At 68.6% G+C, this 111,389-nt stretch carries 108 protein-coding genes, 3 tRNA genes and 2 pseudogenes (1 of these 113 running past the window's edge); 53 read left to right on the top strand and 60 right to left on the bottom strand.

Features of this window, described 5'->3' with window-relative positions; genetic code table 11:
* The 3 genes from FA743_RS00560 to FA743_RS00550 all read left to right on the top strand — a co-directional run.
* Positions 1-88: the 3' portion of a diguanylate cyclase gene (locus FA743_RS00560; RefSeq protein WP_136883941.1), read on the top strand. 1,298 nt of this gene lie to the left of the window's left edge; 88 of the gene's 1,386 nt are visible here — the last part of the coding sequence; its start codon lies beyond the left edge, outside the window; the stop codon is at positions 86-88.
* An 81-nt stretch (positions 89-169) separates the two neighbouring features.
* Positions 170-583 (top strand): DUF983 domain-containing protein, encoded by a 414-nt coding sequence (locus FA743_RS00555; protein WP_136883940.1) that lies wholly within the window; start codon positions 170-172, stop codon positions 581-583.
* 14 nt (positions 584-597) lie between these two features.
* Positions 598-1,263, top strand: coding sequence for an NUDIX hydrolase (locus FA743_RS00550; protein ID WP_136884392.1), 666 nt, complete (start codon positions 598-600; stop codon positions 1,261-1,263).
* A 6-nt stretch (positions 1,264-1,269) separates the two neighbouring features.
* Here FA743_RS00550 and FA743_RS00545 read toward each other — a convergent pair whose 3' ends face one another.
* The 8 genes from FA743_RS00545 to FA743_RS00510 all read right to left on the bottom strand — a co-directional run bounded on the left by FA743_RS00545 (position 1,270) and on the right by FA743_RS00510 (position 10,657).
* Entirely contained in the window at positions 1,270-2,040 is a 771-nt protein-coding gene (locus FA743_RS00545; RefSeq protein WP_136883939.1) for an enoyl-CoA hydratase-related protein, read from the bottom strand.
* A gap of 64 nt (positions 2,041-2,104) precedes the next feature.
* Entirely contained in the window at positions 2,105-2,578 is a 474-nt protein-coding gene (locus FA743_RS00540) for a cytochrome c-type biogenesis protein (RefSeq protein ID WP_136883938.1), read from the bottom strand.
* Entirely contained in the window at positions 2,575-4,542 is a 1,968-nt protein-coding gene (locus FA743_RS00535) for a heme lyase CcmF/NrfE family subunit (RefSeq protein ID WP_136883937.1), read from the bottom strand. Before FA743_RS00535 ends, FA743_RS00540 begins: the two co-directional genes overlap by 4 nt.
* Positions 4,543-4,643: 101 nt before the next feature.
* Positions 4,644-5,183 carry a holin family protein gene (locus tag FA743_RS00530; RefSeq protein WP_136883936.1) on the bottom strand — a complete coding sequence of 180 codons (540 nt, stop codon included), beginning with the start codon at positions 5,181-5,183 and terminating at the stop codon, positions 4,644-4,646.
* The gene (locus FA743_RS00525) at positions 5,174-5,785 is read right to left on the bottom strand and encodes a holin-associated N-acetylmuramidase (RefSeq protein ID WP_136883935.1); all 612 of its coding nucleotides are present in this window, start codon (positions 5,783-5,785) and stop codon (positions 5,174-5,176) included. Before FA743_RS00525 ends, FA743_RS00530 begins: the two co-directional genes overlap by 10 nt.
* A 94-nt stretch (positions 5,786-5,879) precedes the next feature.
* Positions 5,880-6,329, bottom strand: a complete 450-nt coding sequence (gene ccmE, locus FA743_RS00520) for a cytochrome c maturation protein CcmE (protein ID WP_136884391.1) — start codon at positions 6,327-6,329, stop codon at positions 5,880-5,882.
* Between the two features lie 19 nt (positions 6,330-6,348).
* Entirely contained in the window at positions 6,349-7,161 is an 813-nt protein-coding gene (locus FA743_RS00515) for a glutamate racemase (RefSeq protein ID WP_136883934.1), read from the bottom strand.
* A 67-nt stretch (positions 7,162-7,228) separates the two neighbouring features.
* On the bottom strand, positions 7,229-10,657 hold the full coding sequence (locus FA743_RS00510) for an indolepyruvate ferredoxin oxidoreductase family protein (RefSeq protein ID WP_281281750.1): 3,429 nt from the start codon (positions 10,655-10,657) through the stop codon (positions 7,229-7,231).
* A 123-nt stretch (positions 10,658-10,780) separates the two neighbouring features.
* On the opposite strand from FA743_RS00510, the gene FA743_RS00505 reads away from it, so the two are divergent.
* From FA743_RS00505 to FA743_RS00485, 5 genes are all read left to right on the top strand, one after another.
* Positions 10,781-11,686 (top strand): LysR family transcriptional regulator, encoded by a 906-nt coding sequence (locus FA743_RS00505; protein ID WP_136883932.1) that lies wholly within the window; start codon positions 10,781-10,783, stop codon positions 11,684-11,686.
* Between the two features lie 261 nt (positions 11,687-11,947).
* Positions 11,948-14,128: a phosphoribosylformylglycinamidine synthase subunit PurL gene (gene purL / locus FA743_RS00500; RefSeq protein ID WP_136883931.1), complete on the top strand. Its 2,181-nt coding sequence runs from the start codon at positions 11,948-11,950 to the stop codon at positions 14,126-14,128.
* Positions 14,125-15,270: a bifunctional 2-C-methyl-D-erythritol 4-phosphate cytidylyltransferase/2-C-methyl-D-erythritol 2,4-cyclodiphosphate synthase gene (locus FA743_RS00495; protein WP_136883930.1), complete on the top strand. Its 1,146-nt coding sequence runs from the start codon at positions 14,125-14,127 to the stop codon at positions 15,268-15,270. Before purL ends, FA743_RS00495 begins: the two co-directional genes overlap by 4 nt.
* A 6-nt stretch (positions 15,271-15,276) precedes the next feature.
* The gene (locus FA743_RS00490; protein ID WP_135312499.1) at positions 15,277-15,771 is read left to right on the top strand and encodes a phosphatidylglycerophosphatase A family protein; all 495 of its coding nucleotides are present in this window, start codon (positions 15,277-15,279) and stop codon (positions 15,769-15,771) included.
* A complete protein-coding gene (locus tag FA743_RS00485; RefSeq protein WP_136883929.1) occupies positions 15,768-16,238 on the top strand; it encodes a CinA family protein in 471 nt (156 codons plus the stop codon). Before FA743_RS00490 ends, FA743_RS00485 begins: the two co-directional genes overlap by 4 nt.
* Here FA743_RS00485 and FA743_RS00480 read toward each other — a convergent pair.
* The 11 genes from FA743_RS00480 to FA743_RS00430 all read right to left on the bottom strand — a co-directional run bounded on the left by FA743_RS00480 (position 16,235) and on the right by FA743_RS00430 (position 26,370).
* The gene (locus tag FA743_RS00480) at positions 16,235-17,275 is read right to left on the bottom strand and encodes a threonine aldolase family protein (protein ID WP_136883928.1); all 1,041 of its coding nucleotides are present in this window, start codon (positions 17,273-17,275) and stop codon (positions 16,235-16,237) included. The genes FA743_RS00485 and FA743_RS00480 overlap by 4 nt on opposite strands.
* Positions 17,272-17,712 (bottom strand): YcgN family cysteine cluster protein, encoded by a 441-nt coding sequence (locus FA743_RS00475; protein ID WP_136883927.1) that lies wholly within the window; start codon positions 17,710-17,712, stop codon positions 17,272-17,274. The genes FA743_RS00480 and FA743_RS00475 overlap by 4 nt, the downstream gene beginning before the upstream one ends.
* 1 nt (position 17,713) lies before the next feature.
* Positions 17,714-18,643: a bifunctional riboflavin kinase/FAD synthetase gene (locus tag FA743_RS00470; RefSeq protein ID WP_136883926.1), complete on the bottom strand. Its 930-nt coding sequence runs from the start codon at positions 18,641-18,643 to the stop codon at positions 17,714-17,716.
* A gap of 31 nt (positions 18,644-18,674) precedes the next feature.
* On the bottom strand, positions 18,675-19,118 hold the full coding sequence (locus FA743_RS00465) for a MaoC family dehydratase (RefSeq protein ID WP_136883925.1): 444 nt from the start codon (positions 19,116-19,118) through the stop codon (positions 18,675-18,677).
* Between the two features lie 191 nt (positions 19,119-19,309).
* Positions 19,310-20,179 carry a TIGR01459 family HAD-type hydrolase gene (locus FA743_RS00460; RefSeq protein ID WP_136883924.1) on the bottom strand — a complete coding sequence of 290 codons (870 nt, stop codon included), beginning with the start codon at positions 20,177-20,179 and terminating at the stop codon, positions 19,310-19,312.
* On the bottom strand, positions 20,179-21,096 hold the full coding sequence (locus FA743_RS00455) for a manganese-dependent inorganic pyrophosphatase (RefSeq protein WP_136883923.1): 918 nt from the start codon (positions 21,094-21,096) through the stop codon (positions 20,179-20,181). The genes FA743_RS00460 and FA743_RS00455 overlap by 1 nt, the downstream gene beginning before the upstream one ends.
* Before the next feature lie 146 nt (positions 21,097-21,242).
* On the bottom strand, positions 21,243-21,755 hold the full coding sequence (locus FA743_RS00450; protein ID WP_136883922.1) for a CarD family transcriptional regulator: 513 nt from the start codon (positions 21,753-21,755) through the stop codon (positions 21,243-21,245).
* Positions 21,756-22,067: 312 nt separating this feature from the next.
* Positions 22,068-22,406: a ferredoxin FdxA gene (fdxA, locus tag FA743_RS00445; RefSeq protein ID WP_135312490.1), complete on the bottom strand. Its 339-nt coding sequence runs from the start codon at positions 22,404-22,406 to the stop codon at positions 22,068-22,070.
* A 72-nt stretch (positions 22,407-22,478) separates the two neighbouring features.
* The gene (locus FA743_RS00440; protein WP_136883921.1) at positions 22,479-22,772 is read right to left on the bottom strand and encodes an RNA-binding S4 domain-containing protein; all 294 of its coding nucleotides are present in this window, start codon (positions 22,770-22,772) and stop codon (positions 22,479-22,481) included.
* A 1-nt stretch (position 22,773) separates the two neighbouring features.
* Positions 22,774-25,848: a helicase-related protein gene (locus FA743_RS00435; RefSeq protein ID WP_136884390.1), complete on the bottom strand. Its 3,075-nt coding sequence runs from the start codon at positions 25,846-25,848 to the stop codon at positions 22,774-22,776.
* A 9-nt stretch (positions 25,849-25,857) separates the two neighbouring features.
* Positions 25,858-26,370, bottom strand: a complete 513-nt coding sequence (locus tag FA743_RS00430) for a tetratricopeptide repeat protein (protein ID WP_169308722.1) — start codon at positions 26,368-26,370, stop codon at positions 25,858-25,860.
* A gap of 130 nt (positions 26,371-26,500) precedes the next feature.
* Between FA743_RS00430 and FA743_RS00425 the strand changes: the two genes are divergently transcribed.
* Together FA743_RS00425 and FA743_RS00420 are read left to right on the top strand one after the other, a co-directional pair.
* The gene (locus FA743_RS00425) at positions 26,501-26,785 is read left to right on the top strand and encodes an SCP2 sterol-binding domain-containing protein (RefSeq protein WP_136883919.1); all 285 of its coding nucleotides are present in this window, start codon (positions 26,501-26,503) and stop codon (positions 26,783-26,785) included.
* A 4-nt stretch (positions 26,786-26,789) separates the two neighbouring features.
* Complete coding sequence (locus FA743_RS00420) at positions 26,790-27,734, top strand: alpha/beta fold hydrolase (RefSeq protein WP_136883918.1); 945 nt, start codon at positions 26,790-26,792, stop codon at positions 27,732-27,734.
* Between the two features lie 115 nt (positions 27,735-27,849).
* Here the strand turns inward: FA743_RS00420 and FA743_RS00415 are convergent, their stop codons facing one another.
* The 6 genes from FA743_RS00415 to alr all read right to left on the bottom strand — a co-directional run bounded on the left by FA743_RS00415 (position 27,850) and on the right by alr (position 32,977).
* The gene (locus FA743_RS00415) at positions 27,850-28,773 is read right to left on the bottom strand and encodes a CBS domain-containing protein (protein ID WP_136883917.1); all 924 of its coding nucleotides are present in this window, start codon (positions 28,771-28,773) and stop codon (positions 27,850-27,852) included.
* Positions 28,770-29,267, bottom strand: a complete 498-nt coding sequence (gene ybeY, locus FA743_RS00410; RefSeq protein WP_136883916.1) for an rRNA maturation RNase YbeY — start codon at positions 29,265-29,267, stop codon at positions 28,770-28,772. The genes FA743_RS00415 and ybeY overlap by 4 nt, the downstream gene beginning before the upstream one ends.
* Positions 29,260-30,336, bottom strand: coding sequence for a PhoH family protein (locus tag FA743_RS00405; RefSeq protein ID WP_135312483.1), 1,077 nt, complete (start codon positions 30,334-30,336; stop codon positions 29,260-29,262). Before FA743_RS00405 ends, ybeY begins: the two co-directional genes overlap by 8 nt.
* Positions 30,337-30,468: 132 nt before the next feature.
* Complete coding sequence (locus FA743_RS00400) at positions 30,469-31,203, bottom strand: ABC transporter ATP-binding protein (RefSeq protein WP_136883915.1); 735 nt, start codon at positions 31,201-31,203, stop codon at positions 30,469-30,471.
* Entirely contained in the window at positions 31,200-31,964 is a 765-nt protein-coding gene (locus FA743_RS00395; RefSeq protein ID WP_136883914.1) for an MlaE family ABC transporter permease, read from the bottom strand. Before FA743_RS00395 ends, FA743_RS00400 begins: the two co-directional genes overlap by 4 nt.
* Positions 31,961-32,977 (bottom strand): alanine racemase, encoded by a 1,017-nt coding sequence (alr, locus tag FA743_RS00390; protein WP_136883913.1) that lies wholly within the window; start codon positions 32,975-32,977, stop codon positions 31,961-31,963. Before alr ends, FA743_RS00395 begins: the two co-directional genes overlap by 4 nt.
* Before the next feature lie 173 nt (positions 32,978-33,150).
* Between alr and FA743_RS00385 the strand changes: the two genes are divergently transcribed.
* The 7 genes from FA743_RS00385 to FA743_RS00360 all read left to right on the top strand — a co-directional run bounded on the left by FA743_RS00385 (position 33,151) and on the right by FA743_RS00360 (position 38,710).
* On the top strand, positions 33,151-34,683 hold the full coding sequence (locus FA743_RS00385; RefSeq protein ID WP_136883912.1) for an acyl-CoA carboxylase subunit beta: 1,533 nt from the start codon (positions 33,151-33,153) through the stop codon (positions 34,681-34,683).
* Positions 34,684-34,888: 205 nt separating this feature from the next.
* Positions 34,889-35,041: a hypothetical protein gene (locus FA743_RS20190; protein ID WP_169308721.1), complete on the top strand. Its 153-nt coding sequence runs from the start codon at positions 34,889-34,891 to the stop codon at positions 35,039-35,041.
* Between the two features lie 87 nt (positions 35,042-35,128).
* The gene (locus FA743_RS00380; RefSeq protein WP_136883911.1) at positions 35,129-35,548 is read left to right on the top strand and encodes a hypothetical protein; all 420 of its coding nucleotides are present in this window, start codon (positions 35,129-35,131) and stop codon (positions 35,546-35,548) included.
* A 127-nt stretch (positions 35,549-35,675) separates the two neighbouring features.
* A complete protein-coding gene (locus tag FA743_RS00375) occupies positions 35,676-35,918 on the top strand; it encodes a hypothetical protein (RefSeq protein WP_136883910.1) in 243 nt (80 codons plus the stop codon).
* A gap of 63 nt (positions 35,919-35,981) precedes the next feature.
* On the top strand, positions 35,982-36,194 hold the full coding sequence (locus FA743_RS00370) for a hypothetical protein (protein WP_169308720.1): 213 nt from the start codon (positions 35,982-35,984) through the stop codon (positions 36,192-36,194).
* A 99-nt stretch (positions 36,195-36,293) separates the two neighbouring features.
* Complete coding sequence (locus FA743_RS00365) at positions 36,294-38,339, top strand: acetyl-CoA carboxylase biotin carboxylase subunit (protein ID WP_136883909.1); 2,046 nt, start codon at positions 36,294-36,296, stop codon at positions 38,337-38,339.
* A complete protein-coding gene (locus tag FA743_RS00360; RefSeq protein WP_136883908.1) occupies positions 38,336-38,710 on the top strand; it encodes a hypothetical protein in 375 nt (124 codons plus the stop codon). The genes FA743_RS00365 and FA743_RS00360 overlap by 4 nt, the downstream gene beginning before the upstream one ends.
* On the opposite strand, the gene FA743_RS00355 is transcribed toward FA743_RS00360, so the two are convergent.
* Positions 38,711-39,106, bottom strand: a complete 396-nt coding sequence (locus FA743_RS00355) for a DUF4174 domain-containing protein (protein WP_136883907.1) — start codon at positions 39,104-39,106, stop codon at positions 38,711-38,713.
* 53 nt (positions 39,107-39,159) lie between these two features.
* Here FA743_RS00355 and FA743_RS00350 point away from each other — a divergent pair, with 53 nt between their 5' ends.
* Positions 39,160-39,837, top strand: coding sequence for a hypothetical protein (locus FA743_RS00350; protein WP_136883906.1), 678 nt, complete (start codon positions 39,160-39,162; stop codon positions 39,835-39,837).
* Here FA743_RS00350 and FA743_RS00345 read toward each other — a convergent pair.
* Both FA743_RS00345 and FA743_RS00340 read right to left on the bottom strand, forming a co-directional pair.
* Positions 39,803-40,000 (bottom strand): hypothetical protein, encoded by a 198-nt coding sequence (locus FA743_RS00345; protein ID WP_136883905.1) that lies wholly within the window; start codon positions 39,998-40,000, stop codon positions 39,803-39,805. The genes FA743_RS00350 and FA743_RS00345 overlap by 35 nt on opposite strands.
* Before the next feature lie 93 nt (positions 40,001-40,093).
* Positions 40,094-40,654 (bottom strand): DUF4174 domain-containing protein, encoded by a 561-nt coding sequence (locus tag FA743_RS00340; protein WP_136883904.1) that lies wholly within the window; start codon positions 40,652-40,654, stop codon positions 40,094-40,096.
* Positions 40,655-40,711: 57 nt separating this feature from the next.
* On the opposite strand from FA743_RS00340, the gene scpA reads away from it, so the two are divergent.
* The 4 genes from scpA to FA743_RS00320 all read left to right on the top strand — a co-directional run bounded on the left by scpA (position 40,712) and on the right by FA743_RS00320 (position 46,088).
* Positions 40,712-42,844, top strand: a complete 2,133-nt coding sequence (gene scpA, locus FA743_RS00335) for a methylmalonyl-CoA mutase (protein ID WP_136883903.1) — start codon at positions 40,712-40,714, stop codon at positions 42,842-42,844.
* A gap of 51 nt (positions 42,845-42,895) precedes the next feature.
* A complete protein-coding gene (locus FA743_RS00330; RefSeq protein WP_136883902.1) occupies positions 42,896-43,825 on the top strand; it encodes a hypothetical protein in 930 nt (309 codons plus the stop codon).
* Positions 43,826-43,891: 66 nt separating this feature from the next.
* Positions 43,892-44,716, top strand: coding sequence for a glycosyl transferase (locus FA743_RS00325; RefSeq protein ID WP_136883901.1), 825 nt, complete (start codon positions 43,892-43,894; stop codon positions 44,714-44,716).
* Positions 44,717-44,798: 82 nt separating this feature from the next.
* Positions 44,799-46,088 carry a homoserine dehydrogenase gene (locus FA743_RS00320; protein WP_136883900.1) on the top strand — a complete coding sequence of 430 codons (1,290 nt, stop codon included), beginning with the start codon at positions 44,799-44,801 and terminating at the stop codon, positions 46,086-46,088.
* 78 nt (positions 46,089-46,166) lie between these two features.
* Here FA743_RS00320 and FA743_RS00315 read toward each other — a convergent pair whose 3' ends face one another.
* Together FA743_RS00315 and FA743_RS00310 are read right to left on the bottom strand one after the other, a co-directional pair.
* Entirely contained in the window at positions 46,167-47,093 is a 927-nt protein-coding gene (locus FA743_RS00315; RefSeq protein ID WP_136883899.1) for a class I fructose-bisphosphate aldolase, read from the bottom strand.
* A 152-nt stretch (positions 47,094-47,245) separates the two neighbouring features.
* A complete protein-coding gene (locus FA743_RS00310; RefSeq protein ID WP_136883898.1) occupies positions 47,246-48,448 on the bottom strand; it encodes a phosphoglycerate kinase in 1,203 nt (400 codons plus the stop codon).
* A gap of 201 nt (positions 48,449-48,649) precedes the next feature.
* Here FA743_RS00310 and FA743_RS00305 point away from each other — a divergent pair, with 201 nt between their 5' ends.
* The 5 genes from FA743_RS00305 to FA743_RS00290 all read left to right on the top strand — a co-directional run bounded on the left by FA743_RS00305 (position 48,650) and on the right by FA743_RS00290 (position 51,453).
* Complete coding sequence (locus tag FA743_RS00305) at positions 48,650-49,156, top strand: peptidylprolyl isomerase (RefSeq protein ID WP_136883897.1); 507 nt, start codon at positions 48,650-48,652, stop codon at positions 49,154-49,156.
* A complete protein-coding gene (locus FA743_RS00300) occupies positions 49,149-49,805 on the top strand; it encodes a peptidylprolyl isomerase (protein WP_136883896.1) in 657 nt (218 codons plus the stop codon). The genes FA743_RS00305 and FA743_RS00300 overlap by 8 nt, the downstream gene beginning before the upstream one ends.
* Before the next feature lie 447 nt (positions 49,806-50,252).
* The gene (locus tag FA743_RS00295) at positions 50,253-50,450 is read left to right on the top strand and encodes a hypothetical protein (protein WP_136883895.1); all 198 of its coding nucleotides are present in this window, start codon (positions 50,253-50,255) and stop codon (positions 50,448-50,450) included.
* A 197-nt stretch (positions 50,451-50,647) separates the two neighbouring features.
* Entirely contained in the window at positions 50,648-50,791 is a 144-nt protein-coding gene (locus tag FA743_RS20185) for a hypothetical protein (protein WP_169308719.1), read from the top strand.
* Positions 50,792-50,907: 116 nt separating this feature from the next.
* The gene (locus FA743_RS00290) at positions 50,908-51,453 is read left to right on the top strand and encodes a CAP domain-containing protein (RefSeq protein ID WP_136883894.1); all 546 of its coding nucleotides are present in this window, start codon (positions 50,908-50,910) and stop codon (positions 51,451-51,453) included.
* Positions 51,454-51,477: 24 nt separating this feature from the next.
* Here the strand turns inward: FA743_RS00290 and FA743_RS00285 are convergent, their stop codons facing one another.
* Positions 51,478-52,485 carry a zinc-dependent alcohol dehydrogenase family protein gene (locus FA743_RS00285; RefSeq protein WP_136883893.1) on the bottom strand — a complete coding sequence of 336 codons (1,008 nt, stop codon included), beginning with the start codon at positions 52,483-52,485 and terminating at the stop codon, positions 51,478-51,480.
* 487 nt (positions 52,486-52,972) lie between these two features.
* On the opposite strand from FA743_RS00285, the gene FA743_RS00280 reads away from it, so the two are divergent.
* Positions 52,973-53,476: a hypothetical protein gene (locus FA743_RS00280; RefSeq protein WP_136883892.1), complete on the top strand. Its 504-nt coding sequence runs from the start codon at positions 52,973-52,975 to the stop codon at positions 53,474-53,476.
* 64 nt (positions 53,477-53,540) lie between these two features.
* Here the strand turns inward: FA743_RS00280 and FA743_RS00275 are convergent.
* From FA743_RS00275 to obgE, 4 genes are all read right to left on the bottom strand, one after another.
* Positions 53,541-53,614 (bottom strand) — tRNA-Gly (locus FA743_RS00275).
* Between the two features lie 57 nt (positions 53,615-53,671).
* Positions 53,672-54,070, bottom strand: a complete 399-nt coding sequence (locus FA743_RS00270) for a DUF1489 family protein (RefSeq protein ID WP_136884388.1) — start codon at positions 54,068-54,070, stop codon at positions 53,672-53,674.
* Between the two features lie 130 nt (positions 54,071-54,200).
* Complete coding sequence (gene proB / locus FA743_RS00265; protein ID WP_425467145.1) at positions 54,201-55,316, bottom strand: glutamate 5-kinase; 1,116 nt, start codon at positions 55,314-55,316, stop codon at positions 54,201-54,203.
* Positions 55,304-56,338, bottom strand: coding sequence for a GTPase ObgE (gene obgE, locus FA743_RS00260; protein ID WP_136883891.1), 1,035 nt, complete (start codon positions 56,336-56,338; stop codon positions 55,304-55,306). The genes proB and obgE overlap by 13 nt, the downstream gene beginning before the upstream one ends.
* Before the next feature lie 110 nt (positions 56,339-56,448).
* Between obgE and FA743_RS00255 the strand changes: the two genes are divergently transcribed.
* The 3 genes from FA743_RS00255 (at position 56,449) to eno (ending at position 59,931) form a co-directional block, all read left to right on the top strand.
* On the top strand, positions 56,449-57,837 hold the full coding sequence (locus FA743_RS00255; RefSeq protein ID WP_136883890.1) for a protein adenylyltransferase SelO: 1,389 nt from the start codon (positions 56,449-56,451) through the stop codon (positions 57,835-57,837).
* A gap of 79 nt (positions 57,838-57,916) precedes the next feature.
* Positions 57,917-58,597 (top strand): endonuclease/exonuclease/phosphatase family protein, encoded by a 681-nt coding sequence (locus FA743_RS00250; protein ID WP_136883889.1) that lies wholly within the window; start codon positions 57,917-57,919, stop codon positions 58,595-58,597.
* 59 nt (positions 58,598-58,656) lie between these two features.
* Positions 58,657-59,931 carry a phosphopyruvate hydratase gene (gene eno / locus FA743_RS00245; protein ID WP_136883888.1) on the top strand — a complete coding sequence of 425 codons (1,275 nt, stop codon included), beginning with the start codon at positions 58,657-58,659 and terminating at the stop codon, positions 59,929-59,931.
* Between the two features lie 40 nt (positions 59,932-59,971).
* Here eno and FA743_RS00240 read toward each other — a convergent pair whose 3' ends face one another.
* Complete coding sequence (locus FA743_RS00240) at positions 59,972-61,399, bottom strand: aminotransferase-like domain-containing protein (protein WP_136883887.1); 1,428 nt, start codon at positions 61,397-61,399, stop codon at positions 59,972-59,974.
* Positions 61,400-61,643: 244 nt separating this feature from the next.
* On the opposite strand from FA743_RS00240, the gene FA743_RS00235 reads away from it, so the two are divergent.
* Positions 61,644-62,762 (top strand): TRAP transporter substrate-binding protein, encoded by a 1,119-nt coding sequence (locus FA743_RS00235; RefSeq protein ID WP_136884386.1) that lies wholly within the window; start codon positions 61,644-61,646, stop codon positions 62,760-62,762.
* 96 nt (positions 62,763-62,858) lie between these two features.
* Here the strand turns inward: FA743_RS00235 and FA743_RS00230 are convergent, their stop codons facing one another.
* The 5 genes from FA743_RS00230 to cobU all read right to left on the bottom strand — a co-directional run bounded on the left by FA743_RS00230 (position 62,859) and on the right by cobU (position 67,681).
* Positions 62,859-64,739 (bottom strand): TRAP transporter large permease, encoded by a 1,881-nt coding sequence (locus FA743_RS00230; RefSeq protein WP_136883886.1) that lies wholly within the window; start codon positions 64,737-64,739, stop codon positions 62,859-62,861.
* Entirely contained in the window at positions 64,736-65,368 is a 633-nt protein-coding gene (locus tag FA743_RS00225; RefSeq protein WP_136883885.1) for a TRAP transporter small permease subunit, read from the bottom strand. Before FA743_RS00225 ends, FA743_RS00230 begins: the two co-directional genes overlap by 4 nt.
* A gap of 127 nt (positions 65,369-65,495) precedes the next feature.
* Entirely contained in the window at positions 65,496-66,218 is a 723-nt protein-coding gene (gene cobS, locus FA743_RS00220; RefSeq protein WP_136883884.1) for an adenosylcobinamide-GDP ribazoletransferase, read from the bottom strand.
* Positions 66,211-67,164, bottom strand: coding sequence for a nicotinate-nucleotide--dimethylbenzimidazole phosphoribosyltransferase (cobT, locus tag FA743_RS00215; protein ID WP_136883883.1), 954 nt, complete (start codon positions 67,162-67,164; stop codon positions 66,211-66,213). Before cobT ends, cobS begins: the two co-directional genes overlap by 8 nt.
* Positions 67,151-67,681 carry a bifunctional adenosylcobinamide kinase/adenosylcobinamide-phosphate guanylyltransferase gene (cobU, locus tag FA743_RS00210; RefSeq protein WP_136883882.1) on the bottom strand — a complete coding sequence of 177 codons (531 nt, stop codon included), beginning with the start codon at positions 67,679-67,681 and terminating at the stop codon, positions 67,151-67,153. Before cobU ends, cobT begins: the two co-directional genes overlap by 14 nt.
* 130 nt (positions 67,682-67,811) lie before the next feature.
* Between cobU and FA743_RS00205 the strand changes: the two genes are divergently transcribed.
* The 6 genes from FA743_RS00205 (at position 67,812) to FA743_RS00180 (ending at position 75,338) form a co-directional block, all read left to right on the top strand.
* Positions 67,812-69,413: a peptide ABC transporter substrate-binding protein gene (locus tag FA743_RS00205; protein ID WP_136883881.1), complete on the top strand. Its 1,602-nt coding sequence runs from the start codon at positions 67,812-67,814 to the stop codon at positions 69,411-69,413.
* Between the two features lie 86 nt (positions 69,414-69,499).
* Positions 69,500-70,423, top strand: coding sequence for an oligopeptide ABC transporter permease OppB (gene oppB, locus FA743_RS00200; protein ID WP_136883880.1), 924 nt, complete (start codon positions 69,500-69,502; stop codon positions 70,421-70,423).
* A 3-nt stretch (positions 70,424-70,426) separates the two neighbouring features.
* On the top strand, positions 70,427-71,353 hold the full coding sequence (locus tag FA743_RS00195) for an ABC transporter permease subunit (RefSeq protein ID WP_136883879.1): 927 nt from the start codon (positions 70,427-70,429) through the stop codon (positions 71,351-71,353).
* Position 71,354: 1 nt separating this feature from the next.
* Positions 71,355-72,467: an oligopeptide/dipeptide ABC transporter ATP-binding protein gene (locus FA743_RS00190; RefSeq protein WP_136883878.1), complete on the top strand. Its 1,113-nt coding sequence runs from the start codon at positions 71,355-71,357 to the stop codon at positions 72,465-72,467.
* Positions 72,464-73,486, top strand: a complete 1,023-nt coding sequence (locus FA743_RS00185; protein WP_136883877.1) for an oligopeptide/dipeptide ABC transporter ATP-binding protein — start codon at positions 72,464-72,466, stop codon at positions 73,484-73,486. Before FA743_RS00190 ends, FA743_RS00185 begins: the two co-directional genes overlap by 4 nt.
* A 1-nt stretch (position 73,487) precedes the next feature.
* Positions 73,488-75,338 (top strand): ABC transporter ATP-binding protein, encoded by a 1,851-nt coding sequence (locus FA743_RS00180; protein ID WP_136883876.1) that lies wholly within the window; start codon positions 73,488-73,490, stop codon positions 75,336-75,338.
* A gap of 12 nt (positions 75,339-75,350) precedes the next feature.
* On the opposite strand, the gene FA743_RS00175 is transcribed toward FA743_RS00180, so the two are convergent.
* Together FA743_RS00175 and FA743_RS00170 are read right to left on the bottom strand one after the other, a co-directional pair.
* Positions 75,351-76,733 (bottom strand): GntP family permease, encoded by a 1,383-nt coding sequence (locus FA743_RS00175; RefSeq protein ID WP_136883875.1) that lies wholly within the window; start codon positions 76,731-76,733, stop codon positions 75,351-75,353.
* Positions 76,734-76,820: 87 nt separating this feature from the next.
* Positions 76,821-76,897 (bottom strand) — tRNA-His (locus FA743_RS00170).
* 103 nt (positions 76,898-77,000) lie between these two features.
* Here FA743_RS00170 and FA743_RS00165 point away from each other — a divergent pair.
* Positions 77,001-77,231 (top strand): DUF6324 family protein, encoded by a 231-nt coding sequence (locus FA743_RS00165; RefSeq protein WP_136883874.1) that lies wholly within the window; start codon positions 77,001-77,003, stop codon positions 77,229-77,231.
* Here FA743_RS00165 and FA743_RS00160 read toward each other — a convergent pair.
* Positions 77,212-77,682 (bottom strand): MmcB family DNA repair protein, encoded by a 471-nt coding sequence (locus FA743_RS00160; protein WP_136883873.1) that lies wholly within the window; start codon positions 77,680-77,682, stop codon positions 77,212-77,214. The genes FA743_RS00165 and FA743_RS00160 overlap by 20 nt on opposite strands.
* A gap of 99 nt (positions 77,683-77,781) precedes the next feature.
* On the opposite strand from FA743_RS00160, the gene FA743_RS00155 reads away from it, so the two are divergent.
* Complete coding sequence (locus FA743_RS00155; protein WP_136883872.1) at positions 77,782-78,129, top strand: RidA family protein; 348 nt, start codon at positions 77,782-77,784, stop codon at positions 78,127-78,129.
* Positions 78,130-78,138: 9 nt separating this feature from the next.
* Here FA743_RS00155 and lpxB read toward each other — a convergent pair whose 3' ends face one another.
* The 8 genes from lpxB to FA743_RS00115 all read right to left on the bottom strand — a co-directional run bounded on the left by lpxB (position 78,139) and on the right by FA743_RS00115 (position 88,240).
* Positions 78,139-79,293, bottom strand: a complete 1,155-nt coding sequence (lpxB, locus tag FA743_RS00150; RefSeq protein ID WP_136883871.1) for a lipid-A-disaccharide synthase — start codon at positions 79,291-79,293, stop codon at positions 78,139-78,141.
* Positions 79,294-79,356: 63 nt separating this feature from the next.
* Positions 79,357-80,178: an LpxI family protein gene (locus FA743_RS00145; protein WP_136883870.1), complete on the bottom strand. Its 822-nt coding sequence runs from the start codon at positions 80,176-80,178 to the stop codon at positions 79,357-79,359.
* Positions 80,175-80,963: an acyl-ACP--UDP-N-acetylglucosamine O-acyltransferase gene (gene lpxA, locus FA743_RS00140; protein ID WP_136883869.1), complete on the bottom strand. Its 789-nt coding sequence runs from the start codon at positions 80,961-80,963 to the stop codon at positions 80,175-80,177. Before lpxA ends, FA743_RS00145 begins: the two co-directional genes overlap by 4 nt.
* Positions 80,956-81,432 (bottom strand): 3-hydroxyacyl-ACP dehydratase FabZ, encoded by a 477-nt coding sequence (gene fabZ, locus FA743_RS00135; protein WP_136883868.1) that lies wholly within the window; start codon positions 81,430-81,432, stop codon positions 80,956-80,958. Before fabZ ends, lpxA begins: the two co-directional genes overlap by 8 nt.
* 61 nt (positions 81,433-81,493) lie before the next feature.
* Positions 81,494-83,590 (bottom strand): hypothetical protein, encoded by a 2,097-nt coding sequence (locus FA743_RS00130; protein WP_169308718.1) that lies wholly within the window; start codon positions 83,588-83,590, stop codon positions 81,494-81,496.
* Positions 83,587-86,343 carry a DUF4159 domain-containing protein gene (locus FA743_RS00125; RefSeq protein WP_136883867.1) on the bottom strand — a complete coding sequence of 919 codons (2,757 nt, stop codon included), beginning with the start codon at positions 86,341-86,343 and terminating at the stop codon, positions 83,587-83,589. Before FA743_RS00125 ends, FA743_RS00130 begins: the two co-directional genes overlap by 4 nt.
* On the bottom strand, positions 86,343-87,236 hold the full coding sequence (locus FA743_RS00120) for a DUF58 domain-containing protein (RefSeq protein ID WP_136883866.1): 894 nt from the start codon (positions 87,234-87,236) through the stop codon (positions 86,343-86,345). Before FA743_RS00120 ends, FA743_RS00125 begins: the two co-directional genes overlap by 1 nt.
* Positions 87,233-88,240 (bottom strand): AAA family ATPase, encoded by a 1,008-nt coding sequence (locus tag FA743_RS00115; RefSeq protein ID WP_136883865.1) that lies wholly within the window; start codon positions 88,238-88,240, stop codon positions 87,233-87,235. Before FA743_RS00115 ends, FA743_RS00120 begins: the two co-directional genes overlap by 4 nt.
* A 64-nt stretch (positions 88,241-88,304) precedes the next feature.
* Between FA743_RS00115 and FA743_RS00110 the strand changes: the two genes are divergently transcribed.
* The 7 genes from FA743_RS00110 (at position 88,305) to metK (ending at position 96,459) form a co-directional block, all read left to right on the top strand.
* Positions 88,305-88,850 (top strand): DUF1285 domain-containing protein, encoded by a 546-nt coding sequence (locus tag FA743_RS00110; RefSeq protein ID WP_136883864.1) that lies wholly within the window; start codon positions 88,305-88,307, stop codon positions 88,848-88,850.
* A complete protein-coding gene (locus FA743_RS00105) occupies positions 88,850-89,620 on the top strand; it encodes a hydroxypyruvate isomerase family protein (RefSeq protein ID WP_136883863.1) in 771 nt (256 codons plus the stop codon). The genes FA743_RS00110 and FA743_RS00105 overlap by 1 nt, the downstream gene beginning before the upstream one ends.
* A gap of 204 nt (positions 89,621-89,824) precedes the next feature.
* Positions 89,825-90,952 (top strand): hypothetical protein, encoded by a 1,128-nt coding sequence (locus tag FA743_RS00100; RefSeq protein WP_246054755.1) that lies wholly within the window; start codon positions 89,825-89,827, stop codon positions 90,950-90,952.
* A 152-nt stretch (positions 90,953-91,104) separates the two neighbouring features.
* Positions 91,105-92,925, top strand: coding sequence for a translational GTPase TypA (gene typA / locus FA743_RS00095; protein ID WP_136883862.1), 1,821 nt, complete (start codon positions 91,105-91,107; stop codon positions 92,923-92,925).
* A 250-nt stretch (positions 92,926-93,175) separates the two neighbouring features.
* A complete protein-coding gene (locus tag FA743_RS00090) occupies positions 93,176-93,820 on the top strand; it encodes a TetR/AcrR family transcriptional regulator (protein ID WP_136883861.1) in 645 nt (214 codons plus the stop codon).
* A gap of 72 nt (positions 93,821-93,892) precedes the next feature.
* Positions 93,893-95,278 (top strand): adenosylhomocysteinase, encoded by a 1,386-nt coding sequence (gene ahcY, locus FA743_RS00085; protein WP_136883860.1) that lies wholly within the window; start codon positions 93,893-93,895, stop codon positions 95,276-95,278.
* A 2-nt stretch (positions 95,279-95,280) separates the two neighbouring features.
* Entirely contained in the window at positions 95,281-96,459 is a 1,179-nt protein-coding gene (gene metK / locus FA743_RS00080; protein ID WP_136883859.1) for a methionine adenosyltransferase, read from the top strand.
* A gap of 52 nt (positions 96,460-96,511) precedes the next feature.
* On the opposite strand, the gene FA743_RS00075 is transcribed toward metK, so the two are convergent.
* From FA743_RS00075 to ypfJ, 3 genes are all read right to left on the bottom strand, one after another.
* Positions 96,512-96,871, bottom strand: a complete 360-nt coding sequence (locus FA743_RS00075) for a DUF4870 family protein (protein ID WP_136883858.1) — start codon at positions 96,869-96,871, stop codon at positions 96,512-96,514.
* Between the two features lie 10 nt (positions 96,872-96,881).
* Entirely contained in the window at positions 96,882-97,343 is a 462-nt protein-coding gene (locus FA743_RS00070; protein WP_136883857.1) for a type II toxin-antitoxin system RatA family toxin, read from the bottom strand.
* 382 nt (positions 97,344-97,725) lie between these two features.
* Complete coding sequence (ypfJ, locus tag FA743_RS00060; RefSeq protein ID WP_136883855.1) at positions 97,726-98,559, bottom strand: KPN_02809 family neutral zinc metallopeptidase; 834 nt, start codon at positions 98,557-98,559, stop codon at positions 97,726-97,728.
* Positions 98,560-98,705: 146 nt separating this feature from the next.
* Here ypfJ and FA743_RS00055 point away from each other — a divergent pair, with 146 nt between their 5' ends.
* The 4 genes from FA743_RS00055 (at position 98,706) to FA743_RS00040 (ending at position 103,765) form a co-directional block, all read left to right on the top strand.
* The gene (locus tag FA743_RS00055; RefSeq protein WP_136883854.1) at positions 98,706-99,284 is read left to right on the top strand and encodes a YqaA family protein; all 579 of its coding nucleotides are present in this window, start codon (positions 98,706-98,708) and stop codon (positions 99,282-99,284) included.
* A complete protein-coding gene (locus tag FA743_RS00050) occupies positions 99,281-99,748 on the top strand; it encodes a disulfide bond formation protein B (protein ID WP_136883853.1) in 468 nt (155 codons plus the stop codon). Before FA743_RS00055 ends, FA743_RS00050 begins: the two co-directional genes overlap by 4 nt.
* 103 nt (positions 99,749-99,851) lie before the next feature.
* Positions 99,852-102,611, top strand: coding sequence for a DNA gyrase subunit A (gene gyrA / locus FA743_RS00045; protein ID WP_136883852.1), 2,760 nt, complete (start codon positions 99,852-99,854; stop codon positions 102,609-102,611).
* Between the two features lie 62 nt (positions 102,612-102,673).
* A complete protein-coding gene (locus FA743_RS00040; protein WP_246054752.1) occupies positions 102,674-103,765 on the top strand; it encodes an AI-2E family transporter in 1,092 nt (363 codons plus the stop codon).
* Positions 103,766-103,835: 70 nt separating this feature from the next.
* Here the strand turns inward: FA743_RS00040 and FA743_RS00035 are convergent, their stop codons facing one another.
* From FA743_RS00035 to FA743_RS00020, 4 genes are all read right to left on the bottom strand, one after another.
* Entirely contained in the window at positions 103,836-106,307 is a 2,472-nt protein-coding gene (locus FA743_RS00035) for a DUF3772 domain-containing protein (RefSeq protein ID WP_136883851.1), read from the bottom strand.
* An 8-nt stretch (positions 106,308-106,315) separates the two neighbouring features.
* Positions 106,316-107,347, bottom strand: a complete 1,032-nt coding sequence (locus tag FA743_RS00030; protein ID WP_136883850.1) for a cysteine synthase A — start codon at positions 107,345-107,347, stop codon at positions 106,316-106,318.
* 106 nt (positions 107,348-107,453) lie between these two features.
* Positions 107,454-108,524, bottom strand: coding sequence for an NUDIX domain-containing protein (locus FA743_RS00025; RefSeq protein WP_136883849.1), 1,071 nt, complete (start codon positions 108,522-108,524; stop codon positions 107,454-107,456).
* Positions 108,521-109,393, bottom strand: coding sequence for a DUF2059 domain-containing protein (locus FA743_RS00020; protein WP_136883848.1), 873 nt, complete (start codon positions 109,391-109,393; stop codon positions 108,521-108,523). Before FA743_RS00020 ends, FA743_RS00025 begins: the two co-directional genes overlap by 4 nt.
* Before the next feature lie 108 nt (positions 109,394-109,501).
* Between FA743_RS00020 and FA743_RS00015 the strand changes: the two genes are divergently transcribed.
* Both FA743_RS00015 and FA743_RS00010 read left to right on the top strand, forming a co-directional pair.
* Positions 109,502-109,591, top strand: a tRNA-Ser gene (locus FA743_RS00015).
* Between the two features lie 118 nt (positions 109,592-109,709).
* Positions 109,710-110,315, top strand: a pseudogene (locus tag FA743_RS00010) (transposase family protein); the annotation flags it as partial.
* Positions 110,316-110,575: 260 nt separating this feature from the next.
* Here FA743_RS00010 and FA743_RS00005 read toward each other — a convergent pair.
* Positions 110,576-111,389 (bottom strand): annotated as a pseudogene (locus tag FA743_RS00005) (transposase); the annotation flags it as partial.

The raw sequence follows: 111,389 nt of genomic DNA, 5'->3' as shown, positions 1-111,389 counted from the left end.
GATGGAGCGTGCGGACCGGGCATTGCGCAGCGCCAAGGCCTCGGGCCGCAACCGGGTGGTCAGCGGGCACAGGGAACGTGCGGCATAGGCGACCCTTCCCTTGCCACGGCCCGCCGGCTAGAATGCCCGGCGATGCGGGATCGTGTCCCGCCGGGCAAGGAGCCTTCGCATGACCCAGATCCCGCAGCCCGATATCGATGCGCCCGAACGCCCCACCGGACAGGCGATGCTGCGTGGCGCCCGCGGGCGCTGCCCGGCCTGCGGCGAGGGGAAGATGTTTTCCAGCTATCTGAAGGTCGCAGACCAATGCCCCTCGTGTCACGAGGATCTGTCGCATCAGCGGGCCGATGACGGGCCGGCCTATCTGACCATCCTGATCGTCTCGCATCTGGGGGCGCCGCTTCTGCTGGCCGCCTTCATCGCCTGGCGGCCCAGTGCGATGACCCTGCTTCTGTCCTTCAGCCTCGGCGCGATCGTGCTGTCGCTGGCCCTGCTGCCGCTGATCAAGGGCGCGATGGTCGGACTGCAATGGGCGCGGCGGATGCATGGTTTCGGCGGGCGGTCCAGCGGCGTCGGCGCGTGAACCCGGCTCCCGACATGCCGATCCGCGATGCGGCGACCGTTCTGGTGCTGCGCCGCGACGACAAGGGCCCCTCGGTCCTGATGGGGATGCGCGGCGCTGCGGCGGCCTTCATGCCGTCGAAATTTGTCTTTCCCGGTGGCGCCGTCGATCCCGGCGACGCGCAGGTGGCCTTGGCGCGGCCCCTCGATCCGGTCTGCCGGCATCGCCTCCAGCTGGAGGCGGGGCTGTCGCCCGAGGCGATCGCCGCCGCCGCCCTGCGCGAACTGGCCGAGGAAACCGGCCTGCTGATCGGCCAGCCGGGCAGCGCGCCCTGCCCCTGGCCCGGGCATGCGGCGGCGGGGCTGGTCCCGGATGCCGCGCCGCTTGTCTATCTGTTCCGCGCCATCACGCCGCCCGGCCGCCCGCGCCGGTTCGACGCGCATTTCTTCGTCACCGATGCCACGGCGATCGCGGGCGATCCCGACGATTTCAGCGCCGCCTGCGACGAGCTGTCCCATCTGCACTGGGTGCCTCTGGCGCAGGTCCGCCAGCTTGACCTGCCCTTCATCACCGAGGTGGTGCTGGCCGAACTGGCCGAGCTGATCGACGGTCTGCCCGCGGACCGGCCGCTGCCCCGGCCCGACACGGTGCCCTTCTTCGACAATCGCGGCCCCGCGCCGGTCTTTCGCCAGATCGCGTAGCGCCGCTCAGCGACCGGTGAAGACCGGGCGGCGCTTCTGCAGGAAGGCCGCGACCCCTTCGGCGAAATCGGCGCTGCGCCCGGCCTCGCCCTGCAACCGCGCCTCCAGATCCAATTGCGCCGGCAGATCCTGCGAGAACGAGGCTGCGAGCGCCTCGCGGATCGCCAGAAACGCGCCGGTCGGCCCCTGCGCCAGCGCCTGAGCCCGGGTGGCGACCCCTGCGGCGAACTCCTCGTCGGGAAGGGCCTGCCAGATCAGGCCCCAGTCGACCGCCTGGCGCGCCGTCACCGGTTCGGCGAACAGCATCATCCCCATCGCCCGGGCCAGCCCCACCGCGCGCGGCACGATCCAGGTACCGCCCGCATCGGGGATCAGCCCAATCCGCGTGAAGGCCTGGATGAAGCTGGCGCTCTCGGTGGCGATCACCACATCGGTGGCCAGCGCCAGATTGGCCCCCGCGCCCGCCGCCACGCCGTTGACCGCCGCGATCACCGGGACCGGGCAGGTGGTGATCGCGGCCAGCATCGGCTCGTATTCGGCGCGCAGCACCGCCTCCAGATCGGCGGCGGCCCCGGCATCGGTCAGATCCTGCCCCGAACAGAAGCCCCGCCCCGCCCCGGTCAGCACCACGGCCCGGACCTCGGCTGGCAGCGTGGTCAGGGCCTGCGTGATCTCGGCCCGCATGGCGCGGTTCAGCGCGTTCATCACGGCCGGCCGGTCGAGGGTCAGCGTGGCCACGCCCTCGTGGATGTCGAACTGGATTGTCTGGTAGCTCATGATCCCTCCCCGATGTCGGGGGGATCATGGCAGAAACGCGCCATCGGGAAAGCGCGACTTGGCGTCAGTTGCCGCGCATGATCTCGTCCAGGCGCTTGGCCTCGGCGGGGTCCAGCGCCGCGACCTCGGGCGTGGGGCGGTTGCGCGCGCGCAGGAAGCGCGCCGCCGCAAGTGCTGCCAGCACCGCCATCAGCGGCCCGGCCATCCACAGGATCAGGTTGCTGCCCGTGGCGCGGGGGTCGAACAGCACGAACTCGCCGAAACGGTCCACGACATTGTCCAGCACCTCGTCATTGCTGTCGCCCGCGACCAGCCGCTCGCGCACGAACAGCCGCAGGTCGCGGCTGATCGGCGCGTTCGATTCGTCGATGTTCTCGCCCTGGCAGACCGGGCAGCGCAGCTGCTGCGAGATCTGGCGGGCGCGGGATTCCAGCCCCGCGTCCTGCAGCACCTCGTCGGGCTGCACGGCCAGCGCGGGCGCCAGCGGCGCCAGGGCCAGCGCCATGACCAGCGCCAGTCGGGTCCAGAGCCGCGTCATTCCGCCGGCACCGTCGTGTCGCGGCGCACCGGGCGCGAGGCCCCTGCGGCCACGCGATAGCGCCGGTCGGTCAGGCTGATCAGCCCGCCAAGCGCCATCAGGATCGAGCCCGCCCAGATCCAGCTGACGAAGGGCTTGATATAGGTCCGCACGGCCCAGCCCCCGCCCGCCTGCTCGTCGCCCAAGACCACATAGAGGTCGCGCCAGAAGCCGTAGTCGATCGAGGCCTCGGTCGTGGGCATGCCCTGCACCGGATAGACGCGCTTTTCCGGGGTCAGCGTGGCGACGGGGCGGCCGTCGCGGCTGGCCTCGATGGTGGCCATCTGGGACAGGTAGTTCGACCCGTCGACGCGCTGGACGTCGCGCAGCACCAGATCATAGGCGCCGACGCGGAAGGGCTGGTCGACCTGCGCCACGCGGACATCCTCGCTCTGCCAAGCCTGGACCAGCGCCACGGCGATGAAGGTGATCCCCAGCCCGGCATGGGCGGTGGCCTTGCCCCAATCGGCGCGCGGCAGGCGCAGCAGGCGTCCCGCGCCCGAGTTGCCGGTGCGCAGCCACAGTTCGGCCAAGGCGCCGAAGACCAGCCAGGATCCCAGACCCGCGCCGATCACCGCCAGCCCCGAATTGCCGGTCGAGACGGCAAAGACCAGCACCATGATCGCCGCCGTCAGGATCAGCGCGCCGCGCAGGGGCCGCAGGGTGCGGGCCAGCGTCGCCCGCTTCCACGGCAGGATGGACCCCAGGGGCAAAGCGATGGCCAGCACGATCATGAAGGGCGTGAAGGCCTGGTTGAAGAAGGGCGGGCCCACGGACAGCACGCGGCCCCAGACCATTTCCGCCACCAGCGGCCAGATGGTGCCGATGAAGACCACGAAGGCCGCGACCGCCAGCAGCACGTTGTTCAGGACCAGCGCCCCCTCGCGCGAGACGGGCGAGAAGACGCCCTTGGCCGTCATCTCGGCCGCCCGGAAGGCGTAGAGCGTCAGCGCGCCGCCCACGAAGACCGCCAGGATCGCCAGGATGAACACCCCGCGCTCGGGGTCGTTGGCGAAGCTGTGAACCGAGGTGATGACGCCCGAGCGCACGATGAAGGTGCCGATCAGCGAGAAGCCGAAGGCCATGATCGCCAGCAGGATGGTCCAGCTTTTCAGCGCCTCGCGCTTTTCCACCACGACGGCGGAATGCAGCAGCGCGGCGGCCAGCAGCCAGGGCATGAAGCTGGCATTCTCGACCGGGTCCCAGAACCAGAAACCGCCCCAGCCCAGCTCGTAATAGGCCCACCACGAGCCGAGCGCGATGCCGATGGTCAGGAAGACCCAGGCCGCCAGCGTCCAGGGGCGCACCCACCGCGCCCAGGCCGCGTCGACCCGCCCCTCGATCAGGGCGGCGACGGCAAAACTGAAGGCCATCGAGAGGCCGACATAGCCGAGGTAGAGGAACGGGGGGTGGAACGCCAGGCCCGGATCCTGCAGCAAGGGGTTCAGGTCGCGCCCGTCGAAGGGCGGGTTTCCCATGCGCCAGAAGGGGTTGGAGGTGAAGACGATGAAGGCGTAGAAGGCCACGCTGACCGAGGCCTGCACCCCCAGCACCCGCGCCCGCAGGCTGGGCGGAAGGTTGCCCCCGAACAGCGCCGCCGCCGCGCCGAACAGCGCCAGGATCAGCACCCAGAGCAGCATCGAGCCCTCGTGATTGCCCCAGACACCGCTGATCTTGTAGATCATCGGCTTGGCCGTGTGCGAGTTCTCGTAGACCAGCCGCAGCGAGAAGTCCGAGGTGACGAAGGCGATGGTCAGCGCGCCGAAGCTGAGCACCATCAGCAGAAGCTGGGCCATGGCGGCGGGCCGGGCGCTGTCCATCCAGCCATGCCAGCCCTTGTGCGCGCCGATCATCGGGATGGTCATCTGATAGATCCCGACCATGAAGGCCAGGATCAGGGCGAAATGGCCAAGTTCAGCGATCATGTGGGGCATCCTTTGCTGCGCCCCAGCATAGGGATGTGACGAAGGAGGGGGAAGCCCCCCCTTCGTGGGACCGCGGTCAGTTCCCCGTGTGGGGCTGCGGCCTAATCGCGCAGCGAGGCCTGCCAGTCGCGCAGGGCGGCATTGTCGGTGAAATCCCCGGCGGGCGCGGCCTGCGCCACGGGGGCGGTCTGGGCGGCGGCGTGGGGGACGATGGTCGTCTCCTCGGTCACCCGGGCGGGCCAGACGCGGTGGCGGAAATGATGTGCCTCGCGCGCCCCGAAATAGAAGCCGACGATGGCGCCCAGCAGCCACCAGAGCGGTTCGGGAACCTGCTGCAGCCCCTCCATGCGCAACCCGAAGCCGTCCGGTTCGACCATGGCATAGATGAACAGCCCCAGGGTCCCGAGCGCCAGCAGCGGACGCGGCAGGCGGTTCAGCCCGTTCACGAAGCCGTCGAACCAGCCCTGACGCGGGACCATGAATTCCTGCCCGGCTTGGGCGAGCGCGCGGGCATGGGCCTCTTCGTCCAGTTCCATCCGGCGGGTGGCGTTCTGGGTGAAGACCTCGGCCATGCCGGTGGCGGCGCTGCCTAAAGCGGTGACGGCGGGGGCGACCCCCAGAAAGCGGTCGATCAGGCCCATGCGGATGTCCTCTGGCGGTGCTCGGCCTCGGTCAGGCGATAGCGGGGGGCGATGAACTCCTCGGCGCGGGTGATCCAGCCGCCTTTGCCGCCCGCCTTGGTCCGGGCATATTTGCGGCTGGCGGGGCGCTGATCGGCCAGCGCATAGTAGTAATTGCGTCGCGCGATCCCGTAGGCATCCGCCAGATGCAGCGGCGCGGCCTCGGCCGCCTGATGGACGGCGGCGATCGTCCGGGGGCCGATCACCCCGTCATCGGTGCAGGCAAAGCCCATGCGCGAGACCAGCCGCTGCAGGATCTTCACCGCATTGGCGCCCGCGTTGACATACATGTCGAAGGCGCTGGCCTGCAGGGGCTCGGGCAACTCGGCCAGGCGCGGCTTGCGGAAGTAATGCGCGACGAAGACCTCTTCGGCCTGGGCGCGGGTCAGGGCCCGCACATCCGCCGCATCGACCCGCCCGTCGCCGGTCAGGTCCATCCCCAGGGCGCGCATCGTGCCGATGGTGACGCCGTGATTGGTGGCCCCGCCCGGATCGTCGGGGTCGTTCACATAGCCCCCCTCGCGGGCCACGATCTCTCGGGCAATCTGGTCGACGCTTGGCATGACATCCCCCTTGGCTGGGGCGGCCGGGGATCGGCCGCACCGGGGGATGCTGACGCGGGGGCGTTAACCTTGCGTTAACCCTGCGCGCGTTGCGTCAGCTGCCGGGGTCCTGATAGACACCTGCTTCCTTCAGCGAGTTCGTGACCTCGCGCGGCATGTAGGTCTCGTCATGCTTGGCCAGCAGGTCGCGCGCCTCGAAGCGGCCGTCGCGATACCAGCCCTTGGCGATGGTGCCCTGCCCTTCGGTGAAGAGGTCGGGCCGCGGATCGCCGCCGACATAGGTCACCGGGATCTCGGCTGCGCCATCGGTGATCACGAAATCGAAGGCCACGCCCTCGCCATTGGCGATCGAGCCCTCCTTGACCAGCCCGCCCAGCTGGAAGAACTCGTCGGGCTCGGGCGCCGCCTCGCTGACCTGGCTGGGCGAGCGATAGAGGTTGATGCCGTCGCTGAACCCGTAGCCGATCAGCCCCACCGCCACGACCAGCGCGACCGAGGCCGCCGCCAGCACCTGGATGCGGCGCTGTTTCTTGAGGGATTTCATACCGGCCATTCTGTCCTCCTCAGGCAGCGTCAAAGCGGACGGGGCGGCGCAGGAACTGCGTGGCCTTGCCAGAGACCCGCACCGGATCGCCCGTCGTCAGATGTTTCGAAACCCGACCCGGGCCCGTGAATTCGGGCCTGCGGATCAGATAGTCTGCCAGGCTTTCCGCGACCAGCCCCGCCTGGCTGTAGACGCGGACGTGATCCCCAAGCGCGCGCTGGAACGCGTCCTGCATCAGGGGGTAATGGGTGCAGCCCAGCACGGCGGCCTCGGGATAAGGCATCCGGCGTTTCAGCGCCTCGACATGGCTGGTCACCAGCGCCTCGGCCAGGATTTCATCCCCCATTTCAATGGCATCGACGACACCGCCGCAGGGCTGGGCCTCGACATCCACGCCCACGGCGCGGAAGGCCAGCTCGCGCTGGAAGGCCCGGCTGGCGACCGTGGCGGGGGTGGCGAACAGGGCCACGTTGTTGACGGCCACGCGGCGGGGCGGCGAATTGTCGCCCCAGGCCCGTTCGGTCAGCGCCTCGATCATCGGGACGAAGACGCCCAGCACGCGCTTGCCCTCGGGCAGCCAGGTCTCCTGCATGCGCTTCAGCGCGGCGGCGCTGGCGGTGTTGCAGGCCAGGATCACCAGATCGCAGCCCTCGTCCCACAGCCGTTCCACCCCTGCGCAGGTCAGGTCGAAGATGTCGTCGGGGGTGCGCACGCCATAGGGCGCATGGGCGTTGTCGCCCAGATAGACCAGCGGCAGGTCGGGCAGGCGCGCGGCGATGGCCTGATGGACGGTCAGCCCGCCCAGCCCCGAATCGAAGACCCCAACCGCCATGAACCGCTCCTCTGCCCCGCGTGGCGCCCTTCATAAGGCGCCACGCCCGCTTTGGGAATGATCCAGATCATTCGGCGGCCTCACGGATCGGTGCGCGCCCCTCGCGGAACTGGGCCAGCAGCTCGGCCCGGCGCAGGGCGGCCTGATCGGCGGCGGCCTCCTTGACAGGACCGAAGCCGCGCACCGACAAAGGCAGCCCGGCCAGCTCGATCGCGACGGGCATCATCGGCTCGGTGACCTTGGCGAAGACCTCGGCCATGTCGGCCTCGAACTCGGCGATCATCGCGCGTTCCCGCCTGCGCTCGGAGGCGTAGCCGAAGGGATCCAGCGGCGTGCCGCGCAGCCCCTTCAGCCCCGCCAGGACGCGGAAGGCCCGCAGCATCCACGGCCCGAACTCGCGCTTCTTCGGACGGCCGTTCGGGTCCATGCCCGACAGCATCGGCGGGGCCAGATGCAGGGACAGCCTGACGTCGCCCTCCCACCGGGCGACGACCTGTTCGGCGGTGCTCAGATGCAGCCGCGCCACTTCGTATTCATCCTTGTAGGCCAACAGCTTGTAATAGCTTCTTGCGACGGTGTCTCGCATCGGCGCGGGCGCCGCCTCGACCAGCTTGCGATAGCGCCGGGCCAGCCGCTTGCCCTGATAGCCGACCAGCCGCTCGGCGCGATAGGCCACCGGATCGGGCGGCAGCTGCGAGACCTCGGCGGGCCGCACGGCCTGGTCGGGAAAGGCCATCGCCCATCGCCCGATCTGGAAGGCGCGCTGGTTCTCGGCCACCTTGGCGCCGTTCAGGCGGATCGCCTCCAGGATCGCGTCCAGCGACAGCGGGATCAGCCCCTGCTGCCAGCACGCGCCCAGCACCAGCATGTTGGAATAGATGGAATCGCCCAGCATCCGCAGCGCCAGATCGTTGGCGTCGAAGAAGGCCACGCGATCGGTCAGCCGCGCCTGCAGCGACAGCCGCAGCCGGTCCGAGGGCACCTGGAAATCGCGGTTGCGGGTGAAGTCGCCGGTGATGATCTCGTGATCGTTGACCACCGCGCCGGTGCGGCCTTGGGTCATCAGGCCGACCGTCTTGGCACCCGCCGTCACCACCAGATCGCCGCCGATGACGCAATCGGCCTCGCCCACGGCGACGCGGATGGCGCTGATATCCTCGGGGCGCTCGGCCAGGCGCAGGTGGATATGGACCGCGCCACCCTTCTGGGCCAGCCCCGCCATTTCCATCATGCCCGCGCCCTTGCCGTCCATATGGGCGGCCTGCGCCAGCACCGCGCCGATGGTCACGACGCCCGTGCCGCCGACGCCGGTGATGACGATGTTATGGGTGCCGGTGATCGCGGGCAGCGCGGGCAGCGGCAGGTCGGGCAGATCGAAGGCCTCGGGTTTGGGCTTCCTCAGTGTGCCGCCCTTGACGGAGACGAAGCTCGGGCAGAAGCCCTTCACGCAGCTGAAATCCTTGTTGCAGCTGGACTGGTCGATCTGCCGCTTGCGGCCCAGTTCGGTGTCCAGCGGCACGATCGAGACACAGTTCGACTGCACCGAGCAATCCCCGCAGCCCTCGCAGACCTCGGGATTGATCCAGATGCGGCGGTCGGGATCGGGGAACTGGCCCTTCTTGCGCCGCCGCCGCTTTTCCGCCGCACAGGTCTGGACATAGAGGATCGCGCTGACGCCGGTGACCTTCTCCAGCTCGCGCTGAACGACCGGCATCTGGTCGCGGGTCTCGACGCGCAGGCCCTTGGGGAAGTCGGCGGGATCGACCTCTTCCTTCTCGTCATGCACGATGACCAGAGGGTCCACCCCCATCGCCACAAGCTCGCGCGCGATCTGCGGGGCGGTCAGGCCGCCCTCGTTGGGTTGCCCGCCGGTCATGGCGACGGCATCGTTGTAGAGGATCTTGTAGGTGATGTTGGTGCCCGCAGCCAGCGCTGCACGGATCGCTAGGATCCCCGAATGATTGTAGGTTCCGTCGCCAAGGTTCTGAAACACATGGGCTCTTGTGCTGAACGGCGCCTCGCCGATCCAGTTCGCGCCCTCGCCGCCCATATGGGTGAAGCCCTCGGTCTCGCGGCCCATCCATTGCACCATGTAGTGGCAGCCGATCCCCGCATAGGCGCGGCTGCCCTCGGGCAGACGGGTCGAGCTGTTATGCGGGCAGCCCGAGCAGAACCACGGGGTCCGGGTCGCGATCTCGGGGGCGTTGTCGTTGCGGCGCACCTCGGTCAGGCGGGCCAGTCCGGCGCGCAGGCGGTCGGTGCCGCGCCCCTCCTCGATCAGGATGGTGCCGATCTTCTGGGCGATGGTCACCGGGTCCAGCGCATAGCGGGTGGGAAACAGCTCCTCTCCGGTGCGGTCGTGCTTCCAGCCATGGACGCGGCGGCCGCGGCGGTTGTCGAAGATCGCCTCCTTCAGCTGCACCTCGATCAGCTTGCGCTTTTCCTCGACGCAGATGATCAGCTCCAGATCCTCGGACCATTCCTGGATGGACTTCATGTCCATGGGCCAGGTCTGCCCGACCTTGTAGGTGGTCAGGCCCAATCGCTCGGCCTCGACCTGATCGATGCCCAGCAGGGACAGGGCATGGACCAGATCCAGCCAGTTCTTGCCCGCCGCGACGAAGCCGATCTTGGCGCCGGGACGGCCCCAGACCCGGTGATCCAGCCGGTTCGCGCGGGAAAACGCCTCGGCCGCCCACCTTTTGTGGTCGATCATCCGCGCCTCCTGCGCGACCGGCGTGTCGCCGAGGCGGATGTTCAGCCCGCCCTCGGGCAGCGCGCGGTCCGGGGTCACGAAGGACAGCCGGTGCGGATCGCCATTGACGACCGAGGTCGCCTCGACCGTGTCCTTCATCGTCTTGAGGCCGGTCCAGACCCCCGCATAGCGCGACAGCGCGAAGCCATAGAGGCCATAGTCCAGGATCTCCTGCACGCCGGCGGGCGACAGGACGGGAATATAGGCGTCGATCATCGCCCAGTCCGACTGGTGCAGCACGGTCGAGCTTTCGCCCGTGTGATCGTCGCCCATCGCCATGACCACGCCGCCAAGCCGCGACGAGCCCGCCATGTTGCCGTGCTTCATCACGTCGCCGGACCGGTCCACCCCCGGTCCCTTGCCGTACCACAGCGCGAAGACGCCGTCATGGCGCCCCTCGCCGCGCAACTCGGCCTGCTGGCTGCCCCAGATGGCGGTCGCGGCCAGATCCTCGTTCAGGCCGGGTTGGAACAGCACGTTCGACGCGGCCAGCCGCTTGCCCTCGCGCATCATCGCCAGATCGACGCCGCCAAGCGGACTGCCGCGATAGCCGGTGACCAGCCCTGCCGTGTCCAGACCCGCGGCTTTGTCGCGTGCCGATTGCATCAGCATCAGGCGCACCAACGCCTGCGTGCCGTTCAACAAAACGTGTGGCTTGCCCAGGTCGAACCGGTCGGCCAGCGAAAATTCCTGCTTGCTCATCTTGTGTCTCCTCCCCAGCCTTGCGGCTCCCCCCGGCATTATAGGTCAGAATGGCTGACTTACGAAGACAAAATTCTTGGGTTGACGTGCGGACCTGCGGACCTCAGGTGAAAGGGACAGGTCTGCAACAGACGCATGGCTGATATGACAGGATTTTAAGGGATGGACTGGGACAAGCTTCGAATCTTTCACGCGGTGGCCGATGCGGGCAGCCTGACCCATGCGGGCGACACGCTGCACCTGTCGCAATCCGCCGTCAGCCGCCAGATCCGGGCGCTGGAAGAATCGCTTGGGACCACGCTGTTCCACCGCCATGCGCGCGGGTTGATCCTGACCGAGCAGGGCGAATTGCTGTTCGAGGCGACCAGCGCCATGGCGCGCAAGCTGGACAGCGCCTCGGCCCGCATCCGCGACAGCGAGGAGAACGTGCTGGGCGAGCTGAAGGTGACCACCACGGTGGGCTTCGGCACGCTGTGGCTGGCCCCGCGTCTGGTGAAGCTCTACGAGAAGTTTCCAGACCTGCGGATCGACCTCTTGTTGAAGGAACGCGTGCTGGACCTGCCCATGCGCGAGGCCGATGTGGCGATCCGCATGAAGGAGCCCAGCCAGTCCGACCTGATCCGCCGCCGCCTGCTGAACATCCGCATGCGGCTCTATGCCAGCCCCGAATACGTGGCCGCGCGCGGCATGCCGGTCACGCTGGAGGATCTGTCCAAGCACCGGCTGATCTGCCAGAAGCCCGACCAGCCGCAGGTCGCCGCCGGCGCCCGGCTGGTGCAGGAGCTGATGGCGCAGAATGTCGGATCGACCCTGACGGTGAACAACTATTTCGGCGTGCTGCAGGCGGTGCTGGCCAATCTGGGCATCGGCGTGCTGCCCGACTATCTGACCGCCGACCACCCGCAGCTGGTCCGCATCCTGCCCGACACCGAATCCGGCGAGGTGCCGGTCTTCCTCGCCTATCCCGAGGAGCTGCGCCAGACACGCCGCGTGGCCGTATTCCGCGACTTCGTGCTGGAGGAAATCCAGGCCTATCGCCGCCATCAAAGCGAAGCGGGCCAGACCTGATCCGGCAGCCATTACATTTGTGCATGGCCGCTATGCGGGGCGGACCGACCCATTCGTCTTGAAGAGTTCACAAACTGCACATAGATCGGGCTCAGAAGACGATGCTCGCTTAATTGCTCATCATCTTCTACCTCCCTGTTGGACTTAGGCCGGGCCTCGTGCCCGGCTTTTTTTTGTCCCGCGCCCGGGCCGCGCGGCCTTTCCATGCGCGCCGCCACGGCCTAAAAGGCCCGTGATTTCATGCGCAGGAAGGGCCCACCCATGCAGGAACCCCAGATCACCCCGGAACTGATCGCCGCGCACGGGCTCAAGCCCGACGAATACGACCGGATCCTGCAGATCATCGGCCGCACCCCCAGCTTCACCGAGTTGGGCATCTTCAGCGCCATGTGGAACGAGCACTGCTCGTACAAGTCCTCCAAGAAATGGCTGCGCACCCTTCCGACCGAGGGCCCGCAGGTCATCTGCGGTCCCGGAGAGAACGCGGGCGTCGTCGATATCGGCGACGGGCAGGCGGTGGTCTTCAAGATGGAAAGCCACAACCATCCCAGCTATATCGAGCCGCATCAGGGCGCCGCGACCGGAGTGGGCGGCATCCTGCGCGACGTCTTCACCATGGGCGCCCGCCCCATCGCGGTGATGGACGCGCTGTCCTTCGGCCGGCCCGAGCATCCCAAGACCGCGCATCTGGTCAAGGGCGTGGTCGAGGGGATCGGCGCCTATGGCAATGCCTTCGGCGTGCCGAATGTGGGTGGCGAGGTGCGCTTCCACCCCTCCTATGACGGCAACTGCCTGGTCAACGCCTTCGCGGCGGGCTTGGCCGATGCGGACAAGATTTTCTACTCCGCCGCCTCGGGCGTGGGCATGCCGGTCGTCTATCTGGGTGCCAAGACCGGCCGCGACGGCGTCGGCGGCGCCACCATGGCCAGCGCCGAATTCGACGACACGATCGAGGACAAGCGCCCCACCGTGCAGGTCGGCGACCCCTTCACCGAGAAATGCCTGCTGGAGGCCTGCCTGGAACTGATGGCCTCGGGCTCGGTCATCTCCATCCAGGACATGGGGGCGGCGGGCCTGACCTGCTCGGCGGTCGAGATGGGCGACAAGGGCGGCCTTGGGATCAAGCTGACGCTGGACCACGTGCCGCAGCGCGAAACCAACATGACCGCCTACGAGATGATGCTGTCGGAATCCCAGGAACGGATGCTGATGGTCCTCAAGCCCGAGAAGGAGGCCGAGGCCCGCGCCATCTTCGAGAAATGGGACCTGGATTTCGCCATCGTGGGCGAGACGATCCCCGAGGACCGCTTCCTGATCCTGCACGGCAATGACGTGGTGGCCGACCTGCCGCTGTCCAAGCTGGCCTCCAGCGCGCCCGAATACGACCGCCCCTGGGTCGAGACGCCCAAACCCGCCCCGGCCCCGGCGCTGCCCGCCATCGCGCCGCTGGACGCCCTGCGCGCCCTGATCGGCAGCCCCAACCATGCCCACAAGTCCTGGGTCTGGCATCAATACGACACGCAGGTGGGCGCCGACACGATCCGCCGTCCCGGGATGGGTGCGGGCGTGGTGCGTGTGCATGGCACACGCAAGGCGCTGGCCTTCACCAGCGACGTGACGCCGCGCTATGTCATGGCCAACCCCTATGAGGGGGGCAAGCAGGCCGTGGCCGAGGCCTATCGCAACCTGACCGCCGTGGGCGCCCTGCCTTTGGCGACGACCGACAACCTGAACTTCGGCAATCCCGAAAAGCCCGAGATCATGGGCCAGCTGGTCGGCGCCATCAAGGGCATCGGCGAGGCCTGCCGGGCGCTGGACTTCCCGATCGTCTCGGGCAATGTCTCGCTCTACAACGAGACCGACGGCAGCGGCATCCTGCCCACCCCCACGATCGGCGGCGTGGGCCTGATTGCGGATCTGGACGACATCATCGCGGGTCTGCCCTCGGACGGCGATCTGGCGCTGGTCATCGGCACGACGCAGGGCCATCTGGCGCAATCCGCCCTGGCCTGGGAGGCTTTCGGCATCGCGACCGGTGACGCGCCGCATGTCGATCTGGCCGCCGAGCGCCTGCATGGCGAGTTCCTGCGGGACCACCGCGCGCACCTCTCCTCGGCCACCGACCTCTCGGATGGCGGGCTGGCCCTCGCGGCCTTCGAGATGGCCGAGGCCGCGAGCCTTGGCGTCACGCTGGACAGCGCCGACATCGGCCAGCTCTTCGGCGAGGATCAGGCCCGCTATCTGGTCGCCTGCAGCCCGGAGGGCGCCGCCGCCCTGACGGCAGCCGCCGGCGCGGCGGGCGTTCCCTTGGCCCAGGTCGGGCGCTTCGGCGGCGACCGGGTGAGCCTTGGCGATGACGCGGCCCCCCTCTCTGAGCTGTCCGACCTCTACCGCAGCGCCTTTGCCCGCGCGATCAAGGGCGATGTGGCCGTCCACGCATGACCCTTGTCGCACCGCCGGGCTATGCCGCGCTGATCACCGCCGCGGGGCGCGGCACCCGGGCGGGCGGCGCGCTGCCCAAGCAGTGGCAGATGCTGGCCGGGCGCCCGGTCCTCGATCACGCGCTGGCGGCCTTCGCGGGCTTTCCGCGGATCGTGCTGGTCGTCCATCCCGACGACATGGCCTGGGCCATGGCGCGCTATGCGGGGCCCGTCACCCTGGTGACCGGCGGCCGGACCCGCGCCGCCAGCGTCCGCGCCGGGCTGACCGCACTCGGCGCGGAGGCCACCCATGTCCTGATCCATGACGGCGCCCGCCCCCTCGTGTCCGAGGCCGTCATCCAGGGCGTCATCGACGCGCTGCAGGCGGGGGCCGCCGCCGCAGCGCCCGCCCTGCCGGTCTCGGACGCGCTCTGGCGGGGCGCGGGCGGCACCGTCACCGGCACCGCGCCGCGCGACGGCCTCTGGCGGGCGCAGACCCCTCAGGGTTTCATCTTGGCCCAAATATCCATGGCGCATGATCGCCAGACGGATGACGCCGCCGATGATGTCGAACTTGCCCGCCTGGAGGGGATCGAGGTTGCCATCACCCCCGGCTCGGAAGACAATCTCAAGATCACCTACCCCGCCGATCTGGCGCGGGCCGAACGCATCCGGGGACGCGACATGGATATCCGCTTGGGCAATGGCTATGACGTGCATGCCTTCACGTCGGGCGATCACGTGACGCTCTGCGGGGTGCGCATCCCGCACGAGGCCGGGCTGCTGGGCCATTCGGATGCCGATGTCGGCATGCATGCCCTGACCGACGCCATCTATGGCGCGCTGGCGCAGGGCGATATCGGGCGGCATTTCCCGCCCTCGGACCCGCAATGGAAGGGCGCCGACAGCGCGATCTTTCTGGCCCATGCCGCAAGCCTCGCGCGCGACAAGGGGTTTCGCATCGGCAATGCCGACGTGACGCTCATCTGCGAGGCGCCCAAGATCGGCCCCCACGCGCTGGCCATGTCCCACCGCCTGTCCGAAATCATGGGGCTGGAGGAGGCGCGCATCAGCGTCAAGGCCACCACCTCGGAACGCCTCGGTTTCACCGGACGGCGCGAGGGCATCGCGGCCCTCGCCACCGCCACCCTCATCAAGGAATAACCCCGCATGGCGCGCCTTCTCTGCATCTGGTTCGGCGCGGGGCTGTTGCGCCCGGCCCCGGGCACCTGGGGCTCTGCCGTGGCCGTGGCGATGGGCCTCCTGATCCACCGCATCGGGCATTTCCCGCTGCTGGCGCTGGCCACCGGGCTGGTCATCCTGACGGGCTTCTGGGCCGTGGCGCAGTACACCGCCGGCATGGCCGATCCCGACCGCAGCGAGATCGTCATCGACGAGGTCGCGGGCCAGTGGCTGGCGCTGATGTTCCCGTCCTTCGGCTTCTGGATGATGGACCTGCCGGCCGAGACCTTCCCCTATCCGGGCTGGGTCGCGGCCTTCGTCTTCTTCCGGATCTTCGACATCCGCAAGCCCTGGGTCATCGGTCGCGCCGACCGCCGCCACGACACGGCGGGCGTGATGCTGGACGATCTGTGGGCGGGCCTCTTCGCGGGCGTGGCCACGATGATCGCGGCAGCGGCCTTTCACATCCCGATGATGCTGTGACGATCGCCGCCGAGGTCCTGCAGGCGGCCCGCGACCGGGGCGTGATGATCGCCACCGCCGAAAGCTGCACGGGCGGGCTGATCGCCGGCGCCCTGACCGAGGTGCCGGGATCGTCGGATGCCGTTGATCGGGGCTTCGTCACCTATTCCAACGCCGCCAAGATCCAGATGCTGGGCATCGCGCAGACCACGCTGGACGATCACGGCGCGGTCAGCGAAGAGATCGCGGCCCAGATGGCCGCTGGCGCGCTGCGCCTGTCGCAGGCGGGCATTGCGGTCGCCGTCACCGGCATCGCCGGCCCCGGCGGGTCCGAGCACAAGCCCGAGGGGCGGGTCTGCTTCGGCATCGCGCAGCCCTTCGGCACCGTCACCCAGACCGTCGAGTTCGGCGCCATCGGCCGCCACCGCGTCCGCGCGGCGACGGTCGAACATGCGCTGCAGCTGCTGCTGGACGCGCTGACGGCCTAGCCGCGCAGGATCGCGGCCAGCGCCGCGACATCCGCCTCGGGCGTGTCCCAGGCACAGACCAGACGCAGCGGCACCGGGTCCAGCCCCTCGGCCGACTTGTCGGGCCAGAGGTAGTACTGCGCCCCCGCCGCCCGGGCCCGGGCATGGGTCTCGGCCGGGATCGTCGCGAACACGGCATTCGATTGCACCGGCTGCAGCAGCTGGCCTCCACCGGCTTTGACGGCCTCGGCCAGCACCTGCGCATGGGCATTGGCGCGCCCCGCCAGATCCAGCCACAGCCCGTCCGTCGCCAAGGCCAGCATCTGCGCCGCCAGATAGCGGTTCTTGGAAAACACGTGCCCCGCCTGCTTGCGGCGATAGTCGAAGCCCTCGGCCTGGGCCGGGTCGAAGAACACCACCGCCTCGGCGGCCATCGCGCCGTTCTTGGTGCCGCCGAAGCACAGCGCATCGACGCCCGCCCGCCAGGTCAGATCCGCCGCCGACCCTCCGAGCGTCGCCACCGCATTGGAAAAGCGCGCCCCGTCCATGTGCAGGGGCAGCCCGGCCTCATGCGTGACGGCGGACAGCGCCGCGACCTCGGCGGCGGTATAGACCGTGCCCCATTCGGTCGCGTTGGTGATCGACACCATCGCGCTCAGCCCGCCGTTCAGCCCCGCACCCGCCCCGACATGAAGGGCTCGCGCCAGCGTCTCGGGCGCCAGCTTGCCGCCCGTGCCCGGCAGCGTCACCAGCTTGGCCCCGTGCGAGAAGAACTCGGGCGCCGCGCATTCGCTGGTCTCGATATGGGCGTCGTCATGGCAATAGATGCGCCCATAGGGCGGCGACAGCTGCGCGCAGACCAGCGCATTCGCCGCCGTGCCGGTCGAGACGAAGCGCACCACCGCCTCGGGCGCCTCCAGAACCTCGCGCATCGCCTCTTGCGCGCGCGCGGTCACCGGGTCGGCGCCATAGCCCATCATCGCGCCGGAATTGGCGTCGTTCAGGGCGGCCATGACGGCGGGATGCGCGGCATAGGCGTTGTCGGAGGCGAAATTCATGACAGATCCTCGATGATGTGGTCCTCCCACTCGTCCTCGGTCACCGACAGCTCGCTGACGGTCCAGCCGCGCACGCTGACGCCCGCCTCGTGCACGCTGTCGGTGCTGCCCGAGATCAGGTGGTGCCAGTCATGCAGGGGCCGCCCCTCGTGGCGCAGGCGATAGGCGCAGGTGACCGGCAGCCACCAGGCGATCTCCTTGATCTTGCCCGGGGTCAGCACCACGCAGTCGGGAACGTAATCATGGCGGTTGGGGTAGCTGGAACAGCGGCAGGCATCGCCGTCCAGCAGCTTGCAGGCGACGCGGGTGAAGGCCAGCTCGTTCGTGTCCTCGAACTCGATCTTGTTCAGGCAGCACTTGCCGCAGCCGTCGCAGAGCGCCTCCCACTCGTCGCGGGCCAGCTTCGGCAGAGGCAGTTCCCAGAAACGTTCGCGCATCTCAGCGGCCCGCCAGCAGGCGACGTGCGTCCTGCGCATCCCGGGCGATCTGGTCGATCAGCGCGGGCAGCCCGTCGAAGCTGGCCTCGTCGCGCAGGAAATCGACCAGGGCCACGGAGAGGTGTTGGCCGTAGAGGTCGCCCGAGAAATCGAACAGATGCACCTCCAGATTGGGGGCGTTGCGCCCGAACATCGGCCGCACGCCAAGCGAGGCAACCCCCTGGCAGGACAGCCGGTCCGGGCCGGTCAGCACATCGACCAGCACCGCATAGACCCCGAGGCGCGGCAGGTGCAGCCCGTCCATCACCATGTTGGCGGTGGGCCAGCCCAGCTCGCGCCCGCGCTTCTCGCCATGCACGACCTCACCCTCGATCCGGTGCCAATGGCCCAGCATGCGGCAGGCGTCATGGGTCTGCCCCTCGGCCAGCGCCGCCCTTATCGCGGTCGAGCTGTATTCGCCCTCGGCCGCGCCGACCAGCGGCACGATGGTCACGCCGAAGCCGTAACGTTCGCCCATCTCGCGCAGCGTGTCCGCCGTGCCGCGCCGGTTCTTGCCGAAGCAGAAATCGGCGCCCACGGTGACATGCGCGATGCCCAAGCCCTCGGCCAGGACCTCGCGGGCGAAGCCCTCAGGCGTCAGCCCCGCCAGGACCGGGCCGAAGGGCAGCTCGTAGAGCTGCTGCACGCCAAGCCGGGCCAGCCGGTTGGCCCGCGCCTCGGAATTCATCAGCCGGAAGGGGGCTGCGTCGGGGGCGAAATACTGGCGGGGATGGGGTTCGAAGGTCAGGATGCCCAAGGGCGCGTCGCAGGCCTCGCGGGCCGTGTCGATGACCGCGCGGTGGCCCAGATGGACCCCGTCGAAATTTCCCATGGCAATCGAGGCGCCGCGCGCCTCTTCCTTCAGTCCCGTCCAGTCGCGATGGATCTGCACTGCGCCCCCAGGGGGCAGCCGATGTGCCCCGTCAGTCGAACTTGCGGCTTGGGGCCAGCACGACCGCCTCGCCTTTCAGAACGACCGTATCGCCGACGAGGCAGCGGGTTGCAAGCGTGACCCGCCGCCGCGCATGGTCGATCGTCTCGACCGTGACCTCGGCCCGGACCATGTCGCCGGGGCGCACGGGGGCCATGAACTTCAGCGTCTGGCCCAGATAGACCGTGCCATGCCCGGGCAGTTGTTCCCCGATCACCGCCGAGATCAGCCCCGCCGTAAGCATCCCATGCGCGATGCGCCCCTCGAAGATGGTGTCGCGGGCATAGGCATCGTCCAGATGCACCGGATTGCGGTCGGTCGAGACCTGGGCGAACATCTCGATGTCGCGATCGGTGACCATCTTTTGCAGGTGGCGCATCATCCCAATCTCGAGATCCTCGATGACGATCGTGCCGCGGGGAAGGTTGTCCAGCATCTTGGGGTCCATTCGTCTGAAGTCCGGTCCTTGCACTTGATGCTGCATAGCAGCATGGGCGAGACATAGCAAGATTGTTCCGAAATACGCGACGAAGGTATAATATTCTTACTTACGCGTTCAAGACGCCCCGACGCAGAACGCCCGCGCCGGGGGGCGCGGGCGTTCGGGACGCGTCAGTCGCTGCCCTGTCAGCGCAGGCGACCGATCGCATAGGTCGGGGCCTTTTCCTGCACCTTCAGCCAGTGCAGCAGCATCTCCAGATCCGGGGTCTCGATATCGGCGCCGAAGGCATCCGCCGCCAGCCCGCCGGTCACGAAGATCGAATCGATCCCCTGCGCCACGGCGCCGGCGATGTCCGTCGAGATCCCGTCGCCCACCGCCAGATAGCGCGCGTCCGGGCCCAGGCCCATCAGCTGCCGCGCCCGGTCGTAAATCGGCGCATGCGGCTTGCCGAAATAGAGCGTCCGCCCGCCCAGGCTTTCGTAGAACTCGGCCAGCGCGCCCGCGCAATAGATGCGCACGTCGCCCAGATCCACGATGATGTCGGGGTTCGCGCACAGCATCGGCAGCCCCCGGTCGCGGGCGTCGAGGAAGCGGTCGCGGTAATGCTCGGGCGTCTCGCTGACCTCGTCGAAGGGGCCCGAGGCGACGATGCCCTCGGCCTCGGCCAGATCGACGCGGGCGACCGGCTCGGCCCCGGCATGGGCCTCGGGGATGTCAGTGAAGAAGCCGTCATCCTTGGCGGTGCCGATATGCCAGACCTTGCGCCCGACTGCGCCCGCGAACATCGCGTCCTGCGCGGCGTCGCCCGAGCTGACGATCAGATCCCAGGCATCGCGCGGCACGCCCATCAGGTCCAGCTGCGCGGCGACATAGGGGCCGGGGCGCGGCGCATTGGTCATCAGGCAGACGGTGCCCCCCTGCGCCCGGAACGCCTGCAGCGCCGCGACGGCGGCGGGATAGGGCTGCTTGCCATTGTGCAGGCAGCCCCAGAGATCGCAAAACAGCGCGTCATAGCCGGCCGAAATCTCGGCCAGCGACGAGAGGATCCGCGTCATCAGACCGCCAGGACAGGGATGATCTGCTTCTTGCGGCTCATCACGCCGGGCAGCACGACCGTGTCGCCGGTGACGGTCACGGCAAAGCTGCGCTCGGCCACGGATTTGACGAAGTCGTTGGGGACCAGCAGCGTGGCCTCTTCGCGCAGGATGTCGATGACGAAGAGCAGCACCTCCTCGGCACCGTCCTCGGCGGCGACGCCGGGCATGGCGGCCATCAGCGCGGCCTTGCGGTCCAGGATCACCTGCGGAGAGGTCGTCTCCAGCACCGAGATGCGCAGCTGGCGCCCGCCCAGCTCGTATTCCTTGCTGTCCATCTTCAGCAGCGCGGCCTCGCTGAAGGCGCTGACATCGGATTTCGCGGCGAACATCTCGGCCGCGAAACCGGAGATGGTCACGCCCAGATCGGCGGCCAGCTTCTCGGCCACGGCGCGGTCATGGGGCGTGGTGGTGGGGCTGCGGAATTCCAGCGTGTCGGACAGGATGCAGGTCAGCATCGCGCCCTTGATGCCCTCGGGGGCGCGGGCCATGTCCTCGCCGATCAGGTCATGCATGATCGTCGCGGTGCAGGCCAGCGGACGGACGGTGATGTTGATCGGCGTGCGGGTCTTGATGCCGCCGGCCAGCAGGTGGTGGTCGATGATCTCGATCACCTCGGCCTGGTCGATCGAGGCGGGCAGCTCGGCCGGGTTGTTCGTGTCCACGATCACGCAGCGGTCGCCCGCCGTCACGTCGGCGATGATCTGCGGCTTGTCCAGGTTCCAGCGGTTCAGCATCCACAGCGCTTCGGTGTTGGGTTCGCCCTGCAGGACCGCCTCGGCCGGGGTCTTGCGGCATTCGGTCAGATACCATGCCCAGATGAGGGGCGAGCCGGTCGAATCCGTATCGGGAGAGGTATGGCCGAAGACCTTGATCATGAGGCACCCTTGATGTTGTGCGAAAGGAAAATGCTGGTCGCCTTATAGGCAGGCCGCGTCACGTTGTCCACGTTCGCCACGCCGGGGCCTTAACGGCAAAAGGGCGCCCCGGGGGCGCCCTTTGATGCCGATCGGTTGGTGAAGGATCAGGCGGCGACGCGGGTCAGCAGGACCTCTTCGACGCGCTTCTGGGCCCCGCCCTCGTCCAGACCGCCGACGGCGGCGACTTCGCGGGTCAGGCGGTCCAGAGCGGCCTCGTATAGCTGGCGCTCGGAATAGGACTGCTCGCGCTGGTCATCGCAGCGATGCAGGTCGCGCACGACCTCGGCAATGGACATCAGGTCGCCGGAATGGATCTTCTGCTCGTATTCCTGCGCCCGACGCGACCACATCGCGCGCTTGACGCGGGCCTTGCCCTTCAGCGTCTCGAGGGCGCGATCGATCAGGTCGGGGGTCGACAGGCTGCGCATCCCGATTTCCGAGGCCCGCGCGGTCGGCACGCGCAGGGTCATCTTGTCCTTGTCGAACGAGATCACGAACATTTCCAGCCGGAGGCCCGCGACCTCCTGCTCCTCGATCGACACGATGCGACCGACCCCATGGGCCGGGTAGACGACAAAATCATCGGGACGGAATTCGTTCTTCTTGGCTTTCGACATCTGGCTTCCTCTGACATGCGCCCGCAAGACGGGCACAAAGGGCCGCAGGGGGCAGTGCCACCCTCGGTCCATTTTCGATCATGGTCACGCATCCCGCCCGGCAGAGAGCGGGAATGCGGCAGGCTTCAGGCGCAGCAGGGCAGATCCGCGGACCCGCAGACGACTGCGCAACATGAGAGATCATAACACAAAAATGACACGGAAAAAAGCGTCGCCTTCGGCACCGCCTTTCCAGGATCGATCACCTGCACAGCGTGCAATTTCAACGGCGTACCGGGCGCCCCTGCCCCCGGCCGTCCAATCCTGCGCGAATCAGTCGCCTTCGCCGGGCGCTTCCGAGAAATATTTCTCCAGCTTGCCGTCCTGTCCGTCCATCTCGGTGGCGGTGGGCAGAGGGTCCTTCTTGCGGGTGATCACCGGCCAAAGCTCGGAATACTTGCGGTTGAACTCGACCCAGGTCTCCATCGCCGGCTCGGTGTCCGGGCGGATCGCATCGGCGGGGCATTCAGGCTCGCAGACGCCGCAATCGATGCATTCGTCCGGATGGATGACCAGCGTGTTCTCGCCCTCGTAGAAGCAGTCCACGGGGCACACCTCGACGCAATCGGTGTATTTGCACATGATGCAGTTGTCGGTCACGACATAGGTCATGGGGCGCGCTCTTGTCTGGAACTTCGGCCTGTCACCTAGTCGTTTCACGCGGATCAATCAACCCGTCGCCGTTCAGGACCCCTCCCCGACCTCGGGCGGGCTGTCGTCGCGATAGAGCGCCTGCGCCTCGGCGGGGGGCCCGCGCCGCTCGCCCAAGGCCAGCACGGTCATCGCCCGCACGTCGCCATGGGCCGAGACGGTCAGCCGGTCGCCCGGGCGCACGGCCCGCCCCGGCTTGCGGCAGGGCTGGCCGTTCACGCGGATGCCGCCGCCCTCGATCCGGGCCGCGGCCAGACCGCGGGTCTTGAAGACCCGCGCATGGCACAACCACTTGTCCAGCCGCAGCCCGTCGACCTTTTCGGACAAGTCAGCCCTTGTCCTTCAGCTGCGCCAGGATCGCGAAGGGGCTGTCGGGATCGGCCTTCTTCTCGGGGCGCGAGGAGAAGGTCTTGGGGCCCTGATGGCTGGGCTTGCCATCGCGGCCGCCGCCGTCACGTCCATCGCGCTTGCCACCCCCGGTCTTGCCGGCGAACTTGCCGCCCGGCTTGCCCTGCCCGGGCCCGCCGCTGCGCTCACGCCGCTCGCCCTGCGGCGCGTCGCCGCGCGGGCGGTCTCCCGAGGGTCCAGCGCCCGAGGGTGCAGCGCCCTCCCTGGCCTGACCCTCGCGCGGGCCGTCACGGCGGGGACCGCGGCGCTGGCCCTGCGGACGCTCGCCCTCGGCGCGCTCTCCTTGGGACCGGTCACCCTGCGGACGGCGATTGCCGCGCGGCTTGGGCGCCCACCGGAAGCTGTAGAAGACTTCCATCTCGGGCACAGCCTCCTCGGGCGCGGTCGCCTCGGGGGTCGCTTCGCTTTCGACGGCAACGGCCTCGGAAGCCTCACCTTCGGCGGTCTCGGCCGACACCTCGGCAGACGCCGCAGCGGCCTCGGCTTCCAGGCGGCGCTTCTCGGCCTGCTCGGCCTCCCACTTGGCCCGGGTCTCGGCGGCCAGCACCGATTCCTCTTCGGTCATCGGCGCGTCGGATGCCTCGCCCTCGGGCACGGGTGCCACGACCGGAGCCTCGGCGGCCTTGACCTTGGGCCGCTCGCCGCGCTCGGCGGCATAGCCCAGACCCTGCATCAGGCCCGAGAACTGCTCCAGCGTCATGCCGGTGATCGACAGCATGTCGGGATTGGCCTCGAAGCCGCCGCGCGTATCCTGCGCCCGCAAAAGGTCCGCCAGACGTTCCAGCATGTCGATGCGGATCGCCCGCTCGCCCGCCGGGCGATAGCCCGACAGCGCATAGACCTGATCGGGCACCACATCCAGATGCGGGATCGTCACCAGACCGGGGGGCGGGCTTTCGGGAAATTCTGACAGGCCCTCGTGCAGCGACCACAGCACCAGACGCAGGCGCGTCGGCGCGGGCTTGAGCAGCGCGGGCAGGAAGATCGTGAACTGGCCGAAGCGGACGCCATGCTTGCGCAGCGCGCCGCGCGCCTCCTGATCCAGCTCCTTGACCTCGGTGGCGATGGCGTCGCGGGGCAGGATGCCCAGAGCCTCGACCAGCCGGAAGGCGAAGCCGCGCGCCAGACCCGTCAGCGCCTCGTCCTTCTGCAGGGTCACCAGCGGCTCGAACAGCGCGGCGATCTTGCGGTCGATGAAATGCTGGGCGCGACGGCGGACCTTGTCGGCGATCTCGGGGCCGGCCTCCTCGTCGACGAAGACCTCGACGCCGGGATGCAGGGGGTCGGCCCCCTTGACCAGCTTGCCCACGGCCTGGGTGCCCCACATCAGGCCCCCCTGCTCGGTATAGTCCATCTCGGTGTCGGGCGCGTTGTAGAACCGGTCCGCCCGCAGGTGGAACTCGGGCTTGAGCGCCTCATAGCTGGCGCGCGACAGCATCCGCGCCTCGTCAGCCGATCCGGTCTGGTCGGGGCGGAAGCGGAAGCCCTCAAGACGGCCGGCGAATTCGCCCTCGACCGTCACTTCGCCCTTGTCATTCACTTCGGCCACGAGGCTCTCCTTCTGCTTGAGCCGGCGCAGAAGCACGGATGTGCGCCGGTCCACAAATCTCTGCGTCAGCGCCGCGTGCAGCGCGTCCGACAGGCGGTCTTCTACAGCGCGCGTTTCCTCGCGCCAATGCTTTTCGTCCGCCACCCAGCCCGTTCTTTGCGCCACATAGGTCCAGGTGCGGATATAGGCCAGCCGTTTGGACAGGGCGTCGATATCGCCCTGCACCTTGTCGATGCGCGTGATGGCGCGGCCCAGCCAGTCGGCGGGGATATGGCCATCCTGCAGGAAGCCGAAGATTCGGGCCAGCAGGGTTGCGTGTTCCATCTGCGAAATCCCGCGAAAGTCGGGCACGCGGCACACATCCCACAAGAGCCGCACATCCCGCCCGCCCTGCACGCGGTCGCGGATCTCGGGCAAGGCGCCCAGGATCTTCAGCGTCGCGAGATCGTCGGCCTCGCGGCCCCGCGACAGCAGTTCATGGGCGGGGCCGGTTTCCAAACTGTCGATCAGCCGGTCCATCGTGCCGAATTCCAGCGCGCCGTTGCGCCAGGTCAGCCGCTGGATCGGGGCGAAGCGATGGTTCTCCAGCGCGTCGATCAGCCCCTCGTCCAGGATCTCGGCCTCGCCGGTGACGCCGAAGGTGCCGGGCTCGGTATGACGCCCCGCCCGGCCCGCGATCTGGCCCATCTCATGGGGAAACAACGAGCGTACCCGGCGCCCGTCGAACTTGTGCGTGGCACTGAAGGCCACATGTTTGATGTCCAAGTTCAGGCCCATGCCGATGGCATCGGTCGCGACCAGGTAATCCACCTCGCCATTCTGGTACATCTCGACCTGGGCGTTGCGGGTGCGGGGGCTCAGCGCACCCATCACGACCGCGCAGCCGCCCTTCTGGCGGCGCAGCAGCTCGGCCATGGCATAGACGTCGTCGACGCTGAAGCCCACGATGGCGCTGCGGGCGGGCATCCGCGACAGCTTCTTCGACCCGGCCCAGTTCAGCTTGGAGAACCGCTCGCGCCGGATGAACTGCGTCTCGGGGACCAGCGCGGCAATGGCCTTGCGCATCGTGTCGCTGCCCAGGAACAGCGTCTCGACCGTGCCGCGCATATGCAGCAGCCGGTCGGTGAAGACATGGCCGCGACCGGGATCGGCACAAAGCTGGATCTCGTCGATGGCCACGAAATCGGTCGCGATGTCGGGCATGGCCTCGGTCGTGGCCACCCAATACTGCACGCGGGGCGGCACGATCCGCTCCTCGCCCGTGACCAGTGCCACGACCGAGGGGCCGCGCGCCTTCACGATCCGGTCATAGACCTCGCGCGCCAGAAGGCGCAGCGGCAGGCCGATGACGCCCGAGCGATGCCCCAGCATCCGTTCGATGGCATGGTGGGTCTTGCCCGTGTTGGTCGGACCCAGGATGGCGGTGATGCGCCCGCGCGACGAGATGTTCATGATCTAGATATCGGTCCCAAGGCGCTGTCTTTCCAGACGGGCCACCGCATCGATCGCCTCCTGCTGGTGGGGATGGATCGCCAGGCTGGCCCGATAGGCGTCCAGCGCCCGGTCCGGATCACCCATTTCCTCCAGCATGGCGCCCAGCTGGGTCAGCGCGGCGAAATGGCGCGGCTCCAGCACCAGCGTGCGTTGCAGGTCGGACAAAGCGGGGCCGAACTGCCCGGACATGGCCAGCGCCGCCGCCCGGGCCTGGAAGCCCGCGGCGAAGTCGGGGGCATGGTCGGTCAGCGCGCTCAGATGTCCGATGGCCGTCGGCAGATCGCCCCTGTCCAGCGCCGCCTCGCCGCGCTGCAGCAGCAGGTCCATCGCGGCCGAGCCCGACCGCGACCAGTCCCTCAGGATGTCGCTTTCCGCGATGCGCCAGCCCTCGCCCGAAGGCTCGGCCAGCTGCGCGAAGGCGTCGTCCAGCGGATCGGCCCCGGCCGGCAGGGGCAACAGGCTTGCAAAGCCCATCAAAATCGTCAGAACCGGGTGACGCAGTGCCGCGACGGCATTATGGAAAACATGGCGGACCGGGGTCATAGCTCCGGTGTAACCCAGCCCGCAGGTCGGGCGCCAGCCAAAGCGCATCAGGAGACGTGAAATGAGCGAAGTCGTGACCAAGGCCGTCGAGCAGCTGTCCACCAAGATCGACAGCTTCGATTCGACGGCGAAATTCGTCATCACCGGCGAAGGCGCCATCATGATCGACGAGAACGGCGTGCGCGCCGGCGACGAGGAGGCCGAGGTCACCCTGACCGCCAGCCGCGAGACCTTCGAGGGAATCATGAACGGCGACGTGAACCCCGCCACCGCCTTCATGATGGGCAAGCTGAAGGTCGACGGCTCGATGGGCGTGGCGATGCAGCTGGGCCAGAAGCTGGCCTGATCCCATGCAGCAGGCGCCGTTCCATCAACTGCCCGACGACCGGTCGGCCCCGGCCCGGGCCTACTGGACGCAGGCGGATGACGATCTGCGCCTGCGGCTGGCCCATTGGCAGGCCCCGGGCGACGACCCGCAAGGCAGCGTCCTGCTGTTCCCCGGGCGCACCGAATATGTCGAGAAATACGCCCCCGTGGCGCATCGCCTGACCGCCCAGGGCTATGACGTGCTGTCGATCGACTGGCGCGGGCAGGGCATGTCCGACCGCCTGCAGGCCGATCCCCGCTTGGGCCATATCGGTGATTTTGCCGATTACCAGCGCGACGTGATCGAGATGATCGTCGCGGCCAAGCATCTGGACCTGCCCCGCCCCTGGCACCTGCTGGCCCATTCGATGGGCGGCTGCATTGGCCTGGCCGCGCTCGGGGCCGGGCTGCCGGTGCAGAGCGCGGTCTTCTCGGCGCCGATGTGGGGGATCAACCTGCGCCGCGTGCAGCATGGCATGGCGCTCGGCATCGCCTATCTGGCGGGCCGCGTGGGGCGCGGCGGGTTGGCCGCGCCGCGCAGTGGCGGTGGCGCGACCACCTATCCGCTGGACGAAAGCTTCAACGCCAACCTGCTCACCCGCAACGGCGACGAATGGGCGCGGCTGGTGCGCGAGGCCGTGGCCTGGCCCGACCTCACCATCGGCGGCGCGACCTTCGATTGGGTCGGCAAGGCGCTGAACGAATGCACCCGCCTGTCGCGCCTGCCCTCGCCCGATCTGCCGATGCTGGTCTCGCTCGGCAGCGACGAACGCATCGTCTCGCCCCAGGCCATCCGCGACCGCGCCGCCCGCTGGCCGGATGCGGACCTCCTGGTCATCCCCGGGGCCCGCCACGAGATCCTGATGGAAACCGACGAACTGCGCGAGCCCTTCTACGCCGCGATGCTGGCCCGCTTCGCCGCCGGCTGAGCCCCACACGCCCTGACGGCCCCCTGCGACGGTCCCGAAATATCCTCGGGGGGAGACGCCGCAGGCGGCGGGGGGCAGACGGCCCCCCTGCCCCCTCGGGCAGAAGGCACAGCCCTCAGGCGTCGGCCCTCGACCGCTCGGACGGGGTGGCGACGTTCGTCATCCGCAAGCGGATGCGCTTGAGCCGCCGGGGATCGGCCTCGACCACCTCGAACTCCGCCCCCGAGGGATGGGTGATGACCTCGCCGCGCAGCGGCACCCGCCCGGCCAGCATGAAGATCAGACCGCCAAGCGTGTCGACCTCCTCATCCTCGTTCTCGACCAGGCGCAGCCCGGTCTCGGCCTCGACATCCGACAGGGCGGCGCGGGCCTGGATCAGCCATTGGCCGGTCTTCTCGTGGATCCACAGCCCGCCCTCGTCCTCGTCATGCTCGTCCTCGATCTCGCCGATGACCTGCTCGATCAGGTCCTCGATCGTGACCAGGCCGTCCACGCCGCCATATTCGTCGATGACCAGCGCCATGTGGATGCGCTTCTGCTGCATCTGCTGCAGCAGCACCCCGATGGGCATCGAGGGCGGCACGTACAGCATCGGGCGCAGCATCGGGCGCAGGGTGAACTTGCCGCCCGCGCCGAAGCCGTGCTTCAACGTCAGGTCCTTGAGGTGGATCAGCCCCAGAGGACTGTCCAGCGTGCCCCGGAACACCGGGATGCGCGTGAACCCGTGCTCGCGGAACATCGTCACCAGATCGTCCAGGGTGATGTTCAGCGGCGCCGCGATGATCTCGACCTTGGGGATCGCCACGTCATCGACCCGCATCCGGCGCAGGTTCACCAACCCGGGGCGGCCTGCGGCGTGATGCTCGCCCTCGTCGCCCTCGGTTTCAGAGGAATCGCCGCCCTTCAGGGCGTCGATCACCCGCCCGAAGAAGCCGCGGGGACTGGCCGGCTCCTGCTCGGCCTCGTCGGCCCGGTCACGATCGGGAACGGGGGACAGGTCCTGCGCGGGCTGCTCGGATAATCGGGTGTCGGACGTCATCGGGCGGTTTCTCCATAGGGATCGGGCACGTCCAGACGGGCGAGGATCGCGCGCTCCGTCGTTTCCATGCGTTCGGCGTCGGGGTCGGTGTCGTGGTCATAGCCCAGCAGATGCAGGGTCGCGTGGACCAGCAGATGCAGGACGTGATGGTCGAAGGGCTTGCCCTGCGCCTGCGCCTCGGCGGCGCAGGTCTCGTAGGCGATGGCGATGTCGCCCAGCTCATCCTCGTCGGGGATCTCGGGCGCCTCGCCCGGCGGGTGCGGCAGATGCTCGACCGAGGGCCAGGACAGCACGTTCGTGGCGCGCGGCTTGCCCCGGAAATCGGCGTTCAGGCTGGCGATGCGGGCATCGTCGCAGCCCATGACCACCACCTCGCCGCCGATGCGGTGCCATGACAGCGCCGCCTCGACCGCTTTGGCCGCCAGGTCGTCCAGACCGGCGGCCTCCCATCGGTCATCCTCGATGACGCAATCGGCAGTGATCTCGTCAGGCATCGTTCCGCATCATCCGGCGCGGGACATATTGCCCGCGCATCTCCTCGGTTTCGCCGCGGGCATGGGCCGCGATTTCCTCGGCGTCATACGCCTTGATGATCCGCGCGACAAGCGGATGGCGCACGACATCATCGGCGGTGAAATAGCTGAAGCTGATGCCTTTCACGTCCTTCAGGACCTTTTCGGCGTCGATCAGGCCGGACTGCATGCCGCGCGGCAGGTCGATCTGGGTGCGGTCGCCGGTGATGACCATCCGCGACCCCTCGCCCAAGCGCGTCAGGAACATCTTCATCTGCATGGAGCTGGCGTTCTGCGCCTCGTCCAGCACCACGAAGGCGCGGCTCAGCGTGCGGCCCCGCATGAAGGCCAGCGGCGCGATCTCGATGCGCTTCTCCTCCATCAGCTTCTGCATCTGCTTGCCGGGCAGGAAGTCGTTCAGCGCGTCATAGAGCGGCTGCATGTAGGGATCGACCTTCTCCTTCATGTCCCCGGGCAGGAAGCCCAAGCGCTCGCCCGCCTCGACGGCGGGGCGGGACAGGATGATCTTGTCGACATGGCCGCCGATCAGCATGGTCACGCCCACGGCGACCGCCAGATAGGTCTTGCCGGTGCCCGCCGGCCCGATGCCGAAGGCCAGCTCGTTCTGGAACAGCGCGCGGACATAGGCCTTCTGCGCCTCGGTGCGCGGCTCGACCGATTTCTTGCGGGTGCGCAGCTCGTAATTGCCCTGCGCGAACATCTCCATCTGCTCGGCCGGAGTCACTTCGGCGGCGGGCTCGACGCCCATGCGCAGGGCGGCCTCGACCTCGGCCAGGCTGACGGGGCGGTGCTGCTCCAGCCGGGCGTACAGACCGCGCAGCAGGGTCGCGGCCTCGGACTGCGCCTCGGGGCCGCCGACGACGGCGATCTGGTTGCCGCGGCGCAGGATATGGACGCCAAGCGCCTCCTCGATGCGGGCCAGATGGCGGTCATTGGCCCCGCAGAGGTCGATCAGCAATCGGTTGTCGGGAAATTCCAGAAGGGTTTCGGCCGTGGGTGCGGTGACGGGTGGCGTCGGGGTCAGGCCCAAATGTCTCTCCTGTTCAGGCGTGTGATCTCAAGGTGGCAAGCCTGCGGGATTCGCACAAGGTCGCGCGACCCGCATCCGGCGATGAATTGCCGCAGAACGTGGCAAAACACGGGCCATGGCGCAAAAGTTGCATCACGGCGCGGCAAAACCGGCCCGAGGCGCCGGGGATCTGCCCAGGAAAGCGGCCAGCGCGGGGGCCGCGTCCATCCCGGCCACCGGCCCGTCATGGGCGATCCGCCCGCCCTGCAGCAGCGCCACCCGGTCGCCGATCAGCCCGACCGAGGCCATGTCATGGGTGATGGTCAGCGCCGTGGCGCCCGTCTCGGTCACGATGCCGCGGATCAGCGCGTCGATGGCGCGGGCGCGGATCGGGTCCAGCCCGGTGGTCGGCTCGTCGAAGAAGATCACCTTGGGATCGTCGGCGATGGCCCGGGCGAGGCCCGCCCGCTTGGCCATGCCGCCCGACAGCTCGGCGGGCATCAGGTCGGCGGTCTCGGGGCCCAGGCCCACGCGGGCCAGCTTGTCCAGCGCGATGCCCCGGGCGCGGTCGTCGGACATGCGCTGGCGCAGGCGGAACGCGACGTTCTGCCAGACCGACAGGCTGTCGAACAGCGCCGCCCCCTGAAACAGCATCCCGAAGCCCGCCAGGAAGCGCGCCCGCGCGGCCCGGTCCAAAGGCTGGCCCTGCCACAGGATGCGGCCCGCCTCGGGCGCCTCTAGCCCCAGGATGCATTTCAGCAGCACCGACTTGCCGGTGCCCGACTGCCCGATGACGCAGAGGCTTTCGCCCTGCCCCAGTGTCAGGTCCACTCCGTCCAACACGCGCGCGGCGCCGAAGGATTTCTGCAGGCCCCGGATCTCGATCATTCGAAGAACAGCCCCGTCAGGATGAAGTTCGCGGCCAGGATCCCCACGGCGGCCGCGACCACGGCCGAGGTCGTGGCGCGTCCCACGCCCGCCGCGCCGCGCCCCGAGCGCATCCCGAACCAGCAGCCCGACAGCGTCACGACCAGTCCGAAGACCGCGCCTTTGATCAGTCCCGAAGTGACGTCCCAGGGCTCCAGATAGGACCAGCTGCCGCTGATGTAGGTGGCCGAGGAAAAGCCGAGCGATCCGGTCCCCACCAGCCAGCCGCCCATGATCCCGATGATGTCGCCCACCGCGACCAGCACCGGCATGGACAGGATCCCGGCCCAGAGGCGCGGCGTCACCAGCCAGCGGACCGGATCGGTGGACAGCGTCACCAGCGCGTCGATCTGTTCGGTGACGCGCATGGTGCCCAGTTCGGCGGCGATGGAGCTGGCGACGCGCGCCGCCACCATCAGCCCCCCCAGCACCGGCCCCAGTTCGCGCACCATGCCGATGGCCACGATGGCGGGCACGACGTCGCTGGCTTGGAACCGGGCGCCGCCGGAATGAATCTGCAGCGCCAGCGCCGCCCCGGTGAAGAGCGCGGTCAGCCCGACGACCGGCAGGGACAGCCAGCCGATCTGGATGATCTGGTGCAGCAGCGCGCGGCCCGGGAAGGGGCGCAGCCCGACGAGGCCGCGCGCGGCAAAGAGTGCGACCGCGCCGATGCCGCGCGTCACCCTCAGCGCGGGGCGGCCGACCGCCCGGAGGGGGGTCACACCCAGGTCCGGGCGTAGCGCAGGCCAAGCGAGGTCAGCACCTCGTAGCCGATGGTCCCGGCCAGATCGGCCAGCCGGTCGATGGGCTGGGCCGGGCAGATCAGCGCCAGCCGGTCGGGAACCTCGGCCAGATCGGTCACGTCCACGGTGATCAGGTCCATCGAGACCCGACCGACGATGGGACAGGCCGTCTTTCCCGCGTAAAGCTGGGCGCCGCTGGAGGACAGGGCCCGCAGGATCCCGTCCGCATAGCCTGCATCGACCGTCGCGATGCAGCTGTCGCGCGCGGCGTGCCAGGTGGCGCCATAGCCCACCATCTCGCCCGCGGCGACCGCCCGCGTCTGGATCACGCGCAGCGACAGCGTGACCACGGGCCGCGCCTCGGCAAAGGGCATCCCGCCATAGAGGCCCACCCCGGGCCGCACCATGTCGAAGTGATAGTCCGGCCCCAGCAGGATGCCCCCGGTCGCGGCCAGCGACCGCGGCACGTCGCAGCCCTCGGTCATGGCGCGGAAGGCGGCCAGCTGCGCGGCATTGGCGGGGTGGTCGGGTTCGTCCGCGCAGGCCAGATGCGACATGATGAACTCGGGACGCGCGGCCAGTGCCTCGGCGCGGATGGCAGACCATTCGGCGGCCTCCATGCCAAGCCGGTTCATGCCGCTGTCCAGCTGGATGGCGAAGGGCTTGCCCGGACGCAGGACACGGTCGCGGAAGAACTGCGCGGGGCTGTTCAGGACCGGGGTCAGGCCGGTCAGATCCTCGCCCGCCATATGGCCGGACAGGATGTTGATGCGCGCATCGGGCGGCAGCAGGGGCCGGATCGCCCGCCCCTCGCGCGCCAAGGCCACGAAGAAGTCCCGCACCCCAGCCTTATAGAGCGCCGGGGCGACCCGGTCGGCGCCCAGGCCATAGGCATCGGCCTTGACCACGGCGGCGGCGCGGGAACCGGGCGCCCGGGCGGCCAGTGCGGCGTGATTGGCCAGGATGGCCGCGAGGTCGATCTGCAATCCCATGGCCCTCGATTGCCTCTGCGGCCGTGCCGCGTCAAGACCCGTCGCGCGAGGCCATGTTTGCAGATTTTCAGTTTGCTGATCCAATCCGCTGTCTTGTTTGCAAATTCCCCCGATTTTCCTTTGCGCGGCCCGCGCCACCCGCTAGCCTGCGCTGTGATCGAGGGAGGCCCGCCATGAAGGACATTCTGCAGGAACTGGAACGGCGCCGCGCCGAAGCCCGGCTTGGCGGCGGCCAGCGCCGCATCGACGCCCAGCACGCCCGCGGCAAGCTGACCGCCCGCGAGCGGGTCGAGCTGCTGCTGGACGAGGACAGCTTCGAGGAATTCGACATGTTCGTCGCCCATCGCAGCACGGATTTCGGGATGGAATCCGACCGTCCCTATGGCGACGGGGTGGTGACGGGCTGGGGCACGATCAATGGGCGCATGGTCTATGTCTTCAGCCAGGACTTCACCGTCTTCGGCGGCAGCCTGTCCGAAACCCATGCCCAGAAGATCTGCAAGATCATGGACATGGCGATGCAGAACGGCGCCCCGGTGATCGGCATCAACGATTCGGGCGGCGCCCGCATCCAGGAGGGCGTGGCCAGCCTTGCGGGCTATGCCGACGTGTTCCAGCGCAACATCATGGCCTCGGGCGTGATCCCGCAGATCAGCGTCATCATGGGCCCCTGCGCGGGCGGCGCGGTCTATTCGCCGGCCATGACCGACTTCATCTACATGGTGCGCGACACCTCCTACATGTTCGTGACCGGCCCCGACGTGGTCAAGACCGTCACCAACGAGGTCGTCACCGCCGAGCAGCTGGGCGGCGCCGGCACGCATACCAAGAAATCTTCGGTCGCCGACGGCGCCTTCCAGGACGATGTGGAGGCGCTGTCCGAGATCCGCCGCCTGTTCGATTTCCTGCCCCTGAACAACCGCGAGAAGGCGCCGGTGCGGCCCTTCTTCGACGATCCGGCGCGGATCGAGCCCAGCCTGGACACGCTGATCCCCGACAACCTGAACCAGCCCTACGACATGACCGAGCTGATCGCCAAGATCGCGGACGAGGGCGATTTCTACGAGATCCAGAAGGATTTCGCGGGCAACATCATCATCGGCTTCATTCGGATCGAGGGGCAGACGGTCGGCGTCGTGGCCAACCAGCCGATGGTGCTGGCGGGCTGCCTGGACATCGACAGCTCGCGCAAGGCGGCGCGCTTCGTGCGCTTCTGCGACGCGTTCGAGATCCCGATCCTGACGCTGGTCGACGTTCCGGGCTTCCTGCCCGGCACGGGGCAGGAATATGGCGGCGTCATCAAGCACGGCGCGAAACTGCTCTTCGCCTATGGCGAGGCGACGGTGCCCAAGGTCACGGTGATCACCCGCAAGGCCTATGGCGGGGCCTATGACGTGATGGCGTCCAAGCATCTGCGCGGCGATTTCAACTATGCCTGGCCCACCGCCGAGATCGCCGTGATGGGTGCCAAGGGCGCGGTCGAGATCCTCTATCGCAGCGAGCTGGGCGATCCCGACAAGATCGCCGCGCGCACCAAGGACTACGAGGACCGCTTCGCCAATCCCTTCGTGGCCGCGGAAAAGGGCTTCATCGACGAGGTGATCCAGCCGCGCTCCACGCGCAAGCGGGTGGCCCGGGCCTTCGCCTCGCTGCGCGGCAAGCAGCTGACGAACCCGTGGAAAAAACACGACAACATTCCGTTGTGATGACGCAGGCGGGGCGCGGGATGCACAAGGTCGTGAATGATGCAGCGGGGCCACAGCCGCGCGGCGCTGTGGCGGCGGACCTGTCCGGTCCCTGTCTGCGGGCCGGTCGCTTGGCTATCATGCGGGTCAGGTCGGCTGTCCAACAAGCCGTCCATAACTCGAGCAGACGGGCGCACCGCCGCCCGCATCACAGGAGCATTCATCCATGTCGAAGAAGATCGTTCTGGGCTTCGTGCTGGTCTCGGCCTTTGCCGCCTGCCAGCGTCAGCAGCCCGCCGACGTCTATGTGCCCACCGCGCCCGCCCCGGTGGTCAACCCCGTCACGACCGAACCGGTCTATAGCGGCAAGTTCGGCTAACACCCGTATCCACATCCTTGCGCGCGGGCGGCCTGCCCGCCCGTGCGCGGCGACAGGCCCCCTGCGCCCCAGCAAAGGGGCCCAGCCATGCTGAAGCATCGCGGCTTTCCCGGGCGTCTGCCCGGCACAGATTTCCAGTTCACCATCCGGCGCGAGAACCGCAAGAAGGGCGCCACGCCCATCACCAAGCGCGAGCGGTTCAAGGACCGCCGGCCCGCCGACAAGCGCGCCGATGCGGGCTTCCTGTCCGCCCTGATCGCCAAGTTCGGCGACGAGCCCTTTCCCCGCGGCAACCTGGATGCCGGGCGCCTGTCCTGGCTGATCGGGCGCGAGGTGCGGGCCGTGGGCGAGTTCGATCCCGCCGATTACGACCAGCTGCTGCAGGTCGACATGGCCGCCGCCGAGGCGGGCTTCCCCGAGCTGTTCGTCCAGGACGCGCCCCCCGCCTTCGATTGGGACGACGCGGATGGCTGGGACGACGACGATGACGGGGATGACGCCCGCTGATGCGCAGGTTGATGCTGAACCCCTTGAAGTCACACGCATGTCAGTTTGACGCGGGGCGCGGCTGTGCGATAACGGGTATCGACCTACAACCGGCCCCCAGGGGGCCCAACACGACAGGCTTCATTTCATGCAAAAGATCTTCACTCTTCGTCTTGCCGGTCTGGCTCTGGTCGCGGCCGGTCTGTCCGCCTGCGCCCCCGGCTATCAGGGCGGCGGCATCACCCCGGACGCGCAGCGCGCTGCCGGCGGCGCCGTGGCGGGTGCGGTCATCGCCCGCGCGCTGGACGAGGATATCGCCACCGGTGCGGCCATCGGTGCCGTCGGCGGCGCGCTCTGCGACGACGCCGGCGTCTGCCAGCGCCGCTACTGATCCACTAAGACCGGGGCAGCCCGCAGATCGCGCGGCTGCCCGCCAACCCACGGGATTCACATCATGTCCAAGTATTTCGCCATCGCCGCTCTGGTCGGCACGACCGCCATTGCGGGCTGCACGCAGGGCATCAACCCGACCGACACGGATCGCGCGCTCATCGGCGCCGGTGTCGGTGCAACCATCGCCAGCGTCAGCGGTGAAAACGCCATCCAGGGCGCGGCCATCGGCGGCGCGGCGGGTGCGCTGTGCAACGACTTCCGTCTGTGCCAGTGACGACCTGACCGGCGCGTCCTGCGCGCCTTCGGCCTGCCAGACCGTCCGAAGCCCCGTGCTTCGGACGGTTTTTTCATGTTCCGTCCTGGGGGGGAGCCCATGTTCAAGAAGATCCTGATCGCCAACCGGGGCGAGATCGCCTGCCGCGTCATCAAGACCGCGCGCAAGATGGGCATCGCCACCGTCGCCGTCTATTCCGACGCCGACCGCAATGCGCTGCATGTGAAGATGGCCGACGAGGCCGTCCATATCGGCCCCTCGCCCGCCAGCCAGTCCTATATCGTGATCGACAGGATCATGGAGGCGATCCGCCAGACCGGCGCCGAGGCGGTGCATCCGGGCTACGGCTTTTTGTCCGAGAACCGCAAGTTCGCCGAGGCGCTGGAGGCCGAGGGCGTCGTCTTCATCGGCCCCCCCTCGGGCGCGATCGAGCAGATGGGCGACAAGATCACCTCGAAGAAGCTGGCGCAGGCAGCCGGCGTCAGCACCGTGCCGGGCCATATGGGCCTGATCGCGGATGCCGACGAGGCGGCGGCGATCAGCGCGGGCATCGGCTATCCGGTGATGATCAAGGCCAGCGCCGGCGGCGGCGGCAAGGGCATGCGGATCGCGTGGAATGACGACGAGGCGCGCGAGGGTTTCGAATCGTCGAAATCCGAGGCCGCCAGCAGCTTCGGTGACGACCGGATCTTCATCGAGAAATTCGTCACCCAACCGCGCCATATCGAGATCCAGGTGCTGGCTGACCAGCACGGCAACGCGGTCTATCTGCACGAGCGCGAATGTTCGATCCAGCGCCGCAACCAGAAGGTCGTCGAAGAGGCGCCGTCGCCCTTCCTCGACGAGGCGACGCGGGCCGCGATGGGCACGCAGGCCGTCGCGCTGGCCAAGGCCGTGGGCTATACCAGCGCGGGCACGGTCGAGTTCATCGTTGACGGCGACCGCAACTTCTATTTCCTCGAGATGAACACCCGGCTGCAGGTCGAACATCCGGTGACGGAACTGATCACCGGCGTCGATCTGGTCGAACAGATGATCCGGGTCGCGGCGGGCGAGACCCTGCCCTTCGCGCAGTCGGACCTGAAGATCACCGGATGGGCGATGGAAAGCCGTCTTTACGCCGAGGATCCCTATCGCGGCTTCCTGCCCTCGATCGGGCGCCTGACCCGCTATCGTCCGCCCGCCGAGGTCTCGGCCGGGCCGATGCGCGCGCAGAACAAGTGGCTGGCGCAGGGCACGCCCTCGGGCGAGGCGGCGGTCAGGAACGACACCGGCGTCTTCGAGGGCGGCGAGATCAGCATGTTCTATGACCCGATGATCGCGAAGCTGTGCACCTGGGCGCCGACGCGCGGCGCGGCGATCGAGGCGATGCGCGTGGCGCTGGACACGTTCGAGGTCGAGGGGATTGGCCACAACCTGCCCTTCCTGTCGGCGGTCATGGATCATCCGAAATTCGTGTCGGGCGACATCACCACGGCCTTCATCGCCGAGGAATATCCCGACGGCTTCCAGGGCGCGACCCTGCCCGAGGACGAGCTGCGCCGCCTGGCCGCCGCCGCCGCCGCCATGCACCGCGTGGCCGAGATCCGCCGCGCCCGCATCAGCGGCCGGCTGAGCAATCACGAACGCCATGTGGGCGAGAACTGGGTGGTCTTCGCGGGCGGGCATGAGTTCGCCTGTCGCGTGGTGCCCGACCGCGAGGGGGCCGAGGTGCAGGTCGACGGCAAGGCCCTGCGCGTCGAAAGCGACTGGCGCCCCGGCCAGACCCTGGCCCGGCTGGAGGTCGATGGCCGCCCGCTGGTCCTCAAGGTCGACAAGATCGCCGCCGGCCTGCGCCTGCGCAGCCGGGGCGCCGATCTGCGCGTCCATGTCCGCAGGCCCCGCGCCGCCGAACTGGCCCGGCTGATGCCCGAGAAGCTGCCCCCCGACACGTCGAAGTTCCTGCTCTGCCCGATGCCCGGGCTGATCGTAAAGATCAACGTGGCCACGGGCGACGAGGTGCAGGAAGGCCAGGCGCTGGCCACGGTCGAGGCGATGAAGATGGAGAACATCCTGCGCGCCGAGCGCAAAGGCGTGGTCAAATCCGTGACCGCCGCCCCCGGCGAAAGCCTGAAGGTCGACGAGATCATCATGGAATTCGAATGATCGCCCTGCTGCCCCCGGCCCTGCTGGCCGCCCTGCTCGCCCTTGGCGGGGCGGCGGGCGTCTTAGTGGTCGCGGGCGGCGCGGTCCTTCCCCTGGGCAGCATCGACCTGCCCTTGGCCTACATCCTTCCGCCGCTGGTCGCGCTGGCGCTGTTCCAGCTGGTCTTCGGGGCCTTGGCGCGGCGCTGGCGGGGCCTCGGGTTCTGGCTTGTGGCGCTGCCAGTCTCGGCACTGATCTGGGGGGCCGGGCTGTGGCTGCTGCTGGACGCGCGGATCACCATTCCGCAGGCGCTTGCGGGTACGGCGATCGGCCATCTGGCGGCGTTGCTGGCAGCTTTGGCCGGGATTCGGGGGCGCCGGGATGGGCGGTGATCAGTCGGCCTCCCGGCGGCGCATCGGCATGCTGTCGATCAGGGCGATGATCTCGTCCGGGGTCACCGGGCCGTCGCGGTCCAGCTTGATGCCGCCATCCTTGCCGATCAGCAGAACCCGCAGGCCCGCCGCGGGGCGCAGGTCTTCGGCGCCCGGCCCGTCGGTCAGCAGCGTCACCTCGCGCTCGGCCAGCGCGCCGGAGGCGGCACGCATCCGGGCGATCTGGTCCGCGACCGGCCCCTCCTCGCCCAGCACGACGACCGGGCGGGCCTGCCAACGCAGCTGCGCTAGGGTGTCGGTCTGCAGGGCGGCCACGGGCAGGCCCGCGCCCCGGCCTGTATCGGCGGGCGCCATCACCGGCCAGAAGGCCATCGCGGCGGTCAGACAGAATCGCATCGCATCTCTCCCCACTGTCCGGACAGGACGCCTGCGGGCGGCGGCAGGTTCCCATGCCGCCGCTTGACGCGCTTCTCAGCCCGCAGCTGCAGCAGGCCGTGGTCACCGGCCTGTTCGTGGCCATCGGCTGGATCGTGGTCGCCGCGCAGACCCGCCGCCGCGACGCGGCCCTGCGCCGCGCACGCGAGACCGACCTGCAGCGCGCCCTCTTGGCCGAGATCCGCGCCCATGTCTTCGCGCTGGAACAGCAGACCCCCTCGCCCGAGGATGCCGAGGCCTTGATCGCGCGCATCCGCTCGGGCGATTTCGTGCCCACCCTGCCCCAGCAGGCCAATGACCGGATCTTCGGCGCGGTGATCGCCGACATCCACATCCTGCCCGCACCGGTGATCGACCCGATCGTACTGTATTACCGGCTGCTGTCGATCATGGGGGCATTGGCCACCGACCTGCGGCGCATCGCACGCCATGATGGCGAACGGGCGGCGCAGATGATGGCGGATTACCTGTCGCTGATGGACGAGACGCGCGACTACGGCATCCAAGCGATCCGCGTGCTGACCGAATGTCTGCGCGGCGGCGCCGAGGCCGTGGACCAGATGCTGGACGAGGATGAAGCGCAGGCGATCGCGCAGCTCGCGCGGCAGCTGCCCGAGGAGCTGGCCCGGATGCGCGACCGTCTGGCCGCGCGCGAGGTCAGTAGCCGATCTTCGGACCCGAGAGGCCGGTGATGGGACGCAGCCCGATGGCCCGCACGATCTCGTTGGCACGGCTGATGGCGGTGGGCTTTCCCTCGGCGCGCGGGGCGGGGGTGTCGCTGCGGCGCGCGGGGGTCTTGGTCGGTCGGACAGGCACCACGGGCGCGGCGCTGCGGTCGGGACGCGAATTGGCCATGATCGATCCCCTTGCTGGGTCCGGCCCCATGCCGGATTGCCCTCATGATATAGGGAACGCGCCGCAAATCCACAAGTTTCGCGCGGGCCCCGTTCAGCGCAGCACGTTGCCCCGCCCGATCTCCTGTCGGCGCAGCGGCAGCCGGTCGATGGCGCGGCCGATCTCGCGCGCATCCCACAAGCTGGGGCGGCGGATCTTCACCTGCCCGTCCTTGTCGATCACCACCAGCGAGAAGCCGCGCGGCCGCAACTGCTGGCGCCAGAGGCTGTTGGCCGCCGGATCGCTGTCGACCACCACCACCACGTCGCGCGCCGCCAAGGCGCGGCTGTCGCGTTCCAGCGCCGCCACCTGCTGCAGGAAGGCCGGATCGTCGGGCGTGTCGGCAAAGACCACCACCGGCCGGGCGTTCCACAGGAACTGCTGCGGCGTGACCTCGGCCGCGTCCAGAAGCACGGGGCTTCCCTCGGCCAGGGGCGACACCACCGGCACCGGTGGGTCGGGCTGCCGGGACACGGGCGGCAGACGGGCCGGATTGCGCTGCGGCTCACGGGCGCTGGCGATGTCGGGATCCGCCTCCGGGTCGGGCACGGGCCCGTCGCGGGCGGGGCCCATTGCGGCCAGAGCCATCACGAAAATCAGGAATTTCAATTTCATCGGCACCTCGTCATGCTTTGAATATAGGGCAGGACGGGCCGCGCGAAAGGACGGATCATGACAAAAGCCACGATGCAGGACTGGGACAAACTGGCGCGGAGCGAGTTGAAGGGCCGCGATCCCGACAGCCTGACCTGGAACACGCTGGAGGGGATCGCGGTCAAGCCGCTCTATACCTCGGCAGATACCGAAGGGCTGGACCATCTGGACGGGCTGCCGGGCATCGCCCCCTTCACGCGCGGGCCGCGCGCCACGATGTATGCGGGCCGTCCCTGGACGATCCGGCAATATGCGGGGTTTTCGACCGCCGAGGCGTCGAACGCCTTCTATCGCCGCGCCTTGGCGGCGGGCCAGCAGGGCGTGTCGGTGGCCTTCGATCTGGCCACGCATCGCGGCTATGACAGCGACCATCCGCGGGTCGAGGGCGATGTGGGCAAGGCGGGCGTCGCCATCGATTCGGTCGAGGACATGAAGATCCTGTTCGACGGCATCCCGTTGGACAAGGTCAGCGTGTCGATGACGATGAACGGCGCGGTCATCCCGATCCTGGCGAATTTCATCGTCACCGGAGAGGAGCAGGGCCATTCCCGCGCCGTGCTGTCGGGGACCATCCAGAACGACATCCTCAAGGAGTTCATGGTCCGCAACACCTATATCTACCCGCCCGAGCCCTCGATGCGGATCATCGCGGACATCATCCAGTACACCTCCGACGAGATGCCCAGGTTCAACTCGATCTCGATCTCGGGCTATCACATGCAGGAGGCCGGGGCGAACCTGGTCCAGGAACTGGCCTATACCCTGGCCGACGGGCGCGAATACGTGCGCGCGGCCATCGCGGCGGGCATGGATGTGGATGCCTTCGCGGGGCGGCTGTCCTTCTTCTTCGCCATCGGCATGAACTTCTTCATGGAGATCGCCAAGCTGCGCGCCGCCCGCCTGCTGTGGCACCGCATCATGTCCGAGTTCGAGCCGAAGAAGCAGGGCAGCCTGATGCTGCGGACGCATTGCCAGACCTCGGGCGTCAGCTTGCAGGAACAGGATCCCTATAACAACGTCATCCGCACCGCCTATGAGGCGATGTCGGCGGCGCTTGGCGGCACGCAGTCGCTGCACACCAACGCGCTGGACGAGGCGATCGCGCTGCCGACCGAATTCAGCTCGCGCATCGCGCGCAACACCCAGCTGATCCTGCAGGAGGAGACCGGCATCACCAATGTCGTCGATCCGCTGGCGGGCAGCTATTACATCGAGAGCCTGACCGCCGAGCTGGCCGAGAAGGCCTGGGAGCTGATTTCCGAGGTCGAGGAGATGGGCGGCATGACCAAGGCCGTGGCCAGCGGCATGCCCAAGCTGCGCATCGAGGAGACGGCGGCGCGGCGGCAGGCGCTCATCGACCGGGGCCAGGACGTGATCGTCGGCGTGAACAAGTACCGCAAGGAGACCGAGGACCCGATCGACATCCTCGACATCGACAACGTCGCCGTCCGCGACAGCCAGATCGAACGCCTGGCCCGCATCCGCAGCACCCGCGACGAGGCCGCCGTCACCGCCACGCTGGCCGAGATCACGCGGCGCGCCCGCGAGGGCGGCAACCTGCTGGAGGCCGCCGTCGAGGCCGCCCGCGCCCGCGCTTCGGTCGGCGAGATCAGCATGGCGATGGAGGAGGTCTTCGGCCGCCACCGCGCCGAGGTCCGCACGCTGGCCGGCGTCTACGGCGCCGCCTACGAGGGCGACGAGGGCTTTGCCCAGATCCAGCGCGACGTCGAGGCCTTCGCCGAGGAGGAGGGCCGCCGCCCCCGCATGCTGGTCGTCAAGATGGGCCAGGACGGGCATGACCGGGGCGCCAAGGTGATCGCCACCGCCTTCGCCGATATCGGCTTCGACGTGGATGTGGGGCCGCTGTTCCAGACCCCCGAGGAGGCCGCGCAGGACGCCATCGACAATGACGTGCATGTGGTGGGCATCAGCTCTCAGGCGGCGGGGCACAAGACACTGGCGCCCAAGCTGATCGCGGCGCTGCAGGCGGCGGGGGCGGGCGAGATCCTGGTCATCTGCGGCGGCGTGATCCCGCAGCAGGATTACGACTTCCTGCGCCGCGCGGGCGTCAAGGCGATCTTCGGCCCGGGCACCAACATCCCCACCGCCGCCGCCGACATCCTGGCGCTGATCCGCGAGACGCGGGGCTGAGCCCTTCCGGGGGGCCCCCAGCCTCTCGGTCCGGTCAACATGGAGGGACGGATGCAGACCCTGTGGCTTCATATCGGCATGCAGAAGACCGGCACCTCGGCCGCGCAGACCTGGATGGCGAAGAACGAGGCCCGGCTGCTGGACGAGGGGCTGCTTTATGTCCGCCCCCGGAAGGGCCTGCCGGCCAGCGGCGCGCTGGCCGCGACCCTGAACCGCGATCCGCCCGAAGCGGCACGGCTGATCGCCGAACTGATGCAGAGCGTGCAAAAGGCGGGCCCCGCGCTGACCGACATCCTGGTCTCGTCCGAAGATTTCTCGGTCAGCCCGCCGCAGATCGCGGCGCCGCTGCTGGACGCCTTCGAGGGGCGCCGGATCTGCATTCTGGTCTGGCTGCGCCGTCAGGACCTGTTTGCCGAGGCGCTGACCAAGCAATGGATCAAGTGGAACGGCAACCAGGCGCGGGACCCAAGCTCGATGATGCAGCGGGTCATCGCGCCGCTTCTGGACTATGACCGGATGCTGGAGGCCTGGGCCGCGGCCTTTCCCCGCGCCACGATCCTGCCGCAGATCTATGCCGAACAGCTGCCGGGCCAGCCGCCGCCCGACAGCATCGCGGCGCTGCTGCGGGCGATGGGCCGGGACCGCCTGATCCCGCCCGATTCGCAGGCCCATCGCGCCAATGTCTCGCCCCAGGCCGCGCTGCTGCAGCTGTACCGGACGCTGGACGATCCCCTGCGGGTGCGACAGGCCAATCGCCGGCTGATGGCGGGCCATGCGGACCGCTTTGCCGGACGGGGCGATCTGTTCAGCCCGGCCGAGCGTCAGGCGATCCTGGACCGCCATGCCGCCTCGAACGCGCGGCTGCGGGCGCGCTGGTTTCCCGATCGCGCGCAGCTCTTTGACCCACGCGACCCCGAGGCGGGCGGCGCCCCCGGGGCGCAGGCGGTGGCGGCGTTTCGCGACATCTATGACGCCGGGTGATCGCGCATTGCCCCGCACCGCCCGGAATGGGACAACCGGGGCAACAGCAGGCAAGGCAGGACGGCCATGAGCGACGGACGCAACGGCGAACTCAAGCAGATCATCTGCATCAAATGGGGCACGAAGTTCGGGCCCGACTACGTCAACCGGCTGCATGCGATGATCGCGCGCAACATCACCCCGCCCTTCCGGCTGTTCTGCTTCACCGATGACGGGACCGGCCTGCATCCCGACGTGGCGGTGCGGCCCCTGCCCGATTTTGCCTATGAAGCGCCGGTCAACACGCGGGGCAAATGGCCCAAGTCGCGGCTGTGGGGGGATCTGGGCGATGTGACCGGGGTGGTGCTGTTCCTGGATCTGGACGTGATCGTCACCGGCGATCTGGACCCGTTCTTCACCTTCGGCGATCCCGACGACACGGTGCTGGGCCGCAATCCCAACACGCCCTTGGAGAAGATGGGCCAGACCTCGGTCTATCGGATGCGGGTGGGCAAGCTGGCGCCGCTGCAGCAGATCTTCGCCGCCGATCCGCAGGGCGTGGCCGACCAGTACCGCTACGAGCAGCGCTTCGTGACGCGCAACGCACCGGGCGGGGTGAAATTCTGGCCGCGCGGCTGGCTGGCGCATTTCCGGTTCCATTGCGTGCCGGTCTTTCCGCTGAATTATCTGATGGAGCCCCGCATCCCGCGCGGCACCCGCATCGTCATGTTCCCGGGCAGCCTGAACCCGCCCGACGCCATCGCGGGCCGATGGGACGAGGCCGACCCGGTCCGCCCGCCCCTGGCGCATCTGCGCGCGCTCTTCACCGGCGACCGGCGCGAGGCACCGCTGAAGCACCTGCGGCATTACGTGCGCCCGACCTCGTGGGTGGCGCGGCTCTGGCGCGACTAGGGCCGTGGCCCTGCGCGCATCGCGCGTTGCAACAGCCGCGCGGGCAGGCTAACACCCGCAAAATCAAGGATGAGAGGCTGTCATGTCGTCCCCCCTCCGCCTCGGCATTGCCGGGCTTGGCACCGTCGGGATCGGTGTCGTCAAGATCCTTCAGCGCCATGCCGACCTTCTGGCCCTGCGCTCGGGCCGCCCGGTGACGATCACCGCCGTCAGCGCCCGCGACCGGATGAAGAACCGCGACGCGGACCTCTCCGCTTATCGGTGGGAGGACGACCCGATGGCCGTCGCCACCGCCCCTGACGTGGATGTCTTCGTCGAACTGATCGGCGGCGATGCCGGCATCGCGCGCGACAGCATCGAGACCGCGCTGCGCGCCGGCAAGGACGTGGTGACCGCCAACAAGGCGCTGCTGGCGCTGCACGGGCAGCCGCTGGCGGAACTGGCCGAAAGCCTGGGCCGGGTGATCCGCTTCGAGGCGGCGGTGGCGGGCGGCATCCCGGTCATCAAGTCGATGACGGAATCACTGGCGGGCAACCGCATCACCCGCGTCATGGGCGTGATGAACGGCACCTGCAACTACATCCTGACGCGCATGGAAAGCGCGGGCCTGCCCTACGAGGCCGTCTTCGAGGAGGCGCGCCAGCTGGGATACCTGGAGGCCGATCCGACGCTGGACGTGGGCGGGATCGATGCGGGCCACAAGCTGGCGATCCTGTCCTCGATCGCCTTCGGCACGCAGGTCAGCTTCGACGCGGTCGAGATCGAGGGTATCGAGCGCGTCAGCATCGACGACATCCACCGCGCCCGCGACATGGGCTATCGCATCAAGCTGCTGGGGGTGGCGCAGATGACCCCGCGCGGGCTGGAACAGCGCATGGCGCCCTGCCTCGTGCCCGCCGACAGCCCTCTGGGCCAGCTGGTCGGCGGCACCAACATGGTGGTGATCGAGGGTGACAGCGTCGGCCAGATCGTCCTGCGCGGCGCCGGCGCCGGCGAGGGCCCGACCGCCAGCGCGGTCATGTCCGACATCGTCGAGATCGCCCGCGGCGTCCGCCTGCCGGTCTTCGGACAGCCCGCGGCCGGTCTGGTCGCGGCCCAGCCCGCCCGGACGGCGGTGCCCGCCGCCTACTACATGCGGCTGGAACTGCAGGACAAGCCGGGCGCGCTGGCCAAGGTCGCCACGGTCCTGGGCGATGCCGGCATCTCGATCGACCGGATGCGCCAATACGGGCAGCACAGCCCGGCCAGCGTGCCGGTGCTGGTCGTCACCCACAAGACCATGCCCGAGGCCATCGACTATGCGATCGAGGCCCTGCCCCGCACCGGCGTCCTGGTCAGCGACCCGGTCGAGCTGCGCATCGAAGAGGTGTGATCGGGGGCCGCACGGCCCCCGATCCTGTGCCGTCAGGCGTCACGCCCCCGGCTTTCGGGGGCGCAGCCGTGTGCAGCCTCAGGCAGGCTTGTAGATCTCGACCAGCTTGCCCAGCATCTCCAGCGCATCCTCGCGCGAGCGCTGGAAGCTGTTCCGCCCGATGATCGAGCCGTTGCCGCCGCCGTCGCGGATCGCGCGGGCATCGTCATAAACAGCATCCGCGCCCTTGGACGCCCCACCCGAGAAGACCACGATCCGGCGCCCGCCGAAGCTGGCCTGCATGCAATGCGCCACGCGCTTGGCCTGGGTCGAGATGTCGATGCCCTTCTCCTCATAGACCTTCTTGGCCTCGGGCAGCATCAGGTGGTCGGTGGACAGCTTGATCTTGATGATATGCGCGCCGATCAGCGCCGCGATCTGGGCGGCATAGGCGGCCACGTCGATTGCCGTCTCGCCGTCCTTGGTGATCGCCTCGCCGCGCGGATAGGACCAGATGACGGTCGCCACGCCCTTGGCAGCCGCTTCCTTGCGCATCTCGACGATCTCTTCGTACATGTCCAAGGCCATGTCGCTGCCCGGATAGATGGTGAAGCCCACCGCCGCGCAGCCCAACCGCAGCGCGTCGTCGACCGAGGCCGTGATCGCCTGATTCTTGCCCGCCGTGTCCGACATCAAGCTGTTGGCGCTGTTCACCTTGAGGATCGTCGGGATCTGGCCCGCGAAGGTATCCGCGCCGGCCTCGATCATGCCCAGGGGGGCGGCATAGGCGTTCAGCCCGGCATCGATGGCCAGCTGGTAATGGTAATGCGGGTCATAGCCCGCCGGGTTCGCGGCAAAGGTGCGGGCCGGGCCGTGCTCGAAGCCCTGATCGACGGGCAGGATGATCATCTTGCCGGTGCCGGCCAGTTTGCCGGTCATCAGCATCCGCGCCAGCTGCGCCTTCACGCCGGGCGTTTCGCCCTCGTAATTGGCCAGGATGCGGCGCACCGTGTCGGTCATCTGCATGGGGTCTTCTCCTTGGGGTTCGCGCGTGCATAGCACGCCCGCCCAAGGTCACAATTCTGATTACGCTAACGAAAACCAGAAGAAGGTCAGGACCGATGTCCCAACCCGTCCCGGCGCGCGCCGCCCTTCAGGCCGCGCGCGCCGGGGACCGCTCAGCGCTTGGCAGCTTCCAGCGCGGCGACGCCGGGCAGGGTCTTGCCCTCCATCCATTCCAGAAACGCACCGCCCGCGGTCGAGATGAAGGTGAACCCCTCGGCCGCGCCCGCCTTGTTCAGCGCCGAGACCGTGTCGCCCCCGCCCGCGACCGAGACCAGCGCGCCCGAGGCCGTCAGCTCGGCTGCGGCGCGCGCTGCGGCATTGGTGGCGGCGTCGAAGGGCTCGATCTCGAAGGCGCCGAGCGGGCCGTTCCAGATCAGCGTCTTGCAGGCGGTCATCGCTTGGCGCAGCGCCTCGACCGTCTCGGGACCGGCATCCAGGATCATCGCATCCGCCGGGCACTCGCCCACCGGCAGCGTCTCGGAGGCGGCGCCCGCCTTGAACTCGCGCGCCACGACGATGTCCACCGGCAGGTGGATCTTGCAGCCGGTCGCCTGCGCCTTCTCCATGATCGCGCGGGCCGTGTCGGCCATGTCGCGCTCGGCCAGCGACTTGCCGACCTCGATCCCCTGGGCCACCAGGAAGGTGTTGGCCATGCCGCCGCCGATCACCAGGTGATCGACCTTCTCGATCAGGTTCATCAGCAGGTCCAGCTTGCTGGACACCTTGGCGCCGCCCACCACGGCCATCACCGGGCGCTGCGGATCGCCAAGCGCCGCGTCCAGCGCCTTCAGCTCGGCCTCCATCAGACGCCCCGCGCCCGCGTTCAGAAGCCGCGCCAGCCCCTCGGTCGAGGCATGGGCCCGGTGCGCCGCCGAGAACGCGTCGTTCACATAGGCCCCGCCAAGCGCCGCCAGCGAGGCGGTGAAGGTCGCGTCATTGCTTTCCTCGCCCGCATGGAAGCGGGTGTTCTCCATCAGCGCGACCTGACCGGGCTGCAGCGCCGCCACGACGCGCTTGGCCGGGCCTCCGATGCAATCGTCGGAAAAGACCACCGGCTGGCCCAGGGCGGCCTCCAGCGCGGGCAGGATCTGGCGCAGGCTCATGCTGTCCACGCGCTGGCCCTTGGGGCGGTCGAAATGGGCCAGAAGGACGGGGATGCCGCCTTTGGCCTGGATGTCCTTGATGGTCGGCACGATCTTGTCGATCCGGGTCGTGTCGGTGACCTGTCCGTTCTCGACCGGCACGTTCACGTCCACGCGGGTCAGCACCACCTTTCCGTCAAGATCCATGTCATCGATGGTGTGGAACCTGGCCATGTCGCATCCTTCCGCTTGGGGTTGGCAAACTTCTCCCGCATGGCAGGCGCGGCGTCAACCGCACCGATGGGCGGAGCCTTGCCGGCCCCCGCCCGCGCCTGCCCCGCGACGGCCTTGTGAAGCCCGTGCCCCGGTTTCGCACGTTGCCCTTGGGCGCCCGAGCCCCTAGATCAGGGGTCGAACAAGCCACAGGAGGGCCAGATGGCCGAGATCAAGGACCCGGAAAACACCATCGTCATCACGCTGAAGGACGGCCCCGTCGTCATCGAGCTGCTGACCGATGTCGCGCCGCAGCATGCCACGCGCATGAAGGAACTGGCCCGGGCCGGTGCCTATGACAACGTGGCCTTCCACCGCGTGATCGAGGGCTTCATGGCCCAGACCGGCGACGTGGCCCATGCCAACATGGAAAAGGACTACAACCCCGGCCGCGCCGGCACGGGCGGATCGGACAAGCCGGACCTGCCGGCCGAGTTCTCCAAGCTGCCGCATGATCGCGGCACGATCGGCGCCGCGCGCTCGCAGAACCCCAACAGCGCCAACAGCCAGTTCTTCATCAACTTCGGCGACAACCATTTCCTGAACGGCCAGTACACGGTCTATGGCCGCGTGATCGAGGGCATGGAGCATGTGGACAAGATCGCCCGCGGCGAGCCGCCGGTGAATCCCGACCGCATGATCAGCGTCAAGGTGGCCGCCGATGCGTAATCTGGCCCTCATCCCCGCGTTCCTGATGCTGAGCACCGGCGCGGCCGTCGCGCAGGGCGCCAACCCCCAGGTCGAGGACACCGACGGCCCGAACATGGTCATCGAGGTCGCCGATGCCGAAGGCACGTCCAAGGGCACGATCGTGCTGGACCTGCGCGAGGACCTGGCCCCCAACCATGTCGCCCGGCTGGCCGAGCTGACCGAATCCGGCGCCTATGACGGGGTGGTCTTCCACCGCGTGATCGACGGCTTCATGGCCCAGACCGGCGACGTGGAGCATGGCCGCCAGGATGGCGACACCGCGATGGCCGGCATGGGCGGGTCCGACCTGCCGGATCTGGAAGCCGAGTTCAGCGATGCCAGCTTCGACCGTGGCACCGTGGGCATGGCCCGCGCGATGGACCCCAACAGCGCCAACAGCCAGTTCTTCATCGACCTGGCCCCGGCGCAGTTCCTGGACGGCGAATACACCGTCGTGGGCCAGTTGATCGAGGGCTGGGAGGTGCTGGACAGCATCAAGAAGGGCGACGCCGCCACCAACGGCGCGGTCACCGATCCCGACATCATGCAGACCGTGACCATCGCGACCGGCGACGAAGAGTCCGCCACGCCCGAGGCTGAAACCGACCCGGATGCCGACGAAGGCTGATGCCTCTCGACCCGAATATTGCGGAAAGGGGCCCCTCGGGGCCCCTTTTCCATGGGGGATGGCCGGGGCGCCCCGGTGTGCGGTCCGAGGACATCGGGGTTCAAGCGGGTGACAGGACGCGCCCTCGGTCACCCGACCCTATCCGTTGCCCCACGCGACGACTGCCTTGGACCCGACGATCCGGCCAGGCCACCTCACAACCCCAGATTGCGGCGCCTTCGGCATGGTTTCGGATTCGGACGACGAAGGCGCGATCTTGACACCAAGGCCGGCATCCCGCCGTGCAGGACCGACTTTCTCAACCGCCCCGTACAACCCCCTGCATCCAAACGAAAATTCTAAGCCTACCGTTACAGTTTGCCGCACAACGCATGTGCGAAGATAGGCATACCAAATGCGCAAATATCGCGTTAGATGAGCTTCCGCTTATGTATGGAGTTTATCGTTATGTTTGTGCAAACCCGTCAGACCGCCTTCTGCCCGAACCTGTCGCCCACGGATTGGGCGATGATCTCGACCGCGCTTGGCGCCTATACCCACAATGCCGAGTATCGCGATCTGGTCCAGCGGCTTGACCAGCAGATGACCCGATCGGCCCCCTGGACGCCGGCGGGACAGCCGACAGCCAAGATCAAGGCCCGCTAGGGCCGGACAGGCGCCCAAGGCCCCACCCGGGGGACCTCGCAGGGCCGCGCCCCGGATCCGCCTGCGCGCAGGGCCGGGGCGCCGGCCCGTCCTGCCCTGTCCTTTCGGGCAGTCCCGGACGCGGGCCGAGACTTTTGCCCCGCGGCCTGCGTTGACTGCCCTTGCGACCCTGTCGGGTCGTCCCCCGGAAGGATGTCATGATCAAGCTTCTGTGCCTGTCGTTTCTGTCGCTCGCCCTTGCCGCCTGCGCGCGCTCGGAGCCGTCCGAGCCCTGTGCGGCGCTCTGCATGAGCAGCCTGGTCGAATACGAACCGGGCCATGCCCCTTTGCCGCAGCCGTGAGACGACAGCGCTGACCCCTGCATCCATGTCGGCACGGGATGCGGTTTCCGCGTGACTTCCTGCACGTTCCCGGTGTTAGATTGCATCAATTGCAACCTGAACGGTACACTTTACTCATGCTGCAGATCCGCCTGCCCGGCCCGCTGGCCGCCTGTCCGTTGCTTATCGCCTTGGCCGCCTGCGCCCCCGCCGCGGCACCGACTGCGCTCGGCGCCATCGATATCGCCGCCTCGCCCCCCGGACTGGCCCGCTGCCGGCCTACGACCCCGTCCGAGCAGCAATCGGGCGCGCAGGCGACGAATGCCGTGCGCGCAGGGTCCGGCCTGCCCTCGGTCGCGCCCAGCCCGATCCTGTCCCAAGCCGCCGCCCGCCATGCCTGCGACATGGCCGAGCGCGGGCGCATGACCCATGCCGGATCGCAAAGCGGAGGCCCCGCGCAAAGGGTCAAGGCGCTCGGCTATCGCCCGCAGGTCACTGCCGAAAACATCGCCGCGGGCCCCTTCGATCTGGACAATGTGCTGACGGCCTGGAACGCCTCGCCCAGCCATACGGCCAACATGCTGATCCCGCAGCTGAGCGAATTCGGCATCGGCCATGCGGTCGGCTCGGACGGCCGGACCCGCTATTGGGCCGCCGTCTATGCCGCGCCCACGGGGCGCTAGCCGGGCGCGGCGGTCAGGGCGGGACTAGATCTCCAGCACGATCTTGCCGAAATGCGCGCCGGACTCCTCGTGGCGAAAGGCGTCCGCGATCTGGTCCAGCGCGAAGCTGCGGTCGATCAGCGGGCGGATGCCCGTCACCTCCAGAGCGCGCACGAAATCCATCTGCATGGCGCGGCTGCCGACGATCAGGCCCTGCAGGCGCTGCTGCCGGGCCATCAGCGCCGCCGTCGGCACCTCGCCCGAGGCGCCCGTCAGCACCCCGATCAGCGAGATATGCCCGCCGACCCGGCAGGCGGTGATCGATTGTGGCAGGGTGCCCGGGCCCCCGACCTCGACCACGTGATCGACGCCCCGGCCATCGGTCAGCGCCTGCACACGGGCGCCCCAATCCGGCTCGGTCCGATAGTTGATCGTGTGGGTCACGCCCATCTCGCGCAGGCGCGACAGCTTCTCGTCCGAGGACGAGGTCGCGATGACCCGCGCGCCCATCGCGATCGCCAGCTGCACGGCAAAGATCGACACGCCGCCCGTGCCCAGGGTCAGGACCGTATCCCCGGCCTTCAGCCCGCCATCGACGACCAGCGCCCTCCAGGCGGTCAACCCGGCGGTGGTCAGCGTCGCCGCCTCGGCAGCGCTATAGCCCTGGGGCGCCTTGGTGAACCAGGACACCGGCCGCACCGCCACCTCGCAGGCATAGCCGTCGGTGCCGTCGCCGGGCGTGCCCGAGAAATCCGCGACCGGGGCCGGGCCGTCCGCCCATTGCGGAAAGAAGCACGAGACGACCTGATCGCCCACCCGGAACTCCTCGACACCCTCGCCCACGGCCTCGACCACGCCTGCCCCGTCCGACATGGGAATGCGCCCATCCTCGGTCGGCATGCGGCCCGAGACGACCCCGTAATCGTGAAAATTCAGCGACGAGGCCTGCAGGCGCACCCGGATCTCTCCTGCGCCCGGCTGGCCCGGATCGGCGATCTCGACAATCTGCAAGTGGTTCAGCCCGCCGGGGCGTGCGATCTTGACGGCTTTCATGAGCGATCCTTTCCTGCCCGACAGGGGCGTTGCGGGATGTCTAGCATCAAAGTCCGGCGGGTTCGATGGGCTGCGGCCCGCCCCTACCCGTGGATCCGCGCCCGGATCCGCCGTGGCCGGAGCGCACATGTCCGTGTTCTTTTCTGAGTTGCACCCAGGACGATCCGACAGGACATCCCAGCTTAATCCGCTTGCAGATGCACAGACCGAACGTGATAGCTTTGTGACAAGTCGATCTCCGTCAGGATGCCTCACGCCCCTCCCTGCCGGAATTCCCGACCGATTGCGCCAGCATCCCGCCCTGCGTGGCGTGAACGTGACGGATCTGATCCGCAACGGGACGCGCCAGAAGGTGATAAGGATACGTCATGACGACCGCGAGGCCTTTCTCAAATGCTATCCGGGGCCCTCTGCGGCACATCGGCATCAGGCAACGATCCTGATCAGCGGTCGCTAGCTGCAGCCCTTCCTCGCCTGGACGTCCCATATGCGGGTTGCGGACGATGTCCGGACCTTTCCGGTGGACGAGACCGTCGACCAGCCGCTTGTGGGTTCCCACATGGACCTGATGGAGCGGCTGACCCGGCGCATGCATGGCCAGATGGGTGCGCATGGGCTCTCCCGCAGCGACGTCCATCCCGAGAACCTGTTCATCGCCGAACAGGGCGCGCGGCTGACGATGACGGAAATCGACATGGAGATCGCCGAGCCGATGCCGCGGGTCGAGGATCTGGCGCGGATGCTGGTCTGGCCGGAAGGCATCACCCTGCCCCAGCCGGGCCGGGAAAGCGGGATCAGCCGGCTGGCCTTCGACACGCTCTGCGCCAGCCAGCCGCCACTTCCGGCGGCCGACCGGCCGGCGCTGCATTTCCACTTGGGCGAGATGCTGCTGGCCGTCTCCCTTCGGCGCGGCGCCCGCCTTCCCGACCTGCGGCGCAAGATGACGCATGCGCTGATCCATTGGGCGCGCAGCGGCCCGAACGCGGCCTGACGCATCCGCCTGCCCGCGATTCGGCCCTGCTGCGCAGGAGCCGGAGAGACATAAATCGAGGAATTGGAGCGGGTGAAGGGAATCGAACCCTCGTCGTAAGCTTGGGAAGCTTCTGCTCTACCATTGAGCTACACCCGCCTTGCCTGTCGCCTACCCCAGGGCGCGGGACAGGTCAAGCCTCAGCCCAGGTCTATCTCAGCGAAGCCCCATCTCGGCCAGGGCGGCGGCGATGGCGGGCGGCAGGGGCTCCTCGCTGGCGCGGCCCTCGGGCAGGTCGGGCGGGGCATCGGCGGCGGCCAGATAGCGCCAGCCCTGGAAGGGCCGGCGCGGCACCGCTGCCACCCGGACCAGATCGCGGTCCAGCACCAGCCCGCAGCGCAGGATGCCGTCGGCGCCCTCGACCCGGTCCAGCGCCAGCAGCCGCTGGCGGGCCAGCATCACCCCCTTGAACACCCAGAAGATCGAGCCGCCCTCCAGCAGCTCGGCCTCGCGCTTGGGCCACATGCGGGTGACATGCATCGCGGGGCCGTCGCCGAAGCGGCGCTGCCAGACGACCAGATCCTCGGGCCCCTCGGCGCCCACGCACAGCTTCATCAGGTTCAGCACCGCGGCCCTTTCGCCCTTGCCCCAAGCCTCAACGCCGCAACCCGGCACATGGATTGCTTGGGTCCGAAAATATCCCCGCCGGAGGCATCCGACCCGACCGCAGTACCGACCTTCGGGATCACAGCACCATGTCGTCGCGATGGACCAGCGCGGCGCGGCCCGCATAGCCCAGGATCGCCTCGATCCGCGCCGAGTGCTGGCCCGCGATCAGCCGCGCCTCGTCGGCGGTATAGCGGATCAGCCCGACCCCCATCCGCACGCCGTCCGGCCCGGCGATGGCGACGGGATCGCCGCGCCCGAAGACCCCCTCGACCCCGGTCACCCCCGCCGGCAGCAACGACTTGCCGCGCCCGAGCGCCTCGACGGCCCCGGCATCGATGCCGATCACGCCCTTGGGCTTCATCGCCGCGATCCAGCGCTTGCGGGCCAGCTGCGGATCGGCCTCGGGCAGGAACCAGCTGGTCCGCGCGCCCTCGGCCACCGCCGTCAGCGGGCGCAGGACCGAGCCCTCGGCAATGGCCATCGCGCAACCGCCCGCCACGGCGGTGCGCGCGGCCATCAGCTTTGTCTTCATCCCGCCCTTGGACAGCCCCGAGACCGGATCGCCGCCCATCGCCTCGATCTCGGGCGTGATCGCCGCGATCAAAGGCAGGTGGCGGGCGGTCGGGTCGGTCTTGGGATTGGCGGTATAGAGCCCGTCCACATCGGACAGCAGCAGCAGCTGGTCGGCGCCGCAGGTCACCGCGATCTGGGCGGCCAGACGGTCGTTGTCGCCGAAGCGGATCTCGTCGGTGGCGACCGTGTCGTTCTCGTTCACGATGGGCACGACGCCCAGGGACAGCAGCGTCTGCATCGTGGCGCGGCTGTTCAGATAGCGGCGGCGGTCGGCGCTGTCCTCCAGCGTCAGCAGCACCTGCGCGGTGATGACGCCATGCGGGGCCAGGGCCTCCTCATAGGCGCGGGCCAGGCGGATCTGGCCTACGGCGGCGGCGGCCTGCGCCTGCTCCAGCGGCAGCGCACCGCCCGGCAGGCCCAGCACCCGGCGCCCGAGCGCGATGGACCCGGAACTGACCAGCACCACGTCGCAGCCCCGCGCCCGCCAGGCGGCCACGTCGTCGCACAATCCCTGCAGCCAGTCGCCGCGCAGCCCCTCGGGGCCGACCAGCAGCGCCGAGCCGATCTTGACGACCAGCCGGCGCGCGGAGGCCAGCGCAGGCGCCGTCACGGCTGCCACGACCCCTCGTCCGACGGGTTGGGGGCGGGGGTGCGGGACGGCTCGATCTGCGTCCACAGCGCGCGCAGCAACTCGGTCACGCCGGTCCGGGCCACGCCCGACATCAGCAGCACGGGATGGCCCAGCTCGGCCTCCAGCGCGGCGCGGCGCTCGGCCAGGACCTCGTCATCCAGCGCGTCGATCTTGTTCAGCGCGGTGACGCGGGGTTTCTCCATCAGGACGGGGGAATAGGCCGCCAGTTCGGTCAGGATGGTGCGCGCATCCTCGGCCAGCGTCTCGGAGGTGCCGTCGACCAGATGCAGCAGCACATTGCTGCGCTCGACATGGCCCAGGAACTGATCGCCCAGACCCCGGCCCTCGGAGGCGCCCTCAATCAGGCCCGGAATGTCGGCCATGACGAATTCGCGCCCGTCCACGCCCACGACGCCCAGATTGGGATGCAGCGTGGTGAAGGGATAGTCGGCGATCTTGGGGCGCGCGTTCGACACGGCGGCCAGGAAGGTCGACTTGCCGGCATTGGGCAGGCCCACCAGACCGGCATCCGCGATCAGCTTCAGGCGCAGCCAGATGGTGCGCTCGACCCCCTCCAGCCCCGGATTGGCGGTGCGGGGGCTGCGGTTGGTCGAGGATTTGAAATGCAGGTTGCCCCAGCCGCCATTGCCGCCCTTGGCCAGCAGCACGCGCTGGCCGACCTCGGTCAGGTCGGCGATGACGGTTTCCTCGTCCTCCTCCAGGATCTCGGTGCCCACGGGAATGCGCAGCACGACATCATCGGCGGACTTGCCGGTCATCTGGCTGCCCATGCCGTGCTGGCCGGATTTCGCGAAGAAATGCTGCTGATAGCGGAAATCGATCAGGGTGTTCAGCCCCTCGACCGCCTCGGCCCAGACATCGCCGCCGCGCCCGCCGTCGCCGCCATCGGGGCCGCCATATTCGATGAACTTCTCGCGCCGGAAGGACACGCAGCCCGCGCCGCCGCCGCCCGAGCGGATATAGACTTTGGCGAGGTCGAGAAATTTCATGGACAGGCTCCTTTTGCCGCCCGGCGATACGCCCTTGCGGCCCGTCGCGCAAGGGCGGCGGGCTGGCAAAGCCGCGCCCCGCACCTATGTAAAGGGCAAAGGAGACCGCGATGATCCGTTTCGACAACAGCTATGCCCGGATGCCCGAGGGCTTCTTCGCCCGCGTGGACCCCACCCCCGTGACCGCGCCGCGCCTGCTGGCGCTAAACGGCCCGCTGGCCGACAGGCTGGGACTGGACCGCGACGCGCTGACGGTGGGCATGCTGTCGGGCAATTCTGTGCCGGAAGGCGCCGCCCCCCTGGCGCAGGCCTATGCGGGCCATCAGTTCGGCGGCTTCGTCCCGCAGCTGGGCGACGGCCGCGCGGTGCTGCTGGGCGAGGTCACGGCGCCGGACGGGGCGCGCTTCGACATCCAGTTGAAGGGCTCGGGGCCCACGCCCTTCTCGCGGCGCGGCGACGGGCGGGCCTGGATGGGCCCGGTGCTGCGCGAATATCTGGTGTCCGAATTCATGGCCGCGATGGATGTGCCCACCACCCGCGCGCTGGCCGCCGTCGCCACCGGCGACGAGGTCTGGCGCGAACAGGGCGGCCTGCCCGGCGCGGTGCTGACCCGGGTGGCCGCCAGCCATATCCGCGTCGGCACCTTCCAGTTCTTCGCCGTACGCGACCGCAAGGGCGATCTTGCGGCGCTGACCGACCATGTGATTGCCCGCCATTACCCGCAGGCCGACGGCCCGCTGGCGCTGCTGGATCAGGTGGTCGCGGCCCAGGCCGAGACCATCGCGCAATGGATGGCCCTGGGCTTCATCCATGGGGTGATGAACACCGACAACATGGCGATCTCGGGCGAGACGATCGACTATGGCCCCTGCGCCTTCATGGATGTCTATCATCCCGACACGGTGTTCTCCTCGATCGACCGGCAGGGGCGCTATGCCTGGGCCAACCAGCCCAACATCGCCGTCTGGAACCTGGCACAGTTCGCCACGTGCCTGATCCCGCTGATGGGCGAGGAGGAGGCGGCGGTCGAGGCTGCGACGCACGCTGTCCACCGCTTCGCGCCGCTCTATCAAGCGGCCTGGCTGCGCCGCTTCGGCGCCAAGCTGGGGATCGAGGGCGCCCCGAACCAGGCGCTGATCGAGCGGCTGCTCAGCCTGATGGCCACGCAGCGGGCGGATTTCACCCGGGTCTTCGCGGGCCTGTCGGACGGCACCGCGCGCGACGAGTTCATCGAGCGCGACGCCTTCGATGCCTGGGCGCGCGACTGGCAGGCGCTGTCGCCCGACCGCGCGGTGATGGCCCAAGCCAATCCCCGCCGCATCCCCCGCAACCACCGCGTCGAAGAGGCCATCGTGGCCGCCGTGGCGGGCGACATGGCGCCTTTCGAGCGGTTGTTCGCGGCAGTCACCCATCCGCGCGATCTGCACGAGGATTGGGCAGACCTGGCCCATGCCCCGACCACCGGGCAGGCGGTCCTGCAGACCTTTTGCGGAACGTGACGGGCTTGTGCGCGCGCCCCTCTTGCGGGCGCCGCGTTCCCGGCCATGATCTGCGCCATGCCCCCACCCGGACGGACGGATGCTGAAGATCGCCAGCTACAACCTGCACAAGTGCCGGGGACTGACCGGCCCGCACGCGCCCCTGCGCAACCTTGCGGTGATCCGGGCGCTGGATCCCGACATCATCGCCCTGCAGGAGGTCGACTTCCGCTATGGCGCCCGCCCCGAGGCGCTGCCGCGCAAGCTGATCCAGGCCGAGACGGGGCTGGTCCCCGCCGACATCACCGGCACCACCGACAGCAGCCTGGGCTGGCACGGCCAGACCATCCTGATGCGCCCGCATCTGGCCGAACAGGCCGTGCTGCGCCGCCTGCCCCTGCCGGGGCTGGAACCGCGCGGCGCCGTGGCCCTGCGCCTGCCGGGACTGACGGTGATCGGCGCGCATCTGGGGCTGGCGCGGTCCTCGCGGCGCGCGCAGCTGGCCCGGATCACCGCGCGGGCCGGGCGGATCGGCGGCGACCACATCGCGCTGATGGGCGATTTCAACGAATGGCGCGACGACCGGGGGCTGGAATCGCTGGCCGGGTTCAAGGTGATCGCGCCCGGCCCCTCCTGGCCCGCGCCCCTGCCCCGGCTGCGGCTGGACCGCATGGCGCTGTCCAGCGGGCTGGAGGTGCTGGAGACCGGCGTCTTCACCGAAGCCGGCGCGCGCGACGCCTCGGACCACCTGCCGATCTGGGCGCGCATCAACCTGCCGTGAAGATTGCGACTTCGGGTCGCGGGCGCTAAGAAGGCGCCAAGCATCAACGGAGGGTCTTCATGACTGCCATCATCGACATTTTCGCCCGTGAAATCCTGGACAGCCGCGGCAATCCGACCGTCGAGGTCGACGTGACGCTGGAGGACGGCACCCTGGGCCGCGCGGCGGTCCCCTCGGGCGCCTCGACGGGCGCGCATGAGGCGGTCGAGAAGCGCGACGGCGACATGTCGCGCTACATGGGCAAGGGCGTGCTGGAGGCCGTGGCCGCCGTCAATGGCGAGATCTCGGAAAACCTGGTGGGCGAGGACGCGACCGAGCAGCGCGCCATCGACGCGATGATGTGCGATCTGGACGGCACCCCCAACAAGGGCCGCCTCGGCGCCAACGCGATCCTGGGCGTGTCCATGGCGGTGGCCAAGGCCGCGGCCGAGGCGACGGGCCAGCCGCTCTACCGCTATGTCGGCGGCACGGCGGCGCGCATCCTGCCGGTGCCGATGATGAACATCATCAATGGCGGCGAGCATGCCGACAACCCGATCGACATCCAGGAATTCATGATCATGCCGGTCAGCGCGGAAAACATCCGCGAGGCGGTGCGCATGGGGTCCGAGATCTTCCACACCCTGAAGAAGGAACTGTCGTCGGCGGGCCTGTCGACCAGCATCGGTGACGAGGGCGGCTTTGCGCCGAACCTGTCCTCGACCCGCGACGCGCTGGATGTGATCCTGAAGGCCGTCGAGAAGGCGGGCTATCGCCCCGGCGAGGACATCATGCTGGCGCTGGACTGCGCCGCCACCGAATATTACCGGGACGGCAAGTACGAGATGAAGGGCGAGGGCAAGTCGCTGTCGGCCGCCGAGAACGTGGACTATCTGGCAGCGCTCTGCGACGCCTATCCGATCCTGTCGATCGAGGATGGCTGTTCCGAGGATGACTGGGAGGGCTGGAAGCTGCTGACCGACCGCTTGGGCGACCGCATCCAGCTGGTCGGCGACGATCTGTTCGTTACCAACCCCCTGCGCCTGTCGCGCGGCATCGAGGAGGGCTGCGGCAACAGCCTGCTGGTCAAGGTCAACCAGATCGGCACCCTGTCCGAGACGCTGGACGCGGTGCGCATGGCCGACCGTGCGGGCTTCACATCGGTGATGTCGCACCGCTCGGGCGAGACCGAGGACGCGACCATCGCCGACCTGGCCGTCGCCACGAATTGCGGTCAGATCAAGACCGGCTCGCTGTCGCGCTCGGACCGGCTGGCGAAATACAACCAGCTGATCCGGATCGAGGAGATGCTGGGCGCCACGGCGGAATTCGCCGGGCGCAGCATCCTGCGCTGATGCCCCTCGCGCGACCGGCACCCTCCGGTCGCGCGACCTCTCAGTTCGGCCCCTCCAGCGGGCCCGAGCGCGCCATCTGGCCAAGCGCGTCCAGCGCGACGGCCAGCCGGTCGCGCGGCATCCGGCAGTTCAGCCCGATCCGCACGCCTTCATCCGACCCGGCACCTGCCTCCTGCCCCGCCGCCCGAAAATCCGAGGTCGGGCGGGTGATGACGCCCGCCGCCGCCGCGCGGGCCACGAAATCGGCCGCCGTCCAAGGCGGCGCCAGCGGCAGCCAGACCATCGGCACGCCCGGCTGCGTCACCGCCCCCAGGCCCGCGAAGGCCTCTTGCGCCAAGGCCAGCCGGTCGGCCACCTGATCCTGCACCCGCCCCGCGATCCGCGCCGCATCGCCCGAGCGCATCAGCCGCGTGACCAGCCCGGTGATCGGCAGCGACAGGCCCATATGGCTGTGCTGGGCGGCGACGCGGCCCGCCTGCCCCATCCCCTCGGGACAGATCAGGATGCCGAAGCGCAGCCCTGCCGCGATGATCTTGGACAGGCTGGACACATGCCAGACCCGCTCGGGCGCCAGCGCCCGCAGGCCGGGCGGCGCATCGGGCCGGGGGCTGGGGGCATAGCACTCGTCCTCGATCACCTGCAGGTCGTGGCGGCGCGCGACCTCGACGATGGCGGCGCGGCGGGCCGGGCTCATCCCGGCCATCGTCGGGTTCTGGGCCGAGGGCGTCAGGCAGACCAGCCGCGCCCCCGAGGCCCGCGCCACCCGGTCCAGATCGTCGGGGATCATCCCCTGATCGTCCAGCGCGACGGGCAGGGTCCGCGCCCGCATCAGCCGCGCGGCATGGGTGATGCCGGGATAGGTCAGCGCCTCGACCATGACCAGGGGCGCCCGGTCGGCCAGGCACAGCGCCATGACCAGCGTGATCGCATGCTGGCCGCCATTGGTCAGCACCATGTCGGCCACCGTCACCGGCCCGAGCGCGCGGTCCGACATCCAGTCCAGCGCCGCCGCGCGGCAGTCCTGATCGCGGCTGAGCGGCATGTAGTCCAGAAGGTCCGCATCCAGCCCCCCGGCCAGCGCGCCCAGATGGTCGCCGATGATCCGCGCCTGCCCGCAATCGGGCAGCTGCGGGATGCGCAGGTCGGCGGGCCCCTGCGCCTCTGCGGGATGGTCCAGGCTTTCATACAGCAGCGGCTGCGGCACCGGCGGGCGCGGGCGCGGCGCGGCGATGAAGCTGCCACGCCCGACATGGCTTTCGACGACGCCCTCGGCGGCGGCGGCCTGATAGGCCCGCGCCACGGTCCCGGGGGTGACCTTCAGCCGCCAGGCCAGATCGCGCATCGGCGGCAGCCGCGTGCCCGGCGCCAGCACGCCGGACCGCGCCGCCTCGCGCAGCGCATTGGCCAGCGCGCGGAACTTGGGGCCGGGTTGGCCGGACAGGTCGGGCTGCCATTCCTCGATCCGCATGAGATGTCCTTTCCGGCTGGCGCGCCTCCCTGTTAATGCGCCGATTTGCCGCGCACAATTGCCCGGAGGCAGGTCCGGGGCCAACCTTCGCGGCCATCGCGGAAAATAACCGCCCCCCGGGGGACGCCGACCCTCGACAGGCGCAAAAGCCGGGCTAGACTGCAGGCCATCCGGGTGGGACGACTGGGGCCGAGGGGGCCCCCCCACCCGAAACGGAGGAGAGAGAATGAAAGATTCCAAAACCCTGGGCCGCAGGTCCTTCCTGACCCGCGCCTCGATCGGCGGGGCTGCGGCGGCGGCGGGCGGCGTGCTGGCCGCTCCGGCCCTGGCGCAGGAGGCGCCGCAGATCAACTGGCGGCTGGCCTCGTCCTTCCCCAAGTCGCTGGACACGATCTATGGCGGTGGCGAGGAGCTGGCGCAGCGCCTGTCCGAGGCGACCGATGGCCGCTTCCAGATCCAGGTCTTCTCGGCGGGCGAGATCGTCCCGGGGCTGGACGCGATCAATGCCGCGACCGACGGCACGGTCGAATGCGCGCATTCGGTGGGCTATTACAACTGGGGCAAGGACCCGGCCTTCGCCTGCGGCGCCGATCTGCCCTTCACCTTCTCGGCCCGCTCCAAGGCCGCCTTCAACTATCACGGCGGCGGGATCGAGAATTACAACACCTTCCTGGAACAGTACAATCTGGTCAGCTATCCCGGCGGCAACACCGGCACCCAGATGGGCGGCTGGTACCGCAAGGAGATCAACAGCCTGACCGACCTGCAGGGCCTGAAGATGCGGATCTCGGGACTGGCGGGCCGGGTGGTCGAGAAGATGGGCGTGGTGCCCCAGCAGATCGCGGGCGGCGACATCTATCCCTCGCTGGAACGCGGCACGATCGATGCGGCCGAATGGGTCGGCCCCTATGACGATAGCAAGCTGGGCTTCCAGAAGGTCGCGCCCTATTACTACTATCCCGGTTTCTGGGAAGGCGGCCCCACGGTCAGCTTCTTCGTGAACAAGGGCCAGTGGGACAGCCTTCCGGAGACCTACAAGTCGCTGTTCCGCACCGCCGCGCAGGCGACGGACCAGAACATGCTGGCGAAATACGACTATCTGAACCCGACCGCGCTCAAGGAGCTGGTCGGCAGCGGCGCGCAGCTGCGGTCGTTCAGCGAAGAGATCCTGGTGGCCGCCTATGCCGCGGCCAACGAGGTCTATGCCGAGGTGTCCGCCGAGAACGAGTCCTTCAAGACCCAGTACGAGGCGATGCTGCAGTTCCGCGACGACTGGTATCTGTACCAGCAGACGGCGGAATACACCTTCGACACGTTCATGATGATCCAGCAGCGCAATGGCGGGCTGGTCCAGGGCGGCTGACCCTGCCCTAACGATGACGAAAGCCGCCGCGCAGGACCTGCGCGGCGGCTTTTTCATGTCCGGGTGACGGGGGCCGGACCGACCGGCCCCCCGGGGTCAGTTCCCCGAAAGGCCCGGGGGCGGGCCGCCGAAGCCCAGGCCCATCCCGCCCGAGGGCGCCGCCGCCCCCGGTGCGGGGGCGGTCTGCGGCGCGGGTGCGGGCGCTGCGGGATCCGTGGGCGTCGCCGGGTCGGCAGGCGCCGGGGTCGCGGGCGGCTGCTGGCCGAAGGGCGATCCGCCCAGGCCCCCGAGCGTGCCGAAGCCGCTGCTGCCGCCCTCGGCCGGGGCCGAGCCGCCACCCAGCCCGCCACCAAGGCCCCCACCCAAGCCCCCGCCCATCGGGATCTCGATCCGCATGTTCGAGGTGTCGACGACCGGGCCGCGATAATGCATGACCATCGCCGGGAAGGCGATCACCGCCGCGATCATCAGCACCTGCAGGCCCACGAAGGGCACCGCGCCGCGATAGATGTTCAGCGTGGTGATCGGGTCCATGCGCTTGCCGGTGATCTTGTCCAGATAGGCCATCCGGGGCGCCACCGATCGCAGATAGAACAGCGCGAAGCCCACCGGCGGCGTCAGGAACGAGGTCTGCATGGTCACCGCAAGGATCACCCCGAACCAGACCAGGTCGATCTCCAGCAGGTTGGCGGCGGGGATCAGCAGCGGCACGATCACGAAGGCCAACTCGAAGAAGTCGAGGAAGAAGCCCAGGATGAAGATGATCACGCAGGCGACGATCAGGAAGCCCACCTGCCCCCCCGGCAGCGCGGTCAGAAGGTCGCGCACCCAGATATGGCCGTTGATCGAATAGTAGGTCAGCGAGAAGACCGTGGCCCCGATCAGGATGAACATGACGAAGGCCGACAGCTTGACCGTCGACAGCAGCGCCTGGTTCAGAACCGTATAGGTCAGACGCCCCTTCATCGCGGCCAGGATCAGCGCGCCCATGGCCCCCATCGCGCCGCCCTCGGTCGGCGTGGCGATGCCGAGGAAGATCGTGCCCAGCACCAGGAAGACCAGCGCCAGCGGCGGGATCATCACGATGATGACCTGCCGCGTCATCGGCGACAGCAGGCCCGTACCCATCGCGCGGTCCAGCACCGCCACGACCAGCAGCACCGCGACCGCGACGGTCGCCGCCCAGATCGGGGCATTGGCGATGCCCGCCCCCTCCAGCCCGCGCGCGGCCAGCCAGTAGACCGCCACCGCGCCCAGGATCGCGGCCAGCAGCGACCAGCCGCCCGAACCCAGGCTGCGGGCCTCCAGCGGCAGGGCGGGCATGGATTTGGGGCGCAGGAAGGACAGGACCAGAACGTAGAGGATGTAGATGCCGGTCAGCGCCAGGGCCGGCACCAGCGCGGCCTTGTACATGTCGCCCACCGACCGGCCCAGCTGGTCGGCCAGCACGATCAGTACCAGGCTGGGCGGGATCACCTGCGCCAGCGTCCCCGAGGCCGCGATGACCCCGGTCGCCAACGGCTTGTCATAGTTGTAGCGCATCATGATCGGCAGCGAGATCAGCCCCATCGAGATGACCGAGGCCGCCACCACGCCGGTCGTCGCCGCCAGAAGCGCGCCGACCAGGATGACCGCATAGGCCAGACCGCCGCGCACCGGGCCGAACAGCTGGCCGATCGTTTCCAGCAGTTCCTCGGCCATGCGCGAACGTTCCAGCACGATCCCCATGAGGGTGAAGAAGGGGATGGCCAGCAGCGTGTCGTTGCGCATGACCCCGAACACCCGGTCGCCTAGCGCGCCAAGCAGGTTCCAGCCCAGGTTCACCTGGTCCGACAGCGGCGTCAGGAACACGCCGAAGAAGAAGAACAGCAGCCCGTTGGCCGCCAGCGCGAAGGCGATGGGATAGCCGAACAGCAGAAACGCCACCATCGAGAAGAACATGATGGGCGCCAGGTTGTGGGCAATGAGGTCGATCATGGACGGCGCTCCGGCGTGTCGGTGGCCTGGGATGCGGCCTTCTGTTCGTCTTCCAGACCGACGACCATCAGGGCGGCCTCTCGCAGCGCGGCCTCGTGGGTGTCGCCATGGGCGATGGGGTCGGGGATGATGCCACGCATGACGGCGACCTTCTTGATCAGCTCGGAAATGCCCTGCGCGAACAGCAGGCCGAAGCCCGCCACCATCACGCCGCGCACCGGCCACAGCGCCAGCCCGCCCGCGTTCATCGACACCTCGCCCGTGCGCAGGCTTCCCATCAGGGCGGGCCAGGTCAGCCACAGCATCACGGTGGTGAAGGGCAGCAGGAACAGCACCGTGCCGATCACGTCGATCCAGTGCTGCGCGCGGCGCGACCAGCGGCCATAGATCACGTCGATGCGGATATGTTCGTTGTCCAGCAGCGTCCAGGCCGAGGCCAGCATGAAGGCCGCGCCGAACAGATACCATTGCGCCTCCAGCCAGGCATTCGACGAGATGCTGAAGACCTTGCGGATGATCGCGTTGGTGGCGCTGATCACCACCGCCAGCAGGATCAGCCAGCTGACCGACCGCCCGATCAGGGTCGTGATGCGGTCGATGCCGCGCGATAGGGCCAACAGGGCACCCATGATATGTCTCCTCCCTCCAGGCGCTGCCCGTTTCGGGGGCAGGTGTCCGGTAGACCCGGCATTCCGCGCAGTCACCGCATATGCTGCATCCGCCCCCACAGGGTCAAGTTTTTCCGGCTGCTTGACGCTAGGTCATCAGGGCCAGCCCGACCAGCGCCGCGCATTCCGCCAAGAGGGCCGAGGCGCCCAGCACGTCGCCGGTCTGCCCGCCCACCAGCCGACAGGCCCGGCGCGAGACCGCGACGACCGACAGGCCTGCCAGCAGGGTGGCCAGCGCCGCCCCCCCCGGCCCCGGGGCGCAGAGCCACAGGGCCAGCACGCCGATCAGCGCGGCCGTCGCTGCCGCACTGCGCGAGGGGCGGCCCGCGCCCTGCCCCAGCCCGTCGCTCCGCGCGGGCGGCAGGGCGCGCATCAAGAGGACCGGCGCCACCCGGCCCAAGGCCGCCGCCCCGATCAGCGCCAGCGGCCCGAGCGCGGCCAGCGCCGCCACCCGGATCAGCGACGTGGTCACCAGCGCCATGGTGCCATAGCTGCCGATGGTCGAGTCGCGCATGATCCGCAGCCGGTCCTCGCGTGTGCGCCCGCCGCCCGCATCGGCGAAATCGGCCAAGGCGTCCTCGTGCAGGGCGCCGGTCAGCCAGACCGCCCCCGCCACGGCCAGCGCGGCGGGCAGCACACCCGGCCCCTCCAGCCACAAGGGCAGGCCCGCAATCGCGCCCACCAGCCCACCCGCCAGGGGAAAGGCCCAAGCCGCCTCCGACAGCGGCACCATGCGGGGCGGAAGGAAGCGGCCAAGCGGCAGCCGGGTCAGGAAGACCAGCGCCAGCAGGACCTGCTGCGGCCTAGTCAATCCCGGCCTCGGCGAAGGTCGCCATGCCGTTGTGGCATTCCAGGGCCGCGCGCAGCACCATCAGCGCCACCGCCGCGCCCGAGCCCTCGCCCAAGCGCATGTCCAGCGACAGGACCGGCGGCATGCCAAGCGCCGCGATCAGGCGGCGGTGGCCCGGCTCGGCGCTTTCATGGCCGATCAGGCAATGGGCCAGCGCGTCCGGGTCGTCGCGCGTCAGCACCCCCGCCGCCGCCGTGCAGATGAACCCGTCGAGGATCACCGGGATGCGCAGGTCCCGCGCGCGCCCGATGGCGCCGCAGATCCCCGCCTGCTCGCGCCCGCCGAAGGCCGCCAGCGTGGCGTGCGCGCCGGTGGGGGCGTGGCGCGCCAGCCCCTCGGTCACGACGCGGATCTTGGCGGCCAGCATGTCGCCATGGGCGCCGGTGCCGGGGCCGACCCAATCCTCGGCCCGGCCCCCGAAGGTCGCCGCCGCCAGCGCCGCCGAGGTGGTGGAATTGCCGATCCCCATCTCGCCCAGGATCAGGACCTGAGCCTCGGGGTCCACGGCGCCTGCGCCCTTGGCCATCGCGTCCCGCACTTCGGCCGGCGTCATCGCGGGGCCTTGGGTGAAATCGCCGGTGGGCCGGTCCAGATCCAGCGCGACCACGGCCAGATCGGCCGCCGCCACGCGGCACAGCTGGTTGATCGCCGCGCCGCCCGCGCGGAAATTGGCGACCATCCCCGCCGTGACCGCCGGAGGAAAGGGCGTGATCCCCTGTGCGGTGATGCCGTGATTGCCCGCAAAGACCAGTGCCTGCGCGCGGTCGATCCGGGGCCGGTCGGTCCCCTGCCAGCCCGCCATGAAGACCGCCAGTTCCTCCAGCCGGCCCAGAGAACCGGGGGGCTTGGTCAATTGCGCCTGGCGGTCGCGCGCGCCCTGCGCGGCATCGTCGTCAAATCGGGTCATCAGGGTCCTCTCGGGAAGGCTTCAGCCGCACAGGCAGTCCGCTGACGGCCATCCAGACCTGATCGGCGATCTGCGCCACGGCCTGATTCATCCGCCCGTGATCGTCGCGGAACCGCCGCGCCAGGGCATTGGCCGGGACGATCCCCTGGCCCAGCTCGTTGGTCACAAGGACGACAGGACAGGATTGCTGACGTAACGTCATCACGAGGGCGTCGACATCCGCGCGGCCTTCGCCATTCGACATCCACAGGGTCAGGCAATCGACCAGCCGCACGCCCTGCCCGTCCGTGGCCCGCAGCGCCCCCGCAAGGTCCAGGGGCGCCTCGATCGTCCGCCAGTCGGGGCCGCGTTGACGTTGATGTTCCAGAATTCTTTGACCCATCTCGCCGTCGCGGGCCTCGGCCGTGGCCAGATAGATCCGGGGCAATGCATGACGTGCAACAAGCCGCTCGGCCAAGGCCGACTTGCCCGAGCGTGCGCCGCCGGTGACCAGGGTCAGATGTCCACGTGCCGTCATGCGGGACTGTTTTCCACAGGGCGGGCGGGTTGGAAAGTGAGAAACGCCGCTTGCCCAGACCGTGGGTTTCAATAAACCTCGCGCCATTCCGGTGCGAGACGGCACCGACCCACGACTTGGAGGAGTTGGGATGACCAAACTTTTCGCCACCACCGCCCTGCTGACCGCGCTGGCGCTGCCGGCATTCGCCGTGCAACCCGCCGAGGGCGAGACCCTGGCCGAGACCCAGACCTATACCTATTGGCTGCTGGACGCGATCAAGTCGCTGGACCCGGCGCTGAACACGGATGTCGAGGGCTCGGACGTGCAGCGCAACCTCTATGAGGGGCTGATGATCGAGGATGCGCAGGGCGCGATGATCCCCGGCATGGCGCTGAGCCACGAGGTCAGCGAGGACGGGCTGACCTATACGTTCACGCTGCGCGACGCCAACTGGTCGAACGGCGAGCCGGTCACGGCCGACGATTTCGTCTATGCCTGGCAGCGCGTCGTGACGCCCGAGACGGCATCCGAATACGCCTGGTATCTGGAACTGATGAATGTCGCGAACGCCACGGCCATCGTCGCCGGAGAGATGGCGCCCGACCAGCTGGGCGTCGCCGCGCTGGATGACAAGACGCTGCAGGTCACGCTGACCACGCCCACGCCCTATTTCATCAAGACCCTGTCGCACACCACGACCTATCCCGTGCCCCGCGCGGTGGTCGAGGAACATGGCGATGCCTGGACGCAACCCGGCAATCTGGTCGGCAACGGCGCCTTCACCCTCGCCAGCCACAATCTGGGCGTCGAGATCGTGCTGCAGAAGAACCCGGAATACTGGGACGCCGAGAATGTCGTCATGGAAACCGTGCGCGGCGTGACCGTGAACGACAACAACGTGGCCCTGACCCGCTATCAGGCGGGCGAGCTGGACCGCGTGCAGATCCCCGCGGGCCAGTATCCGCGCCTGTCCGAACAGTACCCCGATCAGGCCATCTCGGTGCCGAACGGCTGCTCCTATGCCTATGTCTTCAATGTCGGCGAGAACGGCCCCGAGGTCCTCAAGGACCAGCGCGTGCGCGAGGCGATGGCCCTGTCGCTGAACCGCGAGATCATTGTGGACCAGGTCCTGCAGGGCGGCCAGCGCCCCGCCTATACCTGGACCCATTGGGCCATCGAAGGCTTTGCGGCCCCCGAGGGCGGCATGGAGGACATGCCGATGGAGGACCGTCTGGCCCGCGCCACCGAACTGCTGGCCGAGGCGAGTTACGGCCCCGACAACCCGGTGCGCCTGCAGTTGCAGTACAACACCGACGACAACCACCGCCTTCTGGCCATCGCCGCCCAGCAGTTCTGGCGCCCCCTGGGCATCGAGATCGAGCTGAACAACGTCGAATGGGCCGTCCATACCGACCGCCTGCAATCGGGTGATTTCGAGGTCGCGCGCTATGCCTGGTGCGCCGATTACAACGAGGCGACGACCTTCCTCGACTGGTTCCGCACCGATGGCTACAACAGCGGCAAATGGTCCAACGAGGAATATGATGCGCTTCTGGAAGAGGCGCGGACTGCCGAGGACACCGCGCCGCTGTATCAGCGCGCTGAGGAGATCCTGGCCGAGGAGGTTCCCGCCGCCTTCGTCTATCACTATGCCAAGGTCGACATGATCAACCCGGCCATCAAGGGCCTGCCGACCGAGAACCTGCGCAACACGTGGTATGGCAAGGATCTGTATCGCACCGCCGAGTAAGATGCGATCATGACCGGGGGCCGGGGCGGAACCCTTCCGCTCCGGCCCTGCCGTTTTCACTCCTCCCGCAGGGAAGGCCCCACGCGATGTTCGCATTTGTCCTGCGACGGCTGGCGGTGGCGATACCCACGCTGCTTCTGCTGATCGTCTTCTCCTTCGTCCTGATGCATCTGGCACCGGGCGGCCCCTTCACGGGCGAACGCGCCCTGCCCCCGCAGGTGCTGGCCAATCTGGAGGCCCAGTACGGGCTGAACGACCCCCTGTGGCTGCAGATCTGGAACTATCTGGTCAGCGTGGTCGTGCATTTCGACTTCGGTCCCAGCTTCGTCTATCCCGATCGCACGGTGAACCAGCTGATCGCCAACGGCTTTCCGGTGACGCTGACCTATGGCGGGCTGTCCTTCCTGGCCGCCGTGATCTTCGGCGTCTCCCTGGGCGTGGTGGCCGCGATCTGGCACAATTCCTGGGTCGATTATCTGGCCGTGGGCATCTCGATCGGCGCGCAGGTTCTGCCGAACTTCGTCATGGCGCCGCTTTTGGTCCTGGTCTTCACGCTCTGGTACCGGCTGCTGCCCGGCGGCGGCTGGAGCTTTTCCGATCCCAGCTTCTGGGTCATGCCGGTGATCGCGCTGGCGACCAGCTACATGGCCTCGATCGCACGGATCACCCGGTCCTCGATGCTGGAGGTGCTGGGCTCGAACCACATCCGCACCGCGCGCGCCAAGGGGATGCCGGAACATCGCGTCATCATCCGCCATGCGCTCAAGCCCGCCATGCTGCCGGTGATCAGCTATCTGGGGCCGGTCTTCGTGTCGATGATCACCGGGTCGGTGGTGATCGACATCTATTTCTCGACCGGCGGGATCGGCAAGGCCTTCGTCGACAGCGCGCTGAACCGAGATTACGCGGTGATGATGGGCGTGACGATTCTGGTGGGCGCGCTGACGATCCTCTTCAACCTTCTCGTCGATGTGCTCTATGCATGGATCGACCCCAAGATCAGGTACTAGGTCATGGTCATCGATCAACAGAAGATGCAGTCCCTGTCCGACCGGCTGGTGACGGACGAGGTGCGCGGGCGCAGCCCCTGGGCCGATGCCCGCCGCCGGTTCTGGCGCAACCGGGCCGCGATGCTGGGCCTGACGATCCTGGTGCTGGTGGTGCTGTTCGCGCTGCTGGGCGGTCAGTTCGCGCAATGGTCGGGCGAAGAGCTGGATTTCAGCGTCATGGGCCAGGTGGCCCAGATGGGTCAGCCCTCGATCGCCAACGGGCATTACTTCGGCACCGACAATCTGGGCCGCGACCTCTATGCCCGGGTCGTGCAGGGCACCCAGATCAGCCTGATGGTGGGCATCGTGGGCGCGGGCATCGCGGTCATCGTCGGCACGCTCTATGGCGCGACCGCGGGCTATGTCGGCGGGCGCACGGACCAGATCATGATGCGGGCCGTCGACATCCTGATGTCGATCCCCTACATGTTCGTGCTGATCCTGCTGCTGGTCATGTTCGGGCGGTCCATGTCGATGCTGTTTCTGGGCATCGGGCTGATCAGCTGGCTGGACATGTCCAGAATCGTGCGTGGTCAGACCCTTAGCCTGAAGAACCGGGAATTCATCGAGGCCGCGCGCGCCACCGGCGTGTCGTCGTTCCGCATCATCATCCGCCATATCGTGCCGAACCTGCTGGGCGTGGTCGCGGTCTATGCGACGCTGCTGGTGCCGCTGATGATCCTGACCGAAAGCTTCATCAGCTTCCTGGGCCTGGGCGTGCAGGAACCGCTGACCTCGTGGGGCGCGCTGATCTCCGAAGGCGCGGGCACGATGAACTATGGCACCCTGTGGCAGCTGGCCTTCCCGCTGTTCTTCTTCGTCATCACGCTGTTCGGCTTCTTCTTCGTGGGCGACGGCCTGCGCGACGCCCTCGACCCCAAGGAGAGGTGACATGGCCCTTCTGACCCTCACGGACCTGTCGGTCCGCTTCGCCACCAACGATGCCGAGGTGCGCGCCGTCACCGACGTGAACCTGACCGTGAATGCGGGCGACACGCTTGGCATCGTGGGCGAATCGGGCAGCGGCAAGTCGCAGCTGTCCTTCGCCATCATGGGGCTTCTCGCGCGCAACGGCCGCGCCTCGGGCAGTGTGATGTTCGACGGGCAGCAGATCCTGAACGCCCCGGTGAAGGTGCTGAACCGCATCCGGGCCGAGCAGATCGCGATGATCTTTCAGGACCCGATGACCTCGCTGAACCCCTACATGCGGGTGGCCGACCAGATGGCCGAGGTGCTGACCCTGCACAAGGGCATGGGCAAACGCGAGGCCGTGGCCGAGTCCGTGCGCATGCTGGACGCGGTCAAGATCCCCGATGCCAAAAGCCGCATCCGTCTGTATCCGCACGAGTTCTCGGGCGGCATGCGCCAGCGGGTGATGATCGCCATGGCGCTTCTGTGCCGCCCCAAGCTGCTGATCGCGGACGAGCCCACGACCGCGCTGGACGTGACCGTTCAGGCGCAGATCATGGCGCTCTTGTCCGACCTGCAGCGCGATTTCGGCATGGCGATGATCCTGATCACCCATGATCTGGGCGTCGTCGCCGGATCCTGCGAGCGGGTGGCCGTCATGTATGGCGGCCGCATCCGCGAAACCGGGCCGGTGCGCCCGATCTTTGCCGAAGCCACGCATCCCTATACCCAAGGGTTGCTGGACGCGATCCCCCGAGTCGATCAGGAGGACGAGGAGTTGCGCGCCATTCCCGGCCAGCCCCCGAACATGAGCAACCCGCCTCCCGGCTGCGCCTTCCAGCCGCGCTGCCCCTATGCGCGGGAAGGCTGCGACAGCATCGACCCCCCGCTGGAGATCTTTGCGCCGGACCGCGCGCGGGCCTGCCACGCCCCCGTGGCCGAGGTGCTGGCGCGCCGGACCACCCGTCATCCCGACACGGACCAGCCCGCCGCCCATCCCGCCGCCCATCCCGGCGCCGTCGCGGACAGCGCCATTCCCCGCGGCGCCGTCGCCGGCGCCGGGGCCGCCGGAACCCCCACGGAGGGACAGCCATGACCCCGCTTCTGGACGTGCGCGACCTGCGCGTGACCTTCCCCATCCGCCCCGAAGGCGCGATGCCCTGGGCCAAGCCGCTGCCGCTGCAGGCCGTGGCGGGCGTGGATTTCACGCTGAACCCCGGCGAGACCCTTGGCGTGGTGGGCGAATCGGGCTGCGGGAAATCGACGCTGGCCCGCGCGCTGATCGGGCTGGTGCCCGCCGCAGGCCAGGCGCGCTGGTCGGACGGGCAGGACCTGCTGGCGCTGAGCGCACGGCAGATGATGAAGTACCGCCAGGACATCCAGATGGTGTTCCAGGACCCTCTGGCCAGCCTGAACCCGCGCATGACCGTGGGCCAGATCATTGCCGAACCCCTGACCACGCACCGCCCCGATCTGTCCCGCGCCGAGGTCAAGGAGCGGGCGCGGGCGATGATGGACAAGGTCGGGCTGCTGCCCAACCAGATCAATCGCTATCCGCACGAGTTCTCGGGCGGCCAGTGCCAGCGCATCGGCATCGCCCGCGCGCTGATCGTGGAGCCGAAGCTGATCATCTGCGACGAGCCGGTCAGTGCGCTGGACGTGTCGATCCAGGCGCAGGTCATCAACCTGCTGATCCGGCTGCAGCGCGACCTGGGCCTGTCGCTGGTCTTCATCGCGCATGATCTGTCGGTGGTGAAGCATATCAGCGACCGGATCATGGTCCTCTATCTGGGCAAGGTGATGGAGATCGCCTCCTCGGACGATCTCTATGCCGCGCCCCAGCACCCCTACACGCAGGCGCTGCTGTCGGCGGTGCCGGTGCCCGATCCGACGGTCGAGACGGCCAAGACCATCGTGCCGCTGGCGGGCGATCTGCCCTCGCCGCTGAACCCGCCCTCGGGCTGCGTGTTCCGCACCCGCTGCCCCCGGGCGCAGGCGCGCTGCGCGGCCGAGGTGCCGGTGCTGCAGGGCATGGATCACCAGACCGCCTGCCACTTCCCCGGCCCCCTGACCGAGGCCGAGATCGCCCATGCCCGCCGGCGCGAGGCCGCCTGAGATGCCCCCCGACACCCCCGCCGGTCCGTCCTTCTCGGCCCGGTGGGCGGCGTTGAAGAACATCCCGCCCTTTCTGGCCCTGGTCTGGCGGGCCAGCCCGGCGTTGACGCTGGCCATGGTGATCCTGCGCCTGATGCGGGCGCTGATGCCCGTGGCGATGCTTTGGGTGGGCAAGCTGATCATCGACCAGGTGGTGGCGCTGTCCTCCTCCGGCGGGCCCGAGACCCTGTCCGGCTGGTGGGACAGCGGGCTGGCCGACACGCTCATCTGGCTGGTGGCGATCGAGCTGGCGCTGGCCGTGGCGCAGGACGTGCTGGGCCGGCTGGTCAGCTATACCGATGCGCTGCTGCAGGAAAAGCTGGTCATCGACATCTCGATCCGGCTGATGGACCACGCGGCGGGCCTCGATCTGGCCAGCTTCGAGGATGCGGCCTTTCAGGACCGGCTGGACCGCGCGCGGCGCCAAACGATGGGGCGGATCCCGCTGCTGAACCAGCTGATGCAGCAGTTGCAGGACAGCGTGACGGTGGCCAGCTTCGCGGTGGGCCTGATCCTCTACAACCCCTGGCTGGTGGTGCTGCTGGCGCTGGCGCTGATCCCCTCCCTGTTGGGCGAGATGCATTTCAACGCCCGCACCTATGCGCTGAACCACGCCCGCGCCGCCGACCGGCGCGAACGCGACTATCTGCGCATGATCGCCGCCACCGCCGAGACGGCGAAAGAGGTCAAGATCTTCGGCCTCTCGCCTTGGCTGCGCGACCGCTATCTGGTGCTGGCGCGGCGGTTCTATGTCGAGAACCGGGTCATCCAGCGGCGTCAGCTGTCGGTCATGGCGGTGCTGACCGCGCTTGGCACGCTGGCCTATTACGCGGCCTTCCTGTGGATCATCGCCCGCACCCTGACGGGGCAGCTGTCGCTTGGCGACCTGACCTTTCTGTCGGGCAGCTTCCTGCGCCTGCGGGGTCTGCTGGAGGGGCTGCTGGCGGGGTTTTCCGGCATGGCGGGTCAGGCCATGTATCTGGACGACCTCTTCGAATTCTTCACGGCGGTCCCCGCCATCGCCTCGCCCGCAGACCCGCTGCCGGTGCCGCGCCCGATCGTTCAGGGCTTCCGTTTCGAGAATGTGGGCTTTCGCTATCCGGGCCGCGAGGACTGGGCGATCCGCCATATGACGCTGGACCTGAAGGTGGGCGAGACGGTCGCGCTGGTGGGCGAGAACGGCGCCGGCAAGACCACCATCGTCAAGTTGCTGGCGCGGCTCTATGATCCCGATGAGGGGCGCATCACGCTGGAGGGGCGCGATCTGCGCGACTATGACCTGGACGAGCTGCGTGGCACCATCGGGGTGATCTTCCAGGATTTCGTGCGCTATGCCGTCACCGCGGCCGAGAACATCGCCATCGGCCGGATCGAGGCGCGCGACGACCGCCCCCGCATCATCGCCTCGGCCGAACGCGCGCTGGCCGATCAGGTCATCGCCAAGCTGCCGCAGGGCTATGACCAGATGGTGGGGCGCCGCTTCGCGCGCGGGTTGGACCTGTCGGGCGGCGAATGGCAGAAACTGGCCATCGCGCGGGCCTATATGCGCGACGCGCAGCTGCTGGTGCTGGACGAGCCGACGGCGGCGCTGGATGCGCGGGCGGAATACGAGGTCTTCCAGCGCTTCAAGGACCTGACGGCGGGGCGGACGGCGCTGCTGATCTCGCACCGTTTCTCCTCCGTGCGGATGGCCGACCGGATCATCGTGCTGGAGGCGGGCCGGGTGCAGGACCAGGGCACGCATGCCGAACTGGTCGCCCGCCCCGGCCGCTATCGCGAGCTGTTCGAGCTGCAGGCCCAGGGCTATCGCTAGGTCGGGCTGCCGCTAGATCACGCTGCCCAGCACGATCACCGTGATCAGCGCCACGACCGGGATCGCCACCGCCACCACGAAGATGTCGGCATAGCTTTTCTTGTGCGTCAGCCCGGTGATCGCCAGCAGGGTGATGACCGCACCGTTATGGGGCAGCGCATCGAACCCGCCCGAGGCCAGCGCGGTCACGCGGTGCATCAGCTCCATGCTGATCCCCTGCGCCTGCCCCATCTCGGCGAATTGCGCGCCAAGCGTCTGCAGCGCGATGGACATGCCGCCCGAGGCCGATCCGGTGATCCCCGCCAGCACGTTGACCGCGACCGCCAGCGAGGCGACGGGGTTCGACGGGAACAGTCCCAGTACCGCGTCGCGGATGATCGTGAAGGCGGGCAAGGATGCGATGACCGCGCCGTATCCCACCTCGGAGGCGGTGTTGAAGATCGGCAGCAAGGACCCCATCGTGCCGGCATTGACGCTTTCGCGCAGGTCGGCGAAGCGGCGCCAGTTCAGCCCGATGGCCAGGCAGATCGATACCACCAGCGACACGATGATCGCCCAGATGCCCGCGACGGCGGCCAGGTCCGTCTCTCCGTATTCGGGCAGGGCCAGATAATCCGCGCTCATCGCCGGGAAGACGAACCAGGTCAGCGCGGCGTTCAGCACGATCACCGCCACGACCGGCAGCACCGCCAGCGCGAAGGGCGGCAGGTCGGCCTCGTCGCGCAGATTGGCGTCGGCGGCGGTGGCGGGGTGATCGCCATAGCCCTCGGACCGGCTGGCAGCTGCCGCCGCGCGGCGGTTCAGCCACAGCGTGCCGCCCGCCAGCATGATGATCCCCGCCAGCAGCCCGAACAGGGGTGCTGCAAAGACGTTCGTGCCGAAGAAGGGCATGGGAATGGCGTTCTGGATCGCGGGCGTGCCGGGGAATGCGGTCATGGTGAAGGTGAAGGACCCGAGCGCGATGGCCGCGGGCAGCAGCCGCTTGGGGATGTCGGCGCGACGGAACAGCGCATTGGCGATGGGATAGACCGCAAAGGCCACCACGAACAGCGACACGCCGCCATAGGTCAGCACCCCGCAGGACAAGACCACCGCCAGGACCGCGCGCCCGGGGCCAAGCCGGTCCACGATCCATTCCGCGATGGACCGCGCCGCTCCGCTGTCGGCCATCACCTTGCCGAAGATCGCCCCCAGCAGGAACAGCGGGAAATAGGTGATGACATAGCCGCCAAGCGACCCCATGAAGACCTGCGTATAGGTCGCCAGCAGCGGAATGCCCCCCGACAGCGCCACCGCCATCAGCGACAGCAGCGGCGCCAGGATCAGCACCGTGATCCCGCGATAGGCCAGATACATCAGCAGGATCAGCGACAGGAAAATTCCCAGCAGGCCCATGGCGGCTCCTCTAGCGGCTTTGGGCCAGAGTGGCAGCGCAGAACGCGCACGGCAAGATGCTGCGCTGCGGAAAGTTTGGGGGGGAGGTGGTACCGCCTACCCGTCTCGAACGGGTGACCTCTAGATCCACAATCTAGCGCTCTAACCAACTGAGCTAAGGCGGCACAGGGCGGCTTCATAGACCCGACCCGCCCGGCGTGCAAGCCCCGCTTGCCGCGAAATCGCGTTTGCGCTAGAGAAAGTTTCCCCGATGACAAGGACAGAACCATGGGCATCAACAGCGAAAGCGACATCACCGCCAATATCCAGATCGGCCCGACCGACCTTGGGATGGTGCGCATCTATGTCCAGGGCGAGGGCGTCGATCTGCCGATGGATTTCGACCCCGAGGAGGCGGCCGAGATCGCCGAGGAGCTGATGGCCGCCGCGGAAGCCGCGCGCGCCATGGGCCAAGGCGGCAAGGCGCCCGGCGGCGGGTCTAAGAAACCCCGGCGATAAGCGCCTCGGGATCGGCCAGCATCTGCAGGCGCAGGGCGGCGGCGCGGGCGAAATCGCGCTGCACCTTGACCCGGCGGGCGCCTGCCAGCCGGGTTTCCGGCGCCATGCGGGTGACGGCGGCGCCGAAGGCATCGGCATGGATCAGGCCGGTGTCCTCGGGCAGCAGCTCGACCGGAAAATCGCCGTCCACCGCCCAGAAATAGCGGTCGCACCAGTCCAGATAGCCCTGCCACTTGCGGTCGGCCCGGAAATCGGCCCGGCCGCTCTTGCATTCGACGATCCACAATTCGCCCTTGGGACCGAGGCTGATCAGGTCGACGCGCAGGCCCCGCGCGGGCACGAATTCCGTCAGGACCGCATGATCCATGCTGCGCAGCAGCCGCGCCGTGCCGCGTGCCAGGCGCTGGCCGGGCATGGGCGGCAGGGAAAGGAGGGGGGCTTCGGCGCTCATGGGCGCAATTTAGAACGAAGCGGAAACGCCCGCAACCCGTCTTGCAGCCGCCCGGACCCGGCGCTAGCGTCCCGCCCGAACCCCATAACGGAGACTGACATGACCGAGATCACCCGCATCGGCACCGGCACCCGCATGAGCCAGGCGGTCATCGCCAACGGCTTCGTCTTCCTCGCGGGCCAGGTGGGCGAGCCCGGCACCCCGGTCGCCGACCAGACCCGCGCCGTGCTGGCCCAGATCGACGACCTCTTGGCACAGGCGGGCACCGACAAGACGAAGATCGTCTCGGCCCAGATCTGGATGGCCGACATGGCCGAGTTCGCCGAGATGAACGCGGTCTGGGATGCCTGGGTGCCCCAAGGCGCCGCCCCTGCCCGCGCGACCGGCGAATCGGCGCTGGCGACCCCCGACTACAAGGTCGAGATCATCGTCACTGCGGTCCTCTGACCGCAACCCCTAACGCGGTCGCCTGACCGCGGCGATCACCGAGGCGGCGGCGCGCAGGCCCGGCGCCTCGCCCCCTTTGCCCAAGCGCTCCATCGTCAGATCCATCGCCTCCAGCTGGGCGGCGCGGGTCCGGGGTTCCTCCAGCGTGTCCTGCAGGGCCTGTGCCAGCGGCCCGGGCTGGCAGGCGCGGCCCAGGTATTCCGGCACGGCGCGGGTGTCACTGACCAGATTGACCAGCGTGACCGTGTCGGTGCGCAGGAGCACCCCCACGATCAGCCGCGACAAGGGCGCCATGTCATAGCCGATGACCATCGGGATGCGGTTGGCCGCCAGTTCCAGGCTGACCGTGCCCGAGGCCGCCAGCGCCAGATCGGCGGCGGCGAAGGCCGCGCGCTTTTCCTCGGCCTCCTCGATGACGATGGGAGCGGTGGGCCAGCGCCGCGTCATGTCGCGCACCAGCCCCGCCACGCCGGGCACGGTCGGCAGGACCACGCGGATCTCGGGCACCCGGTCGCGCAGCCGCATCAGCGCCTCGTCGAAGCGGGGGCCAAGGCGCGCGACCTCGCCCCGCCGCGATCCGGGCAGGCACAGGACGACCGGCGCGTCGGGCGCGATGCCATGGGCATTGCGGAACAGCTGCGCCTCGTCAGGGCCGGCCACGTCCGAGGTGGCGACCGGATGGCCCACGAAATCGCAGGTCATGCCGGCAGCCTCCATCAGCGGCGGCTCGAAGGGCAGGATGGCCAGCACATGATCGATCACCCGCGCCATCTTGCGCGCCCGGCCCGGGCGCCAGGCCCAGACCGAGGGCGCGACGTAATGCACGGTGCGCAGATCGGGCCGCGCGGCGCGGGCCAGATGGGCCACGCGCAGGCCGAAATCAGGGCTGTCGATGGTGATCAGCACATCGGGCGCGGCCGCCGTCACGGCCTCGGCGGTCTGCGCGATGCGGCGCTTGAGATGGCGGTATTTCGGCAGCACCTCCCAGATGCCCATCACCGACAGCTCGTCCATGGGAAAGAGGCTCTGCAGGCCCAGGTCGGTCATGGCCGGGCCGCCGATGCCGTCAAACTGCGCGTCGGGGTCCGGCGCGCGCAGCCCCGCCATCAGGGCCGCGCCCAGCTGGTCGCCCGAGGCCTCTCCCGCGATCAGGAAATAACGCATGCCGGTCCGCCTTGTTGCTGCGCTGTCATGGGTATTTCGACAAAGGAGAGGTGACCAGAGCTTTCAGCCCGGATCGCCCGCGAAGGGGCCCGCTGCCCAGAGGAACAGCCCGGCTGCCTCTGCACGGCGCAGCGCCTCGGCGCGGTCCAGCAGGATCACGCCGCCCGCCTGCCACGCGATCCCGGCCAATCCTGCGGCGGCGGCCTGATCGACGCTGTCGGGGCCAAGGGTCGGCAGGTCGATGCGGCGGTCCTGCCCGGGCTTCGGCGCCTTGTAGAGGATGCCGCGCGCGCCTGCCGGATTGGGACGCAGATCGGTGTGGCGGGCCGCGAAGTCCAGCATGGCGGCGGTGCCCGGCAGGGTCTCCAGCGCCAGGCACAGGCCTTGGGCGACCACCGCCCCTTGGCCCAGATCCAGGGGGCCGGTCTGTGCCAGGATTTCGGCGGCGCGCTGCACGTCGCGGCGGTCCGCGTCCGAGGGCGCGCCGGTCAGCACCCCCTCATCGGGGATCAGGTCAGGGGTGATTTCCGAGACAGAACAGATGGCCAGGTCGTTTTCCTCGAAGATGTCGAGGACCGTGCGCAGGGCTGCGTCATCGCCCGACTGCAGCGCCGACAGGATGCGCGGCACCAGCTGCGCGGTGCGCGGATCGAAGAGTTCGGGGTCAAGCCGGGGGCGACGGATGGCGCCTGCGAAGATGACGCGGGTGACGCCCTGCGCGTGCAGCTCGTCCATGAAGGGGATCAGGCGTTCCAGCCGGAAGGGCGTGGCGGGCAGGCCTTCGGGCGCGAACCCCTGCAGGGTATAGACCAGCGGATCGTCTAGGCAGGCGGCGACCGCCGGGGCCAGGGCGCCCTGACCCGCGATGAGGGCGATGCGGCTCATGCGGGCCGGGGCGCCAGGAAGCTGCGATCCGAGGGGCCGAGGATGAAATCGAGCACGTCGCGCTCCATGCCTGTCACCTGCGACTCGGCGCGGGTGCGGGCGGCGTCGCGGAAAGATCCGGCGCCCAGATCGGCCAGCAGCGCGCGCAGCGCCGCGATGTCGGACCGGCTGGCCCCGCGACGGCGCAGGCCCACGATGTTCAGCCCGTCCAGATGCCCGCGCGGACCCTGCACCAGCCCATAGGGGATCACGTCGGCGGTCACCATCGTCACCGCCCCGATCATCGCGCCGCGTCCGATGCGTACCCATTGATGCACGCCCGACAGCCCGCCGACGATGACGTCATCCTCCAGATGGCAATGCCCGGCGATGGCGACGCTGTTGGCCAGGATCACCCGGTCGCCGATGCGGCAGTCATGGCCCACATGGCTGGAGGCCATGAACAGCCCATCATCGCCCACCACCGTCTCGCCGCCGCCGCCCGCCGTGCCGGGGTTCATCGTCACGTATTCGCGGATGCGGTTGCGGGCGCCGATGCGCAGGCGCACATCCTCGCCCTTGAACTTCAGGTCCTGCGGCACCTCGCCGATCGAGGCGAAGGGGAAGATCACCGTGCCCTCGCCCACCTCGGTGTCGCCGGTGACGACCACATGGGATTTCAGCACCACCCCGTCCGCCAGCCGGACGCGGGGTCCGACGACCGAGAACGGCCCGATCTCGACATCGGCGCCGATCTCGGCGCCGGGTTCGATCACGGCCGAGGGGTGGATGGCGGCTTCAGCCATCCTTCTTGGCCATCATGGCCGTGTATTCGGCCGAGGCACAAAGCTGGCCGTCGACCAGGGCACGGCCCTCGAACTTCCAGATCTTGCCGCCGCCGCGGATGGCGCGGCAATGCAGTTCCAGCACGTCGCCCGGCACGACCATGCGGCGGAACTTGCAGTTGTCGATGCCCATGAAATAGGTCTGCATGTCCTCGTCGATCACGTTCATGCTGATGCCCACGACGACGGCGGCGGTCTGGGCCATCGCCTCGATGATGGTGACGCCGGGCATGATCGGGTGGTTGGGGAAATGGCCCTGGAAATGCGGCTCGTTGGCGGTCACGTTCTTGATGCCCACGGCGCTTTCGAAGGGGACGATGTCGCGCACCTTGTCGATGAACAGGAACGGATAGCGATGCGGGATGATCCGCTTGATCAGCGCCAGATCGGCCTCGGTATAAGGGGCGGGGTTGCGCTCGGCTTCGGCCATGGGTCGTTCCTTCGGGCGGTTTGAACGGGGTTAGCAATCGAGGCGGCGGATGGCAAGCGGCTCAGGCGGGGCGGCGCCGCCCCTCGGCCAGCCAGCCGGTGAGGATCAGGCCCGAGATCAGCGCCAGCCAGGCCCAGCCCGGCAGCAGGGGGCGGCGGTCCAGCCCGGTGATCTGCGCGGCGTCGCGGGGGGTGACGCCGATCCAGGGGCCGCCGAGGCCCGTGCCGCTGGCGGCGCGGCCCGCACGGGTCTGGCGCAGGTCGGGCACGCCGTCCGACAAGCGCAGGACGGATCCGCCCGAAGCGTCGGTCAGCGCGGCCAGCAGGGGCGCGTCGGCCACCGTCTCCTCGAATTCGCGGGGTGCCGCGGGACCGAGCGCCAGCACGCGGGCGATGTCGCCATCGACCAGACGGTAGAGCCCCGGCTCGGGCGCGGTCCAGTCGGCGATGAAGCGGCCCGGCCCGTCCGGGGCCAGCGGCACCTGGGTCACCGTGCCGTCGGGATGGGTCACCTGCAGCGGCCCGGCGCTATCCTGCATCGTGCGCCGCGTCAGGGCCACGGTCAGGCCGTCGCTGACATCGGCCAGAAGCGCCTCTTCCTCCAGCTCGGGTTCCTGCATCGACCAGTGGGCGATGCGGCGCAACAGCTCCAGCTGCGGGCCGCCGCCCTCGAAGCCGCGCCCCCACAGCCAGACCTGATCGCTGGTCAGCAGCGCGACGCGCCCCTCGCCCACGCGGTCCAGGATCAGAAGCGGGCTGTCCTCGGCCCCGGTCAGGGCGACCTGGGCGCCGGGCTCGGGGGTCACCTCGGCCATGCGCAGCCAGCGGCCCCAGTCCGGTTCATCGGGATCGGGACCGGCCAGACCGGCGGTGACCGGATGGCGGCGCCCATCCTCGGTCAGGCGCGGCAGATAGGGCTCCTCGATCACCCGTCCGGTGGGGCGGGCGGGCAGGATCGGCCCCAAAGGCGACAGGTTCAGGCTTTCGACCGAGGCCATCTCGGGCCCGGCCGAGACCAGGATCGCGCCCCCCTCTTCGACATAGCGGGCGATGTTGAGGTAATAGTCGGGCGGCAGGATACCCCGCACGCTGTAGCGGTCGAAGATGATCAGGTCGAAATCGTCGATCCGGTCCAGGAACAGCTCGCGCGTCGGGAAGGCGATCAGCGACAGCTCGCTGACCGGGACACCGTCGAACTTGTCGGGCGGCCGCAGGATGGTGAAATGGATCAGATCGACGCCCGCATCCGATTTCAGCAGGTTGCGCCAGGTCCGCTCGCCCGCATGCGGCTCGCCCGAGACCAGCAGCACGCGCAGCCGGTCGCGCACGCCGGTGATGCTGATGGCGGCGGCGTTGTTGCGATCGGTCAGCTCGCCCGGAGGCGCCTCGGCCAGTTCGATCTGCACCACGTTCTGGCCCGCGTGGCGCGGGATGACCGGCAGGGTCAGGCTGGTGTTCAGCGGCACGGCAACGGTCTGGCCGTCCTCGCCGTCCACCGACAGGCGCAGGGCGACGCTGCCCGTCTGCTGGCCCTCGGGGACGGCGCCCTGATCCTCGACGCGCAGGCGGATGGTCACCTCCTGGTCGATCAGGCCGAAGGCAGGGGCCTCCTCGATCACCAGGCGGCGGTCCCAGTCCTCGGGCTGGCCGGTCAGCAGCACATGCAGCGGCGCGGGCAGCCCTTCGGGCAGTTGCGCGGGATCGTGCAGGCGGCCATCGGTCAGGGCGATGACGCCCGCCAGCCGGGCCTCGGGTTCGGCGGCCACCGCGCGCGACAGGGCGGTGCCCAGCAGCGTGCCATCGTCGTCGTCGCCCACCGTCACGCGGCGCAGGTCGGTGCCCGGCAGGGCGCCGATCCCGTCGGTCAGCGCCTCCACGGCCTGATCAACCTGCCCGGCCCGCCCCGGCAGGTCTTGGCTGGAGGAGCGGTCATCCAGCAGGATCACGATGTCGGACAGCCCCGCCCGGGTGCCCAGTTCCAGCGCCGGTCCCGCCAGCGCCAGCGCGGCGGCCAGACCCGCCAGCCCGCGCCAGGCCCAGCCCCGCAAGCCCCGCCACAGCGCGAAGCCCGCGACCAGCGCAGCCAGCACGGCAAGCGCCACGATGGCCCACCACGGCAGGGCGGGATCGAAGCGCAGCTGGGTCAGGGTGGCGGTCATGGGGCCAGGAACTCCTCGGTCCGCAGGCGGTCCAGCAGGGCCGGCACATGGACCTGGTCGGATTTGTAATTGCCCGTCAGCACATACATGATCAGGTTGATGCCGAAGCGGGTGGCGATCTCGCGCTGCTGCTCGCCCTCCCAGCCCCGGCCGATGGGATAGGCGGCATAGCCGTTCTCGTCCACGGCCCAGGCCTCGGCCCAGTTGTTGCCGCCGATCACCACCGGGCTGACCCCGTCATTCAGCTGCCGGAAGGGCATGCCGTCGGCGGTTGCGGCGTCCACGGGCGGCGCCTCCAGCCAGACCGGGTTGCCCTGCCAGCGGCCGGGGAAATCCTCGAGCAGGTAGAAGGCGCGCGTCAGGACGTGATCGTCGGGCACCGGGGCCAGCGGCGGGATGTCCAGCGGTGCCGCCAGACGGCGCAAGGCGTCGGACATGTCCGGCCCGCCCACCCCGGCGATGTCGCCGTCGCGCGTGTCGAACAGGATCATCCCGCCGGAGCGCAGGAAGGCGTTCAGCCGCAGATAGGCGCGGGCCCCGGGTGCTGTCTGCCCTTCGGTGATCGGCCAGTAGAGGAAGGTCAGCAGGGACAAGTCGTCTGCTTCGAGGTCGATGCCGATGGGCGCGCCCGGCTCGACCGAGGTGCGCGCCCGCAGGGCCAGCGACAGCCCCGACAGCCCCTGCTCGGAGGCCTCGTCGACCCTAGCGTCGCCGGTGATCACATAGGCCAGCGCGACCTCGCCTGCGGCGCGCATCAGGTCGGGGTCCAGGTCCTGCGCCTGTGCCCGGGGTCCGGGCAGGATCGCCAGGCCCAGAAGGATCGCGGCCATGGCCCCCCGGCCCCGCCCGCGCGCCAGCCAGGCCGAGCCGAGCGCATCCAGCGCCAGCAGCAGCGCCGCCGCCGCCAGAAGCGCGCCCTTGAGGTTGCGTCCGGGCCTGGTGCCCACGGCCTCGACCGTGGCGCCGGGCCAGTCGGCACGGCTGAAGGCGCCGCCCGCATTCAGGGCCTGCCGCCGCTCGCCCGCCGCATAGATGCCGGCGGGGCGGTCGGGGCCGGGGCCCTGGGCCAGATCGGCGGCGGGGACCGGGGCCAGCCCCTCGGCGGGGCCAGGACGGCCAAAGCCGTCCAGCACGGTCAGGGGCGTCCAGAAGGGCTGCTGGCGGTCATCCGAGGCTTCCTCGGCGGGGGTCAGGCGGGCGGTGGCGACCAGCCGCTCGACCATCTGCACGAAAAGGCCCGACAGCGGCAGGTTCGACCATTCGGCATTGGCGGTCACATGGACCAGCACCACCTGCCCCTCGCCAAGCCGGTCGCGGGTGATCAGCGGCGTGCCGTCCGACAGCGCGGCCAAGGTCTTGCCCGCCAGATCGGGGGCGGGTTGCGCCATCAGCTGCGCGCGCACGGACACATCCTCGGGCACCGACAGCCCCGCGAAGGGGCCGTCCGCCGCAAAGGGCGCCAGCCCGCGCGGATCGCCCCAGGAGAGCGCGCCGCCGATGTCGCGCCCGCCCTGGCGCAGGGCCACGGGCAGCAGCGGCTCGTCGATCAGCCGGTCGTATCCGGCCATGCGCGGCCCGGCAAAGCGGATCAGCAGCCCGCCGCCATCGACCCAGGTCATCAGCGCCGCCGTCTCGGCCAGCTGGACCTGGTCGATCAGCACGATCACGTCGGGCGCGCTGTCCAGCACGTCGCCAAGCGTGCCCTCGACCAGATCGGACCCGGGCGCCAAGGCCTGGCGCAGATAGTGGGACTGTTCCAGCAGCTGCTGCCCCTCGGCCTGGCCCACGGCCTCGCCCACCAGCGCGACCTTGCGGCGGCGCACGCGGTCGTCGGCCAGCACGACGGCGCCGGCATGGGTCTCGGCCTCGATCTGGAAGCGGGTGATACGGTTGCGCAATTCGGGCGGCAGGTCGATGGCCACGGCGCGCGCGGTCAGACCGTCGCGATCGGTCGGATCGCCGGGGGTCAGGCGGGCCAGGGTGCGCTCGATCCCCTGCGGGTCGGGGCCGATGGCCAGGATCTCGGGCGCGGCCGCGTCAGTGGCGGTCAGGCTCAGCGAGGGCGTGTCGCCGCCCTCCAGCGCCAGCGTGCGCAGAGGCCGCGCCGGGGGCACCACCGTCACCGGCCCGCGCGCGGCCAGCGCCGCCAGCCAGTCCGCGCGGTCGGGATGATCGGTGCCGTCCGCGATCCACAGGGTCGACAGGCGGCCCTGCGGCGCCTCGGCCAGCGCCTCCTCGGGATCGCCCGCAAGGCGCGAGGACCAGGACACCGGCTGCGCGCCCCGCAGCCCCGCCGGCAGGGCACCGGCGGGCTGGAAGGCCAGCGCGCCGGGACGCGTGCGGCCATCGGCCAGGATCAGGGCGGCGGGGCGGCCCGCGGCGGCGGCTTGGGTCAGGGCGCGTTCGGCCCGACCCTGGCGCGCGGCCCAGTCGGGGGCGGCGGCGAAGCCCGCATCCATCACGACCAGCAGCGGCCCCTCGGCGGCGGGCTGGACCACCGGGCGCCAGACCGGCCCGGCAAAGGCCAGGATCAGCGCCGCCACCGCCGCCAGCCGGATCAACAGCAGCCACCAGGGCGTGCGCTGCGCCAGCGGCGCGCGGTCGGCCAGCCCCCTCAGCAGCGCAACGCCCGGAAAGGCGATGCGCTTGGGCGCGGGCGGCATGGCGCGCAGGATCACCCACAGGACCGGCAAGGCGATCAGCGCGCCCAGCAGCCAGGGGGCGGCAAAGCCCAGAGGCCCCAGCAGCAGCATCAGCGCGCCCCCTGCCCGGCCGTCTGGCCCAGGGCCTGCCACAGCCAGTTCAGCGCTTGGGCCGGATCGCCATCGGTCTGCCGGGTCGCGAACTGCCAGCCCGCCTGCCGCGCCTGCGCGGCCAGCCAGTCCTGCCGTTCGGCCAGCCGGGCCAGATAGGCGGCACGCAGGCCGCCCGCATCGCGGCTGTCATGGCGGACCGCGCCGCTGAGCGAGCGGAACTCGACCGCACCATCGAAGGGGAAGCGCGCCTCGTCGGGATCGAGGATCTGCAGCAGCACGCCGCCCACCCCCAGCCCCGCCGCCTGCGCCAGCAAATCCGCCACCCAAGCCGGATCGGCCAGGAAATCGGACAGCACGACCACCCGCTGCCCCGGGCGCAGCGCGCCGGGCGGCGGGGTGTCGTCGTCGCGCCCGGTCGCAGGGGTCAGGGCCAAGGCCTCGGCCAGTCGATCGGCTTGCATCCGGCCAGCGCGGGCGGGCTGGCCCAGAAGGCCCACCTTTTCCCCGCCGCGCAGCATCAGCATGGCGGTGGCCAGCGCCAGAAGCTGCCCGAAACCCGCCTTAGTCGGGCGGTCCGGCCCGCCGGTGAAGCCCATCCCCTGCCCGCGCGACAGCCAGATGGCGGCGGCCTGCGCGGTCTGCGCCTCGCGGTCGCGCACGAACTGCACGTCGGACCGGGCCGAGCGGCGCCAGTCGATGCTGCGGGCCCCGTCGCCCGAGGCGGCGGGGCGGTATTGCCAGAAATCCTCGCCCGGGCCCGCGCGCCGCAGCCCGTGGGCGCCGGGCGCGACCATCGCCGCCAGCCGCTCGGCCGACAGGATCAGGCCCGGCAGGTGGCCCGAGGCCGCCTCGGCGCGGGCGCGCAGATCGGCGGGCGGCGTGACGCTCATGCGGCGTGGCGGCCGAGCGTCCGCTCGTCCAGAAGCCGCGCGATGATGGCGTCCACCGTCTCGCCGCGTGCGCGGGCGGCGAAGGACAGCGCCATGCGGTGGCGCAGCACAGGCGCGGCCATCGCGGCCACATCGTCCAGCGTCGGCGCATAGCGCCCGTTCAGCACCGCGCGCGCCCGGCTGACCAGCATCAGCGCCTGCGCCGCGCGCGGCCCCGGCCCCCACATCAGCGCGTCCGAGACGAAGCCCGCCGCCTCGGGCGCGCCGGGGCGGGCGGCGCGGACCAGATCCAGGATCGCCTCGACCACCCCCTCGCCCACCGGCATCTGCCGGATCAAGCGCTGCGCCGCGATCAGCTCGTCGGCGGTGAAGGCGGCGTGGGGGGCGCTGTCGTCCAGCCCGGTCGTGGTCAGCAGGATCTGGCGTTCGGTGTCGCGGTCCGGGTAATCCACGTCGATCTGCAGCAGGAAGCGGTCCAGCTGCGCCTCGGGCAGCGGATAGGTGCCCTCCTGCTCGATCGGGTTCTGGGTCGCCAGAACGTGGAAGGGGCGGCCAAGCGGGCGGTGCTGGCCGCTGATCGTGACCTCGCGTTCCTGCATGGCCTGCAGCAGCGCGGACTGGGTGCGGGGGCTGGCGCGGTTGATCTCGTCGGCCATCAGCAGCTGGGTGAAGACCGGCCCCTCGATGAAGCGGAAGGCGCGGCTGCCGTCGGGCAGCGCGTCCAGCACCTCAGAGCCCAGGATGTCGGCGGGCATCAGGTCGGGGGTGAACTGGATGCGCTGGCTGTCCAGCCCCATCACGGTGGAGAGCGTGTCCACCAGCATCGTCTTGCCCAGGCCCGGCTGGCCCACCAGCAGCGCATGCCCGCCCGCCAGAATCGCCGCCAGCACCTGTTCGACCACGTCATGCTGGCCCACGAAGCGCCGTTCGGTGCTGACGCGGGCATCTGCCAGCCGCGCGGCCAATGCCTTAACCTCGTGCACCAGAATATCGTCGGTGGTCATGACATTGCCCTTCCGCTGCTTTATGACGAAGCATAGGCAGTCGGGCAGAAGGCGACCAGATCGAATGGCGGAAAACGGTGACAAAAGCGTGAGTGCGTCGGGCTTCGCCGAGGCGGTCGAAATCGCGGCCAAGGGCGGGCCGCCGCCGGTGCATCTGTGGAATCCCCCCTATTGCGGCGAGATGGACCTCCTGATCTGCGCCGATGGTACCTGGCTGCATGACGGCACGCCGATCGGACGCCCGGCGATGGTGCGGCTGTTCGCGGGCATCCTGAAACGCGAGGGCGACAGGTTCTTCCTGGTCTCGCCGGTGGAAAAGCTGGGCATCCGGGTCGAGGACGCGCCCTTCCTGGCCACCGATGCCGAGATCGGGCCGGACCGCGTCACCTTCACCACCAATATGGGCGACCGGGTCGAGGCCGGTCCCGACCATGCCATCATTGTGCGGGGCAGCGCCGAGGTGCCGCGCCCCTATGTCCATGTCCGCGCGGGGCTGGAGGCGCTGATCGACCGCAAGACCTTCTACCGGCTCGCCGCAGCCGCCGTCCCGGGGCCCGAGGGTCGCATGGGGATCGAGGCTGGCGGACAGTTCTTCGCATTGGAGCCGTAATGCCGCGCTTTGCCGCCAACCTGACGATGCTGTTCACCGAGGTCCCGATCCTGGACCGCTTCGCCGTCGCCGCCGAGGCCGGGTTCGAGGGGGTCGAGATCCTGTTCCCCTATGATGTTGCTGCGCCCGAACTGTCGCGCGCCGCCATCGCCGCCGGGCTGGACATCGTGCTGATCAACGCGCCGCCGCCGAACTGGGCGGGCGGGCCGCGCGGCTTTGCGGCCGTTCCGGAACTGAAGGAACGGTTCCGTCGCGACTTCGAACGCAGCCTGCGTGTGGCCCAGGTGCTGCGCACGCGCCACATCCACCTGATGGCGGGCCGGGCCCAGGGCGAGGCGGCGATGGAGACCTTTCTTGACAACCTCGATTGGGCGACCAAGCGCGCCCCTCATGCCAGCCTGACCATCGAACCGCTGAACCAGGTCGACATGCCGGGCTATTTCCTGTCCGACTATGGTCTGGCCATCGACATCATCGACCGCATCGCCGCGCCCAATCTGGGGCTGCAGCTGGACACCTACCACGCCCAGCACATCACCGGCGACATCATGGCCTGCTGGCGCAAGGTGGCGCCGCTGGTGCGCCATATCCAGATCGCGGGCCATCCCGGGCGGCAGGAGCCCGATACCGGCACGCTGGATTACCCCGCCTTCTTCGCCGAGCTGGACGACTGGGGATATCGGGGCTGGGTCGCGGGCGAATACAACCCCCGGCAGACCACCCTCAAGGGGCTTGACTGGCTGCGCCGGGCGCTGTCCGCGCGCAGCTAGGCCACCGAATTTCTGTCGCCTGCAGGGAACTTGCACGCTTTCTGGTCCGTTGGCCCGGTGATGCGTCGCCATGCCGCGCCGAATTGTGCGGCAGACGCCCAGACAAAGGAAAAAAGTCATGAATTCGATCATCTACATCGTCGGCCTGATCGTGGTCGTTCTGTTCATCCTGTCCTTTCTTGGCCTGCGTTGAGGAAACCGGACATGAATGAAAATCTCGGTACTGCCGGCGGCGCCACGCGCGGCCATGTGGATTGGGCCTCGATCCTGGCAGGCGCGGCCATCGCGGTCGGGGCTTCGGTCGTCCTGACCGGCTTCACGGCGGCCTTGGGCCTGGGGTCGGTCTCGGCCGAACCCGGCGAGGGTCTGGGCACCTTCGCGCTGATCCTGGTCGGCTTGTTCGCCTTTGTCTCGCTGGTCGCGGTCTATGGTCTGGGCGGCTACGTCGCCGGACGGATGCGCGCCCGCCATTCGACCTCGGAAGACGAAGTCGAAGCGCGTGACGGCGTCCATGGCCTGACGGTCTGGGCGATCGGCATGATCTTGGGCGGCATCCTGGCCGCCGGCGCGATCTCGGGCGGCGTTCGCGCGGCAGGATCTGCCGCGACCACGGCAGTCGAGGCGACCGGTTCGGCCGTGGGCGGCGCGCTGCAGGGCACCGGCCAGCTGGCAGGCGGGATCGTCGGCGGCGCAGGCCAGCTTGCGGGCGGCGCCATTAGCGGCGTGGGCCAACTGGCCGGCGGCGCGGCCACGGGGGCTGCAGATGCGGCACAGGGCGGCGAAGGTGCGGGCGGCAATCCGCTGGATTACCTGACCAACCGTCTGCTGCGCAGCGAGGCAACCGCACCCGACCAGTTCTCGGACGAGGCCATTGCCGGCGAAGTGACCAGCATCCTGGGCTCGGTCCTGCGCACCGGCGACGTTCCCGAGGACGATCTGGACTATCTGCGCGACGCGCTGGCAGCCCGGACCGAACTGACCCCGGCCCAGATCGACGCCCGCGTCGAGGAGACCGTGACTCAGGTCCAGACCCTGCGCACCGAGGCCGAAGAGCGTCTGGCCGAAGCGCAGGCACAGGCCGAAGAGGCTCTGGCCACTGCCGAAGCCCGCGCCGAGGAGCTGCGTGCGGAAGCCGAGCAGCGCCTGCAGGAAGCGCAGGACGCCGCGATCGAGGCCGCCGAATCCGCCCGTCGCGGTGCGGTGTGGTCCGCGCTGTTCCTGGCCGTCACCTCGCTGGTGGCCGGTGTGGCCGCCTGGATGGGTGCCATCCGCGGTGGACATGACCGCGATGCGGGCCGCGTCTGGTCGGGTCTGACCCGTCGCCGCAGCTGAGCGCGCCACGTCCCCGACCTTGTCGGAACGTGACGGAACGATGACGGAAAGAGCCCCCGACCCCCCGGTCGGGGGCTCTTGACAATTGCGGGCTGGCCTTCACGGCCCTTATCGGCTAGGGCAGCCCCGAAACCTGTAGAATTAAGGCTGTCATGGATATCCGCAACATCGCCATCATCGCCCACGTCGACCACGGCAAGACCACCCTTGTGGATCAGCTGCTGCGTCAGTCGGGGTCCTTCCGCGAAAACCAGGCCGTCGCGGAACGCGCGATGGACAGCAACGACATCGAACGCGAACGCGGCATCACCATTCTGGCGAAAGCCACCTCGGTCGAGTGGAAGGGTGTCCGCATCAACATCGTCGACACGCCCGGCCACGCCGATTTCGGCGGCGAGGTCGAGCGCATCCTGTCGATGGTCGACGGGGTCTGCCTGCTGGTCGACGCGGCCGAAGGCCCGATGCCGCAGACCAAGTTCGTGCTATCCAAGGCGCTGGCCTTGGGTCTGCGCCCCATCGTCGTGCTGAACAAGGTCGACAAGCCCGCAGCCGAGCCCGACGACACGCTCAATGACGTGTTCGACCTGTTCGCCAATCTGGGCGCCACGGACGAGCAGCTGGATTTTCCCCATGTCTATGCCTCGGGCATCGGCGGATGGGCCGACGAGACGCTGGACGGCGAGCGCAAGAACCTGGACGCGCTCTTCGACCTGATCTCCAAGCATGTGCAGCCGCCCAAGCAGATGTCGCGCTCGGACGAGCCGTTCCAGATGCTGGCCACCACGCTTGGCGCCGATCCCTTCCTGGGCCGTCTGCTGACGGGCCGCGTCGAGGCGGGCCGCGCCAAGGCGGGCGACACGCTGAAGGCGATGTCGCGCGACGGCGAAAAGCTGGAGACCTTCCGGATCAGCAAGATCCTGGCCTTCCGCGGCCTGACCCAGACCACCATCGACGAGGCCGAGGCCGGTGACATCGTCACCTTGGCCGGCATGTCCAAGGCGACCGTGGCCGACACGCTGTGCCATCCGGACGTCAGCGACGCGCTGCCCTCGCAGCCGATCGATCCGCCGACCATCAGCGTCACCTTCGGCATCAACGACAGCCCCCTAGCCGGTCAGGACGGCAAGAAGGTGCAGTCCCGCGTCATCCGCGCCCGCCTGATGCAGGAAGCCGAGATCAACGTCGCCATCAAGGTCGAGGATACGCCGGGCGGCGAGGCCTTCGTCGTCTCGGGTCGCGGCGAATTGCAGATGGGCGTTCTGATCGAGAACATGCGCCGCGAAGGCTTCGAGCTGTCGATCTCGCGCCCCCGCGTGATCTACAAGGAAGAGGACGGCCAGCGTCTGGAGCCGATCGAGGAAGTCATCATCGACGTCGATGACGAATATACCGGCGTGGTCATCGAGAAGCTGACCGGAGAGCGCAAGGGCGATCTGGTCGAGATGCGCCCCGCCGGCGTCGGCAAGACCCGCATCGTGGCCCATGTGCCTGCGCGCGGCCTGATCGGCTATCAGGGCGAGTTCATGACCGACACGCGCGGCAACGGCGTGCTGAACCGCATCTTCCATGGCTGGGCCCCCCACAAGGGCGCCATCCAGGGCCGCCGCCAAGGCGTCCTGATCAGCATGGAGAACGGCGTGTCCGTGTCCTACGCGCTGTGGAAGCTGGAGGATCGCGGCAAGTTCTTCATCGGCGCGCAGGAGCAGCTTTATACCGGCATGATCATCGGCGAGCATAGCCGCGACAATGATCTTGAGGTGAACCCGCTGAAGGGCAAGCAGCTGACCAACGTCCGCGCCTCGGGCACGGACGAGGCCGTGCGCCTGACGCCGCCGGTCCGCATGTCGCTGGAAGAGGCCATCGCCTATATCAACGACGACGAGCTGGTCGAGGTCACGCCCAAGAATGTCCGTCTGCGCAAGCGGCATCTGGACCCGAACGAGCGTAAGCGCGTCGCCCGCTCGGGCGCCTGAACGCCTCGCATCTGATCTTCGGAACCGCGCGCTTGGCCCCAAGCGCGCGGTTTTGTCTAATTTATGTTGTCGCGCATTTGACACTTCGTGATATGATCGGTTCGGGTGCAGGCGTTTGCCTCGACTGCAGGGCATTCTCTGGCACCGCGAGCATCGAGGACGTGTGACCAGGGCCTGTCCCGGGCGCGTCATCAGAATTTTTTCTGCTGTTTTCCATCAGGCAGAACAGCGCCGCGGACCGGGTCACGACATGAGCAATATGGCACCTTCGGACAAGCGCCTCGGATTGCACGAGCAGGCCATCGACGCCCTTCTGGTCCTGACGGAGCAGCGTCGTTTCAGGCTGGCCACCGTGGACGAGGTCGCGCAGGCCATCGATGCGCCGATCGAGCGGGTCCGGCAGCTCTTTCCCGATGACAATGCGCTGCTCGCCGCGGGGATCGAGCAATCGCTGGTCGTGCTGATGGATGTCTGCCGGCGCGCGGTCGTGCAGGTCGATCCCGACGACGCGCTGGCGCAGTTCACGGCCCTGGCCGACGCCTATCTGGACTGGGCGGCGGTCCACCATGTCCAGTTCCGCATGCTGTCGGATTGCGATCCTGCCTTCCTGTTGCAGACCGTCGCGCTGCGGCGCTACATCGACGGGCTGACCGACCTGATGACCCGCATGATGACCCGGGCGCGCGACGATGGCCGCCTGCACCCGCGCGAGGATATCCCGATGCTGATCCTGTCGGCGCGCAGCTATGCCTATGGTCTGGCGCGCATGATCGTGGACGGGCGGATGCAGGACTGGGCCCCCGACAGCGATCCGGTGGTGATGGCCAAGGCGCTCAGCCGGGACTTCGTGGTGCGGATCGCCCGCAGCAGCCGGCAGGACGCCTCCAGTACGTGACAGTTTGACCCTTTCGATGCCAGGGTGCTTGCGCTATCCCGGAGCCAACCTGGGAATGACGAAAGAGCAGCCGTGACCGATTACATCATCAAGGATATCGCCTTGGCCGATTACGGCCGCAAGGAACTGGACATCGCCGAGACCGAGATGCCGGGCCTGATGGCCCTGCGCGCCGAATATGGCGAGGCGAAGCCCCTGGCCGGCGCCCGGATCGTGGGCTCGCTGCACATGACGGTGCAGACCGCCGCCCTGATCGAGACGCTGACCGCGCTTGGCGCCGATGTCCGGTGGGCCTCGTGCAACATCTATTCGACGCAGGACCATGCGGCGGCGGCGATCGCCAAGTCCGGCGTGCCGGTCTTTGCCATCAAGGGCCAGTCGCTGGCCGAGCATTGGGATTACCTGGACCGGTCGTTCCAGTTCCCCGAGGGCGCGAACCTGATCCTGGACGATGGCGGCGACGCGACGCTGTACGTGCTGCTGGGTGCGCGGGCCGAGGCGGGCGAGGACATCATCCCGGTGCCCGAGTCCGACGAGGAAACGGTCATCAAGGCGCAGATCGCCAAGCGCATGGCACAGTCCCCGGGCTGGTTCACCAAGACCCGCGATGCCATCCTTGGCGTGTCCGAGGAAACCACCACCGGCGTGCATCGCCTGTATGACCTGCAGAAGAAGGGCCTGCTGCCCTTCCCCGCGATCAACGTGAATGACAGCGTCACCAAGTCGAAATTCGACAACAAGTATGGCTGCAAGGAATCGCTGGTCGACGGCATCCGCCGCGCCACCGACGTGATGATGGCCGGCAAGGTCGCGGTCGTCTGCGGCTATGGCGACGTGGGCAAGGGCTCGGCCGCCTCGCTGCAGGGCGCGGGCGCCCGGGTGAAGGTGACCGAGGTCGATCCGATCTGTGCGCTGCAGGCCGCAATGGACGGCTTCGAGGTGGTGACGCTGGAGGATGTGGCCGACAGCGCTGACATCTTCATCACCACCACCGGCAACCGCGACGTGATCCGGCTGGAGCACATGCGCGAGATGAAGGACATGGCCATCGTCGGCAATATCGGCCATTTCGACAACGAGATCCAGGTGGCCAGCTTGCGCAACCACAAATGGACCAACGTCAAGGACCAGGTGGACATGATCGAGATGCCCTCGGGCAACCGCATCATCCTGCTGTCCCAGGGCCGCCTGCTGAACCTGGGCAATGCCACGGGCCATCCGTCCTTCGTGATGTCGGCCAGCTTCACCAACCAGGTGCTGGCGCAGATCGAGCTGTTCACCAAGGGCGACGACTACAAGCCCGGCGTCTACATCCTGCCCAAGGCGCTGGATGAAAAGGTCGCCCGCCTGCATCTGGAGAAGGTCGGCGCCAAGCTGTCGACCCTGTCCTCCGAACAGGCCGCCTATATCGGGGTCCCGCCCGAGGGTCCCTTCAAGTCCGACCATTACCGGTATTGATCATGACAGAATATTCGCTGTTCACCTCGGAATCCGTCTCCGAGGGCCATCCCGACAAGATTGCCGACCAGATCAGTGACGCGATCCTCGACGCGATCCTGGCCGAGGATGCGCGCGCCCGCGTCGCCTGCGAGACGATGGTCAAGACCGGGGTGGCCATCATCTCGGGCGAGATCACGACCAGCGCATGGGTGGATCTGGAATCCATCGTGCGCGGGGTCATCACCGATATCGGCTACAACTCGTCCGATGTGGGCTTCGACGGGGCGACCTGTTCGGTGATCAACATCATCGGAAAGCAATCTCCCGAGATCAATCAAGGGGTTGACCGGGAAAGCCTCGAGGAACAGGGCGCCGGCGATCAGGGCTTGATGTTCGGCTATGCCTCGGACGAGACCGACGTGCTGATGCCGGCACCCATCACCTATGCCCATCGGCTGGTGGAACGTCAGTCCAAGGTCCGCCGCGACGGCACCCTGCCCTGGCTGCGCCCCGACGCCAAGTCGCAGCTGACCCTGCGCTATGATGCCGAGGGTCGCCCCGAGGGGATCGACGCGGTCGTGCTGTCCACCCAGCACAACCCCGAGATCAGCCTGGCCGACCTGCGCGAGGCGGTCGTCGAAGAGATCATCCGCCCCGTCCTGCCCGCCGAATGGCTGTCGGGCGACACCAAGTTCTTCATCAACCCGACCGGCAAGTTCGTGATCGGCGGTCCGGTGGGCGATTGCGGCCTGACCGGGCGCAAGATCATCGTCGACAGCTATGGCGGCATGGCCCGCCATGGCGGCGGCGCCTTCTCGGGCAAGGATCCGTCCAAGGTGGACCGTTCGGCCGCCTATGCGGGACGGTGGGTCGCCAAGAACATCGTGGCGGCCGGGCTGGCCCGGCGCTGCGAGATCCAGGTCAGCTATGCCATCGGCGTGGCCGAGCCGACCTCGATCAGCCTGAACTGCTTCGGGACGGAAACCGTGCCGGTGGGCCGGATCGTGGACGCGGTGCGCGAGGTCTTCGACCTGCGCCCCTTTGCCATCATCCGCGAACTGGACCTGCTGCATCCCATCTATCAGCCGACCGCCAGCTATGGCCATTTCGGCCGCGCGCCCTATGCCCTGAACGGCGCCACCGCCTTCAGCTGGGAGGCCACCGACCGGGCCGAGGCGCTGAGATCCGCGCTGACCTGAAAGGGCGGCACCGACCGGAAAAATCAGGGCCGCCCCCAAAGGGCGGCCCTTTTCAATAGGCCATGATGCCGAAATGCTTGGTGCCCGTGATCGGCTTGCCGTCATTCGCCAGCAGAAAGCCCGAGATCACCCGGATCAGCCCCCAGATTGCCAGAAAGGCCCAGATCAGGAAGCCGATCCCCACCACCATCGTCACGAAGGCCAGCACCGCGATCGCCAGGCTGATCCAGAAGGTGCGGATCTGGAAGGTCAGGTGGCTGTCCAGCACCGGATCCTTGCCCCGCGCGACATAGGCATAGACGACGCCCACCAGCGCGGTCAGGGCCACCACATAGCCCACGGCGTAAAGGCCGTAGACGATCTTGGCGGGCATCAGGTCGGGGGCGGCGGTCGGGGTCGGCGAATGGGTCATCTGGTCTACCTCATGCATACAGCTTGCGGGCGCGATCCTCGAAGGCGCGGACGATGCGCGACATCGCCTCGTGGAAGACGACGCCGATCAGCCGTTGCAGAATGGCATTCTTGAATTCGAAATCCACATGGAATTCGACATGGCAGCCCCCTTCGGGGCGATCGGTGAAGGCCCAGCCGCTGCGCATGTAGCGAAACGGGCCGTCCAGATACTCGGTGTCGATCTTCAGGGGTTGCGGGCCGTCCGTGGGCCACAGCACCACGCGGCTGCCGAAGCGCTCGCGGAACACCTTGAAGCTGATGACCAGATCGGCGGTGATCTCCTCCGCGCCGTCGGGACGGGTTTCGCGCGACCGGATACGGGCGGCACTGTTCCAAGGCAGAAATTGCGGATAGCTTTCGACATCGGCGACCAGATCGTACATCTGACGCGCCGTATAGGGCAGATTTCGGTTGTCACGGTGGTTGGGCACGGGCGGGGCTCTTGAGTTTCTGCGCGACGTCTGGTTTCGCTGTCGCGAGGATTTAACAGGCGAGGCGCAAGATGCACAACCTGATGTGGCTGGTTCGAGCCGCAAGATGGGTTCGCAACCCCCCAAGTGCCAAGATGGTGATGATGGTCTTTGGCATCATCGCCGCAGCCCTGGTCATCGCGGGGGTCGAGTGGATGGGCTGGTGGCCCGAATGGGCGACCATGGAGCGCCAGCCACGCTTCCCGCGCTGAGCGTCAGTCCTTGGCGACGGGCTGGGCGCGCGGACGCGGGGCGCCCAGGGCCAAGGTGATGCCGAAGGCCGACATCAGGCCGATGAAGGTCAGGATCAGGGTCATGGTAGCCTCCGCTTGATCTCGGGCGGTCACAGGGTGCCGGCGCCGAAGGTGTCACATTCTCGCATGTCGCCCGAGTCGAACCCGCGCATCAGCCAGTCCTGACGCTGCGCCGCCGTGCCGTGGGTGAAGCTGTCGGGGACCGGCGTGCGGCCCGCATTGGCCTGGATCACGTCATCCCCCACGGCCTCGGCAGCCCGCATCGCCTCGTCCAGATCGCCAACGTCCAGCGTGCCGAAACGTTCCTGCGCGTGGCGGGCCCAGATGCCGGCATAGCAGTCGGCCTGCAACTCGGTGGCCACCGACACGATATTCGCCTCGGCCTCGGGCAGCGATCCGCGCGCCGCATTCACCTCGCCCAGCACGCCGGTCAGGTTCTGGACATGGTGGCCGACCTCGTGCGCGATCACATAGGCGGCAGCGAAGTCGCCGCCCGCGCCCATCCGTTCGGCCATCATGTCGAAGAAATCGGTGTCCAGATAGACCTGCTCGTCGCCCGGGCAGTAGAACGGCCCCATCGCGGACGAAGCGCTGCCGCAGGCCGATTGCACCGCCCCCCGGAACAGCACCAGCGTCGGGTCGCGATAGGCCAGCCCCGCCTGATCCTGCAGGACCGGCTGCCAGATCTCTTCCGTATCGGCCAGCACGACCGAGACGAACTGGCCCCATTCCTCGTCACGCTCGGTCAACTCGACATCGCCCTGCGACTGGCTTGCGCCTTGCACCAGAGGCGACACGTCGATGCCGAAGAAATAGCCCACGGCCAGCACGACCAGCGTGCCGGCGATGCCGATCCCCCCGGCCCGGCCCATGCCGCGCCGGTCCTCGACATTGCTGCTGCCCCGTCGTCCCCGCCATTGCATCCTGAATGTCCCCCGATTGCTGCTGCGCCGAACGCGCCGGTCTGTCCCGGGTTCCGGTCCATCACAGCGGCGCGACAGGAACCGCATCGGGCTTGACGCCGGGGGCCTGCGGGGGGAAGGACGGGGCAAAGCGACGAGGGACCGCAATGCTGCGCAGGCTTTACGACTGGACCATGGGGCTGGCCGGGCACCGCCATGCGGGCACCTCGCTGTTCGCGGTCAGCTTCATCGAAAGCTCGGTCTTTCCGATCCCGCCCGATGTGCTGATGATCCCCATGGTGCTGGCGCAACGCGCGCGGGCTTGGGCGATCGCCTCCATCGCCACGGCGGGGTCGGTGCTGGGCGCGCTCTTGGGCTACTGGATCGGGGCGGTGCTGATGGACACGGTCGGCCAATGGGTGCTGACCGCCTATGGCAAGGAGGCCGCGTTCCAGGACCTCAGCCTGCGCTTTGCCGAATACGGGGGCTGGGCGGTGCTGTTCGCGGCGCTGACGCCCTTTCCCTTCAAGGTCATCACCATCTTTTCGGGCGCGGTGGGGCTGTCCCTGCCGCTGTTCATCGCGACCTCGATCCTGGGGCGCGCGGGGCGGTTCTTCGTCGTCGCGGGCCTGCTGTGGAAATTCGGCGTGCCCATCCGCGACTTCATCGAGCGGCGATTGGGCCTGGTGTTCACCATCTTCATGGCCTGCCTGATCGGCGGGTTCGCGGCAGTGAGGTTCCTGTGACGGGCAGACAGCTTTCCCTTTTCGCCGGGGCCGGGTCGGCCCTTCTGCTGATCGCGGCGCTTGGCTTCCAGGCGGTGGGCTATGCGCCCTGCGAGCTGTGCGTGCTGCAGCGCTGGCCGCATGTCGCGGCGGCCCTGATCGCCGGGCTGGTCTGGTGGACGGGCCGGGTCCGGGTCCTGGCGGTGCTGGGCCTGATCGCGGCGGCCACGGCGGCGGGCGTCGCGCTGTATCACATGGGCGTCGAGATGACCTGGTGGGCCGGGCCCACGCAATGCTCGGGCGGGATCGGCGATCTGGCCCTCATGTCCACGCAGGATCTGATGACGCGGCTGCAATCGGCCCCGGTGGTCAGCTGCACCGAGGTCGCCTGGTCCTTCCTGGGCGTCTCGATGGCGGGCTGGAACGCGATCCTGTCGGCGGGTCTGGCGGGCCTCTGGGCAGTTGCCGCCCGCAAGGGCGCCTGAGGGCCTGAAAAGCGCCGCTTTCGGGGCATCGGCGGCGGGGGTGCGATTGCCCCCCGGCACCGGCTCGGCTATACCGATCCCAACTAGATGTTGAGGAATACCCGTGGCCGACACCCCAGAAGACGATCTGCCCGAAACCCCCGAAGAGAGCGCCCCCACCCGCGTGGTCATGCATCACGACGGCCCGGTGATCGACATCTCGGCCGAGATGCGGACCTCGTATCTGGACTATGCGATGTCGGTGATCGTCAGCCGGGCCATCCCCGACCTGCGCGACGGTCTGAAGCCGGTGCATCGCCGCATCCTCTATGCGATGGACGAAAGCGGGAACACCTCGGACAAGTCCTATCGCAAGTCGGCGCGCTCGGTCGGCGACGTGATGGGCAAGTATCACCCCCATGGCGACAGCGCGATCTATGATGCGCTGGTGCGGATGGCGCAGACGTTTTCCATGTCTCTGCCGCTGCTGGACGGTCAGGGCAACTTCGGCAGCATGGACGGCGATCCGGCCGCGGCCATGCGCTATACCGAAGTCCGCATGGACAAGGCCGCCAATTATTTGCTGATGGACATCGACAAGGACACCGTCGATTTCCAGGACAATTATGACGGCAAGGACCGCGAACCGACCGTCCTGCCCGCCCGCTTCCCCAACATGCTGGTCAACGGCGCGGGCGGCATCGCCGTCGGCATGGCCACCAACATCCCGCCGCACAATCTGGGCGAGGTGATCGACGCCACGCTGGAGCTGATCGCGGACCCCGACCTGCCGACCGAACGCCTGCTGGAGATCATTCCCGGCCCCGACTTCCCGACCGGCGCGACCATCCTGGGCCGGTCCGGGTCGCGCAAGGCCTATCTGGAAGGGCGCGGCAGCGTCATCATCCGCGCGAAAACCCATATCGAGGAACCGCGCAAGGACCGCTTCGCCATCGTCGTGGACGAGATCCCCTATCAGGTGAACAAGTCCACCCTGATCGAGCGGATCGCGGAACTGGCCAAGGAAAAGCGGGTCGAGGGGATCGCCACCGTCCAGGACGAAAGCGACCGCCACGGCGTCCGCGTCGTCGTGGAACTGAAACGCGATGCCACGCCCGAGGTGGTGCTGAACCAGCTGTTCCGCTTCACCTCGCTGCAGACGACCTTCGGCTGCAACATGCTGGCGCTGAACGGCGGCAAGCCCGAGCAGCTGGCGCTGCGCGATTTCCTCACCTATTTCATCAGCTTCCGCGAGGAAGTCGTGGCCCGCCGCACCGCCTATGAACTGCGCCGTGCCCGCGAACGCAGCCATGTGCTGTGCGGTCTGGCCGTCGCGGTCAGCAATGTCGACGAGGTCGTGGCGACCATCCGCAGCAGCGCGGATGCCGCCGAGGCGCGTGAGAAGCTGATGGAACGGCGCTGGCCCGCCCATGACATCGTCGAATATCTGCGCCTGATCGACGACCCGCTGCATCCGGTGAACGAGGACGGCACCTACAACCTGTCCGAGGTGCAGGCCCGCGCCATCCTGGACCTGCGCCTGCAGCGCCTGACCCAGATCGGCGTCAAAGAAGTCACCGACGAGCTGCAAGCGCTGGCCGACAGCATCCGCGACTATCTGGCGATCCTCGCCTCGCGCGACCGGATCATGCAGATCATCTCGGACGAGCTGCGCGAGGTGCGCGAGCTGTTCGCCGTGCCGCGCCGGACGGAGATCGTCGATTGGGCCGGCGACATGATGGACGAGGACCTGATCGAGCGCGAGGATATGGTCGTGACCATCACCTCGGGCGGCTACATCAAGCGCACCGCGCTGGCCGAGTTCCGCTCGCAGCGGCGCGGCGGCAAGGGCCTGTCCAGCATGGCCATGAAGGAAGACGACGTGGTCACCACGCTGTTCGTGGCCAACACCCATACGGAACTGCTGTTCTTCACCACCGACGGCATGGTCTATCGGATGAAGACCTGGCGGCTGCCGCTGGCGGGGCGGACCTCGAAGGGCAAGGCGATGGTCAACATCCTGCCGATCGGCGCAGGGGTCAGCATCGCGGCCCTGCTGCCGATGGATGCGCCCGAGACCGAATGGGACAACTATCAGGTGGTCTTCGCCACCGACGATGGCGACGTGCGCCGCAACGCCCTGTCCGACTTCACCAACATCATGCGCAACGGCAAGATCGCGATGAAGATGCCCGAGGGCGTGACCCTGGTGGGCGTGCGTCTGGCCACCGAATCCGATGACATGATGCTGGTCACCGGCATGGGTCGCGCGATCCGCTTCCCGACGACCGCCATCCGCGTCTTCAAGAGCCGCGATTCCACGGGCGTGCGTGGCATCCGACTGGCCCCGGGCGACAAGGTCGTCAGCATGTCCGTCATCCGCCATTTTGAGGCCGAGCCCTCCGAACGCATGGCCTATCTGAAGATGCGCCGCGCGGTCGCCGGCGCGCTGGATGACGGGGCCGAGGCGGACGAGGATGACGACACCGTCGAGGGCACCGTGACCCAGGAACGCTATATCGAGATGTCGGCGGCCGAGGATCTGATCCTGACCATCTCGGCCAAGGGGTCGGGCAAGATCAGCTCCAGCCACGATTACCCGGTGCGCGGTCGCGGGGGCCAGGGCGTCATGGCCATGGACCGCGCGATGCGGGGCGGGCCGCTGGTCGCCAGCTTCCCCGTCGAGGGCGACGACCAGATCATGCTGGCGACCTCGACCGGGCAGTCGATCCGGGTGCCGGTCGAGGGGATCAGCTTCCGCTCGCGCAGTGCCGGCGGGGTCAAGGTGTTCAACACGGCCACGGGCGAGGTGGTCGTCTCGGTCGCCCGCATCGCGGAACAGGGCGATGCCGAGATCGCCGAGATCGCCGACGATCAGGACTGACACCGACCGACCCGATCCCGCCAGCCGGGGTCGGGTCTTTCTTCAGCGCCGCGGGGACATGCGTGGACCATTCGAACGAGACCGTACTGCGAGAGCGCCTGCAGACCGGGTTCCTGGGGCTGATCGCCTTTTCGCTGCTGATGTTCATGCTGGTACAGGCCAAGTTCATCCTGATCTCGCTGGCCATCGCGATCATCCTGTTCTCGCTGACCTCGGACGCGATCCACGCGATCTCGACCCGGCTGCGGGTGCCGAACTGGCTGGCCACGACGCTGGCGCTGATCGGCATCGCGCTTGGGCTGTTGTGGATCTCGACCACCATCGTGGCGCAGGTGAACGAGGTCGTCTTTCTGGCCATCGCCTATGCCGAACAGGCGCAGGCCGCCCTGCCCACCCTGACCGAACGCCTTGGCCCCGAGGCGCAGGAGCGGATCATGACCGCCCTGACGAACTTCAATATCACCGGCTGGATCCGGTCGCTGGCGGGACAGGCCTCGGGCCTGCTGTCGGGCAGCGTGCTGGTGATCCTGTTCGTGGGCTTCATGTTCGCCGAGCAGGTCTGGTTTCCCGTCAAGATCGAGCGTCTGGCCGAGGATCCCGAACGCGCCTCGCAGATCCGCCGGATCATCGCGTCCATCATGCACCGCGTGAACCGCTATCTGGTCGTCAAGACCGGCGTCAGCGCGGTGACGGCGGTGATCGTCTGGATCATCTTCCGCGTGGCGGGGCTGGAACTGGCCATGGCGGTGGCGCTTCTGACCTTCATCCTGAACTTCATCCCCTCGGTCGGCTCGATCGTCGCGACGGTGATTGCGACGATGCTGGCCTTCGTCCTGACCGGAGACACCACGCTGACGCTGGTCGTGGGGCTGCTGTGCAGCGTCACGCAATTCCTGATCGGCAATATCCTGGACCCGATGCTGCTGGGCCAGACGCTGCGCCTGTCCAGCTTCGGCATCATCCTGTCGCTGGCCTTCTGGGGCGCGATCTGGGGCGTTCCGGGGATGTTCCTGGCGGTGCCGATCATGGTCGCGCTGATGATCATCTGCGCCCATATCCCCTGGCTGCGGGGGCTGGCCGTGATGCTGTCGCGCGAGGGGCTGCCCGACGACGGCAGCAGCGACGAGGACGGGGCGCGCAAGCTGGCCGCATGAGGCTGGCGATGCGGATGTGAAAAGGGGCGCACCCGCAAGTGCGCCCCTTTGCCGTGACGTTCCCAAAGGATCAACGCCCCGAGTCGAAATCCCCGTCATCGGGCAGTTCGCGGGCGGCGACCGAGGTGTCGCGCGGCTCGGGGGCGGGGCGGTCCGCCGCGACGGGACGCGCGATCGCCGGGCGCTCCGGTCCCTGGCGCTGACCCGGCAGGGATTCGGGATTGCGCAGCCAGATGTCGCGCTGCGCGAAGGGGATCTCGATCCCCTCCTCGGCAAAGCGCGCGGCGATGGCGTGCAGCAGGTCCGATGTCACCCCCAGCCCGGTGCCCACATCCGCCAGGATCGCGCGGATCTCGAAATCTAGGGAATCGGCGCCGAAGGCCCGGAACAGGATCGCGGGGGCCGGGTCGATGGCGACCAGCGGGTGATCCTCGGTGATCTCGCGCAGGATCGCCTCGACGCGGCGGGTGTCGGTGCCATAGGCCACGCCCACCGGGATGATGATCCGCCCGACCTTGTTGTGCCGCGTCCAGTTGGTCACCGGCTGGCTGATCAGGTCGCTGTTCGGAACGATCACCTCGGTCTTGTCGAAGGTCTCGACCTGGGTCGAGCGGACCGAGATGCGCTTGACGATGCCCTGCTGCCCGCCCGCGCTGATCCAGTCGCCGACGCTGACCGGGCGCTCGATCAGCAGGATGATGCCGCTGACGAAATTCGACACGATGTTCTGCAACCCGAAGCCGATGCCGACCGACAGCGCACCGGCGACGATGGCCAGCGAGCTGAGGTCGATCCCCGCCGAGGTGATGGCCATCAGCGCCGCCAGCACGATCCCCACATAGCCCAGGCCCGAGACGACGGCATTCTGCCCGCCCGGATCCAGCTTGGTCTTGGGCAGGATCGAGTTGCGCAACGCCCCCTGCGCGCCCCGGGTCAGCATGTAGCCCACCGCGAAGATCACGAGGAAAGTCAGGATCGCGCCCGGCGACAGCGAGATGCCCCCCAGGCTGATGCCCTGCCGGAAGCTCAGCCAGTACTCGCCCAGTTCGTCCGGGGTCGCGCCCCAGATGATCATGAAGACCGGGATCGAGGCCAGCACCAGCGCGAAGCCGGTCAGCAGCGGGGCCAACCCCTCGCGGGCGCCCTCGGCCCCGTGCTGAACCATGTCGAACAGATCCGCGATGAAATCCTGCAGCAGGATCAGCAGACCCACCAGCGCCAGCGAGAAGAGCCAGGGCCAGATGAACAGGTTGCCCAGATTGACGAAGCCCGCCGCGATGGCCAGCACCGCCAGCGGCGCCACGATCCGTGTCAGGCGGCCGGCCCATGCGACGATCCAGTGGCGATAGGACAGGTCCTGCGTGACCGCATCGCGGGTCAGGCGGCGCAGGACGTTCCCAAGCCGGAACATCGCCAGCGCCGTCGCCACCGCCAGGCCCAAGTGCCAGACCCCGGCAGAGGCCTCGCCGAACTGCACCGGCACGCGGCCGACCTGCGCCTCGCCATGTTCATAGAGGCCCGACAGCGGCAGGACCGCGCGCGACAGCAGGTGATGGACCGCCATCATCGCGGCCAGCACGGTGACCATCCGCCCGGCCGAGACGCGGGCCGCCTCGCTCATCTGCAGCGAGGTATAGGCGATGGCCTTGCGCGGAAACAGCGCCCGGGCCAGCCAGATGCCCCCGAAGAGGATCATCGCCGCCAAGGGCAGCGCGCTGAGGAAGGGTGTGGTCCATTCCCCGGCCAGCCCCGTGGCCCGGATGGCGCTGATGCCCAGATAGACCCCGGCCAGCGGAATGGCGATCTGGCCAAGCGAGACAACGAAGGCCAGCACGGCGCGCGAATGCTGCGAGGCGCGGGCCGACAGGCGCGAAGGCAGGTTCACGATCCAGGCGCGACCATAGGTCAGGATCAGCAGCGCCGCGATCAGATAGGCGCCGACCTGCGGCAGGCGCGGACGAAGCTCGGCCCAGGTCTCGGGCGTGGCGTCCTGGCCGGTGATCTCTCCAGCGACCCCCTCGGCCAGTGCCAGGCCGTCCACCGCCGCATCCGCCCAGGAGCTGGGCAACAGCGGCGAGGGCGATTGCTTGGCCAGTTCCAGCGCCTGGCGCTGGCGGATGATCTCGTCGATCTGGCCGATGATGGAATTGGCGCGGCTGGCGGCCTCGGTCGCGGCCAGGCGCGGGGCCTGGGCGGTGGACAGCTGCGAGGTCAGTTCGGACCGTCGCGCGGCGACCTCCTCGTCCTCGCTCTCGCCCTCGGCGGGCGCGGGACCCAGGGACTCGATCTGGTTGCGCAAAGTGGCGATGCGGTCGGCATTGACGTTCTGCCCGGCCTGCAGCCGGTCGCGCCAGTCGACGATGCGCGCGCGGGTGCGGGCCAGTTCCTCGTCGGTGGCCTGGGGATTGGCGCTGAGGGACTCGGCCCGCTCGGCGACCTCTTCCCAGGTCTGGTAATTCACGGTGCCGGCCTGCTGGGCCATGACCGGAGCGGCGGTCAGGACCAGCAGCGCCGTCAGAAAAACAGCAATCAGATGTCGCATGAACTCTTTCAGTCTTCGTAAACCTGCGGCAGATCCAGTGCGGGACGGGTCAGCCAGTCGGGAACGGGCAGGCCCTTGGCCTGCAGGAACTCGGGATTGAACAATTTGGTCTGATAACGCGTGCCGTAGTCGCACAGGATGGTGACGATGGTGTGTCCGGGGCCCATCTCGCGCGCCATGCGGATGGCGCCGGCGACGTTGACGCCCGACGACCCGCCCAGGCAAAGCCCCTCGTCGCGCAAGAGGTCGAAGACGATGGGCAGCGCCTCGGCATCCGGGATGCGCCAGCTGTAATCGGGGGTGAAGCCTTCCAGGTTCGCGGTGATGCGCCCCTGGCCGATGCCCTCGGTGATCGAGCTGCCGGGGCTGTCGAACTCGCCGGTCGTGTAGAAGGAATGCAGCGCCGCGCCCTCGGGATCGGCCAAGCCGATCTTGACGCCCCGGGGCTGCAGCGCATCGGCCACCCCCGCCAGCGTGCCGCCGGTGCCGACCGCGCAGACGAAGCCGTTCACGCGCCCCTCGGTCTGGTCCCAGATCTCGGGGCCGGTCGTCTCGATATGGGCGCGGCGGTTGGCGATGTTGTCGAACTGGTTGGCCCAGATGGCGCCATTGGGCTCGGTCTTGGCCAGCGCCTCGGCCAGACGGCCCGAATAGCGCACATAGTTGTTGGGGTTCTTGTAGGGCGCCGCCGGCACCTCGACCAGGGTCGCGCCGGCCAGCCGCAGCATGTCCTTCTTTTCCTGGCTCTGCGTCTCGGGGATCACGATTACCGACTTGAAGCCCATCGAGGCGCCGACCAGCGCCAGGCCGATGCCGGTATTGCCCGCCGTGCCCTCGACGATGGTGCCGCCTGGGCGCAGCACGCCGCGCGCCACCGCATCCTTGACGATGTACAGCGCCGCGCGGTCCTTGACCGACTGGCCGGGATTCATGAATTCGGCCTTGCCGAGGATCTCGCAGCCGGTCTCGTCGCTGGCGCGGTTCAGGCGGATCAGCGGGGTATTTCCGATCGCGTCGGCCAGATCAGTGTAGATTCGCATGGCGATCGACCTTCTCTCCAAAGGGAAGCATGATGCCGGATATCTACACGGGCAGCGCTTGGGGGGGCAACCCCGCCGCCGGTGCGTCCGGTCCGGGGCAACGGCGCTATGCCGAGGCCGGTTCCCCCCGCAGCCGGTCCGCCCGCGCATCCAGCCACAGCGACAGCAGCGCAAGCGGCCCATTGGTGATCTGGCCCGCATCGACCAGCGCAGACAGCGCCGCGCGGTCCATCAGATGGCCCCGGATATCCTCGGCCTCGCCCTCCAGCCCGTGGATCCCCGCGATCCCGTCGGGCAGATCGGCAATGCCGACATATTGATAGAGGAATTCGCAGACCGCGCCCGGGCTGGGATAGCTGTGAAGGGCCGGAACGAGGCGCGTCACCTGCAGCCCGGCCTCTTCGCGGGCCTCGCGCAGGATGGCGGCCTCGGGCGTCTCGCCGGCATCCACGCGGCCCGCGATCGGCTCCAGCAGCCAGGGCTGGGGATCGCCGCGGAGCGCAGGGGCAAAGCGGAACTGCTCGATCACCAGCACCCGGTCGCGGACCGGATCCCAAGGCAGCAGCACGGCGGCATCGCCCATCAGGAAGGCCTCGCGCGTCATGGGCGCGCTGGTCCCGCCCTGATGCAGCGCATGGGTCAGGTCGTTCCGGGCAACGCCGAAATAGCCCAGGAAGGGCTGGTGGCGCGCCAGGGCGGTGACGGCCCCCGCGCCCCGCGGCGCCACCACTCCCTGCCCCGAGGGCGCCATGGCCTGCGCCCGCAGCCGGCTGGCCGCCCAGATGCCGGTCATCGGCAACCGCCAGGCCAGCAGATCAGGGTCGGTGGACGGATCGGCGTCCAGGATCTGCCGGGCGATCTCGGCCGCCAGCGCATCGCGGAGGGCTTCCGGCAGTGCATCGCCCTGCCCGCCCGCGCCGATCCCCAACACTGCATGGCCCTGCACCGCGTGCGGCTGCAGCCCCATCACCTTGGCATAGCGGGTCAGGGCGGGGCTGTCCTCGACCGCCATGCCAAGCAGCGGATCGTCGCTTTGGACAAGCTCCGGCCAGCCGTCGCGGTCGATCCCGGCACGGCCGCCCCGCTCCAGCCGCCCCCTCAACTGCACCGGCGGCCCCGACAGATCCAGCGCCGCCCGCAGGCCGGGCTGCGCCAGCGCGCCCACCAGAACGATCACAACTGCCGCCCCTGCAGCCGCAGCGCCGCCGCCAGCCCCATCTCGTAGGAGGTCCGCACGAAGACCCCGTCGAAGCCCGCGAAGACGATGCCCGCCAGCGCCTGACCCTCGGTCGAGGCGGCCCAAGCGCCGTATTCGGCCAGCTCGGCATCGCTCAGCGGCGCATAGGCCAGCATCAGGAAGCCCTGCAGCCAGGCCGTCGCCTCGGCCTCGATCTGATCGCGCTGCGCCCAGGCCTCCTGCAGCATCTGCTGCGGGTCGGGGGCCATGTCGAACCCCTCGCCCTCGGCAAAGCCGCGCGCGAAGGCCAGCGCGGCGTTCATCCCCCCTGCCACATTGGGCGCGATCAGGTCGGCCCGGTCGATGATCTCGCTGATCGCCACCGCGCGCGGCTGGCCTTGGTCCAGCGCATCGGCGAAGGACTGGCGGGCCAGCGGCTCGACCCCCTCCTCCAGCATGGCGCGGCGGGCCGAGATCTCCAGCCCGATGATCCGCTGCCCCAGATCCGAGGCATGAAAGCCAAGCGCGCGCTCCAGCAGCGCCGGATCGGCGCGGTCCAGGGCGTCGCTCATGCCGTCGCGAAAGAGCCCCTCCATCCGGTCGGGATCGTGGATGCGGCCGATGGTCCCGGCCCAGTCCGGGCCCTGCCCCGCGATCAGCCCCTCGGCCTGCATCCGCGCGGCTTCCCCCACCGCCTCGGCCTGCAGCACGGGCATCAGCCGGTCCATCCCCAGCACCTGCCACACCTGGTCCTGCCGGTCGGCCTGCGGGGCCTGCACCGGGTGGATCGTCGCGGGCGTCCAGGCGGCCCCCACCGGGGACGGACCCGAGACGGCCAGCGCCGCCATCACTCCCAGAAGACTCAGCATGTCCCGCCCTTTCGCGAAAATCTTAACCTTGGCGGATTTTTCGGCCAAACCCCCTTGCGCTTCAACCCCCACCCCTCTAATTCCGCCACACCACACCACCAAAAGCGCGGAGAGGTGCCGGAGTGGTCGAACGGGGCGGTCTCGAAAACCGTTGAGCCTGCAAGGGCTCCGTGGGTTCGAATCCCACCCTCTCCGCCAATATTCCCTGTAGATGCAGCCCTAAGTGTCCGCTCCCGGATGATTACATAGACCCTCGCCGGACCGCGTTCTTCGTGGCAAGATCGATCCTGGGCGAGTTTCGGGATGGGAGGCGAGGATGCTGATCTCTCTTCACAACCAAGCAGCGACGACACCGAAGATCCGGGCCGCGATCCAGGCGAGCACGGAACCGGCTTGGAGGGTGGCGGAGCGCTATGGCATCTCGGAGCAGACGGTCTGGAAGTGGCGGAGCCGGGACAGCGTCAATGATCGCAGCCACACGCCCCACAGGCTTCAGTCGACGCTCACGCCGGCACAGGAAGCTGTGGCAGTGGCACTGCGCAAGTCGCTGCTGCTGCCGCTGGATGACCTGCTGTCAGTGGTGCGGGAGTTCCTGCACCCTCATGTCTCGCGTTCCGGGCTGGACCGCTGCCTGCGCCGGCATGGCGTGGGCAACTTGCGCGCGCTGAAGCCTGCCTTGCCGCGGCCTGCGCACGGGGTCTTCAAGACCCATAAGCCGGGCTATGTGCATGTTGACGTGAAATACTTGTCGCAGATGGCCGACGAGAGCCGCCGCCGGTATCTGTTCGTCGCCATCGACCGCGCCACGCGATGGGTCTTCGTGCGGATCTACACCGCGAAAACCGCGGCCAATGCCCGCCGCTTCTTGCGCGATCTGGAACGCGCCGCGCCGATGACGATTACCCGTGTGCTCACCGACAACGTCCTAGTTCGGGAATAAATCGCCACTCAGGGCGTCAGATCACGGGGCATCCGAGCGACCGGATGCTCTGAAGCATGTTTGCCCAAGCGGGCTCCGCCGTCAAGAAGTGGTCTCTTCCATAGCAAATACAGGGTCGGTCTGGTTGCCGCCCTCACCGTCCTTAAGACGAGATCCTAAATCCCAAGCGGATGGAGGAGGATCAGGATACAGTCCGGGGGACTGTATCCCCGACGACACCGAACATTATCTACGAGGTCGCATCATGCGCCTCCACGGCCCTTTGAGAGAGAGGTCCTTCCGCTCGGGCTCGCCCCCTCGAAGAAGGGGCGATAGGGTTCGCCGGATTTGATCACGGCGTGAATGGTGCGTGCCATTTTTGCGGCGATGGCGGTGTATGCCTTGCGGCGTAGATCTGGGTTGTGGCGGTCCTGCGAGATGTAGCGTTCGAATTTGTCCCGAAAGCTGTTGGTCTTCTTCAGAACCGCTGTCTGACCCGCCAGCCATAACGTGCGTCGGAGACGGGCATTGCCATACTTCGATATCTTGCTCCGACCGCGGAACATGCCGGACTAGACGGTGGCCAAATCCATGCCGCAGAACTTCAGAAACTGACGGTGATGGTGGAACCGGCGCACGTCACCCGTCTCGGCCAAGATCGTCAGAGCGTTGATCGGCCCGATGCCGGGAATGGTGCGCAGCAGTTCATAGTCAGGGCGCTCGGCCAGCAATTCGACCGCCCGATCTTCGATGGCATTGCGTTGGCGGATCAGGTTTCGCCCTTCGGCCAGCATCATGCGGAACATTCGGATGGCGTCTGAATCCGGCGATACGGGCAGCCCGGTAGACACCTTTGCCGTCTCGTAAATATCTGACAACAGGAGAGACTTTTCGACCTTGCGCGCGACCACCTCCCAAGCAGCCTTGGTGAATTCCTCCTTGGTCATGGTGCTGATCATGTGCGGAGAGGGGAACATCTCGAGGAACGCCAGAAACCAATCCGTCCGCGAACTGCGGTGGAAACGGTCAGCTTCCGGAAAATAGAGCGGCAGGTAATGGGTCAGGATGCGATGCCAC

The organism is Paracoccus gahaiensis, from assembly GCF_005048225.1.
GTDB classification, from domain to species: Bacteria; Pseudomonadota; Alphaproteobacteria; order Rhodobacterales; family Rhodobacteraceae; genus Paracoccus; species Paracoccus gahaiensis.
Note: the sequence above shows the minus strand (reverse complement) of the source record. Positions and strands in the feature narration are given on the sequence as shown.

Excerpts from the sequence above, each read along its gene's own strand:
- FA743_RS00555 (WP_136883940.1), top strand. The coding sequence starts at position 170 with ATGACCCAGATCCCGCAGCCCGATATCGATGCGCCCGAACGCCCCACC.
- FA743_RS00550 (WP_136884392.1), top strand. The coding sequence starts at position 598 with ATGCCGATCCGCGATGCGGCGACCGTTCTGGTGCTGCGCCGCGACGAC.
- FA743_RS00545 (WP_136883939.1), bottom strand. The coding sequence starts at position 2,040 with ATGAGCTACCAGACAATCCAGTTCGACATCCACGAGGGCGTGGCCACG.
- FA743_RS00540 (WP_136883938.1), bottom strand. The coding sequence starts at position 2,578 with ATGACGCGGCTCTGGACCCGACTGGCGCTGGTCATGGCGCTGGCCCTG.
- FA743_RS00535 (WP_136883937.1), bottom strand. The coding sequence starts at position 4,542 with ATGATCGCTGAACTTGGCCATTTCGCCCTGATCCTGGCCTTCATGGTC.
- FA743_RS00530 (WP_136883936.1), bottom strand. The coding sequence starts at position 5,183 with ATGGGCCTGATCGACCGCTTTCTGGGGGTCGCCCCCGCCGTCACCGCT.
- FA743_RS00525 (WP_136883935.1), bottom strand. The coding sequence starts at position 5,785 with ATGCCAAGCGTCGACCAGATTGCCCGAGAGATCGTGGCCCGCGAGGGG.
- ccmE (WP_136884391.1), bottom strand. The coding sequence starts at position 6,329 with ATGAAATCCCTCAAGAAACAGCGCCGCATCCAGGTGCTGGCGGCGGCC.
- FA743_RS00515 (WP_136883934.1), bottom strand. The coding sequence starts at position 7,161 with ATGGCGGTTGGGGTCTTCGATTCGGGGCTGGGCGGGCTGACCGTCCAT.
- FA743_RS00510 (WP_281281750.1), bottom strand. The coding sequence starts at position 10,657 with ATGCCGGGGGGAGCCGCAAGGCTGGGGAGGAGACACAAGATGAGCAAG.
- FA743_RS00505 (WP_136883932.1), top strand. The coding sequence starts at position 10,781 with ATGGACTGGGACAAGCTTCGAATCTTTCACGCGGTGGCCGATGCGGGC.
- purL (WP_136883931.1), top strand. The coding sequence starts at position 11,948 with ATGCAGGAACCCCAGATCACCCCGGAACTGATCGCCGCGCACGGGCTC.
- FA743_RS00495 (WP_136883930.1), top strand. The coding sequence starts at position 14,125 with ATGACCCTTGTCGCACCGCCGGGCTATGCCGCGCTGATCACCGCCGCG.
- FA743_RS00490 (WP_135312499.1), top strand. The coding sequence starts at position 15,277 with ATGGCGCGCCTTCTCTGCATCTGGTTCGGCGCGGGGCTGTTGCGCCCG.
- FA743_RS00480 (WP_136883928.1), bottom strand. The coding sequence starts at position 17,275 with ATGAATTTCGCCTCCGACAACGCCTATGCCGCGCATCCCGCCGTCATG.
- FA743_RS00475 (WP_136883927.1), bottom strand. The coding sequence starts at position 17,712 with ATGCGCGAACGTTTCTGGGAACTGCCTCTGCCGAAGCTGGCCCGCGAC.
- FA743_RS00465 (WP_136883925.1), bottom strand. The coding sequence starts at position 19,118 with ATGCTGGACAACCTTCCCCGCGGCACGATCGTCATCGAGGATCTCGAG.
- FA743_RS00460 (WP_136883924.1), bottom strand. The coding sequence starts at position 20,179 with ATGACGCGGATCCTCTCGTCGCTGGCCGAGATTTCGGCCGGCTATGAC.
- FA743_RS00455 (WP_136883923.1), bottom strand. The coding sequence starts at position 21,096 with ATGATCAAGGTCTTCGGCCATACCTCTCCCGATACGGATTCGACCGGC.
- FA743_RS00450 (WP_136883922.1), bottom strand. The coding sequence starts at position 21,755 with ATGTCGAAAGCCAAGAAGAACGAATTCCGTCCCGATGATTTTGTCGTC.
- fdxA (WP_135312490.1), bottom strand. The coding sequence starts at position 22,406 with ATGACCTATGTCGTGACCGACAACTGCATCATGTGCAAATACACCGAT.
- FA743_RS00430 (WP_169308722.1), bottom strand. The coding sequence starts at position 26,370 with ATGGGCTTTGCAAGCCTGTTGCCCCTGCCGGCCGGGGCCGATCCGCTG.
- FA743_RS00425 (WP_136883919.1), top strand. The coding sequence starts at position 26,501 with ATGAGCGAAGTCGTGACCAAGGCCGTCGAGCAGCTGTCCACCAAGATC.
- FA743_RS00420 (WP_136883918.1), top strand. The coding sequence starts at position 26,790 with ATGCAGCAGGCGCCGTTCCATCAACTGCCCGACGACCGGTCGGCCCCG.
- FA743_RS00415 (WP_136883917.1), bottom strand. The coding sequence starts at position 28,773 with ATGACGTCCGACACCCGATTATCCGAGCAGCCCGCGCAGGACCTGTCC.
- ybeY (WP_136883916.1), bottom strand. The coding sequence starts at position 29,267 with ATGCCTGACGAGATCACTGCCGATTGCGTCATCGAGGATGACCGATGG.
- FA743_RS00400 (WP_136883915.1), bottom strand. The coding sequence starts at position 31,203 with ATGATCGAGATCCGGGGCCTGCAGAAATCCTTCGGCGCCGCGCGCGTG.
- alr (WP_136883913.1), bottom strand. The coding sequence starts at position 32,977 with ATGGGATTGCAGATCGACCTCGCGGCCATCCTGGCCAATCACGCCGCA.
- FA743_RS00385 (WP_136883912.1), top strand. The coding sequence starts at position 33,151 with ATGAAGGACATTCTGCAGGAACTGGAACGGCGCCGCGCCGAAGCCCGG.
- FA743_RS20190 (WP_169308721.1), top strand. The coding sequence starts at position 34,889 with ATGTCGAAGAAGATCGTTCTGGGCTTCGTGCTGGTCTCGGCCTTTGCC.
- FA743_RS00380 (WP_136883911.1), top strand. The coding sequence starts at position 35,129 with ATGCTGAAGCATCGCGGCTTTCCCGGGCGTCTGCCCGGCACAGATTTC.
- FA743_RS00375 (WP_136883910.1), top strand. The coding sequence starts at position 35,676 with ATGCAAAAGATCTTCACTCTTCGTCTTGCCGGTCTGGCTCTGGTCGCG.
- FA743_RS00370 (WP_169308720.1), top strand. The coding sequence starts at position 35,982 with ATGTCCAAGTATTTCGCCATCGCCGCTCTGGTCGGCACGACCGCCATT.
- FA743_RS00365 (WP_136883909.1), top strand. The coding sequence starts at position 36,294 with ATGTTCAAGAAGATCCTGATCGCCAACCGGGGCGAGATCGCCTGCCGC.
- FA743_RS00360 (WP_136883908.1), top strand. The coding sequence starts at position 38,336 with ATGATCGCCCTGCTGCCCCCGGCCCTGCTGGCCGCCCTGCTCGCCCTT.
- FA743_RS00355 (WP_136883907.1), bottom strand. The coding sequence starts at position 39,106 with ATGCGATTCTGTCTGACCGCCGCGATGGCCTTCTGGCCGGTGATGGCG.
- FA743_RS00350 (WP_136883906.1), top strand. The coding sequence starts at position 39,160 with ATGCCGCCGCTTGACGCGCTTCTCAGCCCGCAGCTGCAGCAGGCCGTG.
- FA743_RS00345 (WP_136883905.1), bottom strand. The coding sequence starts at position 40,000 with ATGGCCAATTCGCGTCCCGACCGCAGCGCCGCGCCCGTGGTGCCTGTC.
- FA743_RS00340 (WP_136883904.1), bottom strand. The coding sequence starts at position 40,654 with ATGAAATTGAAATTCCTGATTTTCGTGATGGCTCTGGCCGCAATGGGC.
- scpA (WP_136883903.1), top strand. The coding sequence starts at position 40,712 with ATGACAAAAGCCACGATGCAGGACTGGGACAAACTGGCGCGGAGCGAG.
- FA743_RS00330 (WP_136883902.1), top strand. The coding sequence starts at position 42,896 with ATGCAGACCCTGTGGCTTCATATCGGCATGCAGAAGACCGGCACCTCG.
- FA743_RS00325 (WP_136883901.1), top strand. The coding sequence starts at position 43,892 with ATGAGCGACGGACGCAACGGCGAACTCAAGCAGATCATCTGCATCAAA.
- FA743_RS00320 (WP_136883900.1), top strand. The coding sequence starts at position 44,799 with ATGTCGTCCCCCCTCCGCCTCGGCATTGCCGGGCTTGGCACCGTCGGG.
- FA743_RS00315 (WP_136883899.1), bottom strand. The coding sequence starts at position 47,093 with ATGCAGATGACCGACACGGTGCGCCGCATCCTGGCCAATTACGAGGGC.
- FA743_RS00310 (WP_136883898.1), bottom strand. The coding sequence starts at position 48,448 with ATGGCCAGGTTCCACACCATCGATGACATGGATCTTGACGGAAAGGTG.
- FA743_RS00305 (WP_136883897.1), top strand. The coding sequence starts at position 48,650 with ATGGCCGAGATCAAGGACCCGGAAAACACCATCGTCATCACGCTGAAG.
- FA743_RS00300 (WP_136883896.1), top strand. The coding sequence starts at position 49,149 with ATGCGTAATCTGGCCCTCATCCCCGCGTTCCTGATGCTGAGCACCGGC.
- FA743_RS00295 (WP_136883895.1), top strand. The coding sequence starts at position 50,253 with ATGTTTGTGCAAACCCGTCAGACCGCCTTCTGCCCGAACCTGTCGCCC.
- FA743_RS20185 (WP_169308719.1), top strand. The coding sequence starts at position 50,648 with ATGATCAAGCTTCTGTGCCTGTCGTTTCTGTCGCTCGCCCTTGCCGCC.
- FA743_RS00290 (WP_136883894.1), top strand. The coding sequence starts at position 50,908 with ATGCTGCAGATCCGCCTGCCCGGCCCGCTGGCCGCCTGTCCGTTGCTT.
- FA743_RS00285 (WP_136883893.1), bottom strand. The coding sequence starts at position 52,485 with ATGAAAGCCGTCAAGATCGCACGCCCCGGCGGGCTGAACCACTTGCAG.
- FA743_RS00280 (WP_136883892.1), top strand. The coding sequence starts at position 52,973 with ATGCGGGTTGCGGACGATGTCCGGACCTTTCCGGTGGACGAGACCGTC.
- FA743_RS00270 (WP_136884388.1), bottom strand. The coding sequence starts at position 54,070 with ATGAAGCTGTGCGTGGGCGCCGAGGGGCCCGAGGATCTGGTCGTCTGG.
- obgE (WP_136883891.1), bottom strand. The coding sequence starts at position 56,338 with ATGAAATTTCTCGACCTCGCCAAAGTCTATATCCGCTCGGGCGGCGGC.
- FA743_RS00255 (WP_136883890.1), top strand. The coding sequence starts at position 56,449 with ATGATCCGTTTCGACAACAGCTATGCCCGGATGCCCGAGGGCTTCTTC.
- FA743_RS00250 (WP_136883889.1), top strand. The coding sequence starts at position 57,917 with ATGCTGAAGATCGCCAGCTACAACCTGCACAAGTGCCGGGGACTGACC.
- eno (WP_136883888.1), top strand. The coding sequence starts at position 58,657 with ATGACTGCCATCATCGACATTTTCGCCCGTGAAATCCTGGACAGCCGC.
- FA743_RS00240 (WP_136883887.1), bottom strand. The coding sequence starts at position 61,399 with ATGCGGATCGAGGAATGGCAGCCCGACCTGTCCGGCCAACCCGGCCCC.
- FA743_RS00230 (WP_136883886.1), bottom strand. The coding sequence starts at position 64,739 with ATGATCGACCTCATTGCCCACAACCTGGCGCCCATCATGTTCTTCTCG.
- FA743_RS00225 (WP_136883885.1), bottom strand. The coding sequence starts at position 65,368 with ATGGGTGCCCTGTTGGCCCTATCGCGCGGCATCGACCGCATCACGACC.
- cobT (WP_136883883.1), bottom strand. The coding sequence starts at position 67,164 with ATGACCCGATTTGACGACGATGCCGCGCAGGGCGCGCGCGACCGCCAG.
- cobU (WP_136883882.1), bottom strand. The coding sequence starts at position 67,681 with ATGACGGCACGTGGACATCTGACCCTGGTCACCGGCGGCGCACGCTCG.
- FA743_RS00205 (WP_136883881.1), top strand. The coding sequence starts at position 67,812 with ATGACCAAACTTTTCGCCACCACCGCCCTGCTGACCGCGCTGGCGCTG.
- oppB (WP_136883880.1), top strand. The coding sequence starts at position 69,500 with ATGTTCGCATTTGTCCTGCGACGGCTGGCGGTGGCGATACCCACGCTG.
- FA743_RS00195 (WP_136883879.1), top strand. The coding sequence starts at position 70,427 with ATGGTCATCGATCAACAGAAGATGCAGTCCCTGTCCGACCGGCTGGTG.
- FA743_RS00190 (WP_136883878.1), top strand. The coding sequence starts at position 71,355 with ATGGCCCTTCTGACCCTCACGGACCTGTCGGTCCGCTTCGCCACCAAC.
- FA743_RS00185 (WP_136883877.1), top strand. The coding sequence starts at position 72,464 with ATGACCCCGCTTCTGGACGTGCGCGACCTGCGCGTGACCTTCCCCATC.
- FA743_RS00180 (WP_136883876.1), top strand. The coding sequence starts at position 73,488 with ATGCCCCCCGACACCCCCGCCGGTCCGTCCTTCTCGGCCCGGTGGGCG.
- FA743_RS00175 (WP_136883875.1), bottom strand. The coding sequence starts at position 76,733 with ATGGGCCTGCTGGGAATTTTCCTGTCGCTGATCCTGCTGATGTATCTG.
- FA743_RS00165 (WP_136883874.1), top strand. The coding sequence starts at position 77,001 with ATGGGCATCAACAGCGAAAGCGACATCACCGCCAATATCCAGATCGGC.
- FA743_RS00160 (WP_136883873.1), bottom strand. The coding sequence starts at position 77,682 with ATGAGCGCCGAAGCCCCCCTCCTTTCCCTGCCGCCCATGCCCGGCCAG.
- FA743_RS00155 (WP_136883872.1), top strand. The coding sequence starts at position 77,782 with ATGACCGAGATCACCCGCATCGGCACCGGCACCCGCATGAGCCAGGCG.
- lpxB (WP_136883871.1), bottom strand. The coding sequence starts at position 79,293 with ATGCGTTATTTCCTGATCGCGGGAGAGGCCTCGGGCGACCAGCTGGGC.
- FA743_RS00145 (WP_136883870.1), bottom strand. The coding sequence starts at position 80,178 with ATGAGCCGCATCGCCCTCATCGCGGGTCAGGGCGCCCTGGCCCCGGCG.
- lpxA (WP_136883869.1), bottom strand. The coding sequence starts at position 80,963 with ATGGCTGAAGCCGCCATCCACCCCTCGGCCGTGATCGAACCCGGCGCC.
- fabZ (WP_136883868.1), bottom strand. The coding sequence starts at position 81,432 with ATGGCCGAAGCCGAGCGCAACCCCGCCCCTTATACCGAGGCCGATCTG.
- FA743_RS00130 (WP_169308718.1), bottom strand. The coding sequence starts at position 83,590 with ATGACCGCCACCCTGACCCAGCTGCGCTTCGATCCCGCCCTGCCGTGG.
- FA743_RS00125 (WP_136883867.1), bottom strand. The coding sequence starts at position 86,343 with ATGCTGCTGCTGGGGCCTCTGGGCTTTGCCGCCCCCTGGCTGCTGGGC.
- FA743_RS00120 (WP_136883866.1), bottom strand. The coding sequence starts at position 87,236 with ATGAGCGTCACGCCGCCCGCCGATCTGCGCGCCCGCGCCGAGGCGGCC.
- FA743_RS00115 (WP_136883865.1), bottom strand. The coding sequence starts at position 88,240 with ATGACCACCGACGATATTCTGGTGCACGAGGTTAAGGCATTGGCCGCG.
- FA743_RS00110 (WP_136883864.1), top strand. The coding sequence starts at position 88,305 with ATGGCGGAAAACGGTGACAAAAGCGTGAGTGCGTCGGGCTTCGCCGAG.
- FA743_RS00105 (WP_136883863.1), top strand. The coding sequence starts at position 88,850 with ATGCCGCGCTTTGCCGCCAACCTGACGATGCTGTTCACCGAGGTCCCG.
- FA743_RS00100 (WP_246054755.1), top strand. The coding sequence starts at position 89,825 with ATGAATGAAAATCTCGGTACTGCCGGCGGCGCCACGCGCGGCCATGTG.
- typA (WP_136883862.1), top strand. The coding sequence starts at position 91,105 with ATGGATATCCGCAACATCGCCATCATCGCCCACGTCGACCACGGCAAG.
- FA743_RS00090 (WP_136883861.1), top strand. The coding sequence starts at position 93,176 with ATGAGCAATATGGCACCTTCGGACAAGCGCCTCGGATTGCACGAGCAG.
- metK (WP_136883859.1), top strand. The coding sequence starts at position 95,281 with ATGACAGAATATTCGCTGTTCACCTCGGAATCCGTCTCCGAGGGCCAT.
- FA743_RS00075 (WP_136883858.1), bottom strand. The coding sequence starts at position 96,871 with ATGACCCATTCGCCGACCCCGACCGCCGCCCCCGACCTGATGCCCGCC.
- ypfJ (WP_136883855.1), bottom strand. The coding sequence starts at position 98,559 with ATGCAATGGCGGGGACGACGGGGCAGCAGCAATGTCGAGGACCGGCGC.
- FA743_RS00055 (WP_136883854.1), top strand. The coding sequence starts at position 98,706 with ATGCTGCGCAGGCTTTACGACTGGACCATGGGGCTGGCCGGGCACCGC.
- FA743_RS00035 (WP_136883851.1), bottom strand. The coding sequence starts at position 106,307 with ATGCGACATCTGATTGCTGTTTTTCTGACGGCGCTGCTGGTCCTGACC.
- FA743_RS00030 (WP_136883850.1), bottom strand. The coding sequence starts at position 107,347 with ATGCGAATCTACACTGATCTGGCCGACGCGATCGGAAATACCCCGCTG.
- FA743_RS00020 (WP_136883848.1), bottom strand. The coding sequence starts at position 109,393 with ATGCTGAGTCTTCTGGGAGTGATGGCGGCGCTGGCCGTCTCGGGTCCG.